Genomic DNA, 112,090 nt, shown 5'->3' with positions numbered 1-112,090 from the left:
CCCGGTCGGGCAGCAGGTAGCGCACCCGGACCACGTCGGCGAAGGTGCAGCCGGCCTCCGTCAGCGCGGCGCCGATGTTGCGCAGGCACTGCTCGGCCTGCTCCACGACGTCGTCGGAGATCGTCATGGCCGTGTAGTCGAAGCCCGTGGTCCCGGACACGTGCACCCGGTCGCCGTCGACCACGGCACGGGCGTAGCCGATCCGCTCCTCGAACTCGGAGCCGCTGAGAATCGCCCGCCGCGGTAGATCATCCGAAGGGTGGATCATGGTGGCATCGTATGCCGTCGCCAACTCCCCGTGCCATGACGGGGGAACACGGGACTGGTCGGCGTCATGGAGGAGCCGACCCGTGGGTTCTCGGCGTCGCCCCCTCCCCGGGCAGCCGGCCCCCGCCATCGTCGGCTGCCCCCTGCCGGGGCGGGACCACGGTCACCGATCCGGCCCCTCAGCCACTGCGCCGGCTCGTCCTCGCCACAGAGGCCGGGCCCGGCCTGGAACTCACGCGGCTGTTCCCCGGCACCCCGACCGTCCTGCTCGACGACTGATTCCGGGCCCGGCCGCGGAGCACCGCCATGGAGCCTGACGACCAGATCATGGAAGGCCCCGGGGAGCACCGTGTCGCCGAGGCCGCCGAACGGATCGTCGCCGAGGGCCGTCCCCGTCTGCACCGCACCTGGGCGTCACTGGTGGCCACCGCACTGCTGGGCGGCATCGACGTGAGCGTCGGCGTCATGACGCTGCTGTTCGTCAAGCACGAGACCGGCAGCGACCTCCTGGCCGGGCTGGCCTTCTCCGTGGGGCTGATCGCCCTGCTGCTCGGTCACAGCGAACTGTTCACCGAGGGCTTCCTCGTACCCGTCAGCACCGTGATCGCCGGGGCGGCCACCTGGCTCGACCTGCTGCGGCTGTGGGTCACGGTGCTGGTGATGAACCTCGTCGGCGGATGGGCGTTCATGTGGATCGTGATGCGGGCATTCCCCGAGCTGCACGCCACGGCCGCCGAGTCCGGCGCGCGGTTCGTCGACGGCGGGTACACCCTGGGCACCTTCTGCCTCACCGTGCTGGGCGGCGGCGTCATCACCCTGATGACGAGGATGCACCACGGCACCGAGTCCATGACCGGGAAGATCGTCGCGTCGGTGTCCGCCGCGTTCGTCCTGGCCGGACTCGGGCTGTGGCACTCGGTCCTGGACTCCATGATCGCTTTCGCCGGCCTGCACGCCGGGGACACCGCCTACGGGTACGCCGACTGGCTGGTCTGGCTGGCCTGGGCCGTCCTCGGCAACGTCGTCGGGGGCGTCCTGCTGACCACGGCCCCGCGCCTCGTTCGCAGCGCGCCGGTCCTGCGCGAGGACGCGCCCGCGACGGGAGCCGCGGACACCTGAGCCGGGAAGGGCCGCGTGAGGCGCCGCTCCCGCAGCGGCCACGGGGTGAAGATCTGAAACCCCGGACTTCGTGCGGCACGCAGCGGCCGGGGTACGAGTCCTTGAACGCCGGGCCCGCCCAAGCGGCATCGGGTGTCCGAAACACCGACAGCTGGACGCCCCAGGGGCGCGGGGAACTGCGCGACCGGCCCCGACGACCCGCACTCGCCGTGTGAGCAGCTACACCCCCATGCCTCTTGCCTAAAAGATTTAGGCGCAGGCATACTCGTTGTAGCTGAATGAAAGGACGACGATGGCACCGCGCGTAGGACTCACCACCGAGCGCCTGACCCAAGCGGGCGCGACCCTCGCCGACGAGGTGGGCTTCGACCAGGTGACCGTCTCGGAGCTCGCCCGGCGCTTCGACGTCAAGGTGGCGAGCCTCTACTCCCATGTGAAGAACTCGCACGACCTCAAGACCCGCATCGCCCTCCTGGCCCTGGAGGAACTCGCCGACCGCGCAGCCGACGCACTGGCCGGACGGGCGGGCAAGGACGCCCTCGTAGCCCTGGCGAACGTCTACCGCGACTACGCGCGCGAGCACCCGGGCCGGTACGCGGCCGCGCAGTTCCGGCTCGACCCCGAGACGGCCGCGGCCAGCGCCGGCGTACGGCACGCGAAGATGACCCGCGCCCTCCTGCGCGGCTACCACCTCGACGAGCCGGACCAGACCCACGCCGTCCGCCTGCTCGGCAGCGTCTTCCACGGCTACGTCAGCATCGAGATGGGCGGCGGCTTCAGCCACAGCGCCCCCGACACGGAGGAGACCTGGTCCCGCGTCCTCGACGCGCTGGACGCCCTCCTGCGCACCTGGCCACCGGCCTCCTGAACCGCCGACGCGCCCCACGTCCACCCACATCCCCGAGAGACGGACCCGGACATGCCCTCCGCATCGCACGCCACCCTGACCACCCCCGTCACCCCCGAGTTCGTACGCGGCGCCCTCGAACTGGAGGAGGCCCCCGACGGGCTGCTGCCGCACCGCCTGCCCGCCTGGGCGCGCGCCCAGTGCGCCGACGGACAGCTCGCCATGGCGGAGTCCCAGCCCTCCGGCGTCCGCCTGGTCCTCCGCACCTCCGCCACCGTCGTCGAACTGGAGACCGTCCCCACCAAGCGCGTCTACGCCGGCGCCCCGCCCCGCCCCGAGGGCCTGTACGACCTGCTCGTCGACGGGCGGCCCGCCGGGCAGGCGTCCGCGACCGGCGGAAACACCGTCACCATCGACATGTCGACCGGCAGCGCCGAGATGAGCTCCGGACCGGCGGGCGCCGTCCGCTTCGACGGGCTGCCCGGCACCGACAAGACCGTGGAGATCTGGCTGCCGTACAACGAGATCACCGCGCTCGTCGCGCTGCGCACGGACGCCCCGGTCGAGCCCGCGCCCGCCTCCGGCCGCCGCACCTGGCTGCACCACGGGAGCTCCATCAGCCACGGCTCCGACGCCGCGAGCCCGACCACCATCTGGCCCGCGCTCGCCGCCGCTGCGGGTGACGTGGACCTGGTGAACCTCGGCTTCGGCGGCAGCGCCCTGCTGGACCCGTTCGTCGCCCGCACCATGCGCGACGCGCCGGCCGACCTGATCAGCCTCAAGATCGGCATCAACCTCGTCAATGCCGACCTGATGCGGCTGCGCGCGCTCGGCCCCGCCCTGCACGGCTTCCTCGACACCATCCGCGACGGCCACCCCGACACGCCGCTGCTGGTCGTCTCACCGATCCTGTGCCCCATGCACGAGGACACGCCGGGCCCCACGGCCTTCGACTTCAGCCGGCTCGCCGAGGGGAAGCTGGGGTTCATCGCCTCCGGCGACCCGGAGGAGCGCGCCGAGGGCAAGCTCACGCTGAACGCCGTACGCGAGGAACTGGAGCGGGTGGTGCAGGCGCGGGCGAAGGAGGACCCGAACCTGGCCTACCTCGACGGGCGCGCCCTGTACGGGGAGGCCGACCACGCCGAACTCCCGCTGCCCGACGGGCTGCACCCGGACGCGGCCGCCCACCGGCTCATCGGCGAGCGGTTCGCCGCCCACGCCTTCGCGGCCGACGGTCCTTTCGGCTCCGGCAACTGACCGGAACGGTGGCCGCCCCTTGCCCGGGGGCTGCCACCACCCGTACGCCGAACCTCCGTTGACGCACAGTCACCTCTGCGCAAAGCCTGGACAGCCGCCCCACCGCGTGTTGTCATTCCGCTGCACACCGGATTTCCAACGTTGGAAGAACTCCCCGGCGGAACCGACGACGGCCGCCCTCGTTCCGCCGGGGCCCCATGCACCCAGCGCGAGGAAAGGTTCGATGACCAGACAACACCCCCGCTCGAGATCCCGATGGTGGGCCGTGCTGACCGTGACGGCACTCGCCCTGTCCACGGGCGCCCTGGCGCCCGCCGCGACGGCCGCCGCACCGGCCGCGGCAGACGGAGCCCCCGCCCGGGCCGCGGACGCCGACGTGCAGGTTCACGGGCTGAAGGGCGAGTACTTCCGCATGTCCGCGCCGGGCGCCCGTGACTTCGCCGAACTCGGCGGCGCCCAGCTCGAGCCGCAGATCAACTTCGCCGGTCTCACCAGCACCTTCGAGGAGCTGACCGGCCGGACGGAGCACACCACCGCCCGCTGGACCGGCCAGATCGAGGTCCCGGAGACGGACGACTACACCTTCCACGCCATCGGCGACAACGGCTTCCGCCTCTACATCGACGGCGAGCCGGTCATCGACCACTGGGAGCCCGACTGGGACCGGGAGCAGACCAGCGCCCCGGTGAAGCTCACCGCGGGCAAGACGTACGACTTCCGTCTGGAGATGTTCCAGGACCTCGGCGGGTCGAACATGTACCTGCGCTGGTCCACGCCGACGCTGCCCAAGCAGCTCGTGCCGATGACGGCGTTCACCCCGCCCGCCGACTTCGAGGTCTATCCGGTCGAGCTGACCGTCGGCCGCGACGGCCGCGCCCTGCGCGCCCGCTTCGACGGCCGGGTCGGCGACCTCGGGCAGGTGGCCGAGCACCTCAAGGTCGAGGCCGACACCACCGCACTGCCGATCAGGTCGGTGAAGACCGTCCCCGGCGACCGGAACTCCCTCCAGGTCACCCTCTCCGAGGCGGTCCAGAAGGCCCAGACGGTCCGCGTCGTCTACGACGGCGAGGGCGGCCTCACCGCCGGCGGCGAGGCCGTCCCCCGCATCGCCCGCTACGCCGAGAACATCTCCACCCACCGCCTCACCACCCCGTGGGGCGACAAGGTGAACCAGCACAACCCGCTGCCCGAGTACCCGCGCCCCCAGCAGGTCCGAAAGCAGTGGAAGAACCTCAACGGCCCCTGGCAGTTCAGCGGAGCGAAGGCGGGGGAGCAGCCCGTCTTCGGCAAGGACCTGAACGAGAAGATCGTCGTGCCGTTCCCGGCGGAGTCGCTGCTCTCCGGGATCGAGCGGCACGAGGACCACATGTTCTACCGCAAGCTCGTGGAGGTGCCGAAGAACTGGAAGGTCGGCAAGAGCGGAAAGAACCGGCTCAAGCTGAACTTCGGCGCCGTCGACTACGAGGCCCGCGTCTGGGTCAACGGCACGAAGGTCGCCGACCACACCGGCGGTTACAACGCGTTCACCGCCGACATCACGGACGCGCTGAAGAGCAAGGGGCCTCAGGAGATCGTCGTCGCCGTCACCGACACCGGCGGTCCCGACCAGCCGGTGGGCAAGCAGTCCACCAGCCCCGGCGGCATCTGGTACACCCAGTCCTCCGGCATCTGGCAGACCGTGTGGATGGAACCCGTCGCCGAGACGTCCATCGACAACGTCGTCACGACGCCGGACATCGACACCGAGACCCTCGCGGTGACCGTCGAGTCCGCCGGCGCGTCCGCGAAGGCACGCGTCGAGGCCGTGGCCCGCGACCACCGCGGCAAGGTCGTCGGCAGGGTGACCGGCCCTGCCAACAGGCAACTGACGCTGCCCGTGGCCAAGCAGCATCTCTGGAGCCCGGACGACCCGTACCTCTACGACCTCGACGTCACGCTGAAGGACGGCCGGTCCACCGACACGGTCGACAGTTACTTCGGCATGCGGAAGATCGGCATCGAGGACGTGGGCGGCTACAAGAAGCTCGTCCTCAACGGCGAGCCCGTCTTCTCCCTCGCCACCCTGGACCAGGGCTTCTGGCCCGACGGGCTCTACACCGCGCCCAGCGACGAGGCTCTGGCGTTCGACCTGAAGGCGCACAAGCAGCTCGGCTTCAACGCCGTCCGGAAGCACATCAAGGTGGAGTCGCCGCGCTGGTTCTACCACGCGGACCGGCTGGGCCTGCTGGTCTGGCAGGACTTCGTCTCCGGCGACCTGACCAGCGCCGACGGCCGGAAGGCGTTCGTCGACCAGGGCCGGGAGATGATGCGCCAGCACCACAGCTCGCCCTCCGTCATCGGCTGGATCGTCTTCAACGAGGGCTGGGGCGAGTGGGACCGGGAGGAGACCGGCAGGCTCACCGAGACCGTCAAGGCCGCCGACCCGTCCCGAGTCGTCAACGCGCACAGCGGGGTCAACTGCTGCAACAGCAAGGGCGACTCCGGCACGGGCGACATCATCGACCACCACGACTACAACAACGAGGACCCGCCCTTCCCGGACCACCGCGCGGCGATGGACGGCGAGCACGGCGGCTTCACCCTCCGCACCCCGGGGCACATGTGGCCCGGCCCGCCCACCGTCATCTACAGCGGCGTCGACAGCAAGGAGGCGCTGACCCGCAAGTACGTGGAGAACACGGAGAAGTTCTACCTCGACCAGGCCGCCGCGGAGCTGTCCGGCTCCGTGTACACGCAGATCACCGACCTGGAGAACGAGCTCAACGGCCTCTACACGTACGACCGCAGGGAGATCAAGGTCGACCCGGAGCCGGTGCGGGAGATCAACCTCAAGGTGATCGCGGCGGGCGCCTCCGCCGGTCAGCGCGAGCAGCTCAAGGGCGGCGGCCACTGGTCCCTCGACGAAGGCACCGGCACCACCGCCAAGGACGACGGCCCGAACGGCAAGGCGCTGACGCTCACCGAAGGCGCCACCTGGACCACCGGAGTCAGCGGCAGCGGGCTGAAGTTCGACGGGCAGTCCCAGTTCGCCCGGACGGACGGCCCGGTCCTCGACACCACCGGCAGCTACACCGTCTCCGCCTGGGTGACCCTCGACGCGCTGCCCGGCAACTACGCCACGGCGGTCAGCCAGGACGGCCGGCGCCAGGCCAGTCCGTTCTACCTCCAGTACGGGCAGGGCGCGTTCGCCTTCAGCACCCCCGCAGGACAGCGGGCCCGTCTGGAGACGCGGCCCGAACTCGGCCGCTGGTACCACCTGGTGGGCGTGCGCGACGGCGCCACCAACCAGATCTCCTTGTACGTCGACGGCAAGAAGGCGGCCACCGTCACCGGCGGTCCGAACTACGTCGGCTCCGGCCCCCTCGCGGTGGGCCGCGCCAAGTGGAACGGTGACGACACCGACTTCTGGAACGGCTCCGTCGACGAGGTGCACGCCTACGACAAGGCCCTCACCGCCGAGGAGGTGACCGCCCTCCACGAGGCGGAGAAGCCGTAACCCCGGCACGACGAAGGGGGGCGGACGCTGCGGCGCCCGCCCCCTCTCGCGTTCCCGTCATCCGGGGCTCAGGGTGTCCAGGGCGCCTCCACCGCCCACGTGGTGTCCTCGGCGAACAGGGCCGGAGAGTCGTACGCGCGCGTCCCGCCGGGGATCGCCAGCCACAACTCGGCTCCGTAGTGACGCAGATACTGGCCCGGGAAGTTGTACGCGGACAGCCTCACCCCGCCGTTCGCACCCCGCACCGGGCAGAAGGTGGCGTCCGCGCGGAACAGGTCGCCGCTGCCGCCCTCCTTGTACACACGGGAGTCGCGGTGCCGCAGGTACTCACCCGGGTAGTTGCGCGACTCGAACGAGTAGCAGGAGGCGTCCGCCAGGCCGGGGACGATCCGCCAGGTGGCGTCGGCCTTCAGCAGCGCCGCGCTGCCGCCGTTCACCACCTCGGTGAACACCGCGCCGTCCTTGTGCCGCACGTACCGGTCCGTGTAGCCGGGTGTGGTGACGCGCAGGGAACGGAACTGACCGGTGGGCAGCGTCACCGGGGCGGCCGGCGAGCGGGAGGCGTCGATCAGCGCCCGGTTGGCCGCCCGGACCCGCGCCTCGTCCACCTTGACCACCTGGCGGTCGTAGGTGAGCAGCCCGTTCGCCTCGTTCTCCACGTCGGTGATCTCCGTGTAGACGGCCGCGGACAGACCCCGCGGGAGACGCACCTCGCGAATGCCGTCCAGGAGTCCGACGAACCGGTTGTTCAGATGGGCGAGGGACGGCTGGTCCTCGTAACTGAAGCCGCCGCCCGGGTACCACTCGTGGCCGGCCACCTCGAAGCCGAGACCGCCGTACTCGCCGAGCACCGCGGCGCGGCCGGCGTCGGGCACGGTGGTGCCGGGGCCGACGTAGACATGGTGGTCGACGACGTCGCCGTTGCCGCTGTCGACGGCGCCGCAGCAGTTCACCCCGCTCATGTTGTCCACGAGCCGCGACGGGTCGTACGCCTTCACCTCGTTCGCGATCCGTGCCTGGTCGTACTGGCCCCAGCCCTCGTTCTGGTTCACCCACATGACCAGTGACGGGGAGCTGCGGTGCTGGTCGATGATCCGCCGGTACTCGGCCTCCCACTGGGCGCGCCCTGCCGCGTCGGGCGTGCGCTCCATGGAGGGCATGTCCTGCCACACCAGCAGACCGAGCCGGTCGGCCCAGTAGAACCAGCGCTGCGGCTCCACCTTGATGTGCTTGCGCACCATGTTGAAGCCCAGGTCCTTGTGTTTCTGCAGGTCGAACCGGAGGGCCGCGTCGGTCGGCGCGGTGTAGACGCCGTCGGGCCAGTAGCCCTGGTCCAGGGTGCCCGTCTGGAACACGAACTGCCCGTTCAGCACGGGCCGCGGCACGCCGTCCACGCGGGCGATTCCGACGGTGCGCATGCCGGTGTAGCTGCCGACCGTGTCGACCGTCGTCGAACCGGACAGCAGGTCGGCGCGCACGTCGTGGAGGAACGGGTCGTCGGGCGTCCAGCGGCGGGCGTTCGGCACCGGGACAGTGAACTCCGTGCCGACGGGACCGGTCGCCGTGCCGACCGTGGCGCCCCCGGCCGAGACCGTCACGCGGGCCTGATGCCCGCTCGTCCCGGCGCTCCGCACGGTGACCTTGAGCCGGTTGTTCGTCAGGTCCGGCACCATGTCGAGGCGCGTGATGTGCGCCGCCGCCGTGGGCTCCAGCCACACCGTCTGCCAGATGCCGGAGGCGGCCGTGTAGAAGATGCCGCCGCCCGGATGCGGCTGGACGTCGTTCAGCCGCTGCTTGCCGACCGCCTGACTGCCGTTCTGCGTGGGGTCCCACACGGAGACGACGATCGTGTTGGTGCCGCCCCGGTTCAGCAGGTCGGTGATGTCGTACGAGAACCCGTCGTAACCGCCGTCGTGAACGGCGCCCGCCTGGCGGTCGTTGACCCAGACGGTGGTGCGCCAGTCGCTCGCGCCGAAGTGCAGCTGGACACGCCGGCCGTCCCAGCTCGCGGGGACGGTGAAGGTGCGCTTGTACCAGAGCTTGTCGTTCTCGGTGACGCGTCGCTGGATGCCGGAGAGCGCCGACTCGGCGACGAACGGCACCCGGATCTGCTCCGGGAACGCGGCGGGCCGGCCGGCGTCCGCCGGGGTGACGGCGAAGTCCCAGATGCCGTTGAGGTTCGCCCAGTCGGGGCGGGTGAGCTGCGGGCGCGGGTACTCGGGCAGCGGATGGTCGACCGGGACCTGGTTCGTCCACGGCGTGGTCATCGGCGCGGGCTTCGGCGTCCACGCCGCCGGCGCCGCGGTCGCGGCCCCGGGAACGGTGAGGGCGGTGCCGGCCAGCAGGGCCAGCACCGCCAGGACGGTCGCCGTCCACCGCCGTCCCGGGCGGACGGCGGGTGGGACGGGCGCGGGTGTTCTACGCATCGTCACTCCTCGGGAAGTGGGGGTGGGAGACGTGCGCGTGCGATGAGCGGCCGGCAGCGCGAGGAGCGTGACCGGCCGCCGTACCGGACGCGGCAGCGGGAGCCAGGAGGCCCGCCGCCGCGTCCGGGGTCTACATCAGCTGCCGTCGGCGCCCCAGCCACGTCTGGGCGACGACCACCACGGCGAGGAAGGCGCCGCTGACGACCTGCTGGTAGGACGAGTCCAGGGAGCCGATCTGGTTGATGACGTTCTGGATCACCTTCAGCAGCAGCACCCCGACCAGCGACCCGCTGACGTAACCGAGTCCGCCGGTGAGCAGGGTGCCGCCGATGACCACGGCGGAGATCGCCTCGAGCTCCATTCCGTTGCCGAGGATGGTCACCCCGGACGCGAGCCACGCGGCGTTCAGCGCCCCGGCGAGACCGGCCAGCACCCCGGACAGCGTGTAGACGAGGATCTTGGTGCGGGCCACGGGGGCGCCCATGAGGGCCGCCGCGTCCTCGTTGCCGCCGACCGCGTACACGTGCTGTCCGAACCGGGTGCGGCGCAGCACGACCGCCCCGGCGACGAACAGCGCCAGCATGATCCACACCGGGTTGCCGAGACCGAGCGTGCTGCCCTGCCCCAGCTCGGCGAGGAACGAGCCCTTGCCGATGAGGTAGGTGTTCGCGCCCTCGTCGGTGATCGCCAGCATCAGGCCCCGGGCGCCCAGCATGGCCGCCAGGGTGACGATGAACGGCGCGAGCCGCGACCGGGCCACCAGCAGCCCGTTGACCACGCCGACCGCCCCGCACACCACCAGCGGCAGCAGCAGCGCCACCAGCGTCCCGTGCCGTGAACCCCAGGCGGCCAGCACCCCGCCGAGCGCGAACAGCGAGCCCACCGACAGGTCGATGCCGCCGGTGATGATCACGAACGTCATGCCGAGCGCGACGATCGCCAGGAACGCCGAACTCGTCGCCATGTTGCTGACGTTGTCGCCGGTCGCGAACGAGTCGAAGCTGAACGTCGCCACCAGCGAGACGATGACGAGCACCGCCAGCGCGCCGTGCTGCTGCACCTGGGCGCTCAGCCGCTCCGAGCGCGCCGACCCCACGGGCTCGTCGCCCGCCGTCGGCTTCCCGCCGTCCGCGCTCACCGGTGCCTGCGTCTTCGAGACGGTCATCGCTTCCCCCGTCCCCGCGCCGCGTAGACCGCGGCCACGATCACTACGGCCTGCGCGATCTGCGTCCACGACGGCGGCAGATCGTGCTTGATGAGAGTGGCGGTGAGCAGCTGGATGAGGACCGCGCCCGCCACCGTCCCGGCGATGTTGACCCGGCCGCCGGTGAGCGGCGTGCCGCCGACCACGACGGCGGTGATGGCGGACAGCTCCATCAGGTTGCCCAGCGACGTCGGGTCGCTGGCCTGCAGCCGCGCGGTGGCGAGCACGCCCGCCACGGCGGCGAGCAGCGCGGACACCACGTACACCACGATCAGCACCCGCCGTACCGGAAGGCCGGCGAGCTGAGCCGCGGGACGGCTGTCGCCGATGGCGAGGAGCTGCCGTCCGAAGGTGGTGCGGCGCACCGTGAAGGCCACCAGCAGCGCCAGCACGGCCGCGATCAGGATCAGGTACGGGATGCCCAGCACGTCGCCCGAACCGAGCGACGCGAGCTGCGGGTTGCGCAGGTCCTTCAGCTGCGGCAGCAGCACCAGGGCCAGGCCCCGCCCGCCCACCATGAGGGCGAGTGTCGCCACGATGGGCTGCACCCCGACCAGCGCCACCAGCGCCCCGTTCGCGAGCCCCACGCCGGCGGCGAACAGTGCCACCACGAGCAGCGCGGGCACCAGTCCGTAGCCCAGGTAGAGGGCGGTCACCGAGGCCGCCAGCGCCATCACGGCGCCCACCGACAGGTCGACGCCCTCGGTGCCGATGACCAGGGCCATGCCGAGCGCGACGATGATGACGGGTGCCACCTGCACGGCCTGGGTGCGGAAGTTCTCCGCGGACAGGAAGTGCGGGGTGATGACGGCGTTGACGACGAGCAGCAGCGCCACACCGGCGTACACGCCGTACTTCTGGAGCCACTGCAGGGCGCGGGCCTTGTCCAGCGGGACGGTCCTCAGAGCGGCTTCAGCCATCGGTGGCCGCCTCCTCGACCGCGTCCCGTGCCGGGGCGTCGCCGGCGATGGTCCGCATCAGCTTTTCCTCGGTGACCTCGGCGCCGGTCAGCTCGCCGACGACGGCACCGTCCTTCAGTACGACCACGCGGTCGGACCCTTCGATCAGTTCCTCCAGGTCGGAGGAGATGAGCAGGACGCCCAGGCCGTCGGCGGCCAGTTCGTCCACGAGCTTCTGCACCTCGGCCTTGGCGCCGACGTCGATGCCCCGGGTGGGCTCGTCGAGGAGCAGCACCTTCGGGTTCATCGCCAGCCAGCGGGCGAGCAGCACCTTCTGCTGGTTGCCGCCGGACAGTTCGCCGACCTTCTGCTGCGGCGAGGACGCCTTGATGCGCAGCCGCTCGACGAACGTGTTCACGAGGGAGTCGACGCGCGCCTCGGACACCAGCCCGAAGCGGGAGAGGCGGGGGAGGACGGCCAGGGAGATGTTCTCCCGGACCGACAGGCCTGGCACGATGCCCTCGCTCTTGCGGTCCTCCGGCAGCAGACTCACGCCCGCGCGGATCGCGGCCGGGGTGGAACCCCCGCGCAGGGGCGCCCCGGCCACCACCACCCGGCCCGAACTCAGGCGCAGCGCCCCGGAGATGGCCTTCGCCGTCTCGGTGCGCCCGGACCCGAGCAGCCCGCCGAGCCCGACCACCTCGCCGGGCCGGATACTGACCGACACCCCGTGCAACTGGTGCGGGACCGTCAGGTCCGTGGCCTCCAGAACCGGCCGGGTGTCGGTGGTGTGGTGGTCGCCGGTGAACTTCGTCAGCCCCTCCGACCGCACCTCGCCCAGCTCGCGGCCCAGCATGGTGGACACCAGGGACAGCCGGTCCAGGTCGGCGAGCCTGCCGTGATGGACGCGCCGGCCGTCGCGCAGCACGGTCACCGTGTCGCACACGGCGTACAGCTCGTCCAGGCGGTGGCTGACGTAGACGACGGCGATGCCCTCGTCGCGCAGCCGGCGGATCACCGAGAACAGCGTCTCGACCTCCCGCGGTTCGAGCGACGACGTCGGCTCGTCCATGATGACGATCCGCGCCTCGCTCGCCACGGCCCGGGCCAGCGCGACCATCTGCTGCGCGCCCACACCCAGGCTGCGCAGCGGCCGCCGTACGTCGACACGGACGCCGTAGCCGCGCAGGGTCTCCTCGGCCTCGCGGTGCATGCGGGCGAAGTCCAGCAGACCGAAGCGGTTCCGCGGTTCACGGCCGAGGAACAGATTGCGGGCCACGCTCAACAGCGGGATGAGGTTGACCTCTTGGTAGATCGTCGAGATGCCGGCCTTCTGCGCCTCCAACGGGGTGGCGAAGGAGACCGGACGGCCCTGGAAAACGATGTCACCGGCGTCGGGCCGGTACACCCCGGTGAGGAGTTTGATGAGCGTCGACTTGCCTGCGCCGTTCTCGCCGATCAGGGCGTGGACCTCACCGGCGTGCAGGGTCAGGTCCACGTCGTCCAGGGCCCGGACGCCGGGGAACGTCTTGCTCAGTCCGCGGACGGCGAGGACTTCGGCGGGGGGAGCCACCTGTGCCTCCAGGATGGGAAAGGGTGACGGACGGACAGGGGGCCCGACGTGACGCGGGCCCCGCGACGGGATCAGTAGGCCTTGCCGAGGTCCTGCTCGGCGTTGTCGCCGTCGTAGGCGCCGTCCTGGATGATGATGTCCTGCGCGACGTCCTTGCCCTGGGTGAAGTCGTCCAGCGTCTGGAACGCCAGCGGGCCGAACCGCGGGTTGGACTCGATGACACCGCTGATCCAGCCGTCCACGACGCCCTGGACGGCGTTGCGGGTGCCGTCCACCGTGACGATACTGACGTCGCCGGCCTTCTTGCCCGCGCCCTTCAGCGCGGCGACCGCGCCCAGGCCCATCTCGTCGTTCTCCGCGTAGATGCCCTTGATTCCGGGCTTCGACTGGATGAGCTGCTCGGTGACCTGCTGGCCCTTCTCGCGGGTGAAGTCACCGGTCTGCTCGAAGACCACCTTCAGGCCCGGGGCCTTCTCGGCGACCCGCTCCTTGAAGCCCTTGGTGCGCTCGGTGGTGACGTTGTTGCCCGCCGAGCCGAGGAGGATCGCGACCTCGCCCTTGCCGCCGGTGGCCTCGATCATCTGGTCCGCGGCACGGCGGCCCTGCTCGACGAAGTCCGAGGCGATGAAGGACACGTAGTCCTTGCAGGCCGTGGCGTTGATCTTTCGGTCGATGGTGACGATCGGGACCTTCTTGGCCGCGGCGGCCTGGAGGACCGGGTCCCAGCCGTCGGAGTTCAGCGGCGCGATCACCAGCAGGTCGGCGCCCTTGGCGAGCAGGTCCTGGACGTCGCTGATCTGCTTGGAGAACTGCGACTGGGCGTTGGCCGTCAGCAGCTTGACGCCTCTCTCGGCGGCCTCGTCCCTGATGGACTGCGTCTCGGCGATGCGGAAGGGGTTGGCCTCCTTCTCCGACTGGGAGAAGCCGACCGTGGCGTCCTTCAGATCGATCTTCCTGCCGCCGTAGGCGTCGATGCTGCAGGTCTTGCTGCCCGGCTTCGGCTCGGCCACCTTCTGGCCGGCGTCGGCGGCGGCCGTGGACTTCTTGCCGTCCGCCGCGTCGTCCTCCGACTTGGCGCAGGACGTCGCGGTGAGGGCCACGGCGGCGGCCAAGGCCACGAGCACGGGACGGGCGGGGAGAAGGGAACGGTGAGTGGTGCGCTGCATGGTGACCCCGATCCGGGTGACGCTGAAAGGGAACTGGGGAGCCCGAGGACGCGCATGGTGGAGCTGCTCCCCCTGTGCACAACGGCGTCCGGTGCGCCGCCAAGGGTGTTTTACATCGTTGGAAGGGGGCTGTAAACCCCTCGCGCACAAGGTGGGGAGGGGCTGCCTCGAAGGGAGTCACGGGCGTACGGAAGCGCGCGCCGACGGTGGGCGCGTACGGTGACGGCAGCTCAAAGGTGCGGCCGTCCCTTGGAGTTGGAGGGACCGTAGGCGTCAGGACGTGGTCGCGCCGGGACGCCCCAACGTGCTCTCCCGCTGGACCAGCTGGTAGTCCGCCCAGATACGGCGGGGCTCCGGGGCGTCATTGCCCAGGCGGGCCAGGACCGACTCCACCGCGAGGCGGCCGATCGCGGCCTTGTCCGGAGAGACCGACGTGAGCGTCACCGCTCCGAAGCGGCCCTCGATCACGTCGTCGAAGCCGACCACCGCGATGTCCTCGGGGACCCGCAGCCCCCGCTCGTGCAGCACCCGCATCGCGCCGATCGCCATGGGGTCGTTGTAGGCGAACACGGCGTCCGGCCGCCGGCCGGAGTCGAGGATGTGCCGCATCGCCCGCGCGCCGTCGGCGTGCCCCCAGCCGTCGACGGCCGCGACCAGTCCCTCGTCCGCAGGCAGCCCCGCCGCCGTCAGTTCCTCCCGCCAGCCGCGCACACGCAGCTGCGCCGGCTCGCTGCGGTCGCGCCGGGCGCCGATGAACGCCACCTCGCGGCGCCCGAGTTCGATCAGGTGCCGCACGGCGTCGCGCGCGGCGGCCACGTTGTCGATCGCGATGTGGTCGTACGGCAGGTCGTAGTCCCGCTCGCCGAGCAGCACCAGCGGCACGTCCTGGTCGCGGTCGCGCAGGTCCTCGGTCCGCAGCTCGATGGGACTGAGGATCAGGCCGTCGATGACGCGGGCCCGGAAGCCCTGGCTCACCAGCAGCTCCTGGTCGCGCGAGCCTCCGGTGTGGTCGAGCAGCACGATGTAGTCGTGCTGGGAGGCCGCGTCGATGACGGAGGCGGTCAGCTCGGCGAAGTACGGATTGCCGAGCTCGGGCAGCGCGAGCGCGATGATGCCCGTACGGCCCTTCCGCAGGTGCCGCGCGGCGAGGTTGGGCTGGTAGCCGAGCGCGTCGATGGACCGCTGGACCCGCTCGCGCATGGCAGGCGTGACGTGCTGGTAGTTGTTCACCACGTTCGAGACGGTCTTGATGGAGACCCCCGCGTGCGCGGCGACGTCCTTGAGGCTGACCCGCACGGCAATCCCTTCGTGAGCGGCCCGACCCGGTAGGCGGGTGCGGATTGCGGAGCCGTCACCTCGAGAGTCGTGTGCCGAGCCGCTGGGCTCAAGTTTTACAACGTTATACACGCCGTGACCGGGCGATGACAAGGCTCCGGGCGGGGACGCCGGGGCGCACCGGCGCTCTGGCACCCGCGACCGCCTTGGCCGCAGGCCCGGGGCCGCGCCGTCGCCCCTGAAACCGCGTCTTCGCCCACATGGCGGGCGCCGGTCGCGAGCTCGGCGGGGCCGCTCGCGCCGGGTGCGTGCCTCGCCCGTCCGTGTCGCGCGATCCGCCGAAGACGACCGTCCGCGCCGTGAGCGTGCCCCGCACCGTACCGGCCCTGATGACCCCGCCGGTCGGCATCACCGCCGTGAAGGACGCCTACGGCGTCAACTATGCCCGGACCGTGGCGTCCTCGGTGCTCGCCGCCCTGCCGCCGGCGCCGGTGTTCGTCCTCTTCCAGCGCCACGTCGTGAAGTCGGTGGCGACGACGGGCCCGGGCGGTCAGCGGAGCGCCCCGCTGACAGCGGGACGAGCGCCCCACGGCCGTCCCGGCCCTGGGGCGCTCGTCCCGCGCACGGAGGGGGTTTCAGCTCCCGACGACGGTCTTGTCCGTCTCCGTCGCGGTGGCGGCCTCCTCGGCGAGGCGCTCCATGCCGCTGGTCGTCTTCAGCGGCTTCTCCTTGATGAACACCACGGTGAGCAGCGCCAGCAGCGCGCACGGCGTGGCGATGAGGAACAGGTCGGCGGTGGCGACACCGTAGGCGTGTTCGACGATCTGCCGCACCGGCTCGGGCAGGGTGCTCATGTCGGGCACGCTGTTCTCACCGCCGCCGTCACCGCCCGCGGGGATGCCCGCGGCGTCCAGGCCCTTGGTCATCTCGGACGCGACCCGGTTGGCGAGGATGGCGCCCAGGACGCTGGTGCCGATGGTGCCGCCCATGCTGCGGAAGAAGGACAGCACGGAGGTCGCGGCGCCCAGCTCGCTCGCGGGCACGTCGTTCTGCGCGGCCAGCACCAGGTTCTGCATCAGCATGCCGACGCCGATGCCGAGCACCGCCATGTAGGCGCTGAGCAGGGTGAAGGAGGTGTCCGCGTCGATGGTGGACAGCAGGCCGAGGCCGACGGTCATGATCACCGCGCCCGCCACCAGGTAGCGCTTCCACACACCGGTCCTGCTGATGACCTGGCCGGCGACGGTCGACGAGACCAGCAGACCGAGGATCATCGGCAGGCTCATCAGACCGGCCACGGTCGGGGACTTGCCGAGGGAGACCTGGAAGTACTGCGAGAGGAACACCGTGCCGCCGAACATGGCGACACCGACCAGCAGGCTGGCGACGGTGGTGAGGGTGACGGTGCGGTTGCGGAAGATGCCCAGCGGGATGACCGGCTCGGCCGTCCGCGCCTCGACGAACACCGCGGCGACCAGCAGCAGAACGCCGGCGCCGGTGAGCGCGGCGGTCTGCCAGGAGGCCCAGTCGAACTCGTTGCCCGCCAGGGTCACCCAGATCAGCAGGGCGCAGACGCCCGCCACGATCAGGAAGGCGCCCAGGAAGTCGATCTTCACCTCGCGGCGGGCCACCGCCGGCAGACGCAGGGTGCGCTGGAGCAGCGCGATGGCGAGCAGCGCGAACGGCACGCCGATGAAGAAGCACCAGCGCCAGCCCAGCCACGAGGTGTCGACCAGCACGCCGCCGACCAGCGGTCCGGCGACGGTGCCGATGGCGAACACGGCGCCGAAGATGCCGGCGTACTTGCCGAGCCGGCGGGGCGGGATGATCGCCGCCATGACGACCTGGGCCAGCGCGGTCAGACCGCCCGCGCCGATGCCCTGCACGACACGGCTGAGGATGAGCAGTTCGACATCGTGCGAGAAGCCCGCGAGCAGCGAGCCCACGACGAACATGCCCAGCGACAACTGGAGCAGCAGCTTCTTGTCGAACAGGTCGGACAGCTTGCCCCAGAGCGGGACGGTCGCCGTCATGGCCAGCAGTTCCGCGGTGACGACCCAGGTGTAGGAGGACTGGCTCGCCTCCAGGTCGGCGATGATCGTCGGCAGCGCGTTGGCCACGACGGTGCCCGCCAGGATCGCCACGAACATGCCGGCCATCAGCCCGGACATGGCCTGGAGTATCTGCCGGTTGGTCATGGCGGTGGGCGGCGCCTCCTGCGGCGCCTGTGTTGCGGTCACGGTCGTCTCTCTCACGGATCGGTGGGAAAAGCGGGATCACGCCCCGGAAGGGGCGGAAGCGTTGGGGGAGGGGAGGGCCGGGGTCCCGACCGGGCCGGCGCCTACCGGGCCGGGGCCGGCAGGCCGGCGGCGAGCAGGTCGAACACCTCGCGGAACACGTCGGCGAACGACAGCTCGTCCGGCCGTTCGCACCAGTGCTGCACGCTCACCCGCACCGCCGTGCCGGCGACCGCGGCGAGCAGCCGCGGGTACAGCCCGGGAGCGGCACGGTCGGCGTCGCCCTCGGGAGGGGCGGTCTCGGGGTGACTCCCGGGACGCGCGCCGGCGGTGTCCGGCTGGTCCCTGTGCGGGACGGCTTCGGCATCCGCGTCGCCGCCCCCGGACGCCACGGCGTCGTCGTCCGGGTCGTCCCCGGCGCGGATCCGCCGGGCGATCGCCTCGGCGAGCCCCGACTCGTCGGCCATCTGCGCGCCGAGGTTGCGCACCAGGAGGTGCGGGGCGGACCGCAGCACGCCGGCGTGCAGGCTCCACAGCTCGTGCTGCCGCTCCGCCTCCCTCAGCTCGGCGGCGAGCGCCTCGCGCAGCGCCTCCAGCGGCGGGAGCTCCGGCGGCGCCGCGAGGAACGCCCGTCGTACGCGCTCGCTGGCGTCCGCGTCGACGACGACGAAGGCGTCGTCGCGCGAGTCGAAGTAGTTGAAGAAGGTCCGTACGGACACGCCGGCCGCGGCGCTGATCGCCTCGACCGTCACCTGGTCCGCCCCGTGCTCGGCGGCCAGCCGCACCGCCGCCTCCGCGAGCGCGGCGCGTGTCGCGCGCTTCTTGCGCTCCCGCAGTCCGCCGCCCGCGGCGTCCTTCCCCGTCATGATGTGCATGCTATGCAAAAATGCACGACATGAAAAATTGTGTCGGCTGATCATGTCCATGGGCTGCTCCCGAGCGGTCACGCCGTCGGCGTACTGAGGCGGGCGACCGGCCGCTCCACGGCTAACGTCGGGGCATGACCGGTGACCGGCTCGGATGGCGCGTGTGCCTGCTCGGCGGCGCCGTGTTCGCGGTGTGCATGACCGGCACCACGCTGCCGACCCCGCTGTACCCGCTCTACCAGCAGAAGTTCGGCTTCTCCGAGCTGACGGTCACCGTCGTGTACGCGGTGTACGCCTTCGCCGTCATCGGCGCCCTGCTGCTCGCGGGCAACGCCTCCGACGCCGTCGGCAGACGCCCGGTCCTGCTGTGGGGCCTGGCCTGCGCGGCCGCGAGCGCGGTGTGCTTCCTGCTGGCCTCCGACATCGCCTGGCTGTACGCCGGGCGGCTCCTGTCGGGCCTGTCGGCGGGCCTGTTCACCGGAGCCGCCACAGCCTACGTCATGGAATCGGCCCCGCCCGGCCAGGCCTCCCGCGCCACGTTCGTCGCCACGGCCGTCAACATGGGAGGCCTCGGCTGCGGCCCCCTGCTCGCCGGGATCCTGGCCGAGTACGCCCCCTGGCCGCTCCACCTCCCGTACGCCGTCCACCTGACCCTGGTCGCCTGCTCGGTGGCGGTGCTGCTGTGGCTGCCCGAGACCGTGCGGGACCTGCGCCCGCTGCGCACCGTACGGCCGCAGCGTCCCGGGGTGCCCCCGCACGTCCGGGCCGTGTTCGGGCCGGCGGCGACGGCCGCGTTCGTGGGCTTCGCCCTGTTCGGGGTGTTCACCTCCGTCAGTCCCGCGTTCCTCGCGCAGTACCTCGACGTGACCGACCACGCGGTGAGCGGCGCGGTCGTCGCGACGGCGTTCTTCGCGTCGATCGCCGGACAGACGGCGGTCGGCCGCGTGGGAGTGAGCCGGTCCCTCCCGCTGGGCTGTGCCGGGCTGCTCGCCGGCCTCGCCCTGCTGGCGGGCGCGCTGCACTGGGACTCGCTGGCGCTGGTGGTGCCGAGCGCCCTCGTCGGCGGAGTGGGCCAGGGGCTGGCGTTCCGCGGGGCGCTGACCGCGGTGGGCCGGGCGTCACCGCCGGACCGCCGGGCGGCGGTGATCTCGTCGCTGTTCGTCGTGGCGTACACCGGTATCTCGGTCCCGGTCATCGGGGTGGGCCTGCTGGCGGAACCGCTGGGTCTGGAGAGCGCGGGCCTGGTGTTCATCGCCTGCATGGCGGTGCTGGTGATCTCGGCGGCGGGCTATCTGCTGAGGCGGCCGGTGCCGGCGGAGGCATGAACGGTAGGTCTGTTCTCGGCCCGCGGACGCTTCCGCGCGCGTGGCGGGGTCCGGCGTTCTATAGTCGTCCGTGCGTGCGAGAATGTTGAATATCGAACTTCCTTGAAGGTCGAACGTCCTCGGTGGGAGGCACCCGGCATGAGCAACACGGAGACACGACCGGCGGAGATGAGGTGCGGTGGCGAGACCGAGGCGGACCGCCCGGCCGAGGTCGAGATCCTCACGGCCCGTGACGTGCCGCTCGGCGGCCCCCGCGCGATGCAGGTGCGGCGCACCCTGCCGCAGCGGGCCCGGTCGCTCATCGGCGCCTGGTGCTTCGCCGACCACTACGGCCCCGACGACGTCGCCGGCACCGGCGGCATGAACGTCCCGCCGCACCCGCACACGGGTCTGCAGACGGTGAGCTGGCTGTTCAGCGGGGAGATCGAACACCGTGACAGCCTCGGCAGCCACGCCTACGTCCGCCCCGGCGAGCTGAACCTGATGACCGGCGGCCATGGCATCGCCCACTCGGAGGTCTCGACGCCGGACACGACGATCCTGCACGGCGTGCAGCTGTGGGTGGCGCTGCCGGACGAACACCGGGGCACGGAGAAGGACTTCCAGCACTACGTCCCGCACCCCGTCACCCTGAACGGCGGCGAGGCCCGGGTCTTCCTCGGCGCCCTCGCGGGCGACACGTCACCGGTCCGCACGTTCACGCCGCTGCTGGGTGCGGAACTCACGGTGTCCCCGGGTGCGCGGCTGGTGCTGGACGTCGACCCGGCCTTCGAACACGGGGTGCTCGTCGACACGGGGGACGTCCTCGTCGAGGACACCCCGGTGGAACGGGCCGCCCTCGCCTACGCGGCGCCGGGCCGCACCTGCCTCACCCTCACCAACCGGGGCACGGCCCCGGCCCGCCTGATCCTCCTCGGCGGCCCGCCTTTCGGCGAGGAGATCATCATGTGGTGGAACTTCATCGGGCGGTCGCATGACGAGATCGTGCAGGCCCGCGAGGACTGGATGAAGGGGTCACGCTTCGGCGAGGTGCGAGGTTACGACGGGGCTCCACTGCCCGCGCCGGGACTGCCGAACGCGCCCTTGAAGCCGCGAGGGAAGGCGCGTTGACCTGCGGATACGGTGCCGTGCGTCGGCAGGAGGGGGCTGGCCACTGCTGCGCATGCCCGGCAACGCGCGAGTCGTGCGGCGCCCGCGTCGGCTCCAGCCGCGAACGTGCCCGAGTTCGCTGACGAGGTGTCGGACACCGGCTGACGCGGTGTGAGGAGAGGTGGTGTGTCTCAGTCCCCGGTGGGCTGCGACATCGCACACGACCAGGGCGAGCCCCGGACCCTGGCACGTGCGGAGGGGAGCCGGGTCCGGGTCGCCGGTTCACACGGGTGATCACCTCCCGGTCTCACGGGTGGTCGGTCGTGGGCGGTGCGGTGGCGCCGGCGCGAGCAGGACAGCGGTGCGCCGCACATCGGCGGGCAGTTCCTCACCACGCCGGGCCCGACGCCGAGGGCCGGCGCGTCGAGCCGGGGCCACACCGCGCAGAGGCGAACGGATTCCAGGCCGTCGGCGCGACGCTGTGCACGAACGGGCCGCACCGCAGGGCGGAGGCCTCGGTCAGGATGTGAGCGTCCAGTCCGGCCGGTCCCCTGGCGGCGGCCACCAGCACCGAGGACAGGTGGCGGGCGGCGACGTCCAGTACCGCCCCCGCCGCCCGCAGTCGGGTGCCGCGCGGCGCGACGCGGTGGACGACGGGAATGTGGTCCAGGCCGGCCCGCCGCACCCGGGGCAGCACCCGGCCCATCACCGCACGGGCCGCATACGTGTCCGCGGTGACGGATGAGTGGGCGTGCGCGGGCAGGACGGCGACGAGCAGCAGAGGCGCCCGACGCGGGACAGCCAGTCGCAGTGCGGTGTCGATGACGGCGATGTCCTGGACGGAGTCCGCCAGGAGAGCGGTCACCGGACGTGGTGGAGGAACCGGGGGGACCCGTTCGGCGGGGATCACGGGACGATCCAGGGGCTGTTGGGACACAGCGGCCCCCTTCGGAAGAGCGGACGGTTTCGGGGGATGACTCAAGCGTCACTCGCCCACGACTAACCCGTCAAGAATTACGCGAATTTTTTTTCGCCCATAGACTTTCGTCTATGGTTGATACGCGAATCACGCTTCGTATGATGGGTGTCCATGAGCGTGTCTTCCTCCCGTGGTGATCAGTGGACCTTCCTGACCAACCACGCCCGCGTCCTGCTGCAGATCGCCCGCGATCCCGACACGCGGCTGCGTGACATCGCCACGGGCATCGGCATCACCGAACGTGCCGTCCAGCTCATCGTCGCCGACCTCGAGGCCGCCGGATACCTCACCCGTACCAGGGTGGGCCGCCGTAACCGCTACACCATCGACCCGACCGTGGCCCTGCGCCATCCCGCCGAGGCCGACCACCCCGTGGGCGACCTCCTCGGGGCTTTCCTCCACCGCGAGGACCCCGCGTCGCCCGGTCCGGAGTCCTCCGGCATGTGATGCCCGGCCTGCCACGCTGATCCCGGCGGGCAGGGGCGGCGGGCGCACACCCGCGGCGCCCTCGCCGGCAGCCGGTGCTCGAGGTGACCCGGCGTGACTTCGGGGGAAGGTCTTCCCTCCGGTCCTCGGCCCGCCTGTACGCGGCGGTGGGACACCGTTGCGTACAGGCGGGCCGCTCTGTCTCCGGTGGTGGCCGAAGGTCCCTGTGGATTGGGGCTGTTGAGTCTTCGGGGTGTGGACCTTCGGCGTCGGGTGCGTGGGGGTGGGGTCCGGGAGAGTGACTGGTGTCAGGAACCAGCCGGATCTCTCCGAGGGAGTCACTGTCATGGCCGTGCACCAGTCCACGCATCGTAGTTCGGGTTTCCGTCTGCCGTCGTTCCGTCGTGGCGGCGGCGTCTCCGCGTCGGGGGTGGCGGAGTCGGAGGCCGGCGCGCTCACCGCACGGGCCTGTGTCTTCGCGTCGGCCCGGGTGCTGATGGGGTTCGTCTTCCTGTGGGCGTTCCTGGACAAGACGTTCGGGTTCGGTTACGCCACCGCGTCCGGGAAGGGCTGGGTCGACGGGGGTTCGCCCACGGAGGGGTTCCTCGGGCACGTGGCGGTCGGTCCGATGGAGTCGACGTTCCACTCGTGGGCCGGGGCGGCGTGGGCGGACTGGCTGTTCATGCTGGGTCTGCTGGGGGTCGGGCTGGCGTTGACGGCGGGTGTGGCGCTGCGTCCGGCGGCGGTGGCGGGGTCGGTGATGATGGCGCTGATGTGGGTGGCGGAGTGGCCGCCGGCGAAGCACCTGTCGGACGGGTCGGCGAGCATGTCGACGAATCCGTTCGCCGACTACCACGTGGTGTACGCGGTGGTGCTGATCGTTCTGGCGGTGGTGTCGGCGGGTGACGCGCTCGGTCTGGGCCGGGTGTGGGCCAGGCTTCCGCTCGTCCGCGATCACGCGTGGCTGCGCTGAGCACGGCTGGTGGGGCGGGTCCACTCACGGACCCGCCCCACCAGGACGCCGAGAAGGACCGTCGGCGCCATCCCGGGACCACAGGCCCCTGCCCACGGGGGCTGCCCGAAGAGAAGCTGACAGCGGAACGAGTGACACAGGAGGTGGCCAGGATGGACCGGATGATCACCGTAGGATTCGACGGTTCGCCCGAGAGCCGGGCCGCCGCGGAGTGGGCGGCCCGCGAAGCCGCGCTGCGCCAGGTGCCGGTACGACTGCTCCACGTGTGGCAGCCGGTGCCGGAGCCCGTGGTCCAGGCGCCGCTCCTCGGCGCCGAGACGCTCCAGCACTGGACCGAGCACATCCCCCGGGAAGCCGCGGAGGGCCTGAGGCGCCGGCACCCCGGCGTCGAGGTGACGATCGAGCAGCGGGCCGGGACTTCTGCGGACGCGCTGGTCGACGGCGCCCGCGACGCGGAACTGCTGGTGCTGGGCTCGCGGGCCCTGAGCGGTCTCGCGGGCTTCCTGGTCGGCTCCGTCGGCCAGTCGGTGGTCGCACACGCCGAGGTGCCCGTGGTCCTGGTCCGAGCGGGGGAACAGGCCGCCGACGAGCACATCATGGACCCCGCCGGCATACCGTCCGCCGCCACCGGCTTCCGGCCCGTGGTCCTGGGCCTGGACACCGACAGCCCCGACGAGACGGTGATCACCTTCGCGTTCGAGGAGGCCCGGCGCCGCCAGACCGCGTTGACCGTCGTCCAGGGCTGGAACCTGCCGCCCTACTACGTCTACAGCCTGGCCGCGGGCGTCGACCCCCGCGAGGACGCCGTCCGCGAGCAGGCCGCCGCCCTCACCGAAGCGCTGCTGCCGTGGCGGGGGAAGTACCCGGACGTCGAGGTGACGGAACGGTCGCGGCTCGGCAGCCCGGCCGACCACCTCATCGACGCGGCCCGCGACGCCTCTCTCGTCGTCGTCGGCCGCCGCATCCGCCGTAACCCCTTCGGCGTGCACATCGGTGCCGTCGCCCACGCGGTCATGCACCATGCGACCGCCCCCGTCGCCGTCGTCGCCCACCGTGGACGCGGGCTGCCGAACAGAAGCACAGAAGGAGCGGAACCATGAAAGCAGCGGTCGTCCGGGAGTTCGGCAAGCCCCTGGTCATCGAGGAGCGCACCGATCCCGAGCCTGGACCGGGCCAGGTCCTCGTCCGGGTCGAGGCGTCCGGCCTGTGCCACACCGACATCCACGCGGCGCACGGCGACTGGCCGGTCAGGCCGACACCGCCGTTCGTTCCCGGTCACGAGGGTGTCGGCCTGGTCGAGAGGCTGGGCGACGGAGTGACACACCTCGCCGTGGGGTCCCGTGTCGCCGTGCCCTGGCTCGGCAAGGCGTGCGGGCGGTGCGAGCACTGCCGCTCCGGCTGGGAGACCCTGTGCGAGAGCCAGGTCAACACCGGATACGGCTGTGACGGCGGGTATGCCGAGAAGATGCTGGCCTGGGCCGACTTCGCCCAGCCGGTGCCGGACGGCGTCAGCGCTCTCGACGCCGCCCCGCTCACCTGCGCGGGCGTCACCACCTACAAGGCGCTGAAGGTCGCGGACGTCAGGCCCGCCCAGCTCGTCGCGATCTCGGGCGTGGGCGGACTGGGGCATCTCGCGGTGCAGTACGCGAAGATCGCCGGAGCGCGGGTCGCGGCGATCGACGTCACCGACGACAAGCTGCGACTCGCCCGGGAACTCGGCGCGGACATCGTCATCGACGCCCGTACCCAGGACGTCGCCACAGAGCTGAAGCGACACGGCGGTGCGCACGTGGCCCTCGCTCTCGCGGTGAACCCCGCGGCGTTCGCCGCCGTCTACTCCGGTCTGCGACGCGGCGGAAAGCTCGTCATGGTGGCCCTGCCGGCCCACGGGACGCTCGAGGTTCCGATCTTCGACACCGTCCTCAACGGCACTTCGATCATCGGGTCCATCGTGGGCACCCGTCAGGACCTCGCCGAGGTCCTCCAGCTGCACGCCGAGGGCCGCACCGAGGTCATCCGGGAGACACGGCCGCTCACCGCCGTCAACGACTGCATCGCAGAAGTCCTCGGCGGCCAGGTCAAGGCCCGGATCGTGTTCGACCTCAGCTCGGAAGGCTGAGACGATGCCCCTGCCCATGGTCGTCGGCGTGGATGGTTCCGAGTCGAGTCTGCGGGCCGTCGACTGGGCGGCCGACGAGGCCGGGCTGCGTGAACTGCCCCTGCGGATCGTTCATGCCTACCGCTGGGACCGCTACGAGGGCGGATCCCTCGCCCGAGAGTTCGACGAGTCGTCCCGTCGTGTGACTCCGGACGACATCCTCGTCGTCGCCGGCCGCCGCGCCCGCCGTCACCACCCCGACCTCGCCGTCACCACCGAAGCGGTGGCCGAGGAGCCCGAGTACGTTCTCCTTCGCGAGGCGCGCAACGCCTCCGCCGTGATTCTGGGGACCCGAGGGCGCGGTGAACTCGCCGACCTCCTGCTCGGCTCCGTCAGCCTGACCGTGGCCGCCACGGCGAACTGCGCCGTCGTCGTGGTCCGAGGAAGCCACGACAACCGGGCCGTCGAAGGCCGTCACGGCCGTGTGGTCGTGGGCGTGGCCGCCGCGCCCACGGCCGCGGTGCGCTTCGCCACGGAAGAGGCCCGGCGGCGTGGGGCTGTTCTGGACGCCGTACGGGCATGGCGGTGCCCCACCCACGACACCGCCGACCACCCGCTGCTCACGGGTACGCCCGAGCGGGTGCACGAGGAACGGGCGGCCGAGGAACTGCGAGCCGTACTCGTCGACACCCCGGCGGACGTGCGTCTGCACCGGCTCACGGTCGAGGGACCTGCTCGGCGCGTGTTGCTGAACGCCTCGTACGGCGCGGATCTGCTGGTCGTCGGCCGACGGCGCCCCGGGCAGTTCGGGCACCGCCTCGGCCGGGTCGCCCACACGCTTCTGCACCACTCCGCCTGTCCCGTCGCGGTCGTCCCCGACACGGCGTGACCGCCCGGAGCCGTCGCCCGGGACGGCCGGAGGGGGACGGGGCGACCGGCCCTCAGGGAGCCCCAGGGCGACCCTGGGCCGGGCCGCCGCCGTGACAGACGCTCGACCGGACACAGAGTCCGAGCGGTTCGGAGGAGAGCAGCCATGACGGACGCGACGCGGCACCGCCCCGCAGTGCACGCGCTGCTCACGGACGGGACCACCGTGCGCATGGAGCGGCTTCGCCGCCGGCTCCCTCGCTGTCGCTTCTCGCCGTGGCCGCTACCGTCGGATGTGGAGCGACCCGTCCTGGGTCTGCTTGGAGGCGGTGATGGCCAAACACACGGGCAAAGCTCTGCGTCTGACGATTTTCGTCGGCGAAAGGGACACGTGGCATCACAAAAGTCTCTATCCCGAGATAGTGCGCAGGGCTCACAAGGCAGGACTGGCCGGCGCCAGTGTTCTGCATGGCATCGAGGGCTATGGTGCGTCCTCCCTCGTACACACCCAGCGGTTCTTCTCGCTGGCCCTGGATCTGCCGGTCGCCGTGATCATCGTGGACGCCGAGGAGAAGATCCGTGCCTTCCTGCCGGTGCTGGACGAACTGATCGGTGAAGGGCTGGTGGTCGTCGACGAGTGTGAAATCGTTCGCTACGTCCGCGACAGCGATCCGCGGTCAGCGTGAGGGGGCGTCCTCCTGGCGTACCACGACGACGGGACAGGCCGCGTGCTGGGCGCACCGCTGGCTGACCGACCCCAGCACCAGCCGGGCGAAGCCGCCGCGCCCGCGGCGTCCCACCACGAGCACCTCTGCCCCTTCCGACGCACGGACCAGTACGTCAGACGGGTCGCCCTCGACGAGATGCTGCGTGAGTCCAGGAGGGGGGCCCTCGGGAAAAACGGTCCGCAACTCCTGGGCGAAGCGTTCACGGGCTTGTTCGACGTCGAACAGGGGCTCGATCGTCGGTCCGTCCCACCCTCGGGCGGCCGGTGTGTCCCAGACGTGGATCGCCTCCACGGCACCGCCGATGGTCCGCGCATGGCGATCCGCCCACAGCAGAGCGGCGTACGACGAAGGGGAGCCGTCGACGCCCACGACGATCCGCGGTACCTCAGAGGATTCCATGGCCCATCACCTCACCCAGACGGCCCCCGCTCTTCCACGCTGCCGGAACCCTCGCCACCGCGCCAGCCGGCCCTGGCAGAGCTGAAGCATGCCGGACGAGCCCTGCCTCGAAGGTGAGCTGCGTGGCGCCACCCGGCTGAGGACGCGAGGCTGGAAGTGGGGGCCGGCCCTGTGAGCAGGTACCTGGAGGTGGCATGACTGGTGCGGACGGGCGCCGCCCGATCGTGGTCGGCGTCGATCCTGACCCGGAGAAGCGCCTGGCACTGTCCTGGGCCGCCGACGAGGCACAGCGGCGCAGGCTGCCCCTGCGGCTCGTGCACGCTCAGGGAACCCCCACCGGCGGCTACCGGTCGGGGGAGGTACGGCCGTCGTGGGAGGAATGGAACCGCGAGCTGCACGGGCTCGGTGACCGGGTGCTGAGGGACGCCGTGTCCTTCGTGGAGACCCGGCAGCCGACGGTGGAGCTGTCGACGCTGCTGGCGGAGGGCGAGCCTGCGTGGATTCTCCACGAGGAGACGCGCAACGCCTCGCTCGCGGTGGTCGGTTCCTGGCACCTGAGCAGGCGGCGCACACTCTTCTCGGCCCCCTCGGTGGCGCTGCCGCTCGCGGCGCATGCCGCTTGCCCGGTCGTGGTCGTACCGGAACCCGAGCACATCACCCAGCAGCCCGCCTACTTCGTGGTCGGTGTCGACGGCAGCGAGCACTCGGCCGAAGCCGTGAACCTGGCCATGGAGGAAGCGGCACTACGCGGCGCGAACCTGCGGGCGTTGTACGTGTGGCATCCGCCGCTGCTCGGGCTCCTGGACGAGCACGCCGCGCTGGGCGAATGCCGCCGGGTCCTGGCTGAGACGGTCGCGGGTCGCACTGAGGCGCACCCGGACGTGGAACTGCACCACGAAGTCGTGCGTGGTCACCCCGTGGACGTCCTGACACAGGCGTCCGAGCACGCCCTCGGACTGGTCGTGGGTTCTCGTGGACGCGGCGGATTCACGGGCATGGTGCTGGGTTCGGTGAGCCAGGGAGTACTCCATCACGCGCGCTGCCCGGTCATCACGGTTCCGGCCTGAGACCAGGTGGCCAACTCTCGTCCATGTCAGGGCTGTCCGAGCCACACCAGCCTGTGACCGCATTTCCCGCCGCGGACGTCTTCACCGGCAGTCCCGTGCGCAGGTGACCGCGCCGGGCCGTGGTCACCTGCCGTATCCCCTTCACCCAAGACGCAGCGCGACCTTGAGCGCGCCGGAGGTCACACCGTGGGCGAACACCTCATAGGCCTCTTCCGCCTGGTCGAGCCGGAGGGTGTGGGTGATCAGTGGTGAGACCCGCAGGCGCCCGAACCTCAGCAGCTCCATCAGCCAGGGCGTGGACGAGGTGTCGACCTGGCCGGTGCTGATCGTGACGTTCTTGCGCCACAGGGACTCCAGGTGCAGCGTGCTGGACCGGCCCGGTGTGCCGACGACGGCGATGTGGCCGCCGGTGCGCACGGCGCGGGTGCACAGCACGAACCCGTCCGGCTCGCCCGACGCCTCGACCACCACGTCGGCGCCCGGCCCGTCGTACAGCTCGGCGATCATCCGGCCAGGCGTCTCCGCGGCGTCCGCACCCATGCGGACCGCGGCGTCCAGCCGGGCGGCGGAGAGGTCCACCGCGACGACCCGGCGCGGCGAGTAGAGCCGCGCGATCGCCACGGTGGCGAGACCGACGGGTCCCGCGCCCACCACGACCACGATGTCTCCTGGACCGACCTCGCCGTTCCGCACGCCCACCCCGTAGGCGGTGGGCAGCACCTCGGAGAGGAGGACCGCCTCGTCGGCCGGGCCGGAGAAGGACAGACGGTGCGTCGACTGGTCGGCGAACGGCACCCGCACGTACTCGGCCTGGGTGCCGTGGATCAGGTGTCCCAGGATCCACCCGCCGCCCCCGCGGCACTGCCCGAACATGCGGTCGCGGCACGGCAGGCATCGGCCGCAGGCGGAGACGGACGAGACAATGACACGGTGGCCCGGCTGCAGCCGTCGGACGTCGCTGCCGGTCGAGACCACCTCGCCGACCGCCTCGTGACCGAGAACCGTTCCCGCCGCCACGTCGCCCAGGTCCCCGTTCAGGATGTGCAGGTCGGTGCCGCAGATCGTCGTGGTCTCGACACGTACGAGGGCGTCCGTGGGTTCTTCCACCACGGGATCTTCGACGGTCTCCCAGGAAATCCGCCCGGGGCCGTGATAGACGAGAGCGCGCATGGTCACCCACTCCCTGACAGTGTGGCCGCCCTCGTCCACCGTCGCCCCGTACGGTCCGCCGGGCAACCGGTGACACCTACCGCGATGAGACATCGGTGATGGGGCGGGGCCGGGGGTGTCCAGGACGGCAGCGTCACAGGGACAGAGGCGGCACCGCTCCGGCCAAGGCGAGCCAACTGGTCAGCTCCTCTGGATCGCAGGCCCCGCTGCGGAAGCCGATGTGGCCGTCCGGACGCACCGCGACCAGGCCACGACCAGGACTGTCGGACAGCCGCAGGGCGGTCGGCCTCGGCCCGTTCAGCGTGTCCGGCTGTGGAACCGCGTCGCTTCGCAGCAGCAGGTGCACCCCGGGGCGCGTCAGCAGCCCGCGGAGCCGCTCCGTCGAGTCCCCGACGCGGACCGCCGCATCCGGCAGGCGGTCTCCCGCCCGGGGAGCTCCCCGCAAGCGCGGCCTGCCTTCCGCGCGTCGAGCCCCGCGGCACCTGGGTGAGCCGGCCGGCGCGGGCGAACGCCGGCACCCACTGGGGCAGCGGTCGTCAGTCGGGCTCCATGTAGGGGCGCCGGAACACCGGTGCCTGAGCCGTGCCCCATGGGCGTACGGCGGCCAGGGCCTGTTCGACGGCGGCGCCCAGGGAACCGCTGGTGTCGACCGTGGCGGCCTCCGGCCAGGGCGGTTCCGCGCCCCGCATCGCCGCGGCGACGGAGGCGTCTGCGTCCGAGGGCTCCGGCGTGCGCGCGTCGAGGCGCGCCGCGGCCACGTCGTCCGGCACGTGGCAGTGCAGGGCGACCAGGTCGGTGCTGGTCCGTTCGGCGACGCGCAGGGCGGCGTCCCGCTGAGCCTCGTCGGACCACGTGGCGTCCAGGACGACGGACTCCCCGGCGGACAGCAGCGCGGACGCGTGGTCGAGCAGCGCCGCGTACGTCCTCGCCGTCCACTCCGGTGTGTAGATGCCCTCGCGGTACCCTGCCGCAGCGGACCGGTCCGCCGGGATGCCCGCCAGTTGCTTGCGGAGCCGGTCGCTGCTGAGCAGGGCGACCCCCAGGCGGTCGGCCAAGGCCCCGGCCAGGGTGGACTTGCCGCTGCCCGGCATCCCGCCGACCAGGGTGAGGCTGACGGCCGCTGCCCGAAGATGCCGCAGCGTCGTGGAGAGCAGCCGCCGGAACACCGCCTCCGCTCCCGGCGCGCCCTGGCGTGCCTGGATGAGCGACACCTTGGCGCGGACGAACGCGCGGTAGGCGACGTAGTGGTGCCACAGGGAGGGCGGCGCCGGGTCGCCCGAGAACTCGCCGTACCGCGCGAGGAAGAACGCGGCGGCCTGCGGAGCGTCGAGCTGTTCCAGGTCCATGGCGAGGAACGCGGCGTCGTCCAGGCCGTCGACGTACCGCAGGTGGTCGTCGAACTCCAGGCAGTCGAGCAGGCGGGGGCCGTCGTCGAGGCAGAAGATGTCTTCGGCGAGCAGATCGCCGTGTCCGTCGACCACCCGGCCCTGCTCGATCCGTGCGTCGAACAGCAGCTCGCGCCCCGCCAGATAGCGGCGTGCCAGCCGCTCCACCTCCGGCAGTCCGTCGGGCAGGTCGCCGTCCTGCGTCAGCTCACGCACCTGCCGGAAGCTGTCCTCCCAACGCGCTGAGAGAGCGTCCCGAGTGCCCTGCGCGTCCACCTGCGGGCCTCTGGGCGCCCGCGCGTGCCAGGCCGCGAGCTGCCGGGCGACCGACCGAAGGACGTCGTCGACGTTCGCCCCCTCACGCACCAGATGAGACAGACGGCGGTCCGTCGGCATCCGGCGCATCACCACGAGCGGCTCCGGATCCCCGTAGCCGGGCTCGCGCAGTTCACCGAGTCCCAGGTAGACGTCGGGGGAGAAGCGCCGGTTGAGCGCCACTTCCCGCTCGCACGCCGTACGGCGGGCCGCGACCGTCGTGTAGTCCAGGAAGCCCAGACTCACCGGCTTCTTCAGCTTGTGGACCCGGCCACCGGCGAAGAACAGGATCGCGGTGTGCGTCTCACACACGTCCGCACGCGGCGGCAGGACCTCACTCACGGTCTCGTCCTCCGCCGTTCAGGAAGGGCTGACCACATAGCGGTGCTCCCCGTCTCGCTGGAAGCTGGAAGGCGTGGCGACTCCGTAGTTCGAGAAGTACCCCAAACCGGTGCACGACGCATGTCCACCGGGACGCCGGGCCCGGCCACAGGGGTGCAGCGGCGACAGCCCGCCCGGGGACGTTCGGCCCTGTGTCCGATGCGCCACTTGCCTCAGGCTGGAAGGAGCGGGGGACGAGCCGGCCACCTGCTGGAGGTGGATCATGAGTGCACGCAATCCGCCACCCCCGGGTCCGCAGCCTCAGCGCCACGAACATGTGCCCAGGAAGGCGAATCCGCTCCGTCGCGGCTCGGACCGCTTCGAGGCTCGGATCTGCCGCATTCTGCTGCTGATCCTCGTGCTCGGCCTACCGGCCGCCTCGCTGGGCACGGGACTGGCCACCTACCAGTCGGCCATGCAAACAGTGCGGACCCAGTCGGCAGAGCGCTATGAAGTCGACGCCGAAGTGGTGTCGGCGGGTGAGACGGTCCCCGCCACCAAGACACAGCAGGCGCAGGTCCGCTGGCTCGACGAGGCAGGGACGGCGCGGACGGACGACACACGGGTGAAGGCGCACACTCCCGAGGGCGCCACCGTGCGGGTATGGGTCACACAGGACGGAGCCGTCACCGTCCCGCCGATGACGCAGAACCAAGCCGTGACGACCGGCTGGTTCACGGGCACGGCGGCCGCGGCCGGGTTCGCGGCCGTGATCTACGTGACGCGGAAAGGAATGCGGCACGAGCTCGATCGGAAGAGGTACGCGCAATGGGACGCCGAGTGGGAGCGGGTGGAGCCTCTGTGGGCCGCTCGGTTCCGCCGGTGATCCGGCGTGACCGGACACGGCCAGGGAGGCCATGCACATGTCCGACGCGACGACGACCGACCTGTACGAAGTGACGATGGCCATGTCCTACCTGCAGGAGGGCATGACCGGTCCCGCCACCTTCAGTCTTTTCGCCCGGAGAATGCCCGCCGAACGAGGCTTCCTGGTCGCGGCGGGACTGGAGTCGGCTCTGGACCATCTGTCCGGCCTGCTCGTCGGCCCCGACGACGTCGAAGCGTTCGCTTCCGTCCTGCACCGCGCACCGCGCGATCTCGCGCCCCTGCTGGGCCTGACGTTCACCGGTGATGTGCGGGCGGTGCCCGAGGGGCGGATCGTGCTCGCGGGGGAGCCCCTGCTGGAGGTGACCGCGCCCTTGCCCGAGGCGCAGCTCGTCGAGACGTACGTGCTCAACCAGCTCAACCACCAGACCGCCGTCGCGGCAAAGGGAGCCCGGTGCGTTCTCGCGGCGGACGGGCGCCCGGTGGTCGACTTCTCCCTGCGCCGCACCCATGGCACGCAGGCCGGGTTCCAGGCGGCACGCGTGGGGGCGATGGCCGGTTTCGCCGGCACCAGCAACGTGGCGGCCGCCACCGCCCTGGGCATCCCGGCCGTCGGCACGATGGCGCACTCCTATGTCGAGGCGTTCCCCACCGAGGAGGACGCTTTCCGCGCCTTCGCACGCGCCCACCCCGGCCCGGTGACCCTGCTGGTGGACACCTACGACACCGAGGAGGGGGTGCGGACCGCGGCACGCGTCCTGCGGGAACTCGGACCCGCCGTCCACGCGGCCGGTTCCGCGATCCGCCTGGACAGCGGCGACCTCGGAGCCCTCGCGCGGCGCGCCCGGTTCCTGCTCGACGACGCGGGCCTGCCCGGCGTGAGCATCACCGCGAGTGGTGGTCTGGACGAGTACGCGGTGGAGGAACTCGTCAGCTCAGGTGCACCGATCGACACGTACGCCGTGGGCACCCGTTTCGGCGTTTCGGCCGACGCGCCGTACTTGGACTCGGCGTACAAGCTGGTCGAGTACGAGGGCCGGCCGGTGATGAAACTGTCGTCGGCGAAGGTGACCGCACCCGCCCCCAAGCAGGTGTTCCGCGGGCTCGGGTGCGCGGACGTGATCGGTCTGACCGACGAGCGGCCGCCGGCCGGGGCGGAGCCGTTGCTCGAGACGGTGATGCGCGACGGACGGCGCACCGGCCCTCGTGCCACGCTCGGCGAGTGCCGGGACAGGCTCGCCGCGGACCTTGACGCACTGCCGCCGGCCGCCCGCCGCATCCGGGGACCTGTCGCCCCGCACCCGGCGGTCTCCGAGCGGTTGCGCGACCTCACGGCCCGCGTCAGGCACCGCACCGAGGCTCATGCGGGCGCGGTCTCCAGCCCGTCACCGTCCGAGTGACAGACCGTGCCCACATGTGGGAGGGCGCGCGCCACGCTCGAGGTCGCCGCGTCACGACGCGGTGGCGGGCCGTCCGACGTCGTCGGTCCGGTAGCCGAGGTGCTCGCTGACCGACACCACCCCGTCGACGCTGCGGCCCAGACGCTCGATCACAGGGATCAGACTCCGGTACTCGACCGAGCCCCTGAGATCGACACCGGGGGCGCCGACATCAGCTCCTCGGCACGAGAACCCTCCGCCTTGGCACGCTCCCACGCTTCGAGGTGCGGGACGGGCACCCGGCCCGACGGATCGGCCTGGTCGACCGTTTCACGGAGCAGATCGGCCTCGGACGCCACGCCCAGGGGGCGGTCCAGGTCGCCCACCACCGGTACGGCGGTGACGTCGTTCTCCGCCAGCAGCCTGGCGATCTCCTTGAACGGCGTGTCGCGTCGTGCCGTCACGACGTTCCGGGTCATGAGTTCCGCGACCGTTCGATGCTGCATGTCGCCTCTCCCGTCCGGACCGTGACCGCCGTCATGGCCGGTCTCACCGCCCGCTCACAGGGTTACGCGCCGGTCGAGCCGTGCGGCGGGGTGCCGCCCGTGGCACGTTGGATACAGCACCGTTCTGAGGAGAGGGCGGCGGTCATGCGAGCTCACCCTGGCGACCGGCCCGTCGTGGGAAGCCCGGCGACCGGCGTCGTCGGGCGCCACGGCGGGATCGTCGGACTGCGCCATGACGACGGAACGCCTCCCTACGACGTGCGCCGGCCGGACACGGACGACATCACGCTCGTGTTCCCGGGCCCCGACGCGCACATCCGGCACATCGACCGGCCGGCGTTCGGCCGTCGCACGCCGCGGGCGCTTGCACCGTGCGGAAGCCCGCCCGGCGCGCCCACACCGCCCCGTGGGCAGGCGGCGCACGCGATGACTGGGCGGCGATCCCGCCCACGCACGTCACAGGCAAGCGCGTCACTCCCGCCGACGAGCAGGCACACACGAGCACCGGTCCGAGAGACGAGCAGGCACACACGAGCACCGGTCCGAGAGGGGTGGCCACGGTGACCCGACCGACGCCGGCCGACAAGCAGGTGACCGCTCTCGTCCGAGATGCCACCGCAGCCCCGTCCATGCACAACGCGCAGCCCTGGTTCTTCCGCTACTTCCGTCGCAGCCGCACGTTCGAGATCCATGCCGACCAGGCACGTGCCATGCCGCACTCCGATCCCCAGAACCGAGGTCTGCACATCGGCTGCGGCGCCGCCCTGCTCAATCTCGAGGTCGCCGCCGTCCACGAGGACCTGCGTCCGGACACCGCATTGCTGCCCGACCCCACGGACCCCGCGCTGGTGGCGACGGTACGGCTGACTCATGCCGCAGCCGACAGGAGCGGCCTCGGTGCGCTGTACCCGGCGATACACCGGCGCCACACCAGCCGTTACCCGTTCGGAGAGCGGGAGATCCCGGACGCCGTCCGGGAGGAGCTGCGAGCGGCCGCGGACGCCGAGGGAGCGACCCTGGCCTTTCCCACCGCGTGGCACCTGCAGGAGGTGCTCGAACTGGCGCGGGAGGCAGAGGCACGCAACGCCACCGACCGGGGGGCCGACGAAGACCTGGTCCGATGGACGCGTACCGATGCGGCCTCGGCGGCCACCGCGGACGACGGGGTTCCCCACTACGCCTTCGGGCCGCGCCGACGGGGAGGCAAGGCGCCGGTGCGTGACTTCGCGGGCTCCAGGAGGGTCCCGGGACGTGAAGCGGCCGACTTCGAACACCATCCCCAGCTGGCACTGGTCAGCACGGCCCACAATCGTCCGGAGGACTGGCTCCGCGCGGGTCGAGCCGTGGAGCGCGTGCTGCTGCTGGCCACCCTCAGGGGCCTGGCCGGCTCCTTCGCCACCCAGCCTCTCGAATGGAGTGACCTGCGCTGGCCTCTGCGGGACCCTGTGGCGGGCACGGGTTACGCACAGACCCTGCTACGGCTGGGCTACGGCCCTCAAGGGCCGGGTGCACCACGCCGGCCGGTGTCCGACGTGCTCGACGTCCAGCCGTGAGCCCGGTGATGCCGGCCCCCGTCCGCCGACTCGGCACCACGCGCTCCACGGCACGCACCGCGCTTGACGGCGACAACCCTCCGGGTCGTCACATCGCTGACGGGACCGCAGACGCAGAACCCGTCGGCTCACCTGGTGCCCGGCCGTACAGCTCCACCATCACCGCCGAACAGCTGAGTGAAGCCCGGGAGCCGCGGCGATGGTGTCGCGACGGCACCTCCGGAGTGCGACGGTGTAGTGCAGGGAGTACGCAACGACCGGTGCAGTAAGGCGGTGGTGACCGTGGAGCTCCCCCTTGTCGTGGGCGTCGACGGTTCCGACTCCAGCCTGGAGGCGGTGGACTGGGCCGCGGACGAGGCCGCGCGTCTTCGGCTGCACTTGCGGATCGTCCATGCCTCTCTGTGGGAGCGGTACGAGGCCCGGGTACCGTCCTTCGCCACCGCCCGACCCGCCCAGGAGATCCTGGCCGACCACATCGCGGCGTCGAGCGTCGAGCGCGCCCGCCTGCGCCACCCGGAGCTGGAGGTGTCCACCGACGTAGTGCCCGAGGACGCGGTGTCCGCGCTGCTGCACGCGGCTCAGGGGTCTGCCGCCCTGGTCACCGGATGCAGGGGGCGTGGCGGGGTCACCGGCATGCTGCTCGGATCGGTGAGCCTCACGGTGGCCGCCCGGGCCGTCTGCCCGGTGATCGTGGTGCGCGGTGAGGAGCGGAACCGGCAGGGCGCACTCGGTCAGGTGGTGGTCGGTGTCGCCGATCCCACCCGGAGCTCGGCCGCCGTGCGGTTCGCCCTCCGTGAGGCCGCGGCACGCGGCTGCGCGCTGGAGGCCGTACGGGCCTGGCGCCGCCCGGCCCACCAGCATGCCGACCACCCGCTGATCGCGGACGAAGCGGGGGCCGTACGCGAGGAACACGCCTCCGCGGTCCTCACCGACGTACTCCGCGACGCAGACCATGACCATCCGAACGCCGACGTGCGTCGCCGGACGGTCGAAGGGCCCGCCCACCAGGTGCTCCAGGACGCTTCCCGCCGCGCCGACCTGCTCGTCGTGGGCGCGCGGCGGCGGCACGGCCACATCGGCCTGCAACTCGGCCGGGTGGCCCACACGCTGCTGCACCACGCGGCATGCCCGGTGGCCGTCGTTCCCCAGCGGAACTGACCCCGGTCCGGGCACCGTTCCGCGTCCCCCACCGGGTGACGGGAGGGCCGGCATGTCCGAGTGGACCTGGGAGTACGAGGGTTACCTCCCGGGAGAGGAGCGGCTGCGGGAGGCGCTCCGCACGCTCGGCAACGGATGCTTCGCCACCCGGGGCGCCGTGCCCGAGAGCCGCGCGAGCCTTCTGTACTACCCGGGCACTTACGCGGCGGGCGTCTACAACCGCCTCGAGTCGAGACCCGCGAGGACGCCCTTCACCTCGACCCGGTGCCACTCCCGGCCCTGTCCGAGTACAGCTTCTCCCTGCGGTACCGCGGCCACAGGGGCATCGGCGTTCGCCGCCGAGACGGAGAGATCGAGATCGAGATCGAGGTCCCCGATTCGGAGGAGTCACCGGTCAGCGTGGTGGTCGCCGGCCGCGCCGTGAGCGTCGCACCGACCGATGACGCCGACGGCGGCGGCGAGCAGGAGGCCGATCAGCCGGCTGCGGAAGTGGTCCAAAGTGCGTCACCACTGCGGCGCGCGGGCCGGTCCGGCCGGCTCGTCGGCTCCGTGGCCGGCGGCTCGCCGCTCGGCTTCGGCCGTGGTCAGGCCTGTGGCCGGGGACGCCGGGCAGGTCCGGCACGTCGGTGGCCTCCCACCCCGCCCACGGAGGGCTCGGCGGTGACGCGAGGCCGGGGCGGGGACCGCGGTCCGCCGGGACACGGTCACTCCTTGCCGCGGACGACGGTGACGGGGCAGTGCGCGTGGTGCAGCAGCGCCTGGCTGACCGATCCCAGGAGCAGGCCGGTGAAGCCGCCACTGCCCCGGGCTCCGACCACCACCAGCCGGGCTTCCTTGCTTGCGTCGATCAGCGCGTTGCGGATCCGGGACCGCACCAGGCGCCGCTCGACGGTGACCTGCGGATAGATCTCCTGCCAGGCGGCCACGGTACGGTCGAGGAGCCGCTGTTCGGCCTCCCGCAGCTGGTCGGCGTTCGCCACCATCGCGGCCAGCGGATCGAGGGGTGCCTTGTAGGCGCCTTCGCTCCAGGTGTTCCACACATGCAGCGCCACGAGCGGGGCACCGCGCAGCGCGGCCTCGGCGAACGCGAACTCCACCGCCCGCTCCCCGGCCGGGGAACCGTCCACGGCGAGCAGCACCGGCCCGTCCGGCTCCGGACGGCCGCGTACCACCATCAGCGGGCCGTGGCCGTGCGCGGCCAGATGCACCGCCGTCGAGCCGAGCAGCAGCCCGGAGAAGCCCGTCAGGCCGCGACTGCCGACCACTGTCAGCGCCGCCGACCGTGACTCGATCTCCAGGACCTCGATCGCGTCACCGGTGACCACCGAGCGAGTGATCCCGATGCCCGGTGCGGCCGCATGAGCCCGCTCCTCCGCCAGGGCCAGCTGCCCGTGCACCATCGGTTCCAGGCCGTGGTCGGCCGGACTCCACGGCGCCGCGCCGGCCGGCAGATGGGCGGACGGGCGGCCCATGGCGTGGACGATGCGCAGCGATGTGCCGCGCAGGCGGGCTTCGCGGGCCGCGACACCGACCGCGGCGAGGCTCGACTCCGAGCCGTCCACCCCTACGATCACCGGATCACTCACGGGGGCCTTCCTCTCCTTCGTGGAGAGGCCGCGGATCCGGCCTCTCGGTTTCACCCTCCAGCAGGGCGATCACCCCGGCCAAGGTCCGACAGGGCCAGAAACCGGGCCACTCGGCCCTGACCCGGCCCGCCGACCGGCCAGGAGACTGTGTTCCCCCGGACGGACCACGCCGGAACGCCCGTACTCGGGTGGCCTGTCACGCGTGCCGAAGAACGAGTACGACGGGGCCCCGGGGAGCGGCCCCGCCCGCACGGATCCGGACCCGACACGGCCGACAGGGTGATAGGCATGGACGTCAGCGAGGTACTGCTGCCCGGCGTGGGAATGCGCTACGAGTTCGTCAACCACGAGGGCGACCGGGTGGGCGTCGTCGCCCCGCGGTCGGGGGAGTTCGAGCTGGTCGTCTACCCGGGCGACGATCCCGACGAGGCCCACCCCGTGCTGAGACTGACGAGCGAGGAGGCCGACGCCCTCGCCGAGATCTTCGGTGCCCCGCGCATCGCGGAGCGTTTCGCCGACCTGACGCGCGAGGTGCCTGGGCTGAGCGCGGGGCAGGTCGAGGTCCGGCCCGGCAGTCCGTTCGCCGGCCGGATGCTCGGGGACACGCGGGCCCGGACGCGCACCGGCGCGTCGATCGTGGCGGTCGTCCGGGGTGAGGACGTCATCGCCTCGCCCAGCCCCGTCCAGCCGTTGGCAGCAGGGGACGTGCTCGTCGTCATCGGGACCCGCGAGGGCATCGCCGGCGTCCAGCGCATCATCCAGAGCTGAGCGGTGCACACTCCCGTCGCCCTGCTGCTGGAGCTGGGGATCATCCTGACCGCGCTCAGCCTGCTCGGCGCGGTCGCCCGGCGCTTCGCCCTGTCACCCGTGCCGCTGTACCTGGTGGCGGGTCTCGCCCTGGGCGACGGCGGAATCGCCCCGGTGCCGGCCGCCCGCGAGTTCGTGGACACCGGCGCGGCGATCGGCGTGATCCTCCTGCTGCTGACGCTCGGTCTGGACTTCACGGTGCGGGAGTTCACCGCCAGTCTCGGCCGGCACCGGTTCTCCGCCGTCGTCGACCTCGTCCTCAACGCCGCGCCCGGTGCCGGGGCGGGCCTGCTGCTCGGACTGGACGCGGCGGGCGTCCTGGCGCTGGCGGGCGTCACCTACGTCTCCTCCTCGGGCATCGTCGCCCGCCTGCTCCGTGACCTGCGCAGACTCGGAAACCGGGAGACCCCGGCGGTGTTGGCGGTGCTGGTGCTGGAGGACTTCGCGATGGCCGTCTACCTGCCGCTGCTGGTCGTCGTCACCACCGGTGGCACCTGGTCGGAGGCGCTCACGGCGGTCCTGGCCGCCACGGCCGTCGTGGTCGCGGCGATCGTCGCATCCGGCCGCTGGGGCCACCACGTCGGCCGGGTCGTGTCCCACACGGACCCCGAGCAGGTGCTGCTCAGGCTGCTCGGGATCACGCTGATCGTCGCCGCGCTGGCGGAGGTCGTCCATGTCTCGGCCGCAGTCGGGGCCTTCCTGGTGGGCCTCGCGGTGACGGGCGCCGCCGCCGACCGGGCCCGGACCGTCCTCGGCTCGCTGCGCGATCTGTTCGCGGCGGTGTTCTTCCTGGCACTCGGCATGTCCGTGGACCCCGGCGACCTCCTGTCCGAGCTGCCTGCCGCACTGGCTCTGGCCGTGGCCACGGCCGCGACCAAGGTGGCGACCGGATGGTATGCCGCCCGCCGCGAGGGAGCGGGCCGACGCGGCCGGCTGAGGGCCGGGACGGCGCTCATCGCGCGCGGGGAGTTCTCGGTCGTCATCCTCGGACTCGCCGGCCCCACGCAGGACCGGCTCGGGGCCGTCGTCACCACCTACGTGATGCTCCTCGCGGTGTTCGGCCCCCTCCTCACGCGTCTCGCGCCCACCCGCCCGGCACCGCCGCGGAAGAAGCGACCGGGCGGTGGGCGAGGCGTGCTCAGGGAGAACGGTCCGCTTCCCGCACCTCCGCCACCGGACAGCGCGCGTGGTGCGGAAGACCCTGACTGACCGACCCGTGCAGCGGACCCGCGAAGCCGCCCCGGCCCCGGGCGCCGACCACCAGCACCTGGGCGGAGCGGCTCGCCTCGATCAGCGTCTCGCGCGGACCGCCGTGGACCGTCCTCCGCTGCACCACGTCGGGACGGCGCTCCCGGCTTCGGCCGTGGCGGCGACCAGGGGCCGTGTTCAGCCGTGGTAGGCGGTGCGCATGATCCCCTGCATGTCGTCCAGCATCGGCATGCGCGGGTTGGCGGGTGCGCATTGGTCCTCGTAGGCGTTGAGGGCCTGCTGGGGCAGGGCGTCGAGGAAGGCGCGCTCGTCGACGCCGAGGGCCCGGAACGTCGGCTCGATGCCCACGGCGTCGCGCAGTCGCTCGACGGCGGCGGCGAGGGACTCCACGCCCTCCTGCGGGGTTGCGGCGGGCAGGCCGAGGGTGCGGGCGATGTCCTGGAAGCGTTCGGGGGCCCGGTAGGTCTCGTACTTGGGCCAGCCGGTGAGCTTGGTGGGGACGGTGCCGTTGTAGCGGATGACGTGGGGGAGCAGGACCGCGTTGGTGCGGCCGTGTGCGATGTGGAAGGTGGCCCCGAGGGTGTGCGACATGGCGTGGACGATGCCGAGGAAGGCATTGCCGAAGGCCATGCCCGCGATGGTGCCGGCATTGTGCATCTTCTCGCGGGCATCCGGCGAGCCGTCGCGGTCGTTCACCGCCGCCTCGAGATGGCCGAAGATCAGGCGGACGGCGTGGAGGGCGAGGCCGTCGGTGAAGTCGTTGGCGTAGACGGACACGTACGCCTCGATGGCGTGGGTGAGGGCGTCGAAGCCGCTGTCGGCGGCGAGCGCCGGGGGCAGGGCGGTGGTGAGGAGTGGGTCGACGATGGCCACGCTGGGGGTGAGCGCGTAGTCGGCCAGCGGGTACTTCTTGCCGGTGGCGGGGTCGGAGATGACGGCGAACGGAGTGACCTCGGCGCCGGTGCCGGAGGTGGTGGGCACGCACACCAGGCGGGCCTGCTTGCCGAGGGTGGGGAAGCGGAAGGCACGCTTGCGGATGTCGGAGAACTTCTGCCGCATGTCGGCGAAGTCGATGCCGGGCTGCTCGTACAGCAGCCACATCACCTTGGCCGCGTCCATGGGCGAGCCGCCGCCCAGCGCGATGATCGTGTCGGGACGGAACTCCCGCATCAGGCCGGCTCCGTGCTGCACGGAGTCGATGCTCGGTTCGGGCTGGACGTTGTCGATGATCTGCACGGTCACGGCTTCAGGACGTCGCTGCAGCACCCGCGTGATCCGGTCGACGAACCCGAGGCGGGTCATGGTGGCGTCGGTGACGATCGTGACGCGGTGGACGTCCGGCATGGAGGTCAGGTAGCGGATGGCCTGCGGCTCGAAGTAGATCTTCGGCGGAACCTTGAACCATTGCAGGTTGTTGCGGCGGGCGGACACCCGCTTGACGTTGAGCAGTTGGGCGGCGGAGACGTTGTCGGACACCGATGTGCTCCCCCAGGAGCCGCAGCCGAGGGTGAGCGAGGGCAGCAGGCCGTTGTAGATGCCGCCTATCGCGCCTTGTGAGGAGGGCGAGTTGACGATGATCCGCACGGTCTTCATCCGCTTGCCGTACGCCTCGGCCAGGGTGGGGTCCTCGGTGTGGATGACGGCGCTGTGGCCCTGGCCGTGGAAGGCGACCATGTCGGCGGCGAGGTCGAAGCCGTGGCGCTCGTCCTCGGCGCGCAGTACGGCGAGGACGGGGCAGAGCTTCTCACGGGTCAACGGCTCGTCCGGGCCGACGCGTTCGGCCTCGACCAGGATGACCGAGGTGTCGTCCGGCACGGAGAACCCGGCCCGCTCGGCGATCCAGGCCGGGCTCCGTCCGACGGCGGCGGCGTTGACCTTGGGCTCGCAGCCCGCACCCGAGCCGCCGGTGGGGGGAAAGAGGAAGGTCTCCAGCTTCGCCTTCTCCTCCGGGGTGGCCAGATGGGCGTGGAGGGTGCGGAACTCGGCGAGCGCCGCGTCGTAGATGCCGGTGTCCAGGATGACGGCCTGCTCGGAGGCGCAGATCATGCCGTTGTCGAACGACTTGGACAGCACGAGGTCGTTGACGGCCCGGCGCAGCTTCGCGCTCTTGTGGACGTAGGCGGGGACGTTGCCGGCGCCGACGCCGAGGGCGGGTTTGCCCGCCGAGTAGGCGGCCTTGACCATGGCGTTGCCGCCGGTGGCGAGGATCAGGGAGACGCCCGGGTGATGCATGAGCGTGCGGGTGGCCTCGACGGACGGGGCTTCGATCCACTGCACGCAGTGTTCCGGCGCTCCCGCGGCGACGGCCGCGTCCCGTACGACGCGGGCCGCTTCGGCGCTGCACCGCTGGGCGGAGGGGTGGAAGGCGAACACGACCGGGTTGCGGGTCTTCAGCGCCAGCAGGGCCTTGAAGACCGTGGTGGAGGTCGGGTTGGTGACGGGGGTGACCGCGGCCACGACGCCCACCGGTTCGGCGATCTCGACCATGTCCTCGACGTCGTCGCGGGCGACGACCCCGACGGTCCTCATGCGGCCCATGCTGTGCGTGACGTGCTCGCAGGCGAACATGTTCTTGGCCGCCTTGTCCTCGAACACGCCCCGCCCGGTCTCCTCGACCGCCAGGAGGGCCAGTGCGGTGTGCTGGTCGAGGGCGGCGACGGACGCCTTCTTCACGATGTGGTCGACCTGCTCCTGGGTGAGGCTCTCGTAGTCGGCCAGCGCCTTGAGGCCGGCCGTGACCAGACGGTCCACGGCGACCGCGGTGTCGGACGGGGCGTCGGTCCCGCGGTCCTCGGGCCGCACGTTCTGTCGGGTCATGGTCGTATGCCTCCGTTGTCAGGACCGCCGCGGTGTTCGGCGGTGCCGTTGTCTGCCTTCACTGTCCTGGGCAATCGCCTGCCGCAGGGGCGCCGAAGGACCCCTTTCGGTGCCCGTCCGACCCGGCCGGGCAGGGACTGTCGGCTTCGGCCGGTCAGGCAGCCCACGGCCTTGCCCGCCGCCGCGTTCACAGACGTCCGATCCGAGCCGGCGGGGCGGGCGCGGCACAGTCGTCGGTGCGGAAGCCGAGCCGGTCCACCACGCCGACCACGCCTTCGAGGCGCCAGGCGGCATGCAGGAGTTCCGGCACCTGACTGCGTCGTTCGACACGGCCGGTGAGGGTGACGACACCGTCGCGTACGGAGACGAGGACGGCGTCGGACGGCAGGTCCAGCGCGTCGACGACGATCTCCCCGGTCACCTGGCGGCGGATGTCGTCGTCCGCGCGCAGGAAGACCCGGAGCAGGTCCCGGCGGGTGGCGATGCCGATGAGCCGGTCCTCCTCGTCGACCACGGGCAGCCGTTCGATGCCGCGGCGCTCCATGAGCCGGGCCGCGTCCGGCACGGTCTGCTCGGGGTGCACGGTGACCGCGGGACTCGACATCACGTCACCCGCCGTCACGGCCGGAGGCGGAACGGTGCCGTCCCGGTACGCCTGGGCGCGCACCAGATCGCTGCCGGACAGGACGCCGAGGACCTTGTCGTCGGCGTCGACCACCGGCAGTCCGCTGATCCGGTGGTGGTCGAGCAGGCGCACGACCTCCTTGAACGGTGTCGTCCGGCGGGCCTGCACGACCTCCCTGGTCATCACTTCACCGACGGCGTGAGCGGTCATGGCGGATTCTCCTTCACGAGTGCGACGGGAAGGGCCGGAGCCGGAGACCGGTTCCCCGCCAGGCCGGACGGGCGCCGCGCGGCGCCTACTTCTGCGGGCCGCCGCGCCACGGGGGCGGCGTGGCCGTCCGGCGGGTGGTGTCGCCTCGGTGGACGACGCGCTCGGCACCGGCGCGCAGCCGGTCGTGGAGCCGGTCGGCGAGTTCACGTGCGCTCGCCTCGTGGGCGTGGACGGTCACGAGGTGACGTCCGACGCGGATGTCGGCGCCGGCGGACCAGGGCAGTTCGACGTGCTGGGCCGAGGCCCGCGCGACGCGCACCTCACCGCTCACGGGCGGCAGCCCGGGCCGGTCCAGGGCGGTGCCGACCTTCTCGCGGAGATAGGCGAGGGACTCCTCGTCCACCTCGCCGTCGGCACGCACTCGCACGGTGGCGGAGGTCCCACGGGTACCGATGTCCTTGGCGGTCATGTGTGCCACTCCCTCCGATCGTTCTGCGACACCTCGAGACTGCTGCGTTTCCCGGCCGCGCCCCAGAGGCGGTCGGCCTCGGTGCAGGGGCTCCTCGGCCCCTGACCTCGGGGCCGAGAAGCCCTCGGACCTCAACTTCCGAAGGAGGAGGAGACGACGCCGTCCCGCACGCCCGAGGCGGCCCGGCACATCGGCCCGCCACCGGTCCGCCAGGGCCGGCCGGCCGGTCGGTGCCGGCCCCGGCGGACACGAGGGGGGCACCGGCACCGCGACGTCATGCGGGGCCGGTACACCACGCCTCTCCAGTCGCCGGACCTCGCCCCGACGGCCCCGTCCCGCGGTGCGCGGGTCTCCGGACAGGAGGCCGAAGGTCCCTGTCGACCGGGGGCGGAGGGGACCCGCCCGGTGCCCTGTCGGCACTCTTCGGCGCGGGCCAGCGCGAGGACCATCGACAGTGACAAGGCCGTTCGACGAGAGGAGCTGTGATGACCGCGACGGTGACAGCCGGCACCGGGACCACCGACGCCTGGCGGCAGTTCGCCGGGAGGGAATGGCGTGAGCGCATCGACGTGCGCGACTTCATCCAGGCCAACTACACCCCCTACGAAGGCGGCGCCACCTTCCTGACCGGTGCCACGGACCGCACCCGCACGGTGTGGGAGGAGGTCAGCGCACTCTTCCCCGAGGAGCGGCGTCGGGGCGTCCTCGACGTCGACACCGCCACCCCCTCCACGATCACCTCGCACACCCCCGGCTTCATCGACCGCGACCGCGAGCTGATCGTCGGCCTGCAGACCGACGCACCGCTCAAGCGGGCGATCATGCCCAACGGCGGTCTGCGCATGGTGGAGAACAGCCTGAAGGCGTACGGATACCCGACCGACCCCTTCGTGACGAAGGTCTTCGGCACCTACCGCAAGACCCACAACGACGGCGTCTTCGACGCCTACACCCCCGCCATGCGCGCCGCCCGCAAGGTGGGCATCATCACCGGACTGCCCGACGCCTACGGCCGTGGCCGCATCATCGGCGACTACCGCCGCGTCGCTCTGTACGGCACCGACCGGCTCGTCGAGGCCAAGCGCGCCGAGCGCTCCCGGCTGGACGCCCGGCCCTCCACCCCGGACGTCATCCGCGACCGTGAGGAGCTGGCCGAGCAGATCCGCGCGCTGGGTGAGCTGACCCGCATGGCGGCGGCCTACGGCTGCGACGTCACCCGGCCCGCGACCACCGCCCACGAGGCGGTGCAGTGGCTCTACCTGGGCTTCCTGGCCGCGGTGAAGGAACAGAACGGTGCGGCGATGTCACTGGGCCGCACCTCCACCTTCCTCGACGTCTACCTCCAGCGTGACCTGGACGCGGGCCTCCTTGACGAGACCCGCGCCCAGGAACTGATCGACGACTTCGTCATCAAGCTCCGCATCGTGCGGTTCCTGCGCACCCCCGAGTACGACGCCCTGTTCTCCGGCGACCCCACCTGGGTCACGGAGTCCATCGGCGGCATCGGCGCCGACGGCCGCCCGCTGGTCACCCGCACCTCGTTCCGCTTCCTCCAGACCCTCTACAACCTCGGCCCCGCCCCCGAGCCCAACCTGACGGTCCTGTGGTCGCCCCGGCTCCCGGACGGCTTCAAGGAGTTCTGCGCACAGGTCTCCGTCGACACCAGTGCCGTCCAGTACGAGTCCGACGACCTGCTGCGCCCGTGCACCGGCGACGACACCGCGATCGCCTGCTGCGTCTCCGCGATGGCGGTCGGGAAGCAGATGCAGTTCTTCGGCGCCCGCGTCAACCTCGCCAAGGCGCTGCTGTACGCGGTCAACGGCGGCCGTGACGAGATGACCGGCGACCAGGTCACCCCCGAGATGCCGCCGCTGACCGGCGAGTACCTCGACTACGACGAGCTCTCGGCCGCCTACGACCGCGTCCTGGACTGGCTCACCCGGACCTACGTCGACGCGCTCAACGTCATCCACTACATGCACGACAAGTACGCCTACGAGCGGATCGAGATGGCCCTGCACGACCACCCCGTGCACCGCTTCATGGCCTGCGGCATCGCCGGCCTGTCGGTCGCCGTGGACAGCCTGTCCGCCGTCAAGCACGCCCGTGTCAAGGTGTTCCGTGACGCGACCGGACTCGCCGTGGACTTCAAGACCGAGGGGGAGTTCCCCGCCTACGGCAACAACGACGACCGCGTCGACGCACTCGCCGTCGGCCTGGTGGAGTCCTTCATGGCCAAGGTGCGCCGGCACCCCGCCTACCGCGACGCCGAGCACACGCAGTCGGTGCTGACCATCACCTCGAACGTGGTGTACGGCAAACACACCGGCAACACCCCCGACGGCCGCCGCGCCGGAGAGCCCTTCGCCCCGGGTGCCAACCCGATGAACGGGCGCGACCGGCACGGGGTCGCCGCCTCGGCCCTGTCGGTGGCCAAGCTGCCCTACGGGGCGGCCCGGGACGGCATCTCCCTGACCACGACGATCACCCCGGAAGGGCTCGGGCACGTTCCCGGGGAACGCGTCGGCCACCTGGTCGGCATCCTGGACGCGTACATGGCCTCCGGCGGCTTCCACATGAACGTCAACGTTCTGGACCGGGCGACCCTGGAGGACGCCATGGAGCACCCGGAGAAGTACCCCGAGCTGACGGTCCGGGTCTCCGGATACGCCGTCAACTTCGTCCGGCTGACGCGTGAGCAGCAGCTCGACGTGATCAGCCGCACCTTCCACGGATCGCTGTGAGCACCACGGTCGAACCGGTGACGGGCCGGATCCACTCCTGGGATCTGTCCACGGGAGTGGACGGTCCCGGGACCCGGTTCGTGTTGTTCCTCAGCGGCTGTCCCCTCCGCTGCCTGTACTGCGCCAACCCGGACACCTGGCACATGCGGGACGGGAAACCGGCCACGGTCGACGAGGTGATGGCCGAGATCGCCAAGTACCGGGCCTTCCTCACCACCGCCCGCGGGGGAGTGACCCTCACCGGCGGCGAGGCCCTCCTCCAGCCGGCGTTCACCGCCTCGGTCCTCCGCCGCTGCAAAGAACTCGGCCTGCACACCGCCCTGGACACGTCCGGATTCCTCGGCGCCCGCGCGAGCGACGCCCTGCTCGCCGACACCGACCTGGTGCTGCTGGACATCAAGTCCTTCGACGTCCGCACCTACCGGAGGCTGACCGGCGGCGACCTCGCCCCCACCCTCGACTTCGCCACCCGCCTCGACCGGTCGGGCAAGCGCGTGTGGATCAGGTACGTCCTGGTGCCCGGCTGGACCGACGACGAGGACGCCGTCGAGGGACTCGCCGGATTCCTCTCCGGCCTGGGCTGCGTCGAGCGGGTCGACATCCTGCCGTTCCACAAGCTCGGAGCCCACAAGTACGAGGCGTTGGGCGTTCCCTTCCCCCTGCGGGACACCCCGGCCCCCGACACGGCGCTCGTGGACCGGGTACGGGGCCAGTTCCGCGGCCACGGCCTCGTGGCCCACTGAGACGGCCGGGAACGGGGCCGACCGGCCCCGGACTTCGTCTCTCCTGGAATGATGAGGAGTCCGACGGAGACCGAGGCATCGCGAGGAGCGTTCGATGGCGTACAGCGAGCAGGACGGCAGCACGGGGAGCCCGATCACAGTCTTCCTCCTGGACGACCACGAGGTGGTGCGGCGAGGAGTGCACGACCTGCTGAACGACGAACCGGACATCACGGTGGTCGGAGAAGCGGCCACGGTGGAGCAGGCGCTGGTCCGGGTCCCCGCCCTGCGCCCCGACGTGGCCGTCCTCGACGTGCGCCTGCCCGACGGGGACGGTGTGACCGTCTGCCGCGAGCTGCGGTCACAGATGCCGGACCTGGCCTGCCTGATGCTGACCTCCTTCGACGACGAGGAGGCGCTGTTGGACTCGATCATGGCGGGCGCGGCCGGGTACGTCCTGAAACAGATCCAGGGTTCGGACCTGGTCTCGGCCGTGCGGACGGTCGCCCGCGGTCAGTCACTGCTGGACGCCAGCGCCACGGCCAGACTGATGGCCCGGCTGCGGGGCGGACAGCAGCAGGCCGAGGAGCCGGAGGTGCTGCCCGGCCTGACCGACCGGGAGCGCGAGATCCTGGACCTGATCGGGGAAGGGCTGACCAACCGGCAGATCGGCCAGCGGCTGTACCTGGCCGAGAAGACGGTCAAGAACCACATCTCCCGACTGCTCGCCAAGCTCGGTGTGGAGCGCCGTGTCCAGGCCGCGGTCATCGCCACCCAGGCCCGCGACCGGACACGTGGCGAAGGCCAGTAAGGGCTGGCTGTACCGACCTGTGAGGTGGGGGACGGGCCCGTTTCGGACCCGAGGAAGGCCGGCACGACCTGGAGCATGTGATCTGCCCCGCGTGATCTCCGCTGCCTGCGGACGAGAAGGAAGCGACCGGGTAGAACTGACGGTCCCGGCCGGGCGGCGGCCCGCACGGCGGCGCTGATCCCGTGTCCTTCCCCCTGTTCGAGCCGCTACCGTGACAGCCGGACGGTACGGCCGCCGGCAGGCGGTGAGGCGTTGGAGGAGCAGCGTTGGAGAACGCCGAGGAAGCCCGCGCGGCACGGGTGCGTCTGCCGCAACTGCGGCTGGACGAACTGCTGGAAGAGCTGCAGGCCCGCCTGGACGCTGCGCGCGGCACCCGGGACCGGGTGCACAGCCTGCTGGAAGCGGTGCTGTCCGTGGGCCGGGAGCTGAACCTGGAGCAGGCGCTGCACAGCATCGTGGAGGCGGCGGCGGCGCTGGTCGACGCGGAGTACGCGGCCCTCGGCGTGATCGGTCCGGACGGCGAACGTCTGTCGGCCTTTCACACCGTGGGCGTCAGCGACGAGCAGATCGCCCGCATCGGCCCCTACCCGGAGGGCCACGGCATCCTCGGCGAGCTGATCCGCCGTCCGGAGCCGCTGCGGCTGACGAAGCTCTCCGAGCACCCCGCCTCGTACGGCTTCCCGGCCCACCATCCGCCGATGGACAGCTTCCTCGGCGTCCCCATCCGGGTGCGCGACCACGTCTTCGGCAACCTGTACCTGACCGAGAAGCGCGGCGGCCAGCAGTTCGACGACGACGACGAGTCGGTGCTGGCCACCCTGGCCGTGGCGGCCGGCGTGGCGATCGACAACGCGCGTCTGTACGAGGAGTCCCGGCTGCGCGAGCGCTGGCTCCAGGTGAACGCCGAGATCACGCACACCCTCATGTCCGGCGCGGACCAGGGCGGGGTACTGCCGCTGATCGCCGAGCGCGCCAGGGAGATCACCGCCTCCGCCCTGAGCGTGGTGGCGATGCCGGTGCGCGGGACGGACACCCTCGCCGTGGAACTCGCGATCGGCCAGGAGGCCGACGCATGGCGCGGGGTCGTCCTGCCCGTGGAGGGGACCCTCATCGGGCAGGCGTTCGTCCAGCGGGTGTCCGTCAGCAGCCCGGACGTCTCACGTGACTCACGGGTCTCGGCCGGTCCTCCGCGCTTCGACGGGCTCGGACCGGCCGTCGCCGTACCGATCGGCTCGGGCGACGACGCCCGCGGTGTGGTTCTGCTGGTCCGGCAGTCGGGCGGCCGTGAGTTCTCCGCGAAGGAGACCGAGCCGCTCGAGGTCTTCGCCGCCCAGGCCGCCGTCGCCATGGAACTGGCGGAGCGACGAGAGGACGCCGAGCAGATCGCCCTGCTGGAGGACCGCGACCGGATCGCGCGCGACCTGCACGACCTGGCCATCCAACGGCTTTTCGCCACCGGCATGACGCTGCAGAGCGCCGACCGGTTCATCCAGCACGAAGGCGCCTCGGACCGCGTCCAGCGGGCCGTGAACGACCTCGACGAGACCATCAAGATCATCAGATCGACGATCTTCGGCTTGCGGTCCCGCGAGGACGACGCGGCTCCCGGCCTGCGCTCCCGCGCGGTACGCGCGGTCGGCGAGGCCACCGCCCTGCTGGGCTTCGCCCCCAGCGTCCGTATGGAGGGCCTGCTCGACACGCACGTGCCCGCGGAGACCGCCGACCACGTCCTGGCCGTCCTCACCGAGTCCCTGACCAACGTCGCCCGGCACGCCCACGCGGACCGCTCCGACGTCATGCTGGAGACCGACGGCCGGCAGGTCCGCCTGACGGTCACGGACAACGGCGTCGGCATCCCGGCCGGAGGCCGTCGCAGCGGTCTGACCAACATGGCCGAGCGAGCACGGAAGCTCGGCGGCGACATGGAGCTGGAGAGTCCGGGAGGAGGGGGAACACGGCTCGTGTGGCACGCGCCGCTGGGGCAGTCGTCGGACGACGCGGAGGACGGCCGGCCGGTCCCGTGACGCGCGGCGGGGATCGGCTCCCTTCGGGAACACGTCCCAGGACCGCGCCTCATCCCGGTGACCGTGGGCCTGCGCCAGGGCGTCGACGGTGTCGTTGCCGTGGATGCCCGTCCTTCCGCCGGCCGGACCGGCCGGTGTGCGCGGCCGGCCGCCCACGAACGCCACGCGGGCACCATCCCCGCCGTGCCGGACACCATCAGCGACTTCGCCGCCGGGGGTACACGTTCGTCACGGTCTCCCGGCTCATGGCCCCCGGCGAAGCCGCAGCCGGGTGAGGGCCACCGGCTCTGAAACCTCCCCTCCGCAGCGCGGACCGTCACACGGGACCGCCGGGCGTGACGGTCCGCGACCCGCGCGTCAGCGCGAACAGATCACCGTGACGAGCGTGAACGACGCGAAGAAGGTCCCCTGCGACAGGCCCGTGAACCACCGGCGCCCACGCTCCCGGTCGACGTACCCGGCGGCGACGGCCGCCTCCATGTTGCGGCCGAGGCCCAGCGTGTGGTCGGCCTCCTCGACGTCACGGAACACCGGCGTCGTGGCGAGGACGGTCTCCACACCGAAGCCCGCCTGCTCGGCGAGCCGCGGAAGACCGCGCCCGACGGTCGCGTGGCGGACGGCTTCCGTCGTGGTGTACCGGGTGAAGGCGCGGCTCGTCTCCAGGTCCTCGGCGTCGACGATCAGCGTGTCCCAGTCGGGCTCGGCCAGACCGACGCGCGCGCCCGGCCGTGTCACACGGTGCAGCTGAGCCAGAGCCGTCGCCGGATCCTCGACGTGCATGAGCACCCGGTCGATCTTGGCGCGGTCCACCGTGCCGGGACCGACGGGCAGATCGAGCACGTCCCCCTCACGGATCTCCACCCGGGGCAACTGCCGTGTCCGCTCACGCGCCTGCCCCAGCATGGCCGGGTCACGGTCGACACCGATCACCGTGCCGGTCCCGCCGACGCGCTGCGCCAGCGCCGGCAGATCGGCGCCCGGCCCGCACCCCGCGTCCAGGACGGTGTGCCCCTCCCGGACGTCCAGCAGATCCAGCAGCTGCCCCTTGTACAGGCGGCCCACGTCACTGGCGGCGGCCCGCAGCATGTAGGAGGCCTGATCGGGTCGGGACATACCGAGAGTCGATGACATGAGGGCCAGTCAAACACCGACACCCGCGGCAGTACACCCACCGTTCGCCGGCCCTCGTCCCGCGCACCCTCGGAGCCTGCTTCGCACCGAGCCTGCCGCAGGTCCGGGCCCGGACGGCGTGCCCGGAAGGGATCAGCCGCCCTCGGGAGGCGGCGCCGTGGACGCCCGCACGACAAGCTCCGTGGCCAGCTCGATGTGATGCGACTCCGCCTTCTCCCCGTTCGCCAGCCGCAGGGCGGTCCGCAGCGCGGCAGCCCCCATCTCCCGCAGTGGCTGGCGCACGGTGGTGAGGGGCGGCGAGGCAATCTGGGCGAGGCTGGTGTCGTCGAAGCCGACCACGCTCAGGTCCTCGGGGACACGCAGGCCCCGGGCGCGGGCGGTCTCGACGACACCGAGGGCGATCTCGTCGTTGCCCGCGAAGACAGCCGTGGGCGGCTCGTCCAGGTCCAGCAGCTCGGCGGCGCCGGCCAGCCCCGACTCGTACGTGAACTCCCCGGGCCGGACGTACGCCTCCGGCACCGGGGCGCCCTCGGCCTCCATGGCGGCGCGGTAGCCGTGCATGCGGGCCTGGTTGCAGACGGCCATGGCGGGCCCGCCGAGGTAGGCGATGCGGCGGTGGCCCAGGGACAGCAGGTGCCGGGTCGCGGACAGGCCGCCGGCGAAGTTGGTCGCGCCCACGCTGTGCACCCGGCTGTCCGGCAGATGCAGGGGGTCCAGCACCACCAACGGCAGCCCCGACCGCGCCAGTTCCTTCAGGTGGGCGGCGGTGTGGACGCTGGTGACCGCGATGACGGCACGGCGCCCGGCCGACACCAGGTCACGCGCCCAGTGCGGGGCGCTGGACGCCTTGCTGACCACCACCGAGGCACCGGACTCGGCGGCCGCGTCGACGATGCCCTCCAGCGTCTCCGCGACGTACGACTTGAGGCCGCCCTTGAACTGCACCTCGATCGTCGGGTTCTCGACTGCTTCGGTGTGCCGGAAGACCGGTGCCAAGTAGTCGTGCCGGTGCAGCAGTTCCTGCACCCGGACGCGGGTGTGCGGCGCCACGTCGCCACGGCCGTTGACCACCTTGGACACGGTGGCGACGGAGACCCCAGCCGCTTGGGCGATGTCCGCCAAGGTGGTGCGCCGGCCGTTCGGTCGCATCGGTTCCTCTCAGCTGTAGGGCCGCCGGGACGGTGACCCGCCGGTCCGGCCGGCCACGCGGACTGATCCGCACAACAGTACCGGTGAACGCCGACCCGCCGCCGGGATCGTCCGGCGGGCAGGGCGGTGCCGGACCCGACGGCCCGGCACGGAACGCATCGACAGTGTGACAGCCCGCAGCCGCCGCGTCATCAACGCCTTTCACAGGGTCGTTTCGAAACAGTTTCGGATCTTGATCTGGCCTGGTCCGGTCAATCAAGGCCCTTGTGTCACAAGGGCGATGCCTGCATCACAACGCTCTCGCACGCGTCTTGACACCGCATCAGCGTGAAACCTAGCTTGCTCGAACAGAGCTAGACGAAGTGATTTTCGAAAACCTTTCCACGACCCACGAGAAGCCCGACGGCTCTCGAGTGCGGAGAAAATCATGGCGCTCTCCCGACGTACCCTTCTCGGCCTCGCGGCCGCCGTGCCCGTCTCCGCGGCGCTCGCCGCCTGCGGCGGCTCCTCGGGCCCCGGCAAGGGCGGTGCCGCCACCTACTGGTACCTGAACGGACAGCCGCAGGAAGGCGTCAGGGCCGGCGCCGTCGATGCCTTCAACAAGGCCCATCCGGACACGCAGATCGAGGACACGACCTACCAGAACGACGCCTACAAGACGAAGATCAAGACAGCCATCGGCGCGGGCCAGGCGCCCACCGTCATCTGGGGCTGGGGCGGCGGGACCCTGCGCGCCTACGCGGAGGCCGGGCAGGTCGAGGACCTCACCCCGTGGTTCGACGAGAACCCCGACGTCAAGAAGGGACTGTTCCCGTCCTCGTTCGGCGCGGCGACCGTCGACGGCAGGATCTACGCGATGCCGTGCGAGACGGTGCAGCCGATCATCCTCTACTACAACAAGCGGGTGTTCGACCGGGTCAAGGTGGATCCGCCCGAGACCTGGGACGACATCATGGCCCTGGTCCCGAAGTTCAACGCGAAGGGCGTCGCCCCGTTCGCGCTCGGCGGGCAGTCCCGGTGGACCAACATGATGTGGCTGGAGTTCCTGTTCGACCGCATCGGCGGGCCCGAGGTGTTCCAGGCCGCCATCGAGGGCGAGAAGAACGCCTGGTCGCACCCCGACGCCATCAAGGCGCTCACCGCGCTCCAGGACCTCGTGAAAGCCGACGGGTTCGTGAAGGGCTTCTCCTCCATCACCGCGGACTCCAACGCCGACCAGGCCCTGCTGTACACCGACCGCGCGGCCATGATGCTGCACGGAGCCTGGTCGTACGGCATCCAGAAGGCCGACGGCGGCGACTTCGTGTCCAGCGACTCGCTCGGCTTCATGACCTTCCCGGCCGTCGAGGGCGGCAAGGGCGACCTGAGCAACACCGTCGGCAACCCGGCCCAGTACCTGTCCGTCTCCGCGAAGGCGAGCGCCGAGCAGAAGAAGATCGCCAAGGACTTCTTCGCCACCGGCGTCCTCCAGGAGGAGGAGGTGAAGCAGTGGATCGGCAACGGGTCGGTGCCGATCCGGCTGGGCACGGAGAAACTGCTGGCCGCCTCCGACAACGCCGAGTTCCTCCAGTTCACGTACGACATCGCCAGCAAGGCCAAGGTGTTCGTGCAGTCATGGGACCAGGCGCTCAGCCCCACCGCCGCGGAGACGCTGCTCGACAACATCGTCAAGCTCTTCCAACTGTCCATATCTCCGCAACAGTTCGCCTCCAACCTCAACGCGGTCACCGCCGCATGAGCACGCTCACCGCCAAGCAGAGCGGCCGTCGCCCCCAGCGCAGCATCCTGCCCTGGCTGGCGACGCCCGCGCTGCTGCTCTTCACCGGCTTCGCCGTCGTACCGCTCGTCGGCGTCTTCGCGCTGAGCTTCACCACCTGGGACGGCATCGGCTCCATCCGCCTGACCGGCCTGACCAGCTGGCGTGCGGTGCTCACCGACCCAGGGCTGCCGCACGCCCTGTGGGTGACGTTCCTGGTCATGGCCGTGTCCTGGGCCGTGCAGACACCGCTCAGCATCCTGCTCGGCACGTTCCTCGCCGGACGTCAGCGGTACCGTGCGGTGTTGGGCGTCGTCTACTTCGTCCCGCTGATGCTCAGCTCCGCCGCCATCGCCATCGCCTACGAGGCGCTGCTCGATCCGAACTTCGGGCTCGGCGCCGGACTGGGGATCGAGGCGCTCAGCCAGGACTGGCTGGGGCGGCCGGGCCTCGCGTTCGGCGTCGTCATCTTCGTCGTCTCCTGGCAGTTCGTTCCGTTCCACTCCCTGATCTACCAGGGCGGGGTCCAGCAGATCCCGAAGTCGCTCTACGAAGCGGCCCAGTTGGACGGAGCCGGACGGGTCAGGCAGTTCTTCAGCATCACCCTGCCCCAGCTGAAGTACACCATCATCACCTCGTCCACCCTGATGGTCGTCGGGTCGCTGACCTTCTTCGACCTCATCTTCGTCCTGACCGAGGGCGGCCCCGGCGACGCCACCCGCGTCCTCGCACTGGACATGTACAAGCGGGGATTCCAGGCCAGCCTCATGGGACCCGCCAGCGCCATCGCGGTCATCCTCGTCCTCGTCGGCCTCGCCCTCGCCCTGCTGCTGCGCCGCCTCGGAGGCCGGGACGCCGCAGCGAGCCAACTCGAGGGGGCCTCCTGACGTGACCACCACGCTCACCAAGACCCGACGACCCCAGAAGGCCGCCCGCCTTGAGGGACCGCACGGCTCCCTCCCGGCGGCCCGCCGGCGCAACTGGCTCGGCGGACTGGCCGGCTGGCTCTGGCTGGCCGTCGTCGCCGTACCCCTCTACTGGACCCTCATCACCAGCCTCAAGGACCGCAGCCGCTACTACGCGAGCAACCCGCTGGTGCCGTCGGCCGATCCCACCCTGGACAACTACCGGATGGTCGTCGAGTCCGACTTCCTGCAGTACTTCGTGAACAGCGTCGTCGTCACCGCCGGAGCGGTGATACCGGCGGTCCTCGTCTCCTTCATGGCGGCCTACGCCATCGTCCGCGGCTGGCGCATGCGCGTGCTGCGCGCCATGAACGGGCTGTTCCTCATGGGACTGGCCATCCCCCTGCAGGCGACGGTCATCCCGGTCTACCTCATCATCATCAAGCTGCACCTCTACGACAGCCTGCCCGCGCTGATCCTCCCCTCCATCGCCTTCGCCATCCCGCTGTCCGTGCTGGTCCTCGCCAACTTCATCCGCGACGTGCCGAAGGAACTCTTCGACTCGATGCGCGTGGACGGCGCCACCGAATGGACGACGCTGTGGCGGCTCGCGGCGCCGCTCACCCGGCCCGCCATCCTCACCGTGTCCATCTTCAACGCCCTGACCATCTGGAACGGCTTCCTGCTGCCCCTGGTCCTCACCCAGAGCCCTGACCGCAGGACCCTGCCGCTCGCCCTGTGGACCTTCCAGGGCCAGTACGGGGTCAACGTTCCGGCCGTGCTGGCCGCCGTCGTCCTCACCACCCTGCCCGTCCTGGTGCTGTACGCCTTCGGCCGCCGCCAGCTGCTGAGCGGCCTGACCGCGGGATTCAGCCGCTGACCTGACCCGACCCGACCTGTCGTGACCGACACCGGCACCGACACCGGCACCGGCGGGGCCCCGGCGCCCCGCCCCGACTCCCACTCGACCACCGGTACGCCCGCCCCGCCCCGGTACGGGGCCCGGCGGGCGGAGGAGGAAAGTGAACGCCGACGTGGCCGCGGAGAATCCCTCCGCCCTCTCCCTCTGGAACGACCCGACCGCCCCCGTCGACGCACGCGTCGACGCGCTGATCGCCGCCATGACCATCGAGGAGAAGACCGCCCAGCTGTTCGGGGTGTGGGTGGGCGCCGCAGCCGACGGCGGCGAGGTCGCCCCGCACCAGCACGACATGGAGGAGGCCGTCGACCTCGACGCGCTCCTGCCCACCGGACTGGGGCAGCTGACCCGCCCCTTCGGCACCGTCCCGGTCGACCCCGCCCTCGGCGCGCTGTCCCTGGCCCGCACCCAGGCACGTATCGCCGCCTCCAACCGTTTCGGCATTCCCGCCCTCGCGCACGACGAGTGCCTCGCCGGCTTCGCCGCCTGGGGTGCCACCGCCTACCCCGTCCCGCTGTCCTGGGGTGCCGCGTTCGACCCCGACCTGGTACGCCGGATGGCCGCCGCCATCGGCCGTGACATGCGCGCCGTCGGCGTCCACCAGGGCCTCGCGCCTGTCCTGGACGTGGTGCGCGACGCCCGCTGGGGCCGCGTCGAGGAGACCATCGGCGAGGACCCGTACCTCGTCGGCACCATCGGCACCGCCTACGTCCAGGGCCTGGAGTCCGCCGGGATCGTCGCCACCCTCAAGCACTTCGCCGGGTACTCCGCCTCCCGCGCCGGACGCAATCTCGCGCCCGCCTCGATGGGGCCGCGCGAGCGCGCCGACGTGCTGCTCCCGCCGTTCGAGATGGCGATCCGCGAGGGCGGCGCACGGTCGGTGATGAACGCCTACACCGACATCGACGGCGTTCCCTCCGCGGCGGACGAGAGCCTGCTCACCGGGCTGCTCCGGGACACGTGGGGCTTCGACGGCACGGTCGTCGCCGACTACTTCGCCGTCGCCTTCCTGAAGACCCTGCACGGTGTCGCGGCCGACTGGGCGGACGCCGCCGGCACCGCGCTCCACGCGGGCATCGACGTCGAACTGCCCAACGTCAAGACGTACGGCGCCCCGCTCACCGAGGCCGTCGCCGACGGCCGCGTCCCCGAGGAACTGGTCGACCGCGCGCTGCGCCGGGTCCTCACCCAGAAGGTCGCGCTCGGCCTGCTCGACCCCGACTGGGACCCCGTACCTGCGGCACTCGACGGAACCGACGCGGACGACCCGGAGACCCTGCGCGGCCGCGTCGACCTGGACAGCCCCGACAACCGCGCCCTGGCGCGCACGCTCGCCGAGGAAGCGGTCGTGCTGCTCGGCAACGACGGCACCCTGCCGCTCGACCGGCCCCGCCGCATCGCCCTGATCGGCCCCAACGCCGACGAACCCACCGCCGTGCTGGGCTGCTACTCCTTCCCCCAGCACATCGGCGTCCGCCACCCCGGCACGCCCCTCGGCATCGGCCTGCCCAGCCTGCGCGAGACGCTCACCGCGGAGTTCCCCGACGCCGACATCACGTACGTCCGCGGCACCGGCGTCGACGACGGGGATCTCTCCGGCCTGGACGAGGCGGTACGGGCGGCCCGCGAGGCCGACGTCACCCTCGTGGCGCTGGGCGACAGGGCCGGCCTCTTCGGGCGCGGCACCAGCGGCGAGGGCTGCGACGCGGAGACACTGGACCTGCCCGGCGCGCAGCAGCACCTCCTCGACGCGCTGCTCGACGCCGGGACGCCCGTGGTGACCGTGCTGCTGGCCGGACGGCCCTACGCGCTCGGGCGCGCGGTGACGGAGTCGGCGGCGATCGTCCAGTCCTTCTTCCCGGGCGAGGAGGGGACGCACGCGATCGCCGGGGTGCTCAGCGGCCGGGTGAACCCTTCCGGACGCCTCCCGGTCGGCGTGCCCCGCGCACCGGGTTCCCAGCCGGGCACCTACCTCGGAGCGCCGCTCGCCCACGCCAACGATGCGTCCAGCGTGGACCCGACCCCCGCGTTCCCCTTCGGCCACGGCCTGTCCTACACACGGTTCGACTGGAGCGACCTGACGGCGGAGGCCCACGAGGCCCCGACGGACGGCGAGTTCACGCTCGCATTCACCGTCCGCAACACGGGCGACCGCGGCGGCACGGAGGTCGTCCAGCTGTACCTGCACGACCCGGTCGCCTCCGTGGTCCAGCCGGTGCGGCGCCTCGTCGGCTACACCCGGGTCACCCTGGACGCGGGGGAGGCCCGACGACTGACGGTCACGGTCCCGGCCGACCTCGCGTCGTTCACGGGCCGCGACGGGCGCCGCGTGGTGGAACCGGGCGTGCTGGAACTGAGGCTGTCGGCCTCCAGCGCCGACCCGCGCCTGACGACCCGCGTCACGCTGACCGGCGTGACACGGCACGTTGACCACACGCGACGCCTGCACGCCACGTTCGTGCAGAAACCGGCCACCGCATGAACCGCGGGGTGCGCGGCACACGTCAGGGGCCGCGCACCCCGTGCGACGGTCTCGTCGACATGGTCCACGTCCCTGGCGAAACCGTCCGCCGCACCGGCCGCGCCGACACCCCGCGCGAAACGGCGGACGGCCGCACCGGGGTGCGCCCGGAACACGGGCAACCACTCGACGAGCGGGTCCGCGAAGCCCACTGCGCGAAACTCGGCCGAGCCGCCAGAGCGGCCGCACAGATCACGGCCGAGGAGACGGGGCGCTGACATCTCCCCCCGACTACAGCAACCCCCGCCGAGCCAGGCTCCGCATCAGCGCCCCCACCCCGGACGTCCACGGTGGTGCCTCCTCGCTCGGTACCACCGTGTTGACCAGGGCGCCCAGCCGAGGGCTGGAGATGTGGACGGTGTCGCCGTACTCGTGGGTGAAGCCCTCGCCCGGGGCCCCGCGGTCCTCGGTGGGGGCGAACAGCGTGCCCGTGAACAGGGCGAAGCCGTCCGGGTACTGGTGGTGGGCGCCGTACGTCGCGGACACCAGGTCCAGTACGTCGCGGCTGATCTCCCGCAGGGAGCTGCTGCCCCGCAGCACGTAGCCGTCCGGGCCCTCGACGCGCAGGTCGATGTCGAGGCCGCGTACCGCGTCGATGCCGAAGTCGTCGTCGAGCAGGCGGACGAACGGGCCGATCGCGCAGGACGCGTTGTTGTCCTTGGCGCGGGACAGCAGCAGGGCGCTGCGGCCCTCCACGTCCCGGAGGTTGACGTCGTTGCCGAGCGTGGCGCCGCGTACCCGGCCGCGCGAGTCCACGACGAGGACCGCCTCCGGTTCGGGGTTGTTCCACACGGAGGCGCGGAGCACGCCGATGTCCGCGCCCGTACCGACCGCCGACAACACCGGCGCCTTGGTGAACACCTCCGGGTCCGGCCCGATGCCGACCTCCAGGTACTGCGACCACAACCCCTCGGCGAGCAACAGCTCTTTGACCTTGGCCGCCTCCGGTGAGCCGGGCCGGATGCCGTCGAGCCTGCCTCCCACCAACCGCACCACGCGTTCCCGCACCCGCGTGGCCTGCGCGGGGTCCCCGCCCGTGCGTTCCTCGATGACGCGTTCCAGCAGACTCCGCGCGAACGTGACTCCCGCGGCCTTGATGACCTGGAGGTCCACGGGGGCGAGCAGGTGCGGCACGTCCCCCTGCCCGGGCGGGGCGCCCAGCAGATCGTCCAGGCGCCAGGCGCGGCCGCCGTCCGCCTCGCGGACCACCTCCGCCGCGTCGTCCCGTTCCAGCAGGTCGGAGACGGTGGGCGCGACGGCCGTCAGGTCGACGACCCGCTCGCCCTGCACCGCGGCCACGCACGGTCCGTCCGCCTCCGGGTCGTGGACGCGCGCGACGAGGGCGGCCCGGCCGGCGTCCTCCGGCAGGACGGTGCCGGCGGTGAGGACCGGACGGGGGCGCGCTGCTGCCGATTCCACGGTCGATGCTCTCCTCACGAGAAGGGGCCCGGGTTCAGTGCGAGTCCCGGGGGACCTCGTGGCCCCGCCCACCACGCAGGAAACCGAAGTCGGCGCCCCGGTCGGCCTGTTCGACGTGCTGGGTGTACAGCCAGGTGTAGCCACTCACGTACCGCTCGGCGGGCGGGGTCCACTCCTGCCTGCGCCGCGCGAGTTCGGCGTCGTCGACGTCCAGGCGCAGGGCGCGGCCGGGGACGTCGAGGACGACGGGGTCCCCGTCGCGCACCAGGGCGAGCGGCCCTCCGACGGCGGCCTCGGGAGTCACGTGCAGGACGACGGTCCCGTAGCCGGTGCCGCTCATCCGGCCGTCGCAGACCCGCACCATGTCGGTGATCCCGGCCTTCAACAGCTTCGCCGGCAAAGGCACGTTGGAGACCTCGGGCATACCCGGGTAGCCCTTGGGCCCGGCGTTGCGGATGACGATCACCGTGTTCTCGTCGACGTCCAGACCGGGGTCGTCGGCGACCGCGTGGTACGCCTCGGGGGAGTCGAAGACGCGAGCCGGTCCACGGTGGGTGAGCAGGTGCGGCGACGCGGCGGACTGCTTGATCACCGCGCCGTCCGGGCACAGGTTGCCGCGCAGGACGGCGATGCCCGTGCCGGCCGGCTGGAAGGGGGCGTCGAGTGGGGTGATGACGTCGGAGTCGACGCGTTCGGCCGGCGCGGTGTTCTCGGCGACGGTGCGTCCGGTGACCGTGACAGGCCCGCCGTGCAGCAGACCGCCGCCGAGCAGCTCGGCCATCACCGCGGGCAGTCCGCCCGCGTAACAGAAGTCTTCCATGAGGTACGTGCCGCTCGGCATCAGGTTCACCAGCGTCGGTACCTCACGGACCAGCCGGTCGAAGTCGTCCAGGCCGAGCTCGACGCCCACGCGTCCGGCGAGAGCGGTGAGGTGGATGACGGCGTTGGTGGAGCCGCCGATGGCCGCGTTGACCCGGATGGCGTTCTCAAACGCCTCCCGCGTGAGGATCCGCGAAGGGCGCAGCTCCTCCTCCACCATGTCGACGATGCGCCGCCCCGCCGCCTGCGCGGTCTCCATCCGCCGCGAGTCGACCGCCGGCCAGGCCGCCGAGCCCGGCAGCTGCATGCCGAGTGCCTCGGCCACGCACGCCATCGTCGAGGCGGTTCCCATCGTCATGCAGTGACCGTCGGACCGCGCCATGCACCCCTCGGCGAAGAAGCACTCCTCCTCGGTCATCCGCCCGGTCTTCAGGTCCTCCTCGAACTTCCACACATGCGTGCCCGAACCCACGTCCTGGCCGCGGTACTTGCCGTTGAGCATCGGCCCGCCGGTCACCATCACCGCGGGCAGGTCGACGCTCGCGGCGCCCATCAGCATGGCGGGGGTCGTCTTGTCGCAGCCGGACAGCAGCACCACCCCGTCGAGCGGGTTGGCCCGGATCAGCTCCTCGACCTCCATCGCCATGAGGTTGCGGTACAGCATGGCCGTCGGGCGCATCAGCGTCTCGCCGGTCGCCATGGTCGGGAACTGCAGCGGCAGACCGCCCGCCTGCCACACCCCGCGCTTCACGGCTTCCGCGACACGCGTCAGGTGTGCGTTGCACGGCGCGAGTTCGGACGCGCTGGTCGCGATGCCGATGACCGGACGTCCGTCGAACACCTCGTGCCCGAAGCCCTGGTTGCGCATCCACGAGCGGTACAGCATCCCGCTGCGTCCCTGTGCGCCGAACCAGGCCTGACTGCGGCGGCTCGAGTTCCGACGGTCGGTCATGTGCACACTCCCGTGACTCCGGCGTCGTCCGCTGCGCGGATGGGGCGTGGTCGAGGCGCGGACCCCGCTACCCTGGACCTCAATCATTAAATGATTCGATGAATGGCGTCCAGGGGGTGGGCGGAGATCGACACGAACTTCCCGACCATGCAGCAGCGCGTGGCCGACGAAATCGGGCGGCGCATCGTGGCCGGCGTGTGGCAGCCGGGGGACCCGCTGCCGGTCGAGGACGCCCTCGCGTCCCAGATCGGCGTCAGCCGCGGAGTGCTGCGGGAGGCGGTCAAGTCGCTGGTGGCCAAAGGCATGCTGCGGGTACGGCCGCGCACCGGCACACGCGTGTTGCCCCCGGACCACTGGAACCACCTGGACCCGGACGTCCTGCGCTGGAAGCAGGCCGGGGACGCGGCGGCCCTGCTGCGGGACACGGGCGAACTGCGCCGCATCGTCGAGCCCGAGGCGGCCCGCCTCGCCGCCGAACGGGCCGGCCCCGATGCCGTACGCGCTCTGAACGACGCCCTGGCCGCGATGGAGGCCGCGGCGGCGTCACCCGCGCGCGGCGGCTACGTCGAGGCCGACATCGCCTTCCACCGGGCCCTGCTGGACGCCGGCGGCAACCGGCTGCTCGGCTCCCTGGGGCGCGCCGTCGAGATCGCGTTGCAGCACAGCTTCGACATCAGCACGCAGACCCCGGGCGCGGTGGAGGCCTCGCTGCCGGGCCACCGCGCTGTCGTCCACGCGGTCGAGGCCCGTGACGCGGACGCGGCAGCGGCGGCCGTGCTGGGGATCATCGAGGCGGCCCAGCGGGAGATCGCCCGGTCGCCGGTGAAGCCGGGGGAGCCGGGGAAGCAGGCGGAGGAGCCGGGGAAGCCGGGGGAGCCGGGGAAGCAGCCGGAGGAGTCGGGGAAGCCGGGAAAGCCGGAGTAACGGGGAAAGCCGGAGGAGTCACGGGAGCGGGGCGAGCCGGGCGGTCACCCGGCCTGACGGGCTGGGGAAGCGGCGCGGTGAGGGGGCGCCGCTGCTTCACCACGACCATCCCACACCCGCCACCCATACCGGCAGACCCGACCGGACCCCGGACACCGGCCGGATCATCCCCCGCGCCGAGCCGGATCGTCCCCCGCGCCGAGCCGGATCGTCCCCCGCGCCGAGTCGGATCATCTCCCGCGCCGGCCTCGACCCTCTCCCGCGCCGGGCCCCGAGTTGCCCAGTCCGGCCTCACGTCTCGTCGGTGTCCGCCTTGGACTTCGCCGCCCGCCGCAGTCGGTGATGGCGCGTCCGGTCCCGCTCCGCCACCACGTCCCCCACCATCGTCCGCACGATGTCCGTCAGCCCGTGGAGGGCCGGGTGACGGAGCGGACCCGCCGACGGGTCCAGACCCAGCTCCCTCAGCAGCGCCCAGCACAGCAGCATCATGACCACCACGAACGGCAGCGCGACCAGGATCGTCGCGGTCTGCAGCGAGTCCAGACCGCCCACGATCAGCAGCACCGCCGCCACCGCGGCCATCAGCACGCCCCACGTCACCACCAGCCACGACGACGGTTGCAGAGCACCGCGGCTGGTCAGGGACCCCATCACCAGGGACGCCGAGTCGGCGCTGGTGATGAAGTACGTCATGACGAGGACCATCGAGACGAAGGACGTCAGCGCGCCGATCGGCAGCGCGTCCAGCATCCCGAACAGCGCCGCCTCGGCGCCCTTGTCCACCGAGCTCGCCAGGTCCGCCTCCCCGGTCGACTGGAGCCGGATCGCCGAACCGCCCATCACGCAGAACCAGATCACGGTCGCCCCGCTCGGCACCAGCAGCACCCCGACGAGGAACTCCCGGATGGTCCGGCCGTGCGAGATGCGGGCGATGAACGTCCCCACGAACGGCGCCCACGACAGCCACCAGGCCCAGTAGAAGATCGTCCAGGCGCCCAGCCACGCCTGGTCGGAGAAGGCGCCGGTGCGTGTCGCCATGGGCAGCAGGTTCTGGAGGTAGCCGCCGACGGACGCCGGGATCGTGTCGAGCACGTAGACGGTGGGGCCGGCCACGAAGACGAACGCCGTCAGCGCCGCCACCAGGACGATGTTCAGCGTCGACAGCCACTTGATCCCCCGGTGCAGCCCGGAGAAGGCGGACGCGACGAACCCCGCCGACAGCGCCGCGATGATGATCAGCTCCAGCGACAGGGTGGCGTCCACCCCGAACGTCAGGTCGAGTCCTTCGGCCACCTGGAGCGCGCCCAGGCCGAGGCTGGTCGCCGTGCCGAACACCGTGGCGAACACGGCGAGCAGATCGATCACCTTGCCTTGCCACCCGTCGGCCCGCCGGGCCCCGATGAGCGGCACGAACGCGGCACTGAGCCGATTGCCGCGCCCCTTGCGGAACACCGCGTACGCCAGGGCGAGGCCCACGATGCCGTAGATGGCCCAGGGGGTGAGCGTCCAGTGGAAGAAGGAGTACTCCAGCGCCGTGCGCGCCGCGGGACCGCTCCCGGCCCGCGCCCCGCTGGCCGGGGGCGGCTCGAGGAAGTGGGTGAGCGGCTCCCCGACGCCGTAGAACATCAGGCCGATGCCCATGCCGGCACTGAACATCATCGCGATCCACGCGAGGTTGCCGAACTCCGGCTCCGAGCCGTCCTCGCCCAGCCTGATCCGGCCGAAGCGGCCGAAGGCGATCACGAGACACAGCACGAGGAACACGTCGGCGGCGACCACGAACAGCCAGCCGAAGTTGTCCAGGACCCACGCCAGGCTCGAGGACGAGGCGCTGCCGAAGGAGTCCTCACCCAGCCAGGCCCAGAGCACCACCCCCGCGACGGCGGCCATCCCGACGGTGACGAGAATCCGGTCGGGCGGCTCGGTCCTCGGAGGCGCGGGCGCGTACTGCGACGGTTCGCTCGGCTCGCTGCTCATGGCGCCCCACTATGCTGCGTGCCCCGCTCCCCCCGGCGTACGGCACGCCGCGCGCACCGGACGCGTACCCGCAGGTCACCGCATACGGGTGACCTGCGCCTGCCGGGACCGGAGTCCGGGCAACACGCCTTACGGCCCGTCGGCTACCCGGGCCATGCCGAGTTCTGGATGACGTCGACGAAGTCGACCCGGCGGAACCCCGGCACGAAGTGTTCCAGGACGTCCGCGTTGACCGTGCCGAAGGTGGTGCCCGGCCGGTGCCTGAAGCCGTCGGTGAACGCCTGGAGGATCTGGCGCTTGAAGTCCGGCCGCGGATGCGCGGCGGTGACCTCGTCGATCTGGGCGCGGGTGAGGCCGTCCAGGTGCAGGCCCAGTACGTCCGTCTCCACGCCCGCCGTCGTCGCCGCGACCTCGGGGCCCATCCTGTACGGCACTTCGGGGGTGGTGTGCAGTGCGACGGCCGTCCACACGGTGTTCGCGTCGCCCTCGGACAGCCCGTGGTCCAGCAGGAACGCCCTGGCCTGGTCGGCGCCGTCCATCTCGAACCGCTGGTCGTCGGAGCGGTACGGCTCCACCAGCCCGGTGTCGTGGAACAGGGCGGCCACGTAGAGCAGTTCGGGGTCGGGGTGGAGTCCGCGCGCCGCGGCCTGGAGGCTGCCGAACAGGAACACCCGGCGGGAGTGGTGGTAGATCAGCGGCGGGGTGGTTTCGCGGATCAGCTCGGTGGCCTCCCGCGCCAGGGCGCTGTCCGGGATCGTGACACCGGCGAGTTTCTCGCTCATGACGGCCTCCAAGGGGGTCGGGGTGACCGGAACGCCTCCACCATGCGACGACGGCCCCGTCCGCCGCCGCTCGGGGACGGCCGACAACCCCTCGGAAACGGACACCGGGTCCCGCGCCGGACATCCGAGGCCCGACCGCTCAGGGCGCGTCCGCCCTCGTCGAAGCGAACCGCTGCCGGTACCGCGTGGGGGACACCCCCAGATGGCGTGCGAAGGCCCGCCGCAGACTCTCGTAGCTGGGGAACCCCGAACGGGCCGCCGCCTCGGTCGCGTTGTGCCCCGCGTCCAGCAGGGCCTTCGCCATGTCGAAGCGGATCAGTTCCACGTACTTCATGGGTGTGGTGTCCAGTTCCGCGCGGAACAGCCGGGTCAGGTGGCGCGGGCTCATCCGGACGCGTGCCGCGAGGGACTCCGCCGTGTGGTCGCCCGTCGGGTCCGCCTGCACCGCGTCCTGCACGAGCCGCAGCACGGGTGTCTGCGGGGCGGGCCCCTGCAACGAGGCGGAGAACTGCGACTGGCCGCCCGCGCGCTGCATGTACACCACCAGCGAGCGGGCGACACCGCGCGTCAGATCGCTCCCGTGATCGTCCTCCACCAGGGCCAGCGCCAGGTCGATGCCCGCGGTGACCCCGGCCGAGGTGTACGTGCCGCCGTCGTTGACGAAGATCGCGTCGGGCTCCACACGGGCCGCCGGGTGGCGGCGGGCCAGCAGCGCGGTGTGCTGCCAGTGCGTGGTGGCCCGCCTGCCGTCGAGGAGACCGGCCGCGCCGAGCACGAACGCGCCCGTGCAGATCGACGCGATCCGCCCCGCCCGCGCGGCCAGCCCCGCTGCGGCGGTGCTGAGCGCGGGGTCGACGGGGGAGGTGGGCAGCGCGTCACCGCCGACCACCAGAAAAGTGTCGAAGGCCGGGGCGTCCAGCGCGTCCGCGTCGGCCGGCACCGGCACGCCGATCGACGACCGCGCCGGTTTCCCGCCGACCGAGACGATGCTCAGCCGGTAGTCCGCGCCGAACCGGTTCGCCTCGCTGAACACCTCGGCGGGGCCGGACAGGTCCAGCATCTTCATGCCGTCGAAGACCAGCACCCCGACGCGGTGCTCCCGCCGCTCCATCCGCCTTCACCTCGCACACCGCTCACGGCTCCCGCATCCCGGACAGCCCTGGCCACCGGCATTCTCCTCCCGCCCCACGGGCGGCGCGCTGTCACACCGAGGATGCCGCCTCCGCGGCGCGCCGCGTGACCTCTTCCGCCGCCCGGGCGGCCCGGCCGCCCACCCTCCAGGCGGCCATCCGCAGCGCCACCGCGGGGGACGGCGGGAACACGCCCAACTGCTGCAGCATCGTCACGTCGTCCCGCACCGCCTCGTGCTTCACGATCCGGCCTTCCTTCAGACCGAGCACGTGGACCTGCTCGCAGTCGATCTCCCGGCCGGCGGGCGGCACCGCCTGGTCCAGCCGTCCGTCGCGGTACCGCACGAACGGACCGGTGTGCCGTCCCTGCATCCGCAGCCGCACCCACACGCGGTCCCCGTCCTCCGCCATGGCGTCGATGGGGAGACGCAGGTCCTCGAAGGCGCTGCGCAGCCAGGCCGAGGAGGCGATAACGCCGGCCGGTCCGCCGAGCGAGCAGGCGGCCGGGGCGACCGCGGCCTCGCGGTTGACGAAGCGGTCGTGGACCACGTCCGCGGCCAGTGCCGGGTCGCCGGTCTCCAGAACGCGGAAGAGACCCTGCGCCAGCTCTCTTGATGACATGCCCATCGGTCACGCCTTCCCGTAAGGGGTTCGGTGCGGTTGCGATATTGAGGTTACTGCACACCTAATGAATATTCCGAACACCTGTCGAAGAGGTGAGCGCGGTTAGAGTGAGGCCCATGGCAACCAAGCGCGCCTATGCCTCTCCGCTGCGTCAGCAGGCGGCGGCCCGCACCCGCGAGCAGATCCTCATGTGCGCGGCCGAGCTGTTCGCCGGGCGGGGCTACGGGCGGGTCACCGTGCCGGACATCGCCGCCGCGGCCGGCGTCTCCCCGAAGACGGTCTTCGCGAGCGTCGGCAGCAAGAGCGACATCCTCGACCGGATCGTCGACCAGGGCGTGACGGCGTCGGGCCACGAAGAAGCCGTGGCACGCCTGCTGGTCCTGACCGACCCGCGGGAGCTGCTGCGGGAACTCGCCGCGGCCACCCGCCACGGCAACGAGGGACAGTTCCTCGTCCACGAGGCCATCCGCAAGGCGCTCCCGGCGCACGAACAGGCCGAGGAGCTGTGGGAACGCGCCACCGGGGAGTACCGCAAGGCGCTACGCGACGTCGCCGCCCACCTGGACGCGCTCACGGCGCGTCCGGCGGCGTCCGGAGAAGAGACGGTCCACCTGCTGTGGTTCTGGTTCGGTCCCTCCGGCTGGCGCACCCTGGTCGTCGAGAACGGCTGGTCGTGGGAGCGCGCGGAACGGTTCCTGTCCCGCACGGCGATCGCCACGCTCTGCTGACGGCCGGGCGCCTCCGCGACCCGGCGTCCGACGGCACAGTGGCCCCGCGCCGGTCTCCGTGAGGGACCGGCGCGGGGCCGACTGCCCACCGCCCGCTACGACTTGAGCCACTCCAGGATCGCCGCGTTGAGCTCATCGGGATAAACCGACAGCATGCCGTGCGGATAACCCTCGTAGGTCTTCAGCGTGCCGTTCTTCAGCAGCTTCACCGTCAGCGGGGCCGCATCGTCGTACGGCACGATCTGGTCGTCCGTACCGTGCATGACCAGCACCGGCACCTCGATCTCCTTCAGGTCCTCGGTGAAGTCGGTCTCCGAGAAGGCCTTGATGCACTCGTAGTGGGCGTTCGCCGCCCCCGTCATCCCCTGCCGCCACCAGTTGTCGATCAGTCCCTGGGACGCCTGAGCGCCCGGCCGGTTGAAGCCGTAGAACGGGCCCGAGGCGATCTCGACGTAGAGCTGGGCGCGGTTGGCGGCGAGTTGGGCGCGGAAGCCGTCGAAGACCTCGATCGGCGTGCCGCCCGGGTTGCTGTCGGACTTGACCATGACGGGCGGAACCGCGCTCACGAGCACCGCTTTCGCGACACGGCCCGGCTTGGCGCGCGCCACGTACCGCGTCACCTCACCGCCGCCGGTGGAGTGTCCTATGTGCACGGCGTCGCGCAGGTCGAGCGCGTCGGTCAGCGCCGCGACGTCGGCCGCGTACGTGTCCATCTCGTGTCCGCCGGCCGTCTGGTCGGAGCGTCCGTGGCCACGCCGGTCATGGGCGATCACCCGGTAGCCGTGCTGCAGGAAGAACAGCATCTGGGCGTCCCAGTCGTCGGCGCTGAGTGGCCAGCCGTGGTGGAAGACGAGGGGCTGTCCGTCTCGCGGACCCCAGTCCTTGTAGAAGATGGCCGTCCCGTCAGAAGTCGTCACCGTGCCCATGGTCGGTCCTCCGCATGATGGGGGCTGAGGCGGCCGGGCCGGTGCTCGACCGCAGGCGCGCGGCAGGGCGCGAGGGCGGATTCCGGTCGGCCGGAGGGACTGCGGCCGCAGCTCGTGGCCGCGGCCGGATGCACGGCAATCACCTTACGCCGAAGAGACGAACCGCTCATCTCGGGAAGTTTCAGGCAGGGGGGAGTTGGATCGGTACGGGCTGGTTGATCCGCTTATGGTGGTCCAATGCTGCTGGTTCCCAGGTGGGTTCTGTTCTCGTCGGGGTGCGCGCCGCTGCTGTTGATCGCGGGCTGGGCGGTCTCGGCGGCGCTGGAGGGGGCGGGTTACAACCCGGCGACACAGACGATCAGCGTCCTCGCGGCCTACGGCGCCTCGGGCTCCTGGGTGATGACCGGGGCGTTCCTCGCGCTGGGCGTCTGCCATCTGCTCACCGCGTGGGGACTGCGGGCGGCCGCGGCGGCCGGGCGGGTGGCGCTGGCCGGCGGGGGAGTGGCGGCGCTGGCCGTGGCGATGGTCCCCGTCCCGAGCAGCGGCGGCTCACTGGGGCACGGCTCGGTGGCCGCCGTCGGGTTCACGCTGCTCGCCCTGTGGCCCGTCCTCGCCGCGACCGCCGGCCGTGGCACGCCGTGGGCGCTGCGGCCCCTGCCGTCCTTCGCGGCGACCACCGTGATGGTCGCCGGGGCGGTGTGGTTCCTCGTCGAGATGCACCGCAGCGGCATGGCGGGGGTCGCCGAACGCGTGGTGACGGCCATGCAGTCGCTGTGGCCGTTCGTCGTGGTGCTGTCGTGCCTGAGGCACCGTGCGGGGCGGCGCGCGGAACCGTCCTTGTGACCTGGGCGCGCGGGACCGTGACCTGGACACGCGGGACCGTGCGCGTGACCTGATCACGTGTCCCGTCGCCGCGCGACCGCATCAGAGGAACCTGGAGCTGCCCACCGGCCCGGCCGATTGCACCGCGTCCCGGTCGCCCCGCAGCCAGGTGTCCCGCACGGCCGTGACGAACGCGGCCACCCCCTCGACCGGATCGGCCGGTGTCCGCCCGTCCCCCTCGTCCGGTTCCGGATCGGCGGCCACGACCGAGGCGGCGATCTCCTCCTCCGGACGCGGGTCGGGATCGCCCTGTTCCGCCCCGCCGTCGGCGCCCTGCCGCAGCCCGCCCGCCCACGGGGCGACGGCCGACTGGTGGAGGAGCGTCACGCTGTCCGCCGCGACCGGCGGAGGATCCGTCCAGCAGCCGGCGTGCTCGTGCAGCACCTGTCCCGGGTCCGCAGGGCCGGGCCTCACCCCGTCTCCAGGCCGAGGACGCGGCGGGCCGCCTCGGCCTCCGCGGCCGGCGGGGACAGCTCGTCCAGGGTGTCCAGTTCCGTGTCGTCCGCCAGCTCCCGCTCCCAGGCGTCGGCGAGCCGCTGCTGCTCCTCGTGGGGTTTCGCGCTGACGGCCTCCCGGTGATCCGGGTCCAGGGCCGTGAGGAATCGCTCGACCGAGTCCATGGACATGCCGTACTCCTTGTTCGCTCCGGAAGGCGCCGCACGGCCCAGGATGGCCAGCGCCCTAGGGGTACGGGTGCCCGACACGGCCCGCGGCCACCCTGATGGCCCCGCACGGACGGGACCCGCACTTGCCGTACCTATCGAATTTCGATAGCTTCCCATCGTCATTCGATCGGTGCGAAGGTGCTGCGCGGTGCCTCCGGCATCGCGCACCCTGTCTGCGCCTCGAGCCTTGGAGCGCCCATGCCCTCAGCCGCCCCTGCCCCCGCGCCCGCCGCCCGTCCGGGATCCGGAGGCGCGACCCGTACCGACGTGCTGGTCGTCGGGGCCGGCCTGGCCGGGCTGCACGTCGCCACGCGCCTCGCCCGGCAAGGACACGACGTCCTCCTCGTGGACCGGCGCACCACCCTGGCCGGAGCGATCCGCACCACCGGGATCTTCGTGCGCAAGACGCTCGACGACTTCCCGCTGCCCGAGCGCCACCTCGGCCCGCCCATCCGGCGCATGCTGCTCTATCCGCCCACCCTGAGCCGCCCCGTCGCCCTGGTCAGCGACCGGGACGAGTTCCGCGTCGGCGACATGGCGGGGCTGTACGAGACCTCGGCCGCGGTCGCCGTGGAGGCGGGCGTGCGGCTCGCGCTGGGCACCCGCTACGCCGGCCGGCACGACGGGACGTACCACCTGGCCGGCCGCGAGGGGCCGTTCCGCGTCCGCGCCCGGTACGTCGTCGGTGCGGACGGCGCCCGGTCGAGCGTCGCCCGCGACCTCGGTCTCGACCGCAACCGCCATCTGCTGGTCGGGGCCGAGGAGGTCTTCCCGGTCTCCCCGGACGGTGAACCGCCCACCTTCCACTGCGTCCTCGACCCCCGGGTCGCCCCGGGATACCTCGCGTGGGCGGTCAACGACGGGGAGCACGCCCACGTCGGCGTCGCCGGGTACGCCGACCGCTTCCCCGACGGCCTGCGCCGCGCCATGGAACGCTTCAGCGCCCATGCCCCAGGCCTGAAGGGTGTGCGCCGCCCCGACACGGTGGAGCGGCGCGGCGGTCCGATACCCGTCGGCGGGGTGCTGCGCCGCATCGGCTGCGCGGACGGACTGCTCGTCGGGGACGCGGCCGGCGCGGTCTCCCCGCTCACCGCCGGCGGCCTCGACCCGTGCCTGCGCCTGTCCGACCTGGCCGCCCAGGTCCTCGACGACGCCCTGCGCACCGGCGCCCCGCACCCCCTGACCCACTACAGCGGCGCCTCCCTCCGCTCCCGCTTCCGCGGCCGGCTGGCGCTGCGCACCGGACTCGCGCACATCCGGACGCCCGCCGCGACCACCGCGGCGTTCACTCTCCTGCGCACCCCGCCCGGCCGCGCCGCGGCGGCCCGCATCCTCTTCGGCGACCGCTCCTTCCCAGGCCGGCCGGTCCCCGAGCCGAGCCTGGTGAGCGGCTGACCCCGCTGTCGCGGCGGGCCCGCGCCCGCATGCGCGCCCCTGCCGCCCCGTGCACGCTGGACCCATGGCGAGCGACCAGAAGACCGTCGTGATCTACCCGCCCGCCGGCGACGGCGGCCGCCGGGTCCGCGCGGGCCCGCACTTCCTGGGCATGGCCTACACCCTTCTGGACGTCGTGGAGTTCCTGCGGCTGGCCGGACGGGACGACACCGACGACAACTGGCTGCGGCAGTCCCCGCTCGTCGAGTGGCGCGGCGGCGGCCCGGACACCTGGACAGCGGCCCGCGGCCTGCACGACTGACAGGGCGGTGCCTCTCGGGCACCATGTGATCATGACGGAAATGGTCGAACGGGTGGACGACGACGATCGGGTGATCGGCGTCGTCGGCAGGGGCGAGGCGATCCGCAGGCGGTGGCTGCACCGCGTCGCGACGGTCGTCTGCCGGGACACGCGGGGGAGGATCCTCGTGCACCGCCGGCCGCACGACGACGTCCGCTTCCCGGGCGGCGTCAACTTCATGCTCGGGGGAGCGGCGGAGCCCGGCGAGACCTACGAGAAGGCCGCCGCCCGGGAGCTGACGGAGGAACTGGGCGTACGGGCCCGGCCTCGCTTCGTCCTCAAGTTCCGGTGCGCCGGGGCGATCAGCCCGTACTGGCTCGGGCTGCACGAGGCGGTGGTGACCGGGCCGTTCACCCCCGACCCGGACGAGATCGCCTGGCACGACTGGATGACGGAGCCCCAGCTCGCCGAGCTGGTGGGGGACGAGGCGTTCGTCCCCGACGCCCGGGAGGCGTACCACCGCTGGACCGCCCGGCGCCGCGAGAGGGCCGACCATGTGAGGCCCGCCGGGTGACACGGGACGGACCGCCCCCGCTCCCGCGTTCGCGCGCCGCCCACCCGGCGGTCACCATGGCAGGGACCGGGGGCGGACCGAATCGTCGTGGAGGGTGGACATGTTGCTGCCGGTCCTGTTCGCGCTGGGCGCCGCGCTCAGCAACGCGCTCGCGACCGTGCTCCAGCGCAAGGCCGCCCTGACGGTGCCCAAGTCCGAGGGCCTGCGCGTCGGACTGATCCTCGACCTGCTGCGCCGGCCCGTCTGGCTGGTCGGCATCGTGGCCGTGATCACCGCCGGCGTCTGCCAGGCCGTGGCGCTGGCGACCGGCCCGATCACCGTCGTCCAGCCCCTGTTCGTCCTCGAACTGCCCCTCGCCCTCGTCATCGCCGCGGCCCTGCTCCAGGGACGGCTGTCCCGCACCGGCTGGCTGGCCGTCGCCACCGTGGTGGTGGGCCTCGGCGTCGTCCTGTTCGCGGCCTCGCCCGCCGGGAACCGCACACAGGTGCCGATGACCCACTGGATCCCGGCCGTCGCCGTGTGCGTCGCCGCCATCGCCGCACTCGTCGTCGCCGCACTCCGCCGCCCCGAGGGCCGCGGCAGGGCCGCCTGCTTCGGACTCGCCACGGCCATCTCGTACGCCATGACGGCCGCGCTGATGAAGACGTCGATGCACACCCTCGACGACGGGGGCATCACCGCCTTCTTCACCACCTGGCAGACGTACGGCTTCGCGCTGTTCGGGGTGTGCGCGCTGTTCTTCCTCGAGAACGCGATGCAGTCGGGCCCGCTGGTCGCCTCCCAGCCGGCCCTGACGCTCGGGGACGCGTGTGTGAGCCTGGCGCTGGGGATCACGGTCTACGCGGAGTACGTCCGGACGGGCTGGTGGCTCGTCCCGCAACTCCTGGGCGCGGCGCTGATCGCGGCGGGCGTGCTGGCGCTGTCGCGCCTGCCTCTGGCGCGGGCGCTGGCGAGTGAGGAGAAGGAGCAGCCGGGGGAGGGCACGGCGGACGCGGGGACGCCCGCGCCCTGAGACCGGCCGCGTGACCGCCGTTCGTTATGATCACCGGCGACGCCGAGGCCGGTCAGCAGCGCCGTCGTCCTGACCCGGACGGCGAGGCGCGCCGCGCGAGGCACGGCGGTCAGCGACACGGGGGAGACACCAGGGTGACGGAGGCACAGGCGGTGAGACCGCCGCTCGGTGATGCGGCGGTACTGCCGAAGCCGAACCCGAAGCCCCGGCCGGACGCCCTGCGAGGGCGTACTCGCCCCCTCCCCCCACCGTGAGCGCTGCTCGTCGGCTGACACCCTCACCATCCCCCCACAGGCTTACGAGGAGCCCTTCCGTGAACCGTTCCGTCCCCGCCCTGGCCGTTGCCTGCCTCGCCGCGCTCACCGCGTGCGGCGGAGGCGGTGGGCCGGAGAACTCCACGGGCGAGCCCGGGCCCTCCGCGACCCGGTCGGAGCAGGCCGCCCCGGCCGAGCGGCTGGCCGGGCTGATGGTCACGCCCGCCGAGGTGAAGGGCTTCGCGGTGAAGCCGTACGACAACGAGTTCGCCCTCGCGACGGCGTCGTCGGAGATGACCGCCGACAAGCCGGCCTGCGCCCCGCTGGCCCTCGCGCTCAACCAACTGCCGCTCGGTGAGCCGCAGGCGGACCTCACGCGGGTCCTTGCCCCCGAGTCCCAGGGTCTGAACAGCACCCAGACGTATGTCACGCTCACGTCCTACGCGACGGGCGGGGCCAAGGCCGTGCTGGCGGACGTCAAGAAGGCCGTGGACGCGTGCGGTGACGGCTTCACCGCCGAGGGGGGCAACGGCAGCACCGTCTACGACGCGGTCACGGCGCAGGACGTCACCCCGGCCGGCGAGGAGACCGTCGGTTTCACGGCCACGACGCCGTACCAGGGCGTGTCGCACACCGTCCACGCCCAGGCCGTCCGCGCGGGCGACGTCGTCGCCGTCTTCTTCGCCGCCGACGGCATGGCCATGGTCAACGGCCGGACGAGCGACGCGAAGTTGCCGTCGGCGGTGGTGAAGGCGCAGTCGTCGAAGCTGGGTTGAGCGTGTGACGCCCATGCTCCGTCTCACGCCCGCGCGGGGGATACGCACCGGGCTCCTGCTGTGCCTGTGCGCCCTGGCCGCGCTCCTGTTCACCGCGCCGCAGGCCCGTGCCGCGTCCGACGACCCGGTCACCGCGCAGGCGTCGTACCTCGCGGAACGCCTGTGCGAGAACCCCGTCCCCGTCCCCGACCAGCTGCCCCGCGTGGTACCACGTTCCACGGCCCCCGACTTCGCCCGGCCGGCAGTCGCGGCTCTGGCCACGGCGGTCCGGGCACGCAGGTGAGAGACGCCCACGCTGCTACGGCAGGAGCCCTGACATGACGCGCAGATCGAAACAGAGCGAGGCGGCGGACCGGCTCGGCGTCCGAGCCGAGGCGGGCGAGTGGTGCTGGATCGGGGAGATCCCGCAGCCTCCCGCAGACATCCTGCAAGCCGCGGGCGATCCTCGGACACGGCCGGCCCGGCGACCTCCACTGGCCCTGACGGGAACCGTTCTCGCCGCGCCGTTCCTCCCGATCCTGTGGCTGCTGATGCTGCTGGCCCGGGCGGAGGAGGCGGTGGAGCGCTTCCTCGACACGAAGGAGGAGAAGGAGCGGCACCAGGCCAAGAAGGAGGACGAGAGACGCAGGGACGCGGCTGTGGAACAGCGCGGCCTCGACAACGTCTTCGACGGCGACTGGAACGGCGCCGCCGGCCAGTTCCTCCTGCGCTGGTACAGCCACTCGACCCACCACGAGCGGCTGCTGTTCGCCGGCCAGGACGGCTTGGTGTTCGCGGCCCCGCCCAGGCGGGTCAGCATGGGGCGCGACAAGCGCGCCCAGGTCGTCGCGCGGCTGTCCCCCGAGGAGGCCACGCTGGAAGACCCCTTCGGCGGTGAGTTCACGACCGAGATCATGCTGATCCGCTTCCGCGACGGCTCCTGGCTGCGGGTGGACACGGAGGAAGCCCGCAGCGAACTCCACATGCACGCCCTGCGCAACACGTCGTGAGCCCGCACCCGACATGCCAGGTGCGCCGCACGTGCGCCGGCCCTGTGTACGGTCTCGCCACATGAACCCGGATGCCTCCCTCCGCCCCCGCGCCCGTGACCTCGGCGTCGTCGTCGGGCCCACGCCCACCGGACCCCTCAACGCCCTCACCGATGTACCAGGGGTCCGCGTCGGGCATGCCACCGTCCGGACGCGCCCCGACGTGCACAGTGGGGTGACCGCCGTCGTGCCCGACGGCGTGCTGCCGGGGGCGCCGGTTCCCGCCGGAGTGTTCGTCGGCAACGGGTACGGGAAGCTGATCGGCTCCACCCAGCTCGCCGAACTCGGCGAGCTGGAGACCCCCGTGCTGCTCACCTCCACACTGTCCGCGTTCCGGGTCGCCGACGCGCTCGTCGGGTGGGTGCTCGAACAGCCGGGCTGTGACGGCGTGTTGAGTCTCAATCCCGTTGTGGGGGAGTGCAACGACGGTTATCTGTCCGACATCCGGAGCCGGCCCGTGCGTGAGGAGCATGTGCGGGCCGCGCTCTGCGGAGCGTCCGCGGGGCCCTTGGCCGAGGGGTGTGTCGGGGCCGGGACCGGCACCGTCGCCCTCGGGTTCAAGGCCGGCATCGGGACGTCCTCCCGTACACCGGAAGCGGCGGACCGCCGCTTCACCGTCGGCGTCCTCGTGCAGGCCAACTTCGGCGGCACCCTGCGCGTCCTCGGGCGCACACTCGACGGCCCCGGACCGGCCTCCGAGACCGGGTCCTGCATGATCGTCGTCGCGACGGACGCTCCGCTTGACGCCCGGCAGCTCACCCGCGTCGCCCGCCGGGCCGTGTTCGCCCTCGCCCGGACGGGCGCGGCCTACAGCCACGGCAGCGGCGACTACGCCGTGGCCTTCACCACCACCCGGCCCGGCACAGCGCGCCCGCTCGCCGACGCCGACCTGAGCCCTCTGTTCGAGGCGGTCCTCGACGCCGTGGAGGAGGCCGTCCTCAACTCCCTCCTCGCCGCCACCACGACCACCGGCCACGCCGGACGCACCGTCCCCGCCCTCTCCGCCGGCCGACTGCCGACAGACAGGCCTTAGCTAGTCCTCGCGTCGCCCCCATACCATCGCCATCCCCGGACCCACCTCCGCCAGCAGCGGCGACTCGAGGTATGCCAGTGCCTCGTCCACCACCCGCGCGTCCACCAGCCCGGTCGCCTCCAGCTCCGGACGCATCCGCCGCAACGTGTCCGACCAGAAGTGGGCCGCCGGGCCGCCCGGCCGCAGGGGCGGGCAGACCACCTCCGCGCCGATGTCGCGCAGGCCCTCCTCGCGGAGGTAACGCGGGTACGCGGGCACCTCGGTGATGTCGGTGCCGATCGTCGCCCACAGGGCCGCCCACATGGCGTCCATGGTGCGCCGGTAGGGGGAGGAGCGGTCGAGGGCGTCGGGCAGTTCCACCGCGTCGCCGAGCACCAGCACGCCACCGGGGCGGAGCAGGCCGGCCAGCCGGTGGACGAGCCTTCGGCGCCCCGGCAGGTGCATCAGCACGAACCGGGCGTGCACCAGATCGAACCGGCCCGGGTCCAGGCTCTCGTCGGTGACGTCCGCGGTGAGCACCCGCAGCCCCGGCAACTCCCAGGCGGTCAGGGCGTGCGTGTCCCGGTCGAGGGCGACGACCTCCGCCACCCCGGCCTCCTCCAGGAGCCACCGGGCGACGGTCCCCGTGCCCGCCCCGACCTCCAGGCACCGCATGCCCGGACCCGCGCCCAGCTCGCCCAGCCGACGCGTGGTGACCGGGTCGTACACCAGCGCGGCGGCGTCGATGCGCTCCGACTCGTGCGGGTCCTCGGGCGGGAAGAGCTCCTGCCCGTAGCGCCCGCCGCCTGGGCCGGGCGCGCCGTCACCAGGGCCCGTAGGCGGCCCGCCGCCCTCACCCGGCCCGCCGTCCGTGCCCGCCTCACCGTCCGGGGGCCCCGCCGGATCCGTCACCCGCGTGCCCCGGTCAGTTGATCCCGCTCGGCGTCGGCGACGGCGTGCGCCCCGCGAGCACTTCCTGCAGCCGCTGCGTGCCCTGCTCCACCGCGGCCGACGTGGTGTCGTGGTCCGCGCCGTCCAGCCCCCCGTTGGTGACCGTGATCGCGTTCGCGCCCATCTGCACGGCGGCGACGTCCAGGCTCAGGGTGACGGGGTCGCCGCTGCTCTCGCCCTTCACCGTCACGGTCAGGCCCTGCCGGTTGTCGCCGGCCTGCGGCAGCGACGTCTCGATGACCTGCACCGTGCGCTCCCCGGCGTCGCCGCCGGTCAGCGTGAACTGGTCGCAGGTGTCGGGCAGCTCGCTCAGCCACTGCATGGAGTCGTCCAGTTCCGCCTTGTCGTACGCGGCGACCTGGTACAGCAGCCGGGAGTCGCCCTGCTGGAAGCCGGTGACGGCGGACGCCCCCGTGGGCTTGCCCAGCAGCGTCTCGTCGAACAGCGCGTCGACCAGCCGCTGGCAGTCCCGCACGTCGCTCTGGCCGTCGACGAACGCGGCCACGTCGACGCCGCCCACCAGCATGGTGTCCCGCCACTCGCGCGGGTCCCGAACCTGCGTCCAGTCGTCCTCGATGTCCGCCGGGGTGATCAGCGCGTTCCGGGCACCCTCCTCGCTGAGGTCCGACGGCGACTCCGAGGCGGCCGGCGACGACGCGGCGGGTGAGGTCGTCTGCGCGGCGAGTCCCCGCTCCGCGACCGTGGACGAGGCGTCCGGCTCGGGCGAGGCGCTGCTGTCCGAGCCGGAACAGGCCGCCGTGGCGAACAGCGTGCCGGCGGCCAGAGCGGCGGCCAGGACGCGGGCCGGCCGGACGAGCGGGCGAGGGGTGGTCACGTGTGCCTCCTGTGGGACGGACGGTCCGCCCGGTGCCGACGCGCACCGGGCATGCTTGCTCCCCCCGGCCTCCACCGCACCACCGCTCGGCCCGGGCGACCAGCGCAGCGGAGGCATACAGGTGAGAGCACAGGGAAGACGGGCCCGTGGCCCCGCCCGAGGCACACCGGGAACGGAGGCCGCGACAACCCCAACGGGCGCCCCTGTCACGGCGTCCGCACGGGAACACTGTTACGTTCGCGATGCACCGTTCTGTCCCGGAAAGGAACGAAGCCACGTCCCCCACCGACAACGGCCCGACTCCGCCCCCCGAGGCGGCCAGGCGTCACCCCACCCTGTTCCGTGCCATCCGCCGCCGGCGGAACCCGCCGCTACGGCGGTCGGACATCACGGTGACGGACGAGCGGGCGGTGAAGCGCGCGGTCAAGGCCGCCTCGCTCGGCAACGCCATGGAATGGTTCGACTTCGGGATCTACGCGTACCTGGCCGGCACCATCGGCAGGGTCTTCTTCCCCTCGGGGAACGAGACGGTGCAGCTGCTGTCGTCCTTCGCCACCTTCGCCGTGGCGTTCCTGGTGCGCCCGCTGGGCGGCATGGTCTTCGGACCGATGGGCGACAAGATCGGCCGTAAGAAGGTCCTCGCCCTGACGATGATCCTCATGGCGATCGGCACGGCCGCGATCGGACTGCTGCCGTCGTACGCGGCGGTCGGCTTCTGGGCGCCGCTGCTGCTGATCCTCTTCCGGCTGCTTCAGGGCTTCTCCACCGGCGGCGAGTACGGCGGCGCCTCCACCTTCATCGCCGAGTACGCCCCCGACCGGCGGCGCGGTTACTTCGGCAGCTTCCTGGAGCTGGGCACGCTCGCCGGCTACACCGGCGCGGCCACCCTGGTCGTGGCGCTCACCGCCTGGCTGGGCTCCGACACCATGGACGCCTGGGGCTGGCGCATCCCCTTCCTGGTCGCCGGACCGCTCGGCATCGTGGGCATCTATCTGCGGCTGAAGCTGGACGACACCCCTGCCTACCTCAAGCTGGGGGAGGGCAACGTCCGCGCCTCCGAGGCGGCGAACCAGGTCGAGACCACGGCCCGCGGCGACCTCGCCAAGATCTTCCGGCAGCACTGGCGGCCCCTGGTGCTGTGCATCGCCCTGGTCGGCGCCTACAACATCACCGACTACATGCTGCTGTCGTACATGCCGACGTACCTGTCCGACGAACTCCACTACAAGGAGTCGCACGGGCTGCTGATCCTCGTCGCCACCATGGTGGTGCTGATGCTGATCATCAACCAGGTCGGAAAGCTCAACGACCGCTTCGGACGCAAGCCGCTGCTGATGACCGGCATGCTGGGCTTCCTCGTCCTGTCCGCCCCGGCGTTCGTGCTGGTGCGGCAGGGCAGCCTGCTCGCGGTGTCGGCCGGCATGCTGATGCTCGGCCTGTCCCTGGTCTGCCTGCTCGGCACCATGTCGGCCGCGCTGCCCGCCATGTTCCCGACATCCGTGCGCTACGGCTCGCTGTCCGTCGGCTACAACCTGTCGGCCTCGCTGTTCGGCGGCACCACCCCGCTGGTGATCACCGCGCTGATCGGCGCGACCGGCTCGGACATGATGCCCGCGTACTACGCGATGGGCGCAGCGCTGGTCGGTGTGATCGCCGTGGCCCTCATGAAGGAGACGGCGCAGCAGCCGCTGGAGGGGTCCCCGCCCTCGGTGCAGACCGATGAGGAGGCCGCGGAGATGGTGCACGCGCAGGCGCCGACCCCGAAGTTCTGACGCGGGCGGCCGACGACGGAGGTGAGGGGCGGGTGCACGGCACCCGCCCCTCACGCATCCCCGTCCCGGTGCCACTCCCGTCAGTCCTCCGCCCATCCGTCCGCCCTCACCCGCGCGGGCACGTCGATCTTCGTGTGCACGGGCCGGCCCGCCTCCTGGTCCTTCTCCCTCACCCGGTCCAGGGAGTACGTCGCCGTGTGGCTCAGCGGGTGCGTCGGTAGTGGCGGCGTGCCTTCTCGCGGTTGCCGCAGACAGCCATCGAGCACCAACGGTGCACCTGATCAACGGCGGTCACTTCCTTCTGGAGAGCCACCCGGACGTCGTCACGGGATACCTGCGCGGCTTCCTCGGGCGGGTGCTGGACCGAGCGGACGGCTCGTGACCGATCCGTCCGGCGCCTCCGGCCGCCGACCACGTTCGGCGTGTACGGCAGGTACTGCGTCGGCGCCCGGAACGGCATGCCCGGCGACGGCGCCCCGATGGTCATCGGCCACGGCCAGGGGCCGGGCGGGAGGTCAGAGAGCGGCGAGCAGGCCGTCCAGGGGCGCGGGCGCCCGCTCCTGACCCAGCGCCTCGACCAGAACCCGGCCGTAGTGGATCTTGCGGCCCTTCTTGGTGCCCAGGAAGCGGCGGAGCTGCTGCCCCGCGTCCCGGCCCCGCTGCGCGGGCTGCCGCAGGAAGGTGCGCAGAGAGCGGAAGTCCCCCTGCTCCCGCACCAGTTCGGTCACCCGCTCCACGCCCAGGGCGCGGATCAGCTCGTCCTCCAGATCCGCCGCGCAGACGAAGACGCCGTCACCTCCGGCCCCCGCCCGTTGCCAGCCCCGCTCGTAGTAGCCGAGTTCCCCCTCGTCGCACAGCCCTGTCAGGCGCAGGCCCAGTCCACGGGGGCCGAGCAGGGCGGAGAAGCGGCCGACGTTCATCGCGCCTCCCATCGGCAGCACGCAGACGCCCTCCGCCGCCAGGTCCCGGCCGTCGCGCGTGGCGAGCGTACCGACCGCGGCGGCGTCGCTGAGCCCCTCCAGCAGGACGGCCGTACGGACGGACAGCCGCCCGGCCAGTTCGCGCGCCCGATCACCGGACCCGCCCGCCGCCCACGCGGCCACCGCGCCCCGGAACGCGTTCATGTCGCTCACGCGTCGAGTCTCCGCCGGAAGCGGCGACTTCGGTACTCGTTTTCGGCGCACGGCGCGCACGGCGCGCACGGCGCGCACGGCGCCGCTGCTCGCGGAGGCGCGAGCACGTCCCAGGCAGCGAGGAGGCTCTCGCGGGCTTGGCGGGAACCCGTCGGGACCTGGCCCTCATGCCCATGGGAGCCCGCGCGGCGACTCGTTAGCTTCGGTGGTGTCCGCGTCCGACCGGACCGGAGACCGGACGCCCCACCGGAGGTGCACCGCCGTATGCATGCCCAGATCGTCCTGTTCGACGGCTTCGACCCGCTCGACGTCGTCGCGCCCTACGAGGTCCTGTACGCGGGCGGCACCGCGTCCGGAGGGGCGCTCACCGTCGAGCTGGTCACCGCCGAGGGCCCGCGCGAAGTGGTGAGCGGCACCGGCGCCCTCACCCTCCGCGCCACCGGCACGCTCGCCCCCCGGGCCGCCGACCTGATCGTGGTCCCGGGCGCCTCGGGCCGGGTCGGAGAACCCGGTGAGGTGCCCGACGTCGACGCGGGGGAGGGGGAGTGGCGGCAGGACGAGTTCGTCCCCGTCCTGCTGGGCCGTGTCCTGACCACCCGGCTGCCCGCGCTGCTCAAGGAGGCGCTGGACGACCCGACGGTGACCGTGGCCACGGTGTGCGGCGGCTCGCTGGTGCCCGCCATGGCCGGCCTGCTGGACGGCCGCCACGCCACGACGCACCATCTGGGCCTCGACATGCTCGACGCGACCGGCGTCCACGTGGTGCGCGCCCGCGTCGTCGACGACGGAGACCTGGTCAGCGGCGCCGGTGTCACCTCCGGCCTCGACCTGGGCCTTCACCTGCTGGAGCGGGAACTGGGTCCGCGCATCGCGCACGCCGTCGAGACCCTCTTCGCCCACGAGCGCCGCGGCACGGTCTGGCGCGCCACGGGCCCCGCCCCGGCGGCGCTGTGACACACGTCTTGCATCCGTCCGACCTCACCACGGGAGCCGCTCGCACATGACCGCCCACCCCGACCGGACCGCCGAAGGCGTCTGGGACCTGACCGTCGCCACCCCCATCGGCCGTATCAAGGCCGTCGTCGAGTTCCGCCGGCGGGACGGTGTCCTCACCGGCGTGGCGTCCGGCGCGGGAGAGGACGTACCGCTGCGGGACATCGCCGTCGACGGCACCCTCGTCACCTGGAAGCAGTCGGTCACCAAGCCCCTGCGGCTGAACCTCGCCTTCGCCGTCGACGTCCGCGGCGACACCCTGGAGGGCACCTCGCGGGCCGGCCGTCTGCCCGCCTCGAAGGTCACCGGGACGCGCCGGACGACACCGGCGCGCACGTCGGAATAGGGGACCGGGGGCCGCTGTTACACCTGCTGCCTGACATGCGCGAGTCATTCGACTCGGGCGGTGACGGCGGAAGGAGCACCTCATGGCACGCAGCACGGCACGTCCGGTCGTCAAGCTGAAGTCCACGGCCGGCACCGGCGTCACCTACGTGACGCGCAAGAACCGTCTCAACGACCCCGACCGGCTCGTCCTGCGCAAGTACGACGCGGTCGCCGGACAGCACGTCCTCTTCCGCGAGGAGCGCTGACGCGGCAGCGCCGACGCGCCGAACGCGCGCGAGGTCGCCCGGCCGAGGGACGCCCGCGCGAGGTCGTCGACCCACCCCGTCTCCGCCGCTCCCGGCGGCGGAGGCCGCGAGAAAGGACACCCATGAGGCATGGCATCCACCCCGTCTCCCGTCCGGTCGTCTTCCGTGACCGCGCGGCGGGGTTCCAGTTCCTGACCCGCTCCACGCTCGACTCGGACAGGACGGTCGAGTGGGAGGACGGCACGACGTATCCGGTCGTCGACGTGGAGATCTCGTCGGCGAGCCACCCGTTCCACACCGGCACGGCCCGCGTCCTCGACACCGCTGGACGCGTGGAGCGCTTCGAGCGCCGCTACGGCGCCGCCCCGGCCCGCCGCTGACCGGGACCCGGCCCCCACCAGGGCTTTCCCACCAGGAGTACGTGATGAAGGTACGCAAGTCGCTGCGTTCGCTGAAGGCCAGGCCCGGCGCCCAGGTGGTGCGCCGCCGGGGCGTGACCTTCGTGATCAACAAGAAGGAGCCGCGCTTCAAGGGCCGCCAGGGCTGACGAGCCGCAGGCACCACGACGTCCGGACCGCCCGGCACCGCACCGCGCGGTGCCGGGCCGTCGGCGTGTCCCCGCACGACGGCCGTCCGGCCGTGCGGGCTCCCCGCCGCGCGGCCAGGATGAGAGGGACGCCGCGGGCGGGTGATGCCGCCCCGGCAGGGCGCACGGCAGCCGGGAGGCGGAAATGACGGTGAAGCGGGTCGGCATGGTGGTGCACGGCGGACACCCCGAGGCGGTGGCGGCCGCCGGTACGGTCCGCGAATGGTCCATGGAGCACGGCATCGCCTGCAAGGACATCGACGTATGGGACGACGGCGACCGGCGCAGCGCCCATGAGGAGGTGGCCGCCGCGGGCGACCCCGACCTGGTCGTCACCCTCGGCGGGGACGGCACGTTCCTGCGCGGCGCCCGGCTCGCCGCCGCCGCGGACGCCTTGGTCCTCGGCGTCGACCTCGGCCGGGTGGGCTTCCTGACCGAGGTGCCCATGACCGACGTGCGCTCCGCACTGGACGCGGTGTACGAGGGCCGGCTCGATGTCGAGGAGCGGATGCTGCTGACCATGCGCGCCTCGCGCCGCCTGGAGATCCCCGCGGACATCGAGGCGCTCATCCGCTACGGACGCGGCCCGCTGCTGCCGCCCACCAGCGTGCGCCCCGACTGCGAGTCGGGCGGCGAGTGGGGCGTCCCGCTGGACGTGACCGCCCTCAACGACGTGGTCCTGGAGAAGCTCGCCCGGGACCGGCAGATCTCCGTCGGCGTCTACATCTCCGGCCGGCTGCTCGCCTCGTACTCCGCCGACGCGCTGCTGGTCGCGACCCCGACCGGCTCGACGGCGTACAGCTTCGCGGCCGGCGGGTCGGTCGTGTCACCGCGCGCGGAGGTACTGGTGTTCACACCGGTCGCGCCGCACATGACGTTCAACCGCTCGGTCGTGGCCGCGCCCGACGAACCCGTCGGACTGCGCATCCTGGAGCGGTCCGGGCGGGCGGCCGTCAGCGTCGACGGCCAGGTCCGCGGCGTCATCGGTCCGGGCGACTGGATCGGCGTGTACGCGTCCCCGCGCAAGCTGCGCGCCGTACGCCTCGGCCCGATGGACTTCTACGGCCGGCTGCGGGAGCGCATGAACCTGACCGACGCACCCGCGGCGGTCGCCGACGGCACGCCCGCACCGCTCTGGCCGGTGAGCAGCCCCCCGCCCGGCGACCTGGCCCACCTCGCCATGCCGGAGGGCCCGGTCGCGCGGCCCTGACGCCTCGCCTGTCAGTGGACGAGGGCCTTGACGGCCGTCAGATCCTCGCCGGTCAGCTCGGCGATCCGGTGCGCCGGCACCCCGGCAGCCACGGCACGGGCGAGCAGCGCCTCGCGGCCCTCGGCGCAGGAACGGTAGGCGAGCAACTCCTCCTCCATCCGCGCGACGTCGTAGGGGGCGTTGAGCTGCCGCACACGGCTCAGCTCCTCGTCGCCCAGCGGGACGGGCAGCCGCTCGGCGCCCTCCGGAATCGCCGAGGTCTCTTCCGGCGGCAACAGCCGCAGCCCCGGCGACGTCACGGTGACGCCCTGCGCCTCCAGCCACGCCCGCACGGCCGGCGTGTCCAGGAACGCCGCGTCCTCCACGGCGGCGAGCGGTACGCCCAGCGACACGGCGGGGTCGTCGAACAGCACCAGATAGGCGTCGTCGGTCATGGTCGGTACCTCCTGCAAGGGCGTGTGGTCCCACTCCGGTGGACCTCCCTCTACCCCCGATGGGGTCGTCCACGACAACGTGTCACCCATGCGGTACAGCACGGTTCACCGGGCGTGAGCAGGCGTCGGACGCGCGCGCACACGCTCGTGTCCCCTCGACCGCGAGGCGGATCCGAGTCGTTCCGTCGTCCTTCACTCCGGGGCCCCGCCGTCATCGCCCACCTTGTAGCCGGGCACGGAAGGCCAACGCACCGTCAGTACCACGGACTCCTCCTCCGCGTACCAGGAGTGATCGACACCCTTCCCCCACACCACGTAGTCCCCCTGCTCGGCCAAGAGCACGCTGCGACCAGGCAGTTCCACCCGGAAGCGTCCGCCGATGAGGACCAGGAGCGCGGTGCGCTCCTCGCCGGTCACCCACTGGGCCCGCTCGTCACCCGGCGGGTGAACCCCCCACTTGATCTCCACGTCCTCGCTGTGACGGGGATCGGAAACATCCTTGAAGTGCCCCAGCAGCCACCCCCGGTCCAGCGCGGCATCCTTGCCGGCGTTACCCACGTACACGCTGTCGCTCATGGCGACGGAAGGTAGCAGCCGATCCGGCATGGTGCTTTTCGGCTCGGTCCTCCAACCTGCTCGTGTGATCGACTACGACGACTCCGGTGCCCTCGTGGTCCAGGTGGGCGAGGGTTCCTGCTGTCGGAACCACTCCGCCCGTACGAGGACGACCCGACGCTCGACTTCCTCGTCACGGCACACGGGCGGTGGGGGAGCGCCGTCCGCCCGACACGCCACACCGGACCGGCAGCCGACGCGCCGTCCCCCGCGTGACCGCACGCCTCCTGTGCGCACGAGTGGGGCGCGGCACCCCCGCCGCGCCCCACCTCACCCGCACCGACCCCTACCGCTCGTCGACCTCCCGGTCGAAGTCCCGCGCGCAGTCCTGCCGTTCGCTCTGGCTGTTCGCATGCTCGATGCAGTCCTGGTAGCTCTTGAACTCGTCGCTGTTGATCACGGCCACACCCAGCGCCAGCAGCACCGACGACACCACGAGCGTCAGCGCGCCCAGCACCGCGCCGATGACCGCCATGGTCCCGTTCGTCGCCACGCCTCGTCTGCCGCGCCGGAAGCCGAGCACGCCGAAGACCACGGCCAGCAGGCCCAGCACGATGCCGCCGAACGCGGTCCAGAACAGCAGGACGCCCACGATGCCCAGGACCAGTGCCGCGATGCCGAAGCCGTTGCGCCGTTCACCCGTGCCCGTCGGCTGCCCGTGGCCCGTGCCGTGGTGTCCTCCGTGCGTCGAAGTCATCCGTCCTCCATAAGGTGTGAGGGGTCGTCAGTGCCACTCGCTCCGTCCGTGTGCCCGAACCCTCCGCCCCCATGCAGGGCGTCGGCATCACAGCCGTGACCACGCCCGTGGTGACGCCCGTCGGCGTGACGCCCTCCGTACGCCGGCCCACCCCTGTCTCGAATTCCTCCCTTGTGCCCTGACCTGCGCCCCACCTGATCGACACCTACGCCGGTCTGGTGCTGCCCTTCGCGGCGGGGGCGTTCGGCTCGCACCACCGCTACGTCCGCGGCCAGATCGACCACGGCCTCAACGAGGCCGGCTACGGCTACTGGGGCTTCTCGCCCGCCGACATCCCCGACGGCGGGTACCAGCGAGTACGGCGTCGACGCCCTCGGCATGCAGGAGGAGGGCTACGACTCCAAGGGCGTGGTCACCCCGCACGCCTCCTTCCTCGCCCTGCCCCACGAGCCCGCCGCGGCCGTCGCCAACCTCACCGCGCTCGACCGTGACTTCGGCGCGTACGACGACCGCTACGGCTTCCGCCACTCGGTGGACACCTCGACCGGCCGGGTGAGCGACTTCGTTCTTGCCCTCGACCAGGGCGTGGTCGCCGCCGCCCTCGCCCAGCAGCTGCGCCCCGGCCTGCTCCAGCGGCCGTTCCGCACGGGCGGTTTCCGTGCCCGCGTGAGGCCGCTGCCGGCCAAGGAACGCTTCAGCATCTGACCCCTGCGGGGTCGCGCAGGGGTCAGACCGTGGGGTCGTTGGGGTGCGTCTCCAGCTCCGTGACGACCGCCGTCATCCACGGCCACAGGGGCAGGCTGCCCAGCACCTCCTCGCGCAGCGCCGCCTCGTCCTCGGCACGCCACAGGCCGATGCTGCGCTTCTCCCCGACGGGGCGCCACAGTCGCGCCAGATGTCCGGAGGCCGCGAGCTCACGCGCGCGCACGGCCTCGCGGGCCCGGACCCGGTCGACCTCGGCCGGGTCCGTGCCGTCCGGGACCGTGGTGGTCAGCTCCACCAGAAACTCCCGCATGTCGTTCTCCCCTCAGGGTGCATGCCGTTTCGGGACTACTGTCGACGCATGAGTGAAGCGTCCAAGCGTTCCGTCGTCGTCGAGCGGACGAGCACCGGCCAGTTCATCGCCACCAACCCGCGCGGCGGGACCCTGCGGTTCGGCACCGACGGGGGTGACGCCTTCACCCCCGTCGAACTGCTGCTCGCCGCCATCGGGGGCTGCTCGGCGGCCGACGTCGACGTCGCCACCGGCCGGCACGCGGAGCCCACCGCGTTCTCCGTCGAGGTGAGCGGAGACAAGATCAGCGACGAGCAGGGCAACCGCATGACCGGCCTGCGGGTCACCTTCCACGTCGCCTTCCCCGACGAGGAGGGCGCCGACCGGGCCCGAGCGATCCTCCCGCGCGCGGTGAAGGCGTCCCACGACCGCCTCTGCACGGTGAGCCGTACGGTGGAACTCGGCACGCCGGTCGCCACGGAGATCGCGGAGGACTGAGGGTTCCGGCACGCGTGCCACGACCGGCGGGACGGCCGGGTCCACTGCCGCCCTCCTCCGCGGGCGGGGCGGCACCGGTCGGCCCATGAGCGGGGCGAATCGGCTGACGCGGTGCGGAACGGCCGGCTCGCCGACGGGTGCGGAAGCCGCCCCGGTCCGCCCGGACCCGGGCGAAGCGGTGCGGTCCGGAGCCGTCGCGGTGCCCGGGACCGGCGGTCCCCCTCACCCATGCCCTGACCGCCGCTCCAGCGCCCGCCGTCGCACGGCGCCCGCCCTTCCCAGCACCCGCGGAGCGGTCGCGTGCACGTCGGCCGTGCCGTGGTCCGCGAGCGGGCCGACCGTCAGGCCCGCGGCGCGCCAGTCCGCCACCAGGCCGGGCAGCGCGCCCAGCGTGGCCCGCCAGCTTCCCGGCGCCGCCGTGCGGTCGGTGTCGTGCAGCAGGACCGTGCCGCCGCCGCCCAGGTCCGCCTGGACCGTGGCGCCCACCGACGCGGGGGTGGCCGTGGCCGTCCAGTCCCGGCCCCAGGCCGTCCACAGCACCGGACGCAGCCCCGCCGCGCGGGCGGCCGCCCACCGGCCGGACGTCAGGATCCCGTACGGCGGCCGGTACCACCGGGGGGCCACCCCCGTGACGTCCTGAACGGCCTCCACCGCGTGGCGCACGGCGCGGACGTCGCCCGCCGGCGCGGGCAGCCACGGGCGGTCGTGGCTCCAGCCGTGCACGGCCACCTCGTGCCCCCGCCGCGCCGTCTCCCGCACCACGCCAGGATGCCGTACGACCGCGTCGCCGAGGACGAAGAACGTCGCCCGCACGCCGAGGCCGTCCAGCGCGTCGAGGAAGCGGGGTGTCGAGACCGGGTCGGGGCCGTCGTCGAAGGTCAGGGCGACATGACGGGGATGCCCCACGCCGGCGAGACGGGGGGACAGGTGTCTGCGCACCACGGGCAGCCAGGTGGCCGCGGGACCGATGTGCGCCAGGATCCCCGCGGCGAGCGGCAGCGCGGCGGCCCGGAGGACGGATTCGGGCATGGCGGTGACCTCCTGATCACACGGACGGCTCACGGCGGGCGGGACACCTGATGCCGTGCCCCGGAGCCGGAGTCGTCCCGCGCCCTTGCCTGGTCCCAGCCGCCCCCGACCGACGGGGCCCGCGCCAGGCCGACGCTGCCCGCGCCCATGAGCGCGATGCCGATCAGCTCCGGCACCACCCGCGCGCCGAGGTTGATCTGCTCCCCGAACAGCGCCCACCCGAGGGCGACGCTGGTGAGCGCGTCACCGAGGGTCAGGGCGGGTTGGGACGCGGCCAGTGTGCCCGCCCGGAACGCGGCCTGCAGCAGCAGGAACGCGACGATGCCCACCACGGCCGTGGCGTAGAGCGGCCAGGTCGACAGGACGGCGACCGGGCCGTCCGGGATCAGCCCGGTGACCTCCTTGAGCAGCGCGGCCGTCGCCGAGAACGACACGGCGGACGCCAGCCCCAGCAGTGCGGCGCGTGGCGCGCCCCGCACCGTACGGGACGCCGCCACCAGCGACGCCACCACGGCGAGCAGGGTCGCTCCCGCCGGCCACCAGTGCCCGGGTATCGCCATGGACCGTCCTGACGTCGGCGCCGCCGCCGTCAGGAAGAGGGACAGGCCCGCCGCGAGGGCGACGAAGGCCAGCCAGGTTCTCAGATCGGGGCGGCGGTGGAAGACCAGGCTGCCCACCGCCAGGGTGAACAGCAGCTCGGCCGCCATCAGCGGCTGCACCAGCGCGAGACTGCCCACGCCGAGCGCCGCCGCCTGCAGCACCGTCGACAGGGCGAGCATCCCCGCGCCCGCCACCCAGTGCGGCCGCCGCAGCACGTGCCCCAGCCAGCGCAGCGCCTGCCGCAGCCCCGTGCCGCTCTCGGGCTCGTCGGCGGCGGCCCGCCGCTGCAGCACCGAGGCCGCGGCGTTCGCCAACGCCGCGAGGAGCGCAAGGACCACGGTCAGCACGCCGCGGCGCCGCTCATCCGAACGTGGCGGCCAGCCGCCGGTACAGTCCCGGCGCCACACCGCGCACCCTGGCCGGCAGACGCAGCCACGCGGGAACGTAGACCTCGTCCCGCCCCCGGACGGCGGCACGCCACACGGCGTCGGCCACCCGCTCGGGCGGCACCGGCCGGGGCCGGGTCCGTGCGTAGGGCGTGCCGCGCCGCTCGAAGAACGGCGTGTCCACCACCCCCGGCACGACGAGGCTCACACCCACACCCGTGCCGCGCAGCTCGTAGCGCAGCGCGTCGGCGAACACCGCCACCGCCGCCTTCGACGCCGAGTAGACCGCCTCGCCCCGCACCCCGACGGCCCCCGCCAGCGATCCGACGAGCACCACCCGGCCCGACCCCGCCTCCACCATGTGGGGGAGCACCTGCCGCACCAGACGCAGCGTGGTCAGCAGATTCACCTCCATCACCTCGTCGAAGGAACGCCGTGTCATCGTGGTGAAGTCACCGGCCCAGCCCACCCCGGCGCACCCCACCAGCAGGTCGAGGCGTCCCACCTCGTCGAGTGCGAACCGGGTCAGCCGCCGCTCGGCGGCCGGGCGGGTGAGGTCCTCGGGGAACACCGCGGCGGCCGCGTGCGCGGCCGTCTCGGCGAGGCGTCCCGCGTCCCGGCCGCTCAGCACCAGACGCCACCCCTCCGCGGACAGCCTGTGCGCCACGGCGGCGCCGATGCCCGAGGAGGCGCCGGTCACCAGGGCCGTCCCCGGCCGCTGCGCCGCCGCACCGGGAGGCTCCCGTACGCCGTCGGGGAGCAGCGCCGGTGTCCGGGCGTCGGAGGCGCCGGCCGTACCGGCGCGGGAAGGAGGTGCGTGGGGCATGGGCTGACCTCGGCTGCTGGGCGGGCACCGGAAGCGGCCGGCTGGACCGCTTCCGTCGTCCGGGAGGGGGTGAGCCCGGAGTATCCAGGTCAGGGACGCCCGAAACGCCCGGCGGGCGTTTCACCGGCGCGCCGACGGTGACTCAGCAAGACGTGCTCTCGTCGTCCCCGGCCCCGCACCACCGGGGCGCCGCCCGCCGGGCAGGCGCCCGCCGCGTGCTGGTGCTCAGCGCGAGCATGGGCGCCGGGCACGACACCGTGGCCCGCGAACTCGTCCGGCGCGCCCGCGCACAGGGACACGAGGCGGACACCGTCGACCTCATGCGCCTCCTCCCGTACGGCACGGGCTCCGGGCTGCGCGCCTTCTACCGGACGTCGGTGCGCCACGCGCCCTGGGTGTACGACGGTCTCTACCGGGCGTTCCTGCGTCCCGGCGACCACACCCGCCCCAGCGGCGTCCCGCTCGCCCGGCTCGCCGCCGACGGGCTGGAACGGCTGGTCGCGCGGAGCGGCGCGGACCTGGTCGTGCCCGTTTTCCACCTGGCCGCGCAGCTCACCGGCCACCTCAGGACGCTGGGCCGGCTGCGCGTCCCCAGCGTGGTGTTCGTCCTCGACTTCGCCGTGCACCGGCAGTGGCTCCACCCGGGCAACGACGCCTGTCTCTGCCTCACCGACCAGGCCGCCGACGACGTGCGCCGGGTCGTCCCCGGCACGTACGCCGAGACGACGGGCCCGGTCGTGGCGCCCGAGTTCTCCGCCCCCGCACCCGCCGCGGACGACTGGCGGAAGCGGTTCGAGCGATACGCCCCGGGACGGTCGCCCGTGCTGCTGTCGGCGGGCTCCTGGGGCGCAGCCGCGGGCATCGGCGAGACCGCCCGGCTGCTGGCCGGCGCCGGTCACCTCCCCGTGGTGCTGTGCGGCCGCAACCAGGCGCTGCGGTCGCGCACCGCCCGCCTGCCGGGCACGCTCGCCCTGGACTGGGTGACGGACATGCCGGGTCTGCTGCACGCGGTACGCGCGCTGGTGGACAACGCCGCCGGCCAGACCGCTGTGCAGGCCCTCGCCGCCGGACTTCCGGTCGTCGGCCACCGTCCGCTGCCCGGACACGGCGCCGACGGGGTCCGCCGGATGGCCGAACTGGGCTTCTCCGAGGCCGCCGACGACGGCACCACCCTGCTCGACGTCCTGGACCGTCTTGTCACGGAGGGCCCCGCGGAACGCGAGCGGAGGGCGGCACGCGGACGCGCGGTCTTCCGCGCCGACGTTCTGGAGCGTGCCGTCGCCCTGGCCGGCCGGTCCGCCGTACCGTCGCCCGGCCAGGAGTGAGCGCACGCTCGGCCCCCTGACCTGCGGGCCTCACGTCGCCCTGACCCGCTCCCGCTCCTCGTCGGGGTGCCGGTGGCCGAAATGGCGGAGGAAATTGTGATGGGTGAGCAGCCAGTGCCCGAACAGGGCGCCGCCGTACACCACGAAGCCCACCCCGATCAGCCAGGACTCCACGACCAGGACCACGCCGACCGTGCCGTAGCTGACGGCGTTGTCCACGATCAGCGGGGTGAACACGTAGTACGAGAAGATCCGCAGGCCGACCAGGCCCACCATGGTGGCGACCGCGCCGGGGAGCAGGTCGCGCCAGCGGACCTGGCCGCCCAGCAGGAAACGCTGACCCCACCAGAAGAACAGCACGCCGGCCGCCGCCGACAGGGTGATCCGCTCCGGCCCGTACAGCAGCGTGCGGGTCCGCACCTCCTGGTAGAGGAACGCGGTCAGCACGGCCAGCCACAGCGCCTGCCGCCACACCCGGTGCCAGGGTCCGGGCGGCAGCCGCCACACCCGCTCGTAGCCGTTCTGGACGCTGCCGCCCAGGGCGACGCCGAACACGGCGAGCGCGAGACCACCCCACACACTGGTCGTGCCCACCACCTCGCGGGGCGGACTGAAGATCTCCGTGAGCACCCGCGCCGACCGCCCGGTCAGACCCATGCCGTCCGCCAGCCAGGTCGCGAAACCGCCCCGGCCCAGAGGGTCCGCGGCGGCGACCACGATCAGCAGCGGCGCCAGGGTCACCAGCGCGAGGGTGGCGAAGCCCATGGCCCGGTGCATCAGCTCCAGCTCCCGGCCCCGCGTCATCAGGGTATGGGCGCCCAGCCACCGCCAGCTGTTCTGGAGCACGCCGAGGTACCGCCTCACGGTGCCCCTCCTTCGCCTGCTCGGGCACGCGCCGCGAAGTGACCCGCGGCGGGACCGGACCGTCTCGTGCCACGCCGGGGGCGGACCGGGGCGCCGCACGGCGGCCCTTCCGCTCCCCGGCTTCATCATCCGGCGTCCGTGACGGGGCCCGCCACTTCGCCCGGCCCGGCGGGGCCGCCGGACACCAGCCCGCGGCGGTCGTCCGGTGCGGCACCTGGGCAGGGTCAGCGGCGGGTGTCCCCGCCGACCGTCACCCGTTCGCCCGGCCGGCAGCGCAGGATCCGGCCGCCGTGCCCGCGCCGGGCCGCCTCGGCGAGGAAGTCGGAGAGCGGGGAGCGGAAGACGCCGTAGTCGTCGTAATGGACGGGCAGTGCCCGGTGCGGGCGGATCACGTCGAGCAGGTCGGCCCCCTGCCCGGCGTCCATGGTGACGACGAGGCCGCCGGGCAGCGTGGTCCCGCCGAGGTGCAGTACCGCCAGATGGACGTCAGGGCACCGGCGGGCGATGTCGCGCAGCCCGTCGAACATCACGGTGTCGCCCGAGAGGTACATGACCAGACGGATCCGGCCGGAGCGGTCGCCGAACTCCAGCAGGCTCCCCATCACCGGCGGCAGCAGGCGCCGCGCCGGTCCCGGCGCGTGCCGGCCGGGCAGCGCGGTGACACGGACCAGCGAGTCGCCGTGCAGCAGGGTGTGGCTCTGCCAGGTGCGCAGACCCACCGCGCGGTGGAACCCGAACAGCCCCTGGAGGACGCGGGAGGCGTGCGGAGTGGTCAGGAAGGGCAGGCCCCGGTCCAGATGGCGCCGGGCCACCCGGTCGAAGTGGTCGCCGTGCAGATGCGACAGGACCACCGCGTCGAGATCGGCGTGAGGGAGACCGGTGACGTCCACGGCGGGTTCGGTCAGCCGGCGCGACACGAGGCCGTAGCCGAGGTGGGCGAGCTGCCCGCGGTGCAGGAAGTTCGGATCCGTCAGCAGGGTCAGGCTGCCGTAACGGATCAGCAGGGTGGCGTTGCCGATGAACCTCACCCTGACGGTGCCTGCGGGCGGTGTGCGGTCCACGGCGACCTCCCTGGGTCATCCGATGCGTCCGGGCAGGACCCGGGTGGCCCCGCGGGGCCGTCCTACACCCGGCGCGGGCGCGTGCCGGACGCGGGATCGCGGGTACCCGAACACCGGTCCTACTTCTTCGCCCTCGGTCACGCGCCCGCCGCGTACGACGGTCGGCCCACGCCGGGAGGTCCGGTTGCGTCTCCACCACTCTCGTCCCACCGACGCCGGGTACCGCCGGCTGCGGCACGGGCGGGGCTTCCGCTATCTCGACGTGACGGGCGAACCCCTGCGCGACCGCGAGGAGCTGGCCCGGGTCCGCGCGCTGGTCGTCCCGCCCGCCTGGACCGACGTGTGGATCTGCGCCCGAGCCAACGGGCACCTCCAGGCCGTGGGCACCGACGCCGCCGGACGCCGCCAGTACCTGTACCACCCGCGGTTCCGCGCCGAGCAGGAGGCCGCCAAGCACGAGCACGTCCTCGATGTCGCCGAGACGCTGCCCGCCCTCAGGGAGGCAGTCGAAGGGCACCTCGGCGACCGGGGCCTGACCCGCTCCCGCGTCCTCGCCACCGCGGTGCGCCTGCTCGACCTCGGCTTCTTCCGCATCGGCAGCGACCGGTACGCCGAGCTCAACAACAGCTACGGCCTCACCACGCTGCTGAAGGAGCACTCCAGCTGCCGGTCGGACGCGGTGCTGTTCAGCTACACCGGCAAGCACGGCAAGGACATCATCCGGACCGTCGCCGACCCCGCCGCCTGCCGCAGCCTCACCGCGCTGCTGCGCCGCAGGGGCGGCGGCGACCGCCTCCTCGCGTACTGGGAGGGCCGCGCCTGGCACGACGTGAGCAACGCCGACGTCAACGCGTACCTCAAGGAGCTGGCGGGTCTCGAGGTCACCGCGAAGGACTTCCGCACCTGGCACGCCACCGTGATGGCGGCCGTCGCCCTCGCCGTGTCGGAGCCTGCAGCCCGCAACGAGACCGCCCGGAAGAGGGCCGTCGCCCGGGCCGTGCGGGAGGTCTCCGGCTATCTCGGCAACACCCCCGCCGTCTGCCGGGCCTCCTACATCAACCCGCGCGTCGTCGAGCTGTTCGAGGAGGGCGTGACCGTGGCGCCCGCCCTGCCGCACCTCGGCCACGAGGCCGCACACGGCATCCCGGCCACCCAGGGCGTCGCCGAGCGGGCCGTGCTGACCATGCTGCGCACCGGCGCCCCGCCCGCCGGCACGGTGTGACCCGCGTCAGACCAGATCCGCCCCGGACCCCAGCAGCCGCACCACCGCGAGACCCGCCACCACCATCGCCGCCCGGAACGGCCACCGGCTGCCCCGTCCCGCCGCCGTCGCCGTACCCGCCACGGCCACCGCGCCCGCCACGACGGCCAGGCACAGCCCGCCCGTGCCCGCCGGGCCGGGCGGCCCCGCGACGACCACGGCCACGGCCGCGAGCATCACCGAAGGCGCCAGCCATCGGCAGGCCGTACGGCCCAGCCGCTGCGGCAGCCCCCGTACGCCCGTCGCCAGGTCGTCCTCGATGTCCGGCAGCACGTTCACCAGGTGCGCCCCCAGCCCCAGCAGCGCCCCCGCCGCCACCACCCACCAGACGGGCCAGACCGGCCGTGGCAGCCCGAGGGTGACGAACACCGGCAGCGAGGCGAATCCCACGGCGTACGGCAGCGGCGACAGCGGCGTGTGCTTCAGCCGCATGTTGTAGCCCCAGCCTGCCGCCACGCCCGTCAGATGGGCCGCCGCCGCGCCCGGTCCGGACAGCAGCGACAGCGGCACGCACAGCACCAGAGCCGTCCAGGCGGCCACCGCCACCGCGCGCGCCGGCAGTCGCCCGTCGGCCACCGGTTTGTCCGTGCGCCCGCAGACCGTGTCGCGGCGCGCGTCGGCCGCGTCGTTGCACCAGCCCACCGACAGCTGACCCGCCAGCACCGCCGTGCCCACCGCCGCCGCGCCCGCGACGCGGTGCCCCGCCGCGACGGCGAGCGCGGTCACGAACACCGTGACGGCCAGAGCCGGCTCGGGATGGCAGCAGCGCAGCAACGCCGCAAGGCGGCGCGGCGGCGTACGCGGAACGACCCCGGACGGGTGGTGGGACACGGGTGCAAGGTAGCCGGGCGGCGACGGCGAGGAAGTCATTACCGACATGCGTGTCCCTCTCATCGCCGAACCGGCGTCCGCCGCCCCTCCGCCCCCGGACACGGCGCCGGTGACGACCCTCGCCGCCGTCCACACCGCGCTGCCGCCCCACCGCTACCCCCAGGACCGGCTCACCGAGCCCATCGGCGACCTGTGCCTCGCCCCGGGCGCCGACCGCGCCTTGTTCCGCCGCCTGCACGCGTCCGCCGGGGTGCGCACCCGCCATCTCGCCCTGCCCATCGAGCGGTACGCCGCGCTGCGCGACTTCCGGGAGAGCAACGAGGCGTGGCTGACGGCGGGCCTGGACCTGACCGAACGGGCGCTCACCACCGCGCTGGCGCAGGCCGGGCTCGCCCCGGCCGACGTCGACCTGCTGGTGTGCGCGTCCATCACCGGCGTCGCCGCCCCGTCCCTCGACGCCCGCCTGGCCGGACGGATCGGTCTGCGGCCGGACGTCAAGCGGCTGCCGGTGTTCGGCCTGGGCTGTGTCGCGGGCGCCGCCGGAATCGCCCGCGTCCACGACTACCTGCGCGGACACCCGGGCGGGACCGCCGTGCTGCTCACCGTCGAACTGTGCTCGCTGACCCTGCAGAAGGGCGACGACTCCCGCGCCAACCTGGTCGCCGGCGCCCTCTTCGGCGACGGAGCGGCGGCCCTCGTCGCCCGCGCCGCCGCGACCGGTACGGGAGCGGAACCGGCCGCCGGGCCCTCGGTGGTCGCCACCCGCAGCCACCTCCACCCGGGCACCGAGCACCTCCTGGGCTGGGACGTCGGCGCGGGCGGCTTCCGCGTGGTGATCGACCCCGCCGTCCCCGTCCTGGTCCGCCGCGAACTGGGTGCCCAGGTGCGTGGCTTCCTCGCCGAACACGGCCTGGACACCGGCGACATCGGCGCCTGGGTGTGTCACCCGGGCGGCCCCAAGGTGCTGGACGCCGTGACCGACGCGCTCGCCCTGCCCGACGACGCCCTCACCCCGTCCCGGCGCTCGCTCGCCGCCGTCGGCAACCTGTCCTCCGCCTCCGTCCTGCACATCCTCCAGGGCTTCACGGAGGCCCACCGGCCCGAGCCGGGCACCTGGGGGCTCGTGCTGGCGATGGGCCCGGGCTTCTGCACCGAACTCGTCCTGCTGCGCTGGTGAGGTGAACGTCATGACCTGGTACACGCTGCTCGTCCTCGCCGTGGCCGTCGAACGCCTCGCCGAACTCGTCGTGGCCCGCCGCAACGCCGTCCGGGCCCGCGCGCGGGACGGGGTGGAGCACGGCCGCGGCCACTACCCCGTCATGGTCGTGCTGCACACCGGCCTGCTCGCGGGCTGCCTCCTCGAACCCCTCCTCGCGGACCGCCCGTTCCTCCCCGCCCTCGGCTGGCCCGCCCTGGCGCTCACCCTGCTCGCCCAAGCCCTGCGCTGGTGGTGCATCACCACACTGGGGCCCTACTGGAACACCCGTGTCATCGTCGTCCCCGGCGCCCGCCTCGTCGGCGCCGGCCCCTACCGCTTCCTCCGCCACCCCAACTACGTCGCCGTCGTCGTCGAGGGCGCCGCCCTGCCGCTGGTGCACTCGGCGTGGATCACGGCGACCGTGTTCACCCTGGCCGACGCGGTGCTGCTGACCGTGCGGATCCGCTGCGAGAACGCCGCCCTCACCACCCACGCGGTGCCCGCGTGAGACGCACCGACCTCCTCGTCGTCGGCGGCGGCCCCGCGGGTCTGGCCACCGCCCTCCACGCCGCCCGCGCCGGTCTGGACACCGTCGTCGCGGAACCCCGCCCGGCCCCGGTCGACAAGGCGTGCGGCGAAGGCCTGATGCCCGGCGCCGTCCGCGCCCTCACCGCCCTCGGCCTGCACGCCCCCGGCCACCCCCTCACCGGCATCCGCTACGTGCAGGGGCCCCGTCGCGTCGAGGCCGCGTTCCGCCGCGGGGAAGGCCTCGGCGTCCGCCGCACCGACCTGCACACCGTCCTCCACCGGGCGGTCCTCGACGCGGGTGTCCCCGTCCTCCCGCTGCGCGTGGACGGCGTACGGCAGGACGCGGACGGTGTGGGCGTCCCCGGCGCGGGACTGCGTGCCCGGTGGCTCGTCGCCGCCGACGGACTGCACTCACCCGTGCGCCGCTCCCTCGGCCTGGACCGCCCGACCCGGACTCCGCCCCGCTACGGACTGCGCCGCCACTACGCCGTACCGCCCTGGACATCGCACGTCGAGGTGCACTGGGGTCCGGACGCGGAGGCGTACGTCACCCCGCTCGGCCCCCGGCTGGTCGGCGTGGCCCTGCTGACCTCCCGGCGTGCGCCCTACGACACGCAGCTCGCCGGCTTCCCCGAGCTGGCCGCCCGCCTCCCTCCGCGCACGGCGGTCACCCCGGTCCGCGGCGCCGGACCCCTGCGCCGGCGCTCCCGCGCCCGGGTGCACGGCAGGGTCCTGTTCGTCGGCGACGCCGCAGGGTACGTCGACGCGCTGACCGGTGAGGGCGTCTGCCTCGCCCTCACCGGGGCCCGCGCCCTCGTCGCCAACCTCCGCCGGGGCACACCCGGCCGCTACGGCGCCGACTGGGCCCGAGCCACCCGCCGCTACCGCCTCCTGACGGAACTGCTGGTCGGAGCGCGCCGGCAGCCCGCGCTCGCGCCGCACATCGTGCCCGCGGCCGCGCGTCTGCCCCGGCTGTTCGCGACCGCCGTCAACGCCCTCGGGTGAGCCTGCGGGCGGTCACCCGCCGCCCGGGGTGGGGCTCAGGAGCAGCAGGGCGATGTCGTCGCCGGGCGCCGGGGCGTGCCGGACCAGGGTGTCGGCCATGGTTTCCAGGTCGTGCGGGTCGGACTGCTCCACCAGACCGGCGAGGGCGGCCGTCGCGTCGTCCGGGTCGACGCCCGGCGCCTCGACGAGCCCGTCGGTGTAGAGCACCAGCACACATCCGGGCGGCAGGGCGCACTCCAGTGAGGGGTAGCGGGCCGTCGGGTCGATGCCGAGGAGCAGCCCCGGCGGGACGGACAGCAGCTCGGTGCGCCCGTCGCAGTGCCGCATCAGGGGCGGCGGATGCCCCGCCGTGGCCAGGCACGCCCGTCCGTTCCCGAGGTCCAGATGCGCGTACAGGCAACTGGTGAACAGACCGGGATCCAGGTCGGTGAGGAGCCGGTTGGTGCCGGCGAGGACGTGGTCCGGGGGAGCGCCGACGGTGGCGTGGGCGTGCACGGCGGTGCGCACCTGCCCCATCAGCGCCGCCGCGTCCACGTTGTGTCCCTGCACGTCCCCGATGGCGGCCGCCGCGGTGTTCTCGTCCAGCCGGATCAGGTCGTAGAAGTCGCCGCCGATGCCCAGGCCGCGCGCGGCCGGCAGGTAGCGGGCGACGACCCGCAGGCCGGGGATGCCGGGCAGGCTGTGGGGGAGCAGCGCCGACTGGAGCCTGTGGGCGAGGCGGTCCTTGTTGTCGTAGAGGCGGGCCCGGTCGAGGGCCTGGCCGACGAGACCGGCCAGGGAGGTGAGGACGGCGCGTTCGCTGGGCGGGAAGGAGCGCGGCCGGTCGTAGGAGAGCAGCACGGAGCCGATGGGACGGCCCGAGGCGATCAGCGGCAGGACCGCCCACGCGGCCATCCCGTCCTCGTGCGTCATCTTCGGGTACACGGCGGCCATCTGGCCGAACGACGGGTAGAAGCCCGGCTCCCCGGTGGCCAGGACCGCCGCCCCCGGGATGTCCCGGCTCAGCGGCGCCCCGTCGAACCGGGCGAGCAGGTCGGGGCTGTAACCGCGGTGGCCCAGGATCCTCAGCCGGCCGTCCTGCGCCGTCATCAGCACCATGGCCTGCGCGCCGAGGGCGGGCAGAAGCTGTTCGGCGGTCTGGTCGACGACGTCCCGCACCCCGACTGCCTCGGTCAGCGTGGTCGCCAGGTGCATCAGGTGGTACAGCACCGTGGCCCGGCCCGGACCGTGCGCCGTCTGCGCGACCGGATCGGCCTCCTGCCTGTCGTCGGTGCGGTCGATGCGCACGCTGATGCCCGAGGGGTCCGGGTACAGCTCGAACGACAGCCATGTGCCGGGCGGGCGCATCACCCGGAACGACTGCGGGGTGCGGCTGATCAGCGCCGCGCGGTAGCGGTCCTCGACATGGGGGACGTCCATCCACGGCAGCGCCTCCCACGGCAGGGCGCCCAGCAGCCGGTCCGGTGAGGCGCCCACGAGGTCGGCGGCGGCCGGGGTGACGAGGGTGATCCGGCCGTTCAGGTCCAGGGCGACGTACCCGCCGGGCAGCCGGTCCAGGAGCGCCGTGCCGGCCCATGCCTCCTCGGCTGTGGGGGTGCGTCCCGGATCCGGCGGCAGGATGCGCGGCCGGCCGGGGGTGACGAGGGGCTCGCCGCGCCGTGCGGCCTGCTCGAAGAGATGACCGAGCCGCCGGGAGCCCGCGCGGACGGCTTCGTGCTCGGCGCGGCTGAGCTGCGGCGGATGCCCGCTGGGCCACAGCAGTACCAGCCCGCCCCGCACCCCGGAGTCCGACGCGACCGGCACGGCCGCCAGGGCGAAGTCGTAGGGGAGCACCACCGCCGGCCGGGGATAGCGGCGCGCCATCTCCACCTGGCCGTTCACCCACACCAGGCGCTCCTCGCGCACCGCGTCGGCCACCGGGATCGGATCGCCCACCGCGACCCGGCTCCACGGCGCGACCACCTCGCGCGGGGCGCCCGTCACGTGGGACAGCCAGAGGGCCGTGCGGTCGGGGGTGAGGACGTACAGCAGGGCGCCGGAGGCATGGGTCGCCCGCACGATGTCGGCCAGGGCGGTGTCCATCAGCCAACCGCCCGTCCCGGCGGGGACGGGCCCGCCGACCCGTCCGGCGTCGCCCGAACTGCTTCCATATCGGGACAGTACGCCGATTCCGTGCCGAAGGCATCCAGCATCCGCGCGGCACAGGTCAGGCGGTGGCGCCCCGGCCGGGCGCCGGGTCCGGGGCGCGCAGCACCGGCATCATCGTCCCCACTTCACCGTCCGCGAGGTGGTCGAGGATCATCCGGTCGACCTCGGCGGGCTTCTCCAGGGGCACCAGATGGGACGCGCCCGGGACGACGGCGAGCCGGGCGTCGTGGAGCTCGCGGTAGAGGGCCGCGGTGTGCTCCAGGGTCATCAGGTCGTCGTCGCCCGCCATGACGAGGGTGGGCGACCGCACCGCCGCCAGGTCCCCGGCGTCGAGCGTCGGCTGGGTGCGCCACATGTCGATGACCCGCGTCGCCACCGCCGGCCAGTGGTCCGGCCCGTCCGGGCTCGCGGCCACGTACAGCTCGCGGAAGAAGGCCATCTCGGCGCTGTCCGGGGTCAGCGCGTCGAGCATTCCCGGCGCGACGAACGCCTCCGGCGCGGGCCGGAAGGTCGCCCCGATGAGCACCATCCGGCGGACCAGGTCGGGCCGGGCCAGGGCGGTCAGCAGCGCCACGATGCCGCCGTCGCTCCACCCGACCAGATGGGCCGGGCCGCCCACCACGGACTCCAGGAACGCCACGGTGTCACCGGCCATGTCCGTGTACGACAGCGGGCCCTCGACGTCCGGGGTGTGGCCGTGCGCCCGCCGCTCGGGGAGGTAGAGGCGGTAGGAGGCGGCGAGCTCGGGACGCTGCGCACCCCAGGTGTCGTTGGTGCAGAACCCGCCGTGCAGCAGCACCAGCGGGTCGCCGGAGCCCTCGGTCTCGTACCAGGTCCTGACCCCGGGAAGGTCCGCGTAGTCACCCATGCGTTCCGTCCCTCTCCGGGACGGCCGCCGTCCCCGGCCAGTGTCCGGCAGCCCTCGAGCGGCCGCAACGCGGACCCTGCCGCCCCGGCCGAGGCACTTTGTCCCGGTGGGGGAAGAAGTTGCGAGAGGCCGTGCGAAAGGGGTTACGCGTTCGCGCTCCGCCCGCTAACTTCCTTGGAACACACCGGTCTTGAGGCCCCACGGGCCGACCGGCCGGCGCTCCACGGCGCGACGGCGCGCGCCTGTGCTCCTTCACGGCAGCTCCCTGCCCGGGGCCTGCCGCCACCCCCCACCGTCCTGGAGAGCTCCGTGCGCACGAGACCGCCCGGACACAGACGTGTCCGCACCCTTCTGACCGCGCTGACCTGCGCCGCCGCCCTGGCCCTCCCCGCGGGCCCCGCGGCGACCGCCGCCCCCGCTCCCGTCGACCGGACGAACGCCGCCGCCGAGGACTTCCAGCAGGTGACCCTCGCCAAAGGCGTGGCCGAGACGGGCGAACCGATGACCCTGGCCGTGCTGCCCGACCGTTCGGTGCTGCACACCTCCCGCGACGGCACCCTCCGCCGCACGGACGCGGCCGGTACCACCACCGTCGCGGGCAGACTCGACGTCTACAGCCACGACGAGGAGGGCCTGCAGGGCGTCGCCGTCGACCCCGGCTTCGCCGCCAACCGCTTCGTCTACCTCTACTACGCGCCCGAGCTGGACACGCCCTCCGGGGACGCCCCGTCCGACGGCGGCGCCGCCGACTTCGCCCCCTTCGACGGCGTCAACCGGCTCTCCCGCTTCGTCCTGCGCGCCGACGGCACCCTGGACACGGCGAGCGAGAGGAAGATTCTCGACGTGCCGGCGTCCCGGGGGCTGTGCTGCCATGTAGGCGGCGACATCGACTTCGACGCGGACGGCAACCTGTACCTGTCGACGGGCGACGACACCAACCCCTTCGCCTCCGACGGCTACACCCCCATCGACGAGCGCGCCTCCCGCAACCCCGCCTACGACGCCCAGCGTTCGGCCGGCAACACCAACGACCTGCGTGGCAAGATCCTGCGCATCAAGGTCCAGGCGGACGGCAGTTACAGCATCCCGCCCGGCAACCTCTTCCCGCCCGGCACCGACAGGACCCGCCCCGAGATCTACGCGATGGGCTTCCGCAACCCGTTCCGCATGAGCGTCGACCAGGTCACCGGCACGGTCTACGTCGGCGACTACGGTCCGGACGCGGGGACGGCCAGTTCCTCCCGAGGGCCCGCCGGCCAGGTCGAGTTCAACCGCGTCACCCGGGCAGGCAACTACGGCTGGCCCTACTGCACGGGCCGGAACGACGCCTACGTCGATCACGACTTCGCCTCCGGATCCACCGGCGCCCGCTTCGACTGCTCCGCCCCGAGGAACACCTCGCCGCGCAACACCGGCCTGACGGACCTGCCGCCCGCCCAGCCCGCCTGGATCCCGTACGACGGCGGCTCCGTGCCGGAGTTCGGCACCGGCTCCGAATCCCCCATGGGCGGACCCGTCTACCGCTACGACGCGGACTCCGCCTCCGAGGTGAAGTTCCCGGAGGAGTACGACGGCGACTTCTTCGCCGGGGAGTTCGGCCGCCGCTGGATCAAACGCATCGAGACCGGCGGCGACGGGACCGTGCGGTCCATCAACGCGTTCCCCTGGAACGGCACCCAGGTGATGGACATGGCCTTCGGCCCGGACGGCGCCCTGTACGTACTCGACTACGGCACGGGCTACTTCAACGGCGACCACAACTCCGCCCTGTACCGCATCGAGCACGTCACCGGCGGACGCGCCCCGGTCGCCCAGGCCGCCGCGAACAGGACCTCGGGCATCGCGCCCCTCACGGTCGCCTTCTCCTCGGCCGGCACCTCCGACCCCGACGGCGACACACTCACCTACGCCTGGACCTTCGGCGACGGCGCCACCTCCACCGCCGCCGACCCGTCACACACCTACACGGCCAACGGCCAGTACACGGCGACCTTGAAGGTCACCGACCCTTCAGGCAAGTCCGCCACCGCCTCCGTGCGGGTCACCGTCGGCAACACGGCCCCGACCGTGCGCATCGACACCCCCGCCGACGGCCGTATCTACGACTTCGGCGCGGCCATCCCCTTCACGGTGACCGTGACCGACCCGGAGGACGGCACCGTCGACTGCTCGCGGGTGAAGGTCACCTTCGTCATCGGTCACGACAGCCACGGCCATCCGCAGACCTCCGCCACCGGCTGCACCGGCACCCTTCACACTCTGGCCGACGGCGAGCACGACCCGAACGCCAACATCTTCGGAGTGATCGACGCCGAGTACACCGACCGGGGCGCGGGCGGCCAGCCGGCCCTCACCACCCACGACCAGCACATCACCCAGCCCAGCCACCGGCAGGCCGAGCACCACGGTGACTCCGCCGGCGTACAGATCATCGACAAGGCGTCCGCGCACGGCGGCAGGACCGTCGGCGAGATCCACAACGGCGACCGGATCTCCTTCGCCCCCTACAGCCTCGACAACGCCACCCTGTTCACCGCCCGCGTCTCCTCGGCGGGCAGCGGAGGCACGATCGAGGTCCGCGCGGGCTCCCCGACCGGCACCCTCCTCGGCACGGCCACCGTCCCGATCACAGGGGGCTGGGACATCTTCCGGGACGTCACGGCGCCCCTGAGCGGCCAGCCGGCCGCCTCGACCACCCTGCACCTCGTCTTCAAGGGCGGCGCCGGTCCCCTGTTCGACGTGGACGAGTTCTCCTTCGACACCGGCTCCGCACCCACCCGCACGGGGGAGATCCGCGGCGTCAACGACAAGTGCCTGGACGTGGACAACGCGGGGACGGCGGACGGGACGCGGGTGCAGATCTACGCCTGCAACTCCTCCGCAGCCCAGCGGTGGACCGTCTCGGGCGACGGGACGCTGCGGGCGCTCGGCAAGTGCCTCGACGTGTCCGGAGGCGGCACCGCGGACGGCACCCGCGTCCAGTTGTGGACCTGCAACGGCACGGGATCGCAGGTGTGGGCGGCGCAGTCGGACGGGACGGTGCGCAACCCGCAGTCGGGCAAGTGCCTGGACGCCTCGGGCGGCACCTGGGACGACCGCACCCCGGTCCACCTGTGGACCTGCCACACCGGACCCAACCAGAAGTGGACCCTGCCGTAGGAAGGAGGCGACCCACCATGCGCACCCCCTGGAAAACAGCACTCGGTCTGATCGCCGGCGCCGCGCTCTGCCTGACCCCTCAGGCCGCCGCGACTCCCGCCGCGCCCGCCGCCGCGACCCACACGGCGGCACCGGCGGCCGACCCCGCGTACCGGATCCTCGTCTTCTCCCGGACGGCCGGCTTCCGCCACGACTCCATCGACGAGGGCATCACCGCCCTGCGCGAACTCGGCGCGGCCCACGACTTCACCGTGACCGCCACCGAGGACCCGGCCGCCTTCACCACCGCCAACCTCGCCCAGTACCGGGCCGTCGTCTTCCTCTCCACCACCGGCGACGTCCTCGGCCCCGCGCAGGAGACCGCCCTGGAGCAGTACATGGGCGCGGGCGGCGGCTACGTCGGCATTCACGCCGCCGCCGACACCGAGTACGACTGGCCCTTCTACGCGGGACTGGCCGGCGCCCTGTTCCAGTCCCACCCGGCGATCCAGCCGGCCACCGTCCGGGTCGAGGACCGGGCGCACGACGCCACCGCGCATCTCGGCGCCGCCTGGCAGCGCACCGACGAGTGGTACAACTACCGCACCAACCCCCGCACCACCGCCCATGTCCTCGCCTCCCTGGACGAGTCCAGCTACTCGGGCGGCACCATGTCCGGCGACCATCCGATCGCCTGGTGCAAGGACTACGCGGGCGGCCGCGCGTTCTACACCGGGGGCGGCCACACCGCCGAGTCCTACGCCGAACCGGCCTTCCGGCGCCACCTCCTCGGCGGCATCCGCTGGGCCGCCGGCCTGACCCAGGCCGACTGCCGCCCCGAGACCGGCTACACCCCGCTGTTCGACGGCACCGGCACCACCGCCTGGAAGCAGGCGGGCCCCGGCGGGTTCACCCTGGACGACGGCACCCTCACCTCCCAGGGCGGCATGGGCCTCTTCCGGTACGACCGGGAGATCACCGGCGACTACTCCCTCAAGCTCGACTGGAAGCTGCACGGCGACGACAACTCCGGCGTCTTCCTGGGGTTCCCCGCCTCCGACGACCCGTGGTCCGCCGTCGACCACGGTTACGAGATCCAGATCGACGCCACCGACACCGCCGACCGGACCACGGGAGCCGTCTACGGCTTCCAGTCCGCCGACGTCGCCGCCCGGGACGCCGCCCTCAACCCGCCGGGGGAGTGGAACACGTACGAACTCCGCGTCACCGGCGAACGGCTGGAGATCTTCCTCAACGGGCGGAAGATCAACGACTTCACCAACACCGACCCCGCCCGCAGCCTGCGCGACGGTCACATCGGCCTGCAGAACCACGGCGACGGCGACCAGGTGTCCTTCCGTAACATCCGCCTCCAGCAGAACGGCGTCACACCCGGACCTCGCACGGGGGAGATCCGCGGCGTCAACGACAAGTGCCTGGACGTGGACAACGCGGGGACGGCGGACGGGACGCGGGTGCAGATCTACGCCTGCAACTCCTCCCCAGCCCAGCGGTGGACCGTCTCGGGCGACGGGACGCTGCGGGCGCTCGGCAAGTGCCTCGACGTGTCGGGGGGCGGGAGCCTGGACGGTACGCGGATCCAGCTGTGGACCTGCAACGGAACCGGTGCGCAGGTGTGGGCGGCGCAGGCGGACGGGACGGTGCGCAACCCGCAGTCGGGCAAGTGCCTGGACGCCTCGGGCGGCACCTGGGACGACCGCACCCCGGTCCATCTGTGGACCTGCCACACCGGACCCAACCAGAAGTGGACGCTTCCGCGAGAGGTATCCCCTCAGGCGAGCACCTCGTAGGTCAGGTGGGTGACCCTCCGGGCCGGCCGTGACGCCACCTGCGCCAGCCGGAGGCGCGGGACCCCGTCGAACAGGCGGGGTCCCGCCCCGAGCGTCAGCGGCACGACGTGCAGCCGCAGCTCGTCCACCAGCCCCGCGGCGAGGTACTGGTTCACCGTGGTCGCTCCGCCCGCGACCGCCACGTCACCGTCACCGGCCGCCGCGCGCGCCCGCTCCAGCGCCGCCCCGATCCCGTCGGTGACGAAGTGGAACGTGGTCCCTCCGGCCATCGGCTGCGGCTCCCGCGGGTGGTGCGTCAGCACGAACACCGGGGCGTGGAAGGGCGGTTCGTCGCCCCACCAGCCGTTCCACGGGCGGTCCCACGGGCCGCGCACGGGGCCGAACATGTTCCGCCCCATGACGAAAGCCCGCGCGGAGCCGAGCAGGTCGATCTCCGCCCGGTTCTCCTCGGCGTCCTCGAACATCCAGCCGTGCAGCGTCGCGCCCCAGCCGTCGCCGCCGTCGTCGCCGAACGGCCGCTCCTCGCTCTGCCCGGGGCCGGCGGCGTAACCGTCGAGGGAGACGGTGAGGTCGCAGACCACCCTGCCGGCCCGCGCGCTCATCACGCGCCTGCCTGCCGTACGCGCATCGTCATCGTGGTCGCGCTCCTTCCGTGAGGGCGAGGTCCGCCGGGAGGACCCTGCCCGCGGGACGGGGGAGAGGCACGACCGTACACCCGTACGGGTGAAAAGGCGTCCTGCGGTCAGGGCAGCGGCCGGGCCGCGCGGAGCGCGTCCTCGACGCCGGCGTGGAAGGTGAACACCTCGTCCAGCCCCACCATGCGCAGCACCCGCATCTGGGCCGGCGGCACCCCGGCCAGACTGAGCTGCGAGCTTTTCTCCCGCGACCGGCGGTGCGCCGTAACGAACACCGTGATCCCCGACGAGTCGCAGAAGGTCAGCCCTGACAGGTCGAGCACCACACCGTACGGACCGAACGGCGCCTCGTTGACGGCTTCCGTCAGCAGCGGCGCCGTGTGATGGTCGAGCTCCCCGGCCACCTCGAGGACGTAAGGCCCCGCGGCGTGCGGGCGAGGGGTGACGGTGAACGTCTCGTCCGGTACGGACACGAATTCTCCTCGGCGGGGTGTTCTGCGCATGCGGGTGAACCCGACCTCCGCCCACCCCCATGGTGCCCGGCCGGCCGGTTCATCCTACGAAGTCCGGGCAGGTGACTGGTGCACGCCCCGGGCCGTCGCTGCGCCTACCCATCCCGGTCCGCTCCATGCGGAGCCCTTTGCACGAGGGGCGGCACGCCCCGCACGTGCGGGGCGTGCGATGATCCGGAGGGGTGAGTGGACATGGCGACGACGGGACCGGAATCCGGCGGTGAGACCGCCGGGGTGATCGGCGACACGCTCACCGCGTTCGGCACCGGCGCCTACGTCGTGGACGAACGCGGGGCGATCGTCGCGGTCAACGCTGTCGCCGAGCGGCTGCTGGGACGCCCCGCCGCCGAACTCGTCGGCGCCGACGCGCACGACCTGCTGCACCGCAACGCCCACGGCGAGACCCTGCCGACCTCGCGGTGCCGCATGCGGCCCGCCTTCCTCGCGGGCCGCCCGGCTCAGCACGACGGCGAGTGGTTCGAGAAGGGCGACGGCACACTCCTCCCCGTCGCCTGGAGCCTCACCCCCTACGACGCCGGAACCGGCGGCACCTGCGTCCTCGTCCTCTTCCACCCGCGCGAGGCCCCCGCCGAGGAGCCCGGCCCCGCCGCGGCCCCCGAGGGGACGCTCGACGAGCTGGAGCGGCTCGCCCTCCTGGCGGAGATGACCACCCAGCTGACGTCCACCCTCTCCGTCGACGAGGCGCTGCGCCGGTTGGTGTCCCTGGTGCTGCCGCGCCTCGCGGACTGGGCGGTGATCGACCTGATCAGCGAACGCGACGAGGTGTGGCGCACCAAGGTGGTGCACGTGGAGAACGGCGTCCACGTCTCCCGCCGCGACCTCGAAGGGCCCATGGCGCCCGTCCCCGCAGAGTCCCCGATGCCGCTGTCCCGGGCCCTGCGGGGCGTCTCCTCGACGATCGCGGGCCCCGAGACGTACGAGCGGTCCCCCGACACGGGCATCGCCGTCGAGCAGCGGAAGCTGTTCGAGGCCACGGGCATGCACTCGGCGGCCATCGCGCCCATCCGTGGTCTGCGCGAGGTCCTCGGCGCCCTCACCCTCGGCCGCTCCGAACGGGCCGACGCGTTCACGCCCGCCGACCTCACCCTGCTGGAGGACATCACCCGCCGCGCCGGACTGGCCCTGGACAACGCCCGCCTCTACCAGCGGCAGCGCAAGGTCGCCGAGACGATGCAGCGCTATCTGCTGCCCCAGCTGCCGCGTGTCCCCGGCCTGGAGATGACGTCCCGCTACCTGCCCGCGCCGGACGCCTCCCACGTCGGCGGTGACTGGTACGACGCCTTCTCCCTCGGCGACGGCGACACCGCCCTGGTCATCGGCGACGTCTCCGGGCACGACCTGGACGCCGCCGCGGGCATGGCCCAGCTCCGCAACGTGCTGCGCTCCTACGCCTGGTCCTCCCTGGACGAGCCGCCCAGCGGTGTCGTCGAGCGGGTGGACCGCGCCGTGCTGCGCATCACCGACGTCACCATGGCCACCCTGGTGCTCGCCTTCCTCGGCACGGACGAGGAGGGGCGGTGGACCCTGCGCTGGACCAACGCCGGCCACCCGCCGCCGCTGCTGGTCACCCGCGAGGGCGTGGCCGGCTACCTCACGGAAGGCGGCGGCATGCTGCTGGGCACCGCCGCCGACCGCTCACGCGCCGACGGCTCGACGGTCCTGCCGCCGGGCTCCACGCTCGTCCTCTACACCGACGGGCTGGTCGAGGCCCCCAGCCACGTCATCGACGAAGGGCTGGAGCGGCTGCGCCGGCACGCCGCCGCGCTGGCCCACCGCCCGGTCGGAGAATTCACCGACGAACTGCTCCACCGGGCGCGTCCCGCCGACAACGGTGACGACGTCGCCCTCCTCGCCGTCCGGGTCGGCCCCCGGCCCGGACGCGTCTGAGTCTCCGCCGCGCTACGCCCCTCCCGCCGGGCGGCGCACGCTGTCACGGAGGCGGGCCACGGCCGCCTGGAGGTCGTCGAAGGCGTGCTGCTCGTGCCAGGGGCCGGTGCGCGCCCCCGGGAGCAGGCTGTCCCGGGCCGCGCGGGCCCGCGCGTACGCCTCGAACCGGGTGACCACCTCGGCCACGGCGTCAGCAGGCGGGGAATCGTTCTGCGAGGGTGCGCCGGCGGAAGGGGAGGCTCCCTTCCGCCGCGCGTTCGTGCGTCCGGTCATGCCCCGCATCCTCACCTGCCGCCTGCGCGCTCCACACTGCCCGCCTCCGGACGAGGACGCCGGGCCGACGTTGCCGGGACCGGGCAAAGGAAACAGGGGCCGTCCAGAACCCTTCGCAATCCGTTTACGAAGCGACGCCACTCGGAGGGGTGAACTACCCCTCCGCTCGGCGGGTGTCAGGACCCGGCGCCCGGTCACCTGACATAGCGTCGATCCGGCACATGCGTGCCGATCGCGCCCGCAACGGAGTGCGTTCCCTTCCCGCCGATCCCCGCGCAGTGAACCCGAAGGAACTCGATGGCGACACACACGACCGAACCTCTTTCCCCGGTTCCTGCGGCGGAGGGACGACGAGCGAGGGGGCGTGTGGTCATCTCCTGGCTGACCACCACCGACCACAAGAAGATCGGGCACCTCTACCTGATCACGTCGTTCGCCTTCTTCCTGGTGGGCGGTCTGCTCGCCATGGTGATCCGCGCGGAACTGGCCCGGCCCGGGCTCCAGATCGTGTCGTCCGAGCAGTACAACCAGTCCTTCACGATGCACGGCACGATCATGCTGCTGCTGTTCGCGACGCCCACGTTCGCCGGGTTCGCCAACGCGATCATGCCGCTGCAGATCGGCTCCCCGGACGTGGCGTTCCCCCGCCTGAACATGCTGTCCTACTGGCTGTTCGCCCTGGGCGGACTCATTGTGATGACCAGCTTCCTCACCCCCCAGGGCGCGGCGGACTTCGGATGGACGGCGTACACG

At 72.6% G+C, this 112,090-nt stretch carries 100 protein-coding genes and 10 pseudogenes (2 of these 110 running past the window's edge); 61 read left to right on the top strand and 49 right to left on the bottom strand.

Going from position 1 to position 112,090, the window contains the following annotated elements; translation table 11 throughout:
* Positions 1–268: the 5' portion of a RidA family protein gene (locus MTR79_RS18565; protein WP_048458797.1), read on the bottom strand. 176 nt of this gene lie to the left of the window's left edge; 268 of the gene's 444 nt are visible here — the first part of the coding sequence; the start codon lies at positions 266–268; the stop codon falls past the left edge of the window.
* Positions 269–573: 305 nt separating this feature from the next.
* On the opposite strand from MTR79_RS18565, the gene MTR79_RS18560 reads away from it, so the two are divergent.
* From MTR79_RS18560 to MTR79_RS18545, 4 genes are all read left to right on the top strand, one after another.
* Positions 574–1,386: a formate/nitrite transporter family protein gene (locus MTR79_RS18560; protein WP_189364628.1), complete on the top strand. Its 813-nt coding sequence runs from the start codon at positions 574–576 to the stop codon at positions 1,384–1,386.
* Between the two features lie 292 nt (positions 1,387–1,678).
* Positions 1,679–2,254 carry a TetR-like C-terminal domain-containing protein gene (locus MTR79_RS18555; protein ID WP_189364630.1) on the top strand — a complete coding sequence of 192 codons (576 nt, stop codon included), beginning with the start codon at positions 1,679–1,681 and terminating at the stop codon, positions 2,252–2,254.
* A gap of 51 nt (positions 2,255–2,305) precedes the next feature.
* Complete coding sequence (locus MTR79_RS18550) at positions 2,306–3,490, top strand: GDSL-type esterase/lipase family protein (RefSeq protein ID WP_244791369.1); 1,185 nt, start codon at positions 2,306–2,308, stop codon at positions 3,488–3,490.
* A 223-nt stretch (positions 3,491–3,713) separates the two neighbouring features.
* Positions 3,714–6,986 (top strand): LamG-like jellyroll fold domain-containing protein, encoded by a 3,273-nt coding sequence (locus MTR79_RS18545; RefSeq protein ID WP_244791367.1) that lies wholly within the window; start codon positions 3,714–3,716, stop codon positions 6,984–6,986.
* Between the two features lie 68 nt (positions 6,987–7,054).
* On the opposite strand, the gene MTR79_RS18540 is transcribed toward MTR79_RS18545, so the two are convergent.
* The 6 genes from MTR79_RS18540 to MTR79_RS18515 form a co-directional block, all read right to left on the bottom strand.
* A complete protein-coding gene (locus tag MTR79_RS18540) occupies positions 7,055–9,412 on the bottom strand; it encodes an AbfB domain-containing protein (protein WP_244791365.1) in 2,358 nt (785 codons plus the stop codon).
* Between the two features lie 130 nt (positions 9,413–9,542).
* Positions 9,543–10,577 carry an ABC transporter permease gene (locus MTR79_RS18535; RefSeq protein WP_244791363.1) on the bottom strand — a complete coding sequence of 345 codons (1,035 nt, stop codon included), beginning with the start codon at positions 10,575–10,577 and terminating at the stop codon, positions 9,543–9,545.
* Positions 10,574–11,536, bottom strand: a complete 963-nt coding sequence (locus tag MTR79_RS18530; protein WP_244791361.1) for an ABC transporter permease — start codon at positions 11,534–11,536, stop codon at positions 10,574–10,576. Before MTR79_RS18530 ends, MTR79_RS18535 begins: the two co-directional genes overlap by 4 nt.
* Positions 11,529–13,088, bottom strand: a complete 1,560-nt coding sequence (locus MTR79_RS18525; protein ID WP_244791359.1) for a sugar ABC transporter ATP-binding protein — start codon at positions 13,086–13,088, stop codon at positions 11,529–11,531. Before MTR79_RS18525 ends, MTR79_RS18530 begins: the two co-directional genes overlap by 8 nt.
* A gap of 71 nt (positions 13,089–13,159) precedes the next feature.
* Positions 13,160–14,254 (bottom strand): ABC transporter substrate-binding protein, encoded by a 1,095-nt coding sequence (locus tag MTR79_RS18520; RefSeq protein ID WP_244791357.1) that lies wholly within the window; start codon positions 14,252–14,254, stop codon positions 13,160–13,162.
* A gap of 273 nt (positions 14,255–14,527) precedes the next feature.
* Positions 14,528–15,550 carry a LacI family DNA-binding transcriptional regulator gene (locus MTR79_RS18515; protein WP_122213256.1) on the bottom strand — a complete coding sequence of 341 codons (1,023 nt, stop codon included), beginning with the start codon at positions 15,548–15,550 and terminating at the stop codon, positions 14,528–14,530.
* Positions 15,551–15,909: 359 nt separating this feature from the next.
* On the opposite strand from MTR79_RS18515, the pseudogene MTR79_RS18510 reads away from it, so the two are divergent.
* Positions 15,910–16,080: pseudogene (locus tag MTR79_RS18510) on the top strand (carbohydrate ABC transporter permease); the annotation flags it as partial.
* Positions 16,081–16,164: 84 nt separating this feature from the next.
* On the opposite strand, the gene MTR79_RS18505 reads toward MTR79_RS18510, so the two are convergent.
* Together MTR79_RS18505 and MTR79_RS18500 are read right to left on the bottom strand one after the other, a co-directional pair.
* A complete protein-coding gene (locus MTR79_RS18505) occupies positions 16,165–17,769 on the bottom strand; it encodes an MDR family MFS transporter (protein WP_244791355.1) in 1,605 nt (534 codons plus the stop codon).
* 101 nt (positions 17,770–17,870) lie between these two features.
* Positions 17,871–18,641, bottom strand: a complete 771-nt coding sequence (locus MTR79_RS18500) for a TetR family transcriptional regulator (protein ID WP_244791353.1) — start codon at positions 18,639–18,641, stop codon at positions 17,871–17,873.
* A gap of 125 nt (positions 18,642–18,766) precedes the next feature.
* Between MTR79_RS18500 and MTR79_RS18495 the strand changes: the two genes are divergently transcribed.
* Together MTR79_RS18495 and MTR79_RS18490 are read left to right on the top strand one after the other, a co-directional pair.
* The gene (locus MTR79_RS18495; protein ID WP_189364646.1) at positions 18,767–19,957 is read left to right on the top strand and encodes an MFS transporter; all 1,191 of its coding nucleotides are present in this window, start codon (positions 18,767–18,769) and stop codon (positions 19,955–19,957) included.
* A 138-nt stretch (positions 19,958–20,095) separates the two neighbouring features.
* On the top strand, positions 20,096–21,067 hold the full coding sequence (locus MTR79_RS18490) for a pirin family protein (protein ID WP_244791351.1): 972 nt from the start codon (positions 20,096–20,098) through the stop codon (positions 21,065–21,067).
* Between the two features lie 367 nt (positions 21,068–21,434).
* Here the strand turns inward: MTR79_RS18490 and MTR79_RS18485 are convergent, their stop codons facing one another.
* Positions 21,435–21,911, bottom strand: coding sequence for a universal stress protein (locus tag MTR79_RS18485; protein WP_244791349.1), 477 nt, complete (start codon positions 21,909–21,911; stop codon positions 21,435–21,437).
* Positions 21,912–22,136: 225 nt separating this feature from the next.
* Here MTR79_RS18485 and MTR79_RS18480 point away from each other — a divergent pair, with 225 nt between their 5' ends.
* The 6 genes from MTR79_RS18480 to MTR79_RS18455 all read left to right on the top strand — a co-directional run bounded on the left by MTR79_RS18480 (position 22,137) and on the right by MTR79_RS18455 (position 27,075).
* Positions 22,137–22,472: a helix-turn-helix domain-containing protein gene (locus tag MTR79_RS18480; RefSeq protein ID WP_189364649.1), complete on the top strand. Its 336-nt coding sequence runs from the start codon at positions 22,137–22,139 to the stop codon at positions 22,470–22,472.
* 325 nt (positions 22,473–22,797) lie between these two features.
* Positions 22,798–23,424, top strand: a complete 627-nt coding sequence (locus MTR79_RS18475) for a DoxX family membrane protein (protein WP_122213261.1) — start codon at positions 22,798–22,800, stop codon at positions 23,422–23,424.
* Between the two features lie 152 nt (positions 23,425–23,576).
* Positions 23,577–24,524 (top strand): universal stress protein, encoded by a 948-nt coding sequence (locus MTR79_RS18470; protein ID WP_244791347.1) that lies wholly within the window; start codon positions 23,577–23,579, stop codon positions 24,522–24,524.
* Positions 24,521–25,543 carry an alcohol dehydrogenase AdhP gene (adhP, locus tag MTR79_RS18465; protein WP_244791345.1) on the top strand — a complete coding sequence of 341 codons (1,023 nt, stop codon included), beginning with the start codon at positions 24,521–24,523 and terminating at the stop codon, positions 25,541–25,543. The genes MTR79_RS18470 and adhP overlap by 4 nt, the downstream gene beginning before the upstream one ends.
* Before the next feature lie 4 nt (positions 25,544–25,547).
* Positions 25,548–26,411: a universal stress protein gene (locus MTR79_RS18460; protein ID WP_244791343.1), complete on the top strand. Its 864-nt coding sequence runs from the start codon at positions 25,548–25,550 to the stop codon at positions 26,409–26,411.
* 310 nt (positions 26,412–26,721) lie between these two features.
* A complete protein-coding gene (locus tag MTR79_RS18455; protein WP_189364656.1) occupies positions 26,722–27,075 on the top strand; it encodes a DUF190 domain-containing protein in 354 nt (117 codons plus the stop codon).
* Here the strand turns inward: MTR79_RS18455 and MTR79_RS18450 are convergent.
* Positions 27,067–27,516 (bottom strand): universal stress protein, encoded by a 450-nt coding sequence (locus tag MTR79_RS18450; RefSeq protein ID WP_102638628.1) that lies wholly within the window; start codon positions 27,514–27,516, stop codon positions 27,067–27,069. The two genes, MTR79_RS18455 and MTR79_RS18450, sit on opposite strands and share 9 nt — an antisense overlap.
* Positions 27,517–27,710: 194 nt before the next feature.
* Here MTR79_RS18450 and MTR79_RS18445 point away from each other — a divergent pair, with 194 nt between their 5' ends.
* Positions 27,711–28,583: a universal stress protein gene (locus tag MTR79_RS18445; protein ID WP_244791341.1), complete on the top strand. Its 873-nt coding sequence runs from the start codon at positions 27,711–27,713 to the stop codon at positions 28,581–28,583.
* A gap of 141 nt (positions 28,584–28,724) precedes the next feature.
* Here the strand turns inward: MTR79_RS18445 and MTR79_RS18440 are convergent, their stop codons facing one another.
* The gene (locus MTR79_RS18440; RefSeq protein ID WP_244791340.1) at positions 28,725–29,753 is read right to left on the bottom strand and encodes an alcohol dehydrogenase catalytic domain-containing protein; all 1,029 of its coding nucleotides are present in this window, start codon (positions 29,751–29,753) and stop codon (positions 28,725–28,727) included.
* A gap of 536 nt (positions 29,754–30,289) precedes the next feature.
* Positions 30,290–31,765 (bottom strand): AAA family ATPase, encoded by a 1,476-nt coding sequence (locus MTR79_RS18435; RefSeq protein ID WP_244793236.1) that lies wholly within the window; start codon positions 31,763–31,765, stop codon positions 30,290–30,292.
* Between the two features lie 292 nt (positions 31,766–32,057).
* Here MTR79_RS18435 and MTR79_RS18430 point away from each other — a divergent pair, with 292 nt between their 5' ends.
* Positions 32,058–32,660 (top strand): hypothetical protein, encoded by a 603-nt coding sequence (locus MTR79_RS18430; protein ID WP_244791338.1) that lies wholly within the window; start codon positions 32,058–32,060, stop codon positions 32,658–32,660.
* A gap of 37 nt (positions 32,661–32,697) precedes the next feature.
* Positions 32,698–34,059, top strand: coding sequence for a nicotinate phosphoribosyltransferase (locus MTR79_RS18425; protein WP_189364660.1), 1,362 nt, complete (start codon positions 32,698–32,700; stop codon positions 34,057–34,059).
* 51 nt (positions 34,060–34,110) lie between these two features.
* Here MTR79_RS18425 and MTR79_RS18420 read toward each other — a convergent pair.
* Positions 34,111–34,544: pseudogene (locus tag MTR79_RS18420) on the bottom strand (CBS domain-containing protein).
* Between the two features lie 144 nt (positions 34,545–34,688).
* On the opposite strand from MTR79_RS18420, the pseudogene MTR79_RS18415 reads away from it, so the two are divergent.
* The 5 genes and pseudogenes from MTR79_RS18415 to MTR79_RS18395 all read left to right on the top strand — a co-directional run.
* Positions 34,689–34,874, top strand: a pseudogene (locus MTR79_RS18415) (DUF1918 domain-containing protein); the annotation flags it as partial.
* A gap of 299 nt (positions 34,875–35,173) precedes the next feature.
* The gene (locus tag MTR79_RS18410; protein ID WP_189364875.1) at positions 35,174–36,097 is read left to right on the top strand and encodes a nitroreductase family protein; all 924 of its coding nucleotides are present in this window, start codon (positions 35,174–35,176) and stop codon (positions 36,095–36,097) included.
* 282 nt (positions 36,098–36,379) lie between these two features.
* Positions 36,380–37,255 (top strand): universal stress protein, encoded by an 876-nt coding sequence (locus MTR79_RS18405; protein ID WP_189364662.1) that lies wholly within the window; start codon positions 36,380–36,382, stop codon positions 37,253–37,255.
* A 52-nt stretch (positions 37,256–37,307) separates the two neighbouring features.
* Positions 37,308–37,487, top strand: a pseudogene (locus MTR79_RS18400) (hypothetical protein); the annotation flags it as partial.
* Positions 37,488–37,519: 32 nt separating this feature from the next.
* Positions 37,520–37,624, top strand: a pseudogene (locus MTR79_RS18395) (glycosyl hydrolase family 65 protein); the annotation flags it as partial.
* A 335-nt stretch (positions 37,625–37,959) separates the two neighbouring features.
* Here the strand turns inward: MTR79_RS18395 and MTR79_RS18390 are convergent.
* Positions 37,960–38,841, bottom strand: a complete 882-nt coding sequence (locus MTR79_RS18390; protein ID WP_244791336.1) for a universal stress protein — start codon at positions 38,839–38,841, stop codon at positions 37,960–37,962.
* Between the two features lie 288 nt (positions 38,842–39,129).
* Here MTR79_RS18390 and MTR79_RS18385 point away from each other — a divergent pair, with 288 nt between their 5' ends.
* A complete protein-coding gene (locus tag MTR79_RS18385) occupies positions 39,130–39,609 on the top strand; it encodes a cation:proton antiporter regulatory subunit (protein ID WP_189364663.1) in 480 nt (159 codons plus the stop codon).
* A 3-nt stretch (positions 39,610–39,612) separates the two neighbouring features.
* On the top strand, positions 39,613–40,857 hold the full coding sequence (locus tag MTR79_RS18380) for a cation:proton antiporter (protein ID WP_244791334.1): 1,245 nt from the start codon (positions 39,613–39,615) through the stop codon (positions 40,855–40,857).
* On the opposite strand, the pseudogene MTR79_RS18375 reads toward MTR79_RS18380, so the two are convergent.
* From MTR79_RS18375 to MTR79_RS18360, 4 genes and pseudogenes are all read right to left on the bottom strand, one after another.
* A pseudogene (locus MTR79_RS18375) lies at positions 40,787–41,002 on the bottom strand (universal stress protein); the annotation flags it as partial. The gene MTR79_RS18380 and the pseudogene MTR79_RS18375 sit on opposite strands and share 71 nt — an antisense overlap.
* A 32-nt stretch (positions 41,003–41,034) precedes the next feature.
* Complete coding sequence (adhE, locus tag MTR79_RS18370) at positions 41,035–43,674, bottom strand: bifunctional acetaldehyde-CoA/alcohol dehydrogenase (RefSeq protein WP_244791333.1); 2,640 nt, start codon at positions 43,672–43,674, stop codon at positions 41,035–41,037.
* A gap of 187 nt (positions 43,675–43,861) precedes the next feature.
* On the bottom strand, positions 43,862–44,509 hold the full coding sequence (locus MTR79_RS18365) for a CBS domain-containing protein (protein WP_244791331.1): 648 nt from the start codon (positions 44,507–44,509) through the stop codon (positions 43,862–43,864).
* Positions 44,510–44,594: 85 nt separating this feature from the next.
* The gene (locus tag MTR79_RS18360) at positions 44,595–44,978 is read right to left on the bottom strand and encodes a hypothetical protein (RefSeq protein ID WP_189364667.1); all 384 of its coding nucleotides are present in this window, start codon (positions 44,976–44,978) and stop codon (positions 44,595–44,597) included.
* A 485-nt stretch (positions 44,979–45,463) separates the two neighbouring features.
* Between MTR79_RS18360 and pflB the strand changes: the two genes are divergently transcribed.
* The 4 genes from pflB to MTR79_RS18340 all read left to right on the top strand — a co-directional run bounded on the left by pflB (position 45,464) and on the right by MTR79_RS18340 (position 51,279).
* Positions 45,464–47,722 carry a formate C-acetyltransferase gene (gene pflB / locus MTR79_RS18355; protein WP_244791329.1) on the top strand — a complete coding sequence of 753 codons (2,259 nt, stop codon included), beginning with the start codon at positions 45,464–45,466 and terminating at the stop codon, positions 47,720–47,722.
* On the top strand, positions 47,719–48,465 hold the full coding sequence (pflA, locus tag MTR79_RS18350) for a pyruvate formate-lyase-activating protein (RefSeq protein WP_244791327.1): 747 nt from the start codon (positions 47,719–47,721) through the stop codon (positions 48,463–48,465). Before pflB ends, pflA begins: the two co-directional genes overlap by 4 nt.
* 94 nt (positions 48,466–48,559) lie before the next feature.
* Positions 48,560–49,255: a response regulator transcription factor gene (locus MTR79_RS18345; RefSeq protein ID WP_122213283.1), complete on the top strand. Its 696-nt coding sequence runs from the start codon at positions 48,560–48,562 to the stop codon at positions 49,253–49,255.
* Positions 49,256–49,521: 266 nt separating this feature from the next.
* The gene (locus MTR79_RS18340) at positions 49,522–51,279 is read left to right on the top strand and encodes a GAF domain-containing sensor histidine kinase (RefSeq protein ID WP_189364669.1); all 1,758 of its coding nucleotides are present in this window, start codon (positions 49,522–49,524) and stop codon (positions 51,277–51,279) included.
* 357 nt (positions 51,280–51,636) lie between these two features.
* On the opposite strand, the gene MTR79_RS18335 is transcribed toward MTR79_RS18340, so the two are convergent.
* Together MTR79_RS18335 and MTR79_RS18330 are read right to left on the bottom strand one after the other, a co-directional pair.
* On the bottom strand, positions 51,637–52,392 hold the full coding sequence (locus tag MTR79_RS18335) for a methyltransferase domain-containing protein (protein WP_189364670.1): 756 nt from the start codon (positions 52,390–52,392) through the stop codon (positions 51,637–51,639).
* Positions 52,393–52,542: 150 nt separating this feature from the next.
* A complete protein-coding gene (locus tag MTR79_RS18330; RefSeq protein ID WP_189364671.1) occupies positions 52,543–53,559 on the bottom strand; it encodes a LacI family DNA-binding transcriptional regulator in 1,017 nt (338 codons plus the stop codon).
* A 427-nt stretch (positions 53,560–53,986) separates the two neighbouring features.
* On the opposite strand from MTR79_RS18330, the gene MTR79_RS18325 reads away from it, so the two are divergent.
* The 4 genes from MTR79_RS18325 (at position 53,987) to MTR79_RS18310 (ending at position 59,621) form a co-directional block, all read left to right on the top strand.
* Positions 53,987–55,297: an extracellular solute-binding protein gene (locus MTR79_RS18325; RefSeq protein ID WP_244791325.1), complete on the top strand. Its 1,311-nt coding sequence runs from the start codon at positions 53,987–53,989 to the stop codon at positions 55,295–55,297.
* Positions 55,294–56,202, top strand: a complete 909-nt coding sequence (locus MTR79_RS18320) for a sugar ABC transporter permease (RefSeq protein WP_199216320.1) — start codon at positions 55,294–55,296, stop codon at positions 56,200–56,202. The genes MTR79_RS18325 and MTR79_RS18320 overlap by 4 nt, the downstream gene beginning before the upstream one ends.
* 1 nt (position 56,203) lies before the next feature.
* On the top strand, positions 56,204–57,100 hold the full coding sequence (locus MTR79_RS18315) for a carbohydrate ABC transporter permease (protein ID WP_244791323.1): 897 nt from the start codon (positions 56,204–56,206) through the stop codon (positions 57,098–57,100).
* Positions 57,101–57,242: 142 nt separating this feature from the next.
* Positions 57,243–59,621 (top strand): glycoside hydrolase family 3 N-terminal domain-containing protein, encoded by a 2,379-nt coding sequence (locus MTR79_RS18310; RefSeq protein WP_244791321.1) that lies wholly within the window; start codon positions 57,243–57,245, stop codon positions 59,619–59,621.
* A 270-nt stretch (positions 59,622–59,891) separates the two neighbouring features.
* Here MTR79_RS18310 and MTR79_RS18305 read toward each other — a convergent pair whose 3' ends face one another.
* Together MTR79_RS18305 and MTR79_RS18300 are read right to left on the bottom strand one after the other, a co-directional pair.
* The gene (locus MTR79_RS18305) at positions 59,892–61,079 is read right to left on the bottom strand and encodes a fumarylacetoacetate hydrolase family protein (RefSeq protein ID WP_244791319.1); all 1,188 of its coding nucleotides are present in this window, start codon (positions 61,077–61,079) and stop codon (positions 59,892–59,894) included.
* Positions 61,080–61,113: 34 nt separating this feature from the next.
* On the bottom strand, positions 61,114–62,850 hold the full coding sequence (locus MTR79_RS18300) for an IlvD/Edd family dehydratase (RefSeq protein ID WP_156698266.1): 1,737 nt from the start codon (positions 62,848–62,850) through the stop codon (positions 61,114–61,116).
* Between the two features lie 102 nt (positions 62,851–62,952).
* Here MTR79_RS18300 and MTR79_RS18295 point away from each other — a divergent pair, with 102 nt between their 5' ends.
* Positions 62,953–63,774 (top strand): FCD domain-containing protein, encoded by an 822-nt coding sequence (locus tag MTR79_RS18295; protein ID WP_244791317.1) that lies wholly within the window; start codon positions 62,953–62,955, stop codon positions 63,772–63,774.
* Positions 63,775–64,065: 291 nt separating this feature from the next.
* Here MTR79_RS18295 and MTR79_RS18290 read toward each other — a convergent pair whose 3' ends face one another.
* The 4 genes from MTR79_RS18290 to MTR79_RS18275 form a co-directional block, all read right to left on the bottom strand.
* A complete protein-coding gene (locus MTR79_RS18290) occupies positions 64,066–65,751 on the bottom strand; it encodes a BCCT family transporter (protein WP_244791315.1) in 1,686 nt (561 codons plus the stop codon).
* 143 nt (positions 65,752–65,894) lie between these two features.
* Positions 65,895–66,533: an HD domain-containing protein gene (locus MTR79_RS18285; protein WP_244791313.1), complete on the bottom strand. Its 639-nt coding sequence runs from the start codon at positions 66,531–66,533 to the stop codon at positions 65,895–65,897.
* A gap of 139 nt (positions 66,534–66,672) precedes the next feature.
* Positions 66,673–67,644: a DJ-1/PfpI family protein gene (locus tag MTR79_RS18280; protein ID WP_244791311.1), complete on the bottom strand. Its 972-nt coding sequence runs from the start codon at positions 67,642–67,644 to the stop codon at positions 66,673–66,675.
* Positions 67,645–67,735: 91 nt separating this feature from the next.
* Complete coding sequence (locus MTR79_RS18275) at positions 67,736–68,284, bottom strand: ester cyclase (protein ID WP_244791309.1); 549 nt, start codon at positions 68,282–68,284, stop codon at positions 67,736–67,738.
* A 119-nt stretch (positions 68,285–68,403) separates the two neighbouring features.
* Here MTR79_RS18275 and MTR79_RS18270 point away from each other — a divergent pair, with 119 nt between their 5' ends.
* On the top strand, positions 68,404–69,015 hold the full coding sequence (locus tag MTR79_RS18270; RefSeq protein ID WP_189364680.1) for a TetR/AcrR family transcriptional regulator: 612 nt from the start codon (positions 68,404–68,406) through the stop codon (positions 69,013–69,015).
* Positions 69,016–69,110: 95 nt separating this feature from the next.
* On the opposite strand, the gene MTR79_RS18265 is transcribed toward MTR79_RS18270, so the two are convergent.
* A complete protein-coding gene (locus tag MTR79_RS18265; protein WP_244791307.1) occupies positions 69,111–69,941 on the bottom strand; it encodes an alpha/beta hydrolase in 831 nt (276 codons plus the stop codon).
* Between the two features lie 237 nt (positions 69,942–70,178).
* On the opposite strand from MTR79_RS18265, the gene MTR79_RS18260 reads away from it, so the two are divergent.
* Positions 70,179–70,784, top strand: coding sequence for a DUF998 domain-containing protein (locus MTR79_RS18260; RefSeq protein WP_244791305.1), 606 nt, complete (start codon positions 70,179–70,181; stop codon positions 70,782–70,784).
* An 81-nt stretch (positions 70,785–70,865) separates the two neighbouring features.
* Here the strand turns inward: MTR79_RS18260 and MTR79_RS18255 are convergent, their stop codons facing one another.
* Together MTR79_RS18255 and MTR79_RS18250 are read right to left on the bottom strand one after the other, a co-directional pair.
* Positions 70,866–71,237, bottom strand: a complete 372-nt coding sequence (locus MTR79_RS18255) for a hypothetical protein (protein ID WP_244791303.1) — start codon at positions 71,235–71,237, stop codon at positions 70,866–70,868.
* Entirely contained in the window at positions 71,234–71,449 is a 216-nt protein-coding gene (locus tag MTR79_RS18250) for a hypothetical protein (protein ID WP_033274402.1), read from the bottom strand. Before MTR79_RS18250 ends, MTR79_RS18255 begins: the two co-directional genes overlap by 4 nt.
* A gap of 237 nt (positions 71,450–71,686) precedes the next feature.
* On the opposite strand from MTR79_RS18250, the gene MTR79_RS18245 reads away from it, so the two are divergent.
* The 8 genes and pseudogenes from MTR79_RS18245 (at position 71,687) to MTR79_RS18210 (ending at position 77,840) form a co-directional block, all read left to right on the top strand.
* Positions 71,687–72,883, top strand: a complete 1,197-nt coding sequence (locus tag MTR79_RS18245; protein ID WP_244791302.1) for an NAD(P)/FAD-dependent oxidoreductase — start codon at positions 71,687–71,689, stop codon at positions 72,881–72,883.
* A 64-nt stretch (positions 72,884–72,947) separates the two neighbouring features.
* Complete coding sequence (locus MTR79_RS18240; RefSeq protein ID WP_189364683.1) at positions 72,948–73,184, top strand: hypothetical protein; 237 nt, start codon at positions 72,948–72,950, stop codon at positions 73,182–73,184.
* A 31-nt stretch (positions 73,185–73,215) separates the two neighbouring features.
* Positions 73,216–73,737, top strand: coding sequence for an NUDIX domain-containing protein (locus MTR79_RS18235; protein WP_244791300.1), 522 nt, complete (start codon positions 73,216–73,218; stop codon positions 73,735–73,737).
* A 100-nt stretch (positions 73,738–73,837) separates the two neighbouring features.
* On the top strand, positions 73,838–74,749 hold the full coding sequence (locus MTR79_RS18230; RefSeq protein ID WP_244791298.1) for a DMT family transporter: 912 nt from the start codon (positions 73,838–73,840) through the stop codon (positions 74,747–74,749).
* 313 nt (positions 74,750–75,062) lie between these two features.
* Complete coding sequence (locus tag MTR79_RS18225) at positions 75,063–75,779, top strand: hypothetical protein (protein WP_244791296.1); 717 nt, start codon at positions 75,063–75,065, stop codon at positions 75,777–75,779.
* A gap of 13 nt (positions 75,780–75,792) precedes the next feature.
* Positions 75,793–76,017, top strand: a pseudogene (locus MTR79_RS18220) (hypothetical protein); the annotation flags it as partial.
* 79 nt (positions 76,018–76,096) lie between these two features.
* Positions 76,097–76,768 (top strand): hypothetical protein, encoded by a 672-nt coding sequence (locus MTR79_RS18215; protein WP_244791294.1) that lies wholly within the window; start codon positions 76,097–76,099, stop codon positions 76,766–76,768.
* A 61-nt stretch (positions 76,769–76,829) separates the two neighbouring features.
* Complete coding sequence (locus MTR79_RS18210) at positions 76,830–77,840, top strand: P1 family peptidase (RefSeq protein ID WP_244791292.1); 1,011 nt, start codon at positions 76,830–76,832, stop codon at positions 77,838–77,840.
* Here MTR79_RS18210 and MTR79_RS18205 read toward each other — a convergent pair whose 3' ends face one another.
* Entirely contained in the window at positions 77,841–78,731 is an 891-nt protein-coding gene (locus tag MTR79_RS18205) for a class I SAM-dependent methyltransferase (RefSeq protein WP_244791290.1), read from the bottom strand.
* Positions 78,732–78,744: 13 nt separating this feature from the next.
* Positions 78,745–79,605, bottom strand: coding sequence for a hypothetical protein (locus tag MTR79_RS18200; protein WP_189364689.1), 861 nt, complete (start codon positions 79,603–79,605; stop codon positions 78,745–78,747).
* 242 nt (positions 79,606–79,847) lie between these two features.
* Here MTR79_RS18200 and proP point away from each other — a divergent pair, with 242 nt between their 5' ends.
* Complete coding sequence (gene proP, locus MTR79_RS18195; RefSeq protein WP_189364690.1) at positions 79,848–81,377, top strand: glycine betaine/L-proline transporter ProP; 1,530 nt, start codon at positions 79,848–79,850, stop codon at positions 81,375–81,377.
* 202 nt (positions 81,378–81,579) lie between these two features.
* On the opposite strand, the pseudogene MTR79_RS18190 reads toward proP, so the two are convergent.
* A pseudogene (locus MTR79_RS18190) lies at positions 81,580–81,648 on the bottom strand (CGNR zinc finger domain-containing protein); the annotation flags it as partial.
* On the opposite strand from MTR79_RS18190, the pseudogene MTR79_RS18185 reads away from it, so the two are divergent.
* Positions 81,649–81,759: pseudogene (locus MTR79_RS18185) on the top strand (alpha/beta hydrolase); the annotation flags it as partial.
* Positions 81,760–81,892: 133 nt separating this feature from the next.
* Here MTR79_RS18185 and MTR79_RS18180 read toward each other — a convergent pair.
* Positions 81,893–82,510, bottom strand: a complete 618-nt coding sequence (locus MTR79_RS18180; protein WP_189364691.1) for a TOPRIM nucleotidyl transferase/hydrolase domain-containing protein — start codon at positions 82,508–82,510, stop codon at positions 81,893–81,895.
* 264 nt (positions 82,511–82,774) lie between these two features.
* Here MTR79_RS18180 and MTR79_RS18175 point away from each other — a divergent pair, with 264 nt between their 5' ends.
* The 6 genes from MTR79_RS18175 (at position 82,775) to MTR79_RS18150 (ending at position 85,892) form a co-directional block, all read left to right on the top strand.
* Complete coding sequence (locus tag MTR79_RS18175; RefSeq protein ID WP_048458734.1) at positions 82,775–83,464, top strand: DJ-1/PfpI family protein; 690 nt, start codon at positions 82,775–82,777, stop codon at positions 83,462–83,464.
* A 46-nt stretch (positions 83,465–83,510) separates the two neighbouring features.
* Positions 83,511–83,849: a hypothetical protein gene (locus MTR79_RS18170; RefSeq protein ID WP_121720560.1), complete on the top strand. Its 339-nt coding sequence runs from the start codon at positions 83,511–83,513 to the stop codon at positions 83,847–83,849.
* Positions 83,850–83,931: 82 nt separating this feature from the next.
* A complete protein-coding gene (gene rpmG / locus MTR79_RS18165; RefSeq protein WP_006130960.1) occupies positions 83,932–84,096 on the top strand; it encodes a 50S ribosomal protein L33 in 165 nt (54 codons plus the stop codon).
* 122 nt (positions 84,097–84,218) lie between these two features.
* Positions 84,219–84,476, top strand: coding sequence for a type B 50S ribosomal protein L31 (locus MTR79_RS18160; protein ID WP_048458732.1), 258 nt, complete (start codon positions 84,219–84,221; stop codon positions 84,474–84,476).
* A gap of 44 nt (positions 84,477–84,520) precedes the next feature.
* Complete coding sequence (gene ykgO / locus MTR79_RS18155) at positions 84,521–84,643, top strand: type B 50S ribosomal protein L36 (protein ID WP_244791288.1); 123 nt, start codon at positions 84,521–84,523, stop codon at positions 84,641–84,643.
* A gap of 184 nt (positions 84,644–84,827) precedes the next feature.
* Positions 84,828–85,892, top strand: a complete 1,065-nt coding sequence (locus MTR79_RS18150; RefSeq protein ID WP_175446281.1) for an NAD(+)/NADH kinase — start codon at positions 84,828–84,830, stop codon at positions 85,890–85,892.
* Positions 85,893–85,903: 11 nt separating this feature from the next.
* Here MTR79_RS18150 and MTR79_RS18145 read toward each other — a convergent pair whose 3' ends face one another.
* The 3 genes from MTR79_RS18145 to MTR79_RS18135 all read right to left on the bottom strand — a co-directional run bounded on the left by MTR79_RS18145 (position 85,904) and on the right by MTR79_RS18135 (position 87,638).
* Positions 85,904–86,326 carry a DUF6003 family protein gene (locus MTR79_RS18145; protein WP_114872729.1) on the bottom strand — a complete coding sequence of 141 codons (423 nt, stop codon included), beginning with the start codon at positions 86,324–86,326 and terminating at the stop codon, positions 85,904–85,906.
* A 192-nt stretch (positions 86,327–86,518) separates the two neighbouring features.
* Entirely contained in the window at positions 86,519–86,902 is a 384-nt protein-coding gene (locus MTR79_RS18140) for a signal peptidase I (protein ID WP_189364693.1), read from the bottom strand.
* A gap of 325 nt (positions 86,903–87,227) precedes the next feature.
* Positions 87,228–87,638 carry a DUF4190 domain-containing protein gene (locus tag MTR79_RS18135; protein ID WP_048458727.1) on the bottom strand — a complete coding sequence of 137 codons (411 nt, stop codon included), beginning with the start codon at positions 87,636–87,638 and terminating at the stop codon, positions 87,228–87,230.
* Positions 87,639–87,865: 227 nt separating this feature from the next.
* On the opposite strand from MTR79_RS18135, the pseudogene MTR79_RS18130 reads away from it, so the two are divergent.
* Positions 87,866–88,343, top strand: a pseudogene (locus tag MTR79_RS18130) (glucoamylase family protein); the annotation flags it as partial.
* Between the two features lie 22 nt (positions 88,344–88,365).
* On the opposite strand, the gene MTR79_RS18125 reads toward MTR79_RS18130, so the two are convergent.
* Positions 88,366–88,653, bottom strand: coding sequence for a muconolactone Delta-isomerase family protein (locus MTR79_RS18125; RefSeq protein ID WP_102638888.1), 288 nt, complete (start codon positions 88,651–88,653; stop codon positions 88,366–88,368).
* 48 nt (positions 88,654–88,701) lie between these two features.
* Here MTR79_RS18125 and MTR79_RS18120 point away from each other — a divergent pair, with 48 nt between their 5' ends.
* Positions 88,702–89,130, top strand: coding sequence for an OsmC family protein (locus tag MTR79_RS18120; protein ID WP_048458725.1), 429 nt, complete (start codon positions 88,702–88,704; stop codon positions 89,128–89,130).
* A gap of 222 nt (positions 89,131–89,352) precedes the next feature.
* Here MTR79_RS18120 and MTR79_RS18115 read toward each other — a convergent pair whose 3' ends face one another.
* From MTR79_RS18115 to MTR79_RS18105, 3 genes are read right to left on the bottom strand one after another with little or no spacing between them, the layout of a single operon-like run.
* On the bottom strand, positions 89,353–90,159 hold the full coding sequence (locus tag MTR79_RS18115) for a polysaccharide deacetylase family protein (RefSeq protein WP_244791286.1): 807 nt from the start codon (positions 90,157–90,159) through the stop codon (positions 89,353–89,355).
* Positions 90,160–90,188: 29 nt separating this feature from the next.
* Positions 90,189–91,106 carry a DMT family transporter gene (locus tag MTR79_RS18110; RefSeq protein ID WP_189364695.1) on the bottom strand — a complete coding sequence of 306 codons (918 nt, stop codon included), beginning with the start codon at positions 91,104–91,106 and terminating at the stop codon, positions 90,189–90,191.
* Positions 91,107–91,119: 13 nt separating this feature from the next.
* Positions 91,120–91,971, bottom strand: a complete 852-nt coding sequence (locus MTR79_RS18105; RefSeq protein ID WP_244791284.1) for an SDR family NAD(P)-dependent oxidoreductase — start codon at positions 91,969–91,971, stop codon at positions 91,120–91,122.
* 236 nt (positions 91,972–92,207) lie between these two features.
* Here MTR79_RS18105 and MTR79_RS18100 point away from each other — a divergent pair, with 236 nt between their 5' ends.
* Entirely contained in the window at positions 92,208–93,296 is a 1,089-nt protein-coding gene (locus tag MTR79_RS18100) for a galactosyldiacylglycerol synthase (RefSeq protein WP_244793234.1), read from the top strand.
* Between the two features lie 30 nt (positions 93,297–93,326).
* Here MTR79_RS18100 and MTR79_RS18095 read toward each other — a convergent pair whose 3' ends face one another.
* Complete coding sequence (locus MTR79_RS18095) at positions 93,327–94,100, bottom strand: ribonuclease BN (RefSeq protein ID WP_244793232.1); 774 nt, start codon at positions 94,098–94,100, stop codon at positions 93,327–93,329.
* A gap of 284 nt (positions 94,101–94,384) precedes the next feature.
* Positions 94,385–95,221: an MBL fold metallo-hydrolase gene (locus MTR79_RS18090; RefSeq protein WP_244791281.1), complete on the bottom strand. Its 837-nt coding sequence runs from the start codon at positions 95,219–95,221 to the stop codon at positions 94,385–94,387.
* Between the two features lie 184 nt (positions 95,222–95,405).
* Between MTR79_RS18090 and MTR79_RS18085 the strand changes: the two genes are divergently transcribed.
* Complete coding sequence (locus tag MTR79_RS18085) at positions 95,406–96,443, top strand: DNA topoisomerase IB (RefSeq protein ID WP_199207981.1); 1,038 nt, start codon at positions 95,406–95,408, stop codon at positions 96,441–96,443.
* A gap of 6 nt (positions 96,444–96,449) precedes the next feature.
* Here the strand turns inward: MTR79_RS18085 and MTR79_RS18080 are convergent, their stop codons facing one another.
* The gene (locus MTR79_RS18080) at positions 96,450–97,352 is read right to left on the bottom strand and encodes a UbiA family prenyltransferase (RefSeq protein WP_244793230.1); all 903 of its coding nucleotides are present in this window, start codon (positions 97,350–97,352) and stop codon (positions 96,450–96,452) included.
* Between the two features lie 70 nt (positions 97,353–97,422).
* Between MTR79_RS18080 and MTR79_RS18075 the strand changes: the two genes are divergently transcribed.
* From MTR79_RS18075 to MTR79_RS18065, 3 genes are read left to right on the top strand one after another with little or no spacing between them, the layout of a single operon-like run.
* Entirely contained in the window at positions 97,423–98,490 is a 1,068-nt protein-coding gene (locus MTR79_RS18075) for a 3-oxoacyl-[acyl-carrier-protein] synthase III C-terminal domain-containing protein (protein WP_244793228.1), read from the top strand.
* A gap of 10 nt (positions 98,491–98,500) precedes the next feature.
* On the top strand, positions 98,501–99,019 hold the full coding sequence (locus MTR79_RS18070) for an isoprenylcysteine carboxylmethyltransferase family protein (protein WP_122213460.1): 519 nt from the start codon (positions 98,501–98,503) through the stop codon (positions 99,017–99,019).
* Positions 99,016–100,044, top strand: coding sequence for an NAD(P)/FAD-dependent oxidoreductase (locus MTR79_RS18065; protein ID WP_189364701.1), 1,029 nt, complete (start codon positions 99,016–99,018; stop codon positions 100,042–100,044). Before MTR79_RS18070 ends, MTR79_RS18065 begins: the two co-directional genes overlap by 4 nt.
* A 12-nt stretch (positions 100,045–100,056) precedes the next feature.
* Here the strand turns inward: MTR79_RS18065 and MTR79_RS18060 are convergent, their stop codons facing one another.
* Together MTR79_RS18060 and MTR79_RS18055 are read right to left on the bottom strand one after the other, a co-directional pair.
* On the bottom strand, positions 100,057–102,126 hold the full coding sequence (locus tag MTR79_RS18060; RefSeq protein WP_189364702.1) for a SpoIIE family protein phosphatase: 2,070 nt from the start codon (positions 102,124–102,126) through the stop codon (positions 100,057–100,059).
* A 124-nt stretch (positions 102,127–102,250) separates the two neighbouring features.
* Complete coding sequence (locus MTR79_RS18055; RefSeq protein WP_244791279.1) at positions 102,251–103,060, bottom strand: alpha/beta hydrolase; 810 nt, start codon at positions 103,058–103,060, stop codon at positions 102,251–102,253.
* A 378-nt stretch (positions 103,061–103,438) separates the two neighbouring features.
* Here MTR79_RS18055 and MTR79_RS18050 point away from each other — a divergent pair, with 378 nt between their 5' ends.
* Entirely contained in the window at positions 103,439–106,219 is a 2,781-nt protein-coding gene (locus MTR79_RS18050) for a lectin (protein ID WP_244793226.1), read from the top strand.
* 17 nt (positions 106,220–106,236) lie between these two features.
* On the top strand, positions 106,237–108,009 hold the full coding sequence (locus MTR79_RS18045; protein ID WP_244791277.1) for a ThuA domain-containing protein: 1,773 nt from the start codon (positions 106,237–106,239) through the stop codon (positions 108,007–108,009).
* On the opposite strand, the gene MTR79_RS18040 is transcribed toward MTR79_RS18045, so the two are convergent.
* Together MTR79_RS18040 and MTR79_RS18035 are read right to left on the bottom strand one after the other, a co-directional pair.
* The gene (locus MTR79_RS18040) at positions 107,991–108,611 is read right to left on the bottom strand and encodes a dihydrofolate reductase family protein (protein WP_175446322.1); all 621 of its coding nucleotides are present in this window, start codon (positions 108,609–108,611) and stop codon (positions 107,991–107,993) included. The two genes, MTR79_RS18045 and MTR79_RS18040, sit on opposite strands and share 19 nt — an antisense overlap.
* Before the next feature lie 140 nt (positions 108,612–108,751).
* The gene (locus MTR79_RS18035; protein ID WP_163078516.1) at positions 108,752–109,117 is read right to left on the bottom strand and encodes an STAS domain-containing protein; all 366 of its coding nucleotides are present in this window, start codon (positions 109,115–109,117) and stop codon (positions 108,752–108,754) included.
* Positions 109,118–109,348: 231 nt separating this feature from the next.
* Here MTR79_RS18035 and MTR79_RS18030 point away from each other — a divergent pair, with 231 nt between their 5' ends.
* Positions 109,349–111,064 (top strand): SpoIIE family protein phosphatase, encoded by a 1,716-nt coding sequence (locus MTR79_RS18030; protein WP_189364706.1) that lies wholly within the window; start codon positions 109,349–109,351, stop codon positions 111,062–111,064.
* 12 nt (positions 111,065–111,076) lie between these two features.
* Here the strand turns inward: MTR79_RS18030 and MTR79_RS18025 are convergent, their stop codons facing one another.
* Positions 111,077–111,337 (bottom strand): hypothetical protein, encoded by a 261-nt coding sequence (locus MTR79_RS18025; RefSeq protein ID WP_244791275.1) that lies wholly within the window; start codon positions 111,335–111,337, stop codon positions 111,077–111,079.
* Positions 111,338–111,634: 297 nt separating this feature from the next.
* On the opposite strand from MTR79_RS18025, the gene ctaD reads away from it, so the two are divergent.
* Positions 111,635–112,090, top strand: partial view of a cytochrome c oxidase subunit I gene (ctaD, locus tag MTR79_RS18020; protein ID WP_244791273.1) — the start only. It continues 1,260 nt past the right edge of the window; 456 of the gene's 1,716 nt are visible here — the first part of the coding sequence; its start codon is at positions 111,635–111,637; the stop codon falls past the right edge of the window.

The organism is Streptomyces sp. BJ20, from assembly GCF_022869105.1.
Lineage (GTDB): Bacteria > Actinomycetota > Actinomycetes > Streptomycetales > Streptomycetaceae > Streptomyces > Streptomyces griseoincarnatus.
The sequence above is the reverse complement of the archived record's forward strand: the minus strand, read 5'-3'. Positions and strand labels throughout refer to the sequence as shown.

Excerpts from the sequence above, each read along its gene's own strand:
- MTR79_RS18560 (WP_189364628.1), top strand. The coding sequence starts at position 574 with ATGGAGCCTGACGACCAGATCATGGAAGGCCCCGGGGAGCACCGTGTC.
- MTR79_RS18555 (WP_189364630.1), top strand. The coding sequence starts at position 1,679 with ATGGCACCGCGCGTAGGACTCACCACCGAGCGCCTGACCCAAGCGGGC.
- MTR79_RS18550 (WP_244791369.1), top strand. The coding sequence starts at position 2,306 with ATGCCCTCCGCATCGCACGCCACCCTGACCACCCCCGTCACCCCCGAG.
- MTR79_RS18545 (WP_244791367.1), top strand. The coding sequence starts at position 3,714 with ATGACCAGACAACACCCCCGCTCGAGATCCCGATGGTGGGCCGTGCTG.
- MTR79_RS18540 (WP_244791365.1), bottom strand. The coding sequence starts at position 9,412 with ATGCGTAGAACACCCGCGCCCGTCCCACCCGCCGTCCGCCCGGGACGG.
- MTR79_RS18535 (WP_244791363.1), bottom strand. The coding sequence starts at position 10,577 with ATGACCGTCTCGAAGACGCAGGCACCGGTGAGCGCGGACGGCGGGAAG.
- MTR79_RS18530 (WP_244791361.1), bottom strand. The coding sequence starts at position 11,536 with ATGGCTGAAGCCGCTCTGAGGACCGTCCCGCTGGACAAGGCCCGCGCC.
- MTR79_RS18520 (WP_244791357.1), bottom strand. The coding sequence starts at position 14,254 with ATGCAGCGCACCACTCACCGTTCCCTTCTCCCCGCCCGTCCCGTGCTC.
- MTR79_RS18500 (WP_244791353.1), bottom strand. The coding sequence starts at position 18,641 with ATGCACATCATGACGGGGAAGGACGCCGCGGGCGGCGGACTGCGGGAG.
- MTR79_RS18495 (WP_189364646.1), top strand. The coding sequence starts at position 18,767 with ATGACCGGTGACCGGCTCGGATGGCGCGTGTGCCTGCTCGGCGGCGCC.
- MTR79_RS18490 (WP_244791351.1), top strand. The coding sequence starts at position 20,096 with ATGAGCAACACGGAGACACGACCGGCGGAGATGAGGTGCGGTGGCGAG.
- MTR79_RS18480 (WP_189364649.1), top strand. The coding sequence starts at position 22,137 with ATGAGCGTGTCTTCCTCCCGTGGTGATCAGTGGACCTTCCTGACCAAC.
- MTR79_RS18475 (WP_122213261.1), top strand. The coding sequence starts at position 22,798 with ATGGCCGTGCACCAGTCCACGCATCGTAGTTCGGGTTTCCGTCTGCCG.
- MTR79_RS18470 (WP_244791347.1), top strand. The coding sequence starts at position 23,577 with ATGGACCGGATGATCACCGTAGGATTCGACGGTTCGCCCGAGAGCCGG.
- adhP (WP_244791345.1), top strand. The coding sequence starts at position 24,521 with ATGAAAGCAGCGGTCGTCCGGGAGTTCGGCAAGCCCCTGGTCATCGAG.
- MTR79_RS18460 (WP_244791343.1), top strand. The coding sequence starts at position 25,548 with ATGCCCCTGCCCATGGTCGTCGGCGTGGATGGTTCCGAGTCGAGTCTG.
- MTR79_RS18455 (WP_189364656.1), top strand. The coding sequence starts at position 26,722 with ATGGCCAAACACACGGGCAAAGCTCTGCGTCTGACGATTTTCGTCGGC.
- MTR79_RS18450 (WP_102638628.1), bottom strand. The coding sequence starts at position 27,516 with ATGGAATCCTCTGAGGTACCGCGGATCGTCGTGGGCGTCGACGGCTCC.
- MTR79_RS18445 (WP_244791341.1), top strand. The coding sequence starts at position 27,711 with ATGACTGGTGCGGACGGGCGCCGCCCGATCGTGGTCGGCGTCGATCCT.
- MTR79_RS18440 (WP_244791340.1), bottom strand. The coding sequence starts at position 29,753 with ATGCGCGCTCTCGTCTATCACGGCCCCGGGCGGATTTCCTGGGAGACC.
- MTR79_RS18430 (WP_244791338.1), top strand. The coding sequence starts at position 32,058 with ATGAGTGCACGCAATCCGCCACCCCCGGGTCCGCAGCCTCAGCGCCAC.
- MTR79_RS18425 (WP_189364660.1), top strand. The coding sequence starts at position 32,698 with ATGTCCGACGCGACGACGACCGACCTGTACGAAGTGACGATGGCCATG.
- MTR79_RS18410 (WP_189364875.1), top strand. The coding sequence starts at position 35,174 with ATGCACAACGCGCAGCCCTGGTTCTTCCGCTACTTCCGTCGCAGCCGC.
- MTR79_RS18385 (WP_189364663.1), top strand. The coding sequence starts at position 39,130 with ATGGACGTCAGCGAGGTACTGCTGCCCGGCGTGGGAATGCGCTACGAG.
- adhE (WP_244791333.1), bottom strand. The coding sequence starts at position 43,674 with ATGACCCGACAGAACGTGCGGCCCGAGGACCGCGGGACCGACGCCCCG.
- MTR79_RS18365 (WP_244791331.1), bottom strand. The coding sequence starts at position 44,509 with ATGACCGCTCACGCCGTCGGTGAAGTGATGACCAGGGAGGTCGTGCAG.
- MTR79_RS18360 (WP_189364667.1), bottom strand. The coding sequence starts at position 44,978 with ATGACCGCCAAGGACATCGGTACCCGTGGGACCTCCGCCACCGTGCGA.
- pflB (WP_244791329.1), top strand. The coding sequence starts at position 45,464 with ATGACCGCGACGGTGACAGCCGGCACCGGGACCACCGACGCCTGGCGG.
- MTR79_RS18345 (WP_122213283.1), top strand. The coding sequence starts at position 48,560 with ATGGCGTACAGCGAGCAGGACGGCAGCACGGGGAGCCCGATCACAGTC.
- MTR79_RS18335 (WP_189364670.1), bottom strand. The coding sequence starts at position 52,392 with ATGTCCCGACCCGATCAGGCCTCCTACATGCTGCGGGCCGCCGCCAGT.
- MTR79_RS18330 (WP_189364671.1), bottom strand. The coding sequence starts at position 53,559 with ATGCGACCGAACGGCCGGCGCACCACCTTGGCGGACATCGCCCAAGCG.
- MTR79_RS18325 (WP_244791325.1), top strand. The coding sequence starts at position 53,987 with ATGGCGCTCTCCCGACGTACCCTTCTCGGCCTCGCGGCCGCCGTGCCC.
- MTR79_RS18320 (WP_199216320.1), top strand. The coding sequence starts at position 55,294 with ATGAGCACGCTCACCGCCAAGCAGAGCGGCCGTCGCCCCCAGCGCAGC.
- MTR79_RS18300 (WP_156698266.1), bottom strand. The coding sequence starts at position 62,850 with ATGACCGACCGTCGGAACTCGAGCCGCCGCAGTCAGGCCTGGTTCGGC.
- MTR79_RS18295 (WP_244791317.1), top strand. The coding sequence starts at position 62,953 with ATGGCGTCCAGGGGGTGGGCGGAGATCGACACGAACTTCCCGACCATG.
- MTR79_RS18290 (WP_244791315.1), bottom strand. The coding sequence starts at position 65,751 with ATGAGCAGCGAGCCGAGCGAACCGTCGCAGTACGCGCCCGCGCCTCCG.
- MTR79_RS18285 (WP_244791313.1), bottom strand. The coding sequence starts at position 66,533 with ATGAGCGAGAAACTCGCCGGTGTCACGATCCCGGACAGCGCCCTGGCG.
- MTR79_RS18280 (WP_244791311.1), bottom strand. The coding sequence starts at position 67,644 with ATGGAGCGGCGGGAGCACCGCGTCGGGGTGCTGGTCTTCGACGGCATG.
- MTR79_RS18275 (WP_244791309.1), bottom strand. The coding sequence starts at position 68,284 with ATGTCATCAAGAGAGCTGGCGCAGGGTCTCTTCCGCGTTCTGGAGACC.
- MTR79_RS18270 (WP_189364680.1), top strand. The coding sequence starts at position 68,404 with ATGGCAACCAAGCGCGCCTATGCCTCTCCGCTGCGTCAGCAGGCGGCG.
- MTR79_RS18265 (WP_244791307.1), bottom strand. The coding sequence starts at position 69,941 with ATGGGCACGGTGACGACTTCTGACGGGACGGCCATCTTCTACAAGGAC.
- MTR79_RS18260 (WP_244791305.1), top strand. The coding sequence starts at position 70,179 with ATGCTGCTGGTTCCCAGGTGGGTTCTGTTCTCGTCGGGGTGCGCGCCG.
- MTR79_RS18250 (WP_033274402.1), bottom strand. The coding sequence starts at position 71,449 with ATGTCCATGGACTCGGTCGAGCGATTCCTCACGGCCCTGGACCCGGAT.
- MTR79_RS18245 (WP_244791302.1), top strand. The coding sequence starts at position 71,687 with ATGCCCTCAGCCGCCCCTGCCCCCGCGCCCGCCGCCCGTCCGGGATCC.
- MTR79_RS18240 (WP_189364683.1), top strand. The coding sequence starts at position 72,948 with ATGGCGAGCGACCAGAAGACCGTCGTGATCTACCCGCCCGCCGGCGAC.
- MTR79_RS18235 (WP_244791300.1), top strand. The coding sequence starts at position 73,216 with ATGACGGAAATGGTCGAACGGGTGGACGACGACGATCGGGTGATCGGC.
- MTR79_RS18230 (WP_244791298.1), top strand. The coding sequence starts at position 73,838 with ATGTTGCTGCCGGTCCTGTTCGCGCTGGGCGCCGCGCTCAGCAACGCG.
- MTR79_RS18215 (WP_244791294.1), top strand. The coding sequence starts at position 76,097 with ATGACGCGCAGATCGAAACAGAGCGAGGCGGCGGACCGGCTCGGCGTC.
- MTR79_RS18210 (WP_244791292.1), top strand. The coding sequence starts at position 76,830 with ATGAACCCGGATGCCTCCCTCCGCCCCCGCGCCCGTGACCTCGGCGTC.
- proP (WP_189364690.1), top strand. The coding sequence starts at position 79,848 with ATGCACCGTTCTGTCCCGGAAAGGAACGAAGCCACGTCCCCCACCGAC.
- MTR79_RS18175 (WP_048458734.1), top strand. The coding sequence starts at position 82,775 with ATGCATGCCCAGATCGTCCTGTTCGACGGCTTCGACCCGCTCGACGTC.
- MTR79_RS18170 (WP_121720560.1), top strand. The coding sequence starts at position 83,511 with ATGACCGCCCACCCCGACCGGACCGCCGAAGGCGTCTGGGACCTGACC.
- rpmG (WP_006130960.1), top strand. The coding sequence starts at position 83,932 with ATGGCACGCAGCACGGCACGTCCGGTCGTCAAGCTGAAGTCCACGGCC.
- MTR79_RS18160 (WP_048458732.1), top strand. The coding sequence starts at position 84,219 with ATGAGGCATGGCATCCACCCCGTCTCCCGTCCGGTCGTCTTCCGTGAC.
- ykgO (WP_244791288.1), top strand. The coding sequence starts at position 84,521 with ATGAAGGTACGCAAGTCGCTGCGTTCGCTGAAGGCCAGGCCCGGCGCC.
- MTR79_RS18150 (WP_175446281.1), top strand. The coding sequence starts at position 84,828 with ATGACGGTGAAGCGGGTCGGCATGGTGGTGCACGGCGGACACCCCGAG.
- MTR79_RS18145 (WP_114872729.1), bottom strand. The coding sequence starts at position 86,326 with ATGACCGACGACGCCTATCTGGTGCTGTTCGACGACCCCGCCGTGTCG.
- MTR79_RS18140 (WP_189364693.1), bottom strand. The coding sequence starts at position 86,902 with ATGAGCGACAGCGTGTACGTGGGTAACGCCGGCAAGGATGCCGCGCTG.
- MTR79_RS18135 (WP_048458727.1), bottom strand. The coding sequence starts at position 87,638 with ATGACTTCGACGCACGGAGGACACCACGGCACGGGCCACGGGCAGCCG.
- MTR79_RS18125 (WP_102638888.1), bottom strand. The coding sequence starts at position 88,653 with ATGCGGGAGTTTCTGGTGGAGCTGACCACCACGGTCCCGGACGGCACG.
- MTR79_RS18120 (WP_048458725.1), top strand. The coding sequence starts at position 88,702 with ATGAGTGAAGCGTCCAAGCGTTCCGTCGTCGTCGAGCGGACGAGCACC.
- MTR79_RS18115 (WP_244791286.1), bottom strand. The coding sequence starts at position 90,159 with ATGCCCGAATCCGTCCTCCGGGCCGCCGCGCTGCCGCTCGCCGCGGGG.
- MTR79_RS18105 (WP_244791284.1), bottom strand. The coding sequence starts at position 91,971 with ATGCCCCACGCACCTCCTTCCCGCGCCGGTACGGCCGGCGCCTCCGAC.
- MTR79_RS18100 (WP_244793234.1), top strand. The coding sequence starts at position 92,208 with ATGGGCGCCGGGCACGACACCGTGGCCCGCGAACTCGTCCGGCGCGCC.
- MTR79_RS18095 (WP_244793232.1), bottom strand. The coding sequence starts at position 94,100 with ATGACGCGGGGCCGGGAGCTGGAGCTGATGCACCGGGCCATGGGCTTC.
- MTR79_RS18080 (WP_244793230.1), bottom strand. The coding sequence starts at position 97,352 with ATGACTTCCTCGCCGTCGCCGCCCGGCTACCTTGCACCCGTGTCCCAC.
- MTR79_RS18070 (WP_122213460.1), top strand. The coding sequence starts at position 98,501 with ATGACCTGGTACACGCTGCTCGTCCTCGCCGTGGCCGTCGAACGCCTC.
- MTR79_RS18060 (WP_189364702.1), bottom strand. The coding sequence starts at position 102,126 with ATGGACACCGCCCTGGCCGACATCGTGCGGGCGACCCATGCCTCCGGC.
- MTR79_RS18055 (WP_244791279.1), bottom strand. The coding sequence starts at position 103,060 with ATGGGTGACTACGCGGACCTTCCCGGGGTCAGGACCTGGTACGAGACC.
- MTR79_RS18045 (WP_244791277.1), top strand. The coding sequence starts at position 106,237 with ATGCGCACCCCCTGGAAAACAGCACTCGGTCTGATCGCCGGCGCCGCG.
- MTR79_RS18040 (WP_175446322.1), bottom strand. The coding sequence starts at position 108,611 with ATGAGCGCGCGGGCCGGCAGGGTGGTCTGCGACCTCACCGTCTCCCTC.
- MTR79_RS18030 (WP_189364706.1), top strand. The coding sequence starts at position 109,349 with ATGGCGACGACGGGACCGGAATCCGGCGGTGAGACCGCCGGGGTGATC.
- MTR79_RS18025 (WP_244791275.1), bottom strand. The coding sequence starts at position 111,337 with ATGACCGGACGCACGAACGCGCGGCGGAAGGGAGCCTCCCCTTCCGCC.